Source organism: Limnobaculum allomyrinae (assembly GCF_016649425.1).
Lineage (GTDB): Bacteria > Pseudomonadota > Gammaproteobacteria > Enterobacterales > Enterobacteriaceae > Limnobaculum > Limnobaculum allomyrinae.
Genome location: NZ_JADRCR010000005.1, coordinates 1 through 115,343, shown reverse-complemented (window position 1 = coordinate 115,343; position 115,343 = coordinate 1). Strand labels below are relative to the sequence as shown.

Below are 115,343 nucleotides of genomic sequence, written 5' to 3'. Positions count from 1 at the left end.
AAGCTAAAATTGCTACCTTACTGGATAATTACCTGTTCACCAATGTAACTCCCCGAGAGGATGAAGTAGCGCGAGCACTGACATGGACACCCAAAATACTTGAAAGAAAAATGGTGCTTAAGCGAATTTATGAGAAGGTTTGCAACGTGATAGATACATTTATCAACGGGATGAGGGGGTTTTAATTGAAGAGGTATATTCCCCGCCATATAAAATGGTGGGGAATTATTATGCTCTCTTTGTCAATGTATTTACTCCTACGATTCAATGGCAAAAAAAAGGTATGGGAAACTGTATATAAAAAAATCAAATATATTACTCAGACCTGCATTGATAATAATGATTGCTATTGTCAGTACAGATCTGAGCATCAATGACGTAAACCGTTAATGGAAATATTCATACGTTTTATTGACGTAGGCTTTATCTCCACTATCAAGTTCAATCTCAGCCAGAACTTTACTATAATCAGATTTCTGCACGATGAGAGCAGAATTACCAAATTTATCTTCCATTACCCCGTAAATAATATCACCATTTTTAATATCAAATCCTCCAGCCATACCTCCTCCGCGAGTAACATCATTGCTATCTTTTTCTAGAATAATTTCTGGTTTTCCAATAGGTCCAAAAGTGTATCTATAACCTTCCTCCGTTTGGCAGAGTTCTACCGCTTTCGTATGTTTTATGTTATAAGCAAAGAAAATAAGGTTTTGCTCTTGACATCCATGCCATTTGGCAAAGGAAGAAGCGGAAAACAAAGCAACCAGAGTCAGTATTGCAACGTTGGTTAATTTTTTCATGAGGTATTTCCTTTATTAAACTTATTTAACATCAGGAATGCCTTTTGCAGAAAGATCGCTTCTCGCTTTAATTGTACCTGGAATACAATTAAATTCTTCAGTTGGTCTTCCTGTTTCATCCTCAAATAAAAGCGATGCCCTAATGACGCCATTTTCGGTTATTGGTAAGAATTCAATAACCGCTCTTTCACCATTATCAATAGTTCCAATTAAGGTAAAATAAGAGTCCGAATTGCCATATCCCTGTTTAGTACTCTTCGACGCTTTATCAATAATAATAACATTATCATCTGGTGAAAATTTAGGTTCACTATAGGCAATATAAATACTGTCATCATCATGCGTAACGAGCATATCTCCTCCATTTTCAAACTTACACGACAGATCAGCTACATTTGCAAAAGAAGAACCTGTAAACATAACTCCAGAAATAAATACCACACCAATAATTAATTTCTTCATATTGTATTCCCTTTATTAAAAATATTTAATCATTGTTTTGATTTAAAAATCAACATCAATAATTCTGTATTGATACTCATTTTTTTCTTTATTAGTCCAAGCGATCTGATAGGTAAAATCATAGGTTTCAATATCTGAATCCGCACGCATAGTTAACGAGCCACTACATTGCCTCAATCCAGCCTTTTTGTCGTACCATATTTCTTCAACTTTTGAGATTGTAGTTTTAGGATTATAAATGCTGGGATCTTGTCTTTTAATGAAATTATTAACAAGAGTTGGCAATTTATCGTTGATTAATTTTGAATTATTACAGTCAGGTAAACCATCGCCAAACGCACTAAATATAAATACAAGCAATCGCAAAATACAGAGAAAGAAGAATATAAGAGCAACAAAAATCCATATTTTACCTTTCTTGTCTTTAGCGTTATATTTATCCTTCCATGCAGCAATGACATTTTTAATGATATTATCTTTTCTTTCAACTGATTGATTCATTTTATTATCCTTGAGGAATTTAAAGAAATGCAACTAATAATTTCTTTCGTAGTTATCCCTAAACAATTAGATTTTGTCACTTTTCTTCACGAAAAGACAACATTAGGTAATATCAATTTTCTTTTGATAAAAACCGATATTATTTTTCGTAGTGAGGTGACTTATATAAGTCACCTCATGCGAATAACTTATTTAGTTGGGTAGCCCCACTGGTTTGGCTCTGGTTTTGTATCAATACATCCAATAACAATACCTACAATACCACCAATCAACGGAATAAATAACAGAATAGCGAGCCAGCCAGGGAGGTTAATATCGTGCAAACGACGGACATTAAGAGCAATACCTGGAATAGCACCAAGAATAATAACCAACCAAAGAACTCTCATTTCCCCGTAGAACATTATCATGTCAATAAAGAATGCGATAACAGCTGGACCTAATACCATTAATCCAAACATCCAATACTCTTTTCTACGTGCTCTTGCAGAAAAATTTGTACAATTATTCAGACATTTCATAAACCAATCGATTATATTATAATTACGTTCTTTTTCCAGTATAGCAATATGCTCGCTTTCACTTCCTAACGCTTTTATATTGTTAATGGTGGCGAGATTTGATTTTTTAACCGGAACTAAAACAAGAAAAATATCTTCAGCCACGTTTCCTTCCGCGACCCCAAAATCAACAGCGTCACCACGTTTAGGTGTGGACTGTTCACGCCAGTCTTTCCCCTGAAACGTATAACGCTGGTCATCATTACCGCTGATAATCCCGATGCTTGTTTGAACTGAAAAATCAAGTATGGTGCCTTTCATTTTTTCACCTTAATTAATTATATTTAATTGATATAAAAGAGATAATAAAATTTAGCCAAAGAAAAAACTCCAGGCTTTCTTAATTCCTTCCACCACCAGTTTTTTGGCTGCCTTAGCCAGAGCTGCGGCAGGTTTAGGGATCGGGGCCATATCAATGATTTCATCGATAATCTGATCTACGGTGTCTCCGAAACCGTCGGTGGCTTCTTCTATGACCTTTTCTGTTTTGTGCTCCTCTTTGACCTGGGCCGCTACTGCGCTTTGGGCGTACTTTGGGAGCGCCCGAACCATCTCTTCAACCAGATGAGTCACGTTGTAACCCTCATTGGCCGATACAGCGACAATCGGATGTTCAGGAAAACCAAGGTACTGACTGATGTACTCTTTCTTCTCGGCGATATTTTTCATCTGACGGGGAGAGGGACAACAATTCTGCTCATCCCATTCCCGGAATGGCTCGATTTTGTCCACCTGATTCAGAACAAACAGCATTTTCGATTTGCCTCCGGCAGGGATAAGCACCTCTTTGTAGAAACGCTCATCGGGTGCCAGAACGCGATCGTCCCCCTTGATAACCCACAGGATCAGGTCGAGTTTCGGCATCAATCCGCTATAGAGCTTTTCATACTCACTGTCACGTTCGGCGCTTTCGCCCACGCCGGGGATATCCACCAGATAAAGAGAACGTTTCCCAAACTGGATACGCACTTCCTTTACTTCGCGGGTACAGGCTCCCACATCGCTGACCGGGCATTCTTCCCCTTTGAAAATGGCATTACACAGGCTCGATTTACCTGAGCCGGTTTTACCCATAATGCCAATTCGGGGTTCATAACCGACGATCTCATTCAACCTGCCGAGAACGATTTTTCTGATCCCCTCAGGTAAAATGTCCACAGCCTCCTTTATCGGATTGCCACCTGCCTTTGCTTTTTCTTCCATTTACACCCTCTCTTTGCTTACCAGCCAGACGAACCATTCGCTGCCAAAAAACCTAAACGGTCTTCAAAATACCCCGCAGGTAACGATCTGATTGAAGACAGATTTTTAGTGATCTTTTCAGGAAGGCCGAGAAGTGTAAAATTGTTAATACCGATCAATAATCTAAAACCGATCGTTTAAATCAATAGGCAATAACGATCAATTGCATTATTTTAATCAGAAAAAACCATTAAATGACGTGAATTGATCGTCAGTACAGATCAATCAATAAGGAGGGGGTGAAAGGAATGGATGTATTACTGAAGGAGGTCGAGTAAAAAACATCAACATAATCAATCGAATGTATGCTCACAGTCCCGACACGCATAACGATCAAACAGCACGCCATCCATAGCAGAACCAGTAACAGCCCCAGCGGTTGCACCGGCGACAAACCGTCCCAGTAATGCGCCAATAATTGCCCCTGTCGCTGTACCCACCACAGGCACAACTGAACCAATCGCCGCTCCCGTTCCTGCACCACTGAGTGCGCCAGCCGCTCCGCCGACAATACCTCCCGTCTTCCTGCCAATATGACGTTCACTTACACGGTCAGAGCCGCATTCCGGGCATAACGTAGTCATTTTATAATTCTCCTGATTTCAGTTCGTTAAAAAGCAAAAAGGCACCCGAACGTTAAAGTACGGATGCCTTCTTTATGTAATAGCTCATGTTTAATCTACAGGGTTATGGGGCTAACATGCAGCAGTACGTGTTATCTGGTCAGCATGGGGTTATTAAGTTTTGCATAATCAAACGGGCTAATTGTTTCCTCCCGGTTAGCATCAAGAAAATCCGCCCACCATTGCAGCATCAGTCTGCGTTCGTCGATAAACTCGGCCTTATGAATATACGCTGCGCGTACACCGTTACGCTCCTGATGGCTCATCTGACGTTCTACTGCATCTCTTGACCATAATCCCGACTCAATCAGTGAACTACAGGCCATTGTGCGAAAACCATGACAGCAGATCTCCGTCTTCGTGTCGTAGCCCATGTTTTGCAGTGCTTTATTAACCGTCCCCTCACTCATTGGCTTTTTAGCAGAGTGATCGCCAATGAAGATCAGTTCGCACTGACCGCTAACGCTCTGCACGTTCCTGAACAGCTCCAAAGCCTGGCGGCTCAGCGGAACCAGATGCGGAGTATGCATCTTCGCACCACGCTCAGAAAACTTAACGCCGGGAATAGGTTCACGCACGGGTGGAATCGTCCACATCGCTGTTTCAAAATCGACTTCCGGCCAGCGGCCAAAGCGCATTTCACTGGAACGAATAAAAAGCAGCAAATTAAGCCTGATAGCCCATTTGGTAAACTCCCTGCCCTTATATTCATCAACTCGTTTCAGAAGCTCTGAGAGGCGATTAAGCGGTAATGCAGGACGATGTTCAACCTTACCTGCCAGGATCGCGCCTGCCATATCCTGCGCCGGATTGTAGTCAATCATTCCATTCTGCACGGCGTAAGTCATGATGGCAGTGGTACGCTGCTTTAAGCGCATAGCGACTTCCAGCCGCCCAGAACGCTCAACGGCCTTGATGGGTATAAGAAGGTCTTTGGTTTTGAGATCGGCAATGTGGACCTTACCGAGTGTGGGGAAAAGATGTTCTTCAAGTCCTTTCAGAATGCGTTCACTATGCAACTCTGACCATTTCTTGTTTTCTGCGTGCCAAGCTCTGGCAACCGCTTCAAAGGTTCTGGTTTCATCCAGTTGCTTTTCCTGCTCTTCCTTTTTATGTACACGAGGGTCAATACCCGCCGCGATCAGCTTCCTAGCTTCATCACGTTTTTGACGAGCATCAGCGAGAGAAACTTCAGGGTAAACGCCCAATGCCATCAGGTGCTGTTTACCAGCAAATCGAAAGCGCATCCTCCAGTATTTAGAACCTTTTGGATGAACTAGCATAAACATGCCGTCGCCATCAGTAAGCGTGTACTCCTTCTCCTGCGGCTTTGCCGCTCGGACTTTGGTGTCTGTCAGGGCCATAGTCATGTCCTTCTATACTTGCCGTGAGTATATAAAACGTCATAGTGCTAGCTTATATACTCATTTGTATACTCACAAGCATGTTGATGTGGGTTGAATTGTATTGACCTGGGGAGAGTAGAGGATGCGGGAAAAGCCAGTAACTACGCGGGTTTTAGATACAAAAATGGACGTCAGTTGACGTCCATTGATTTAATATTGGTACCGAGGACGGGACTTGAACCCGTAAGCCCAATCGGGCACTACCACCTCAAGGTAGCGTGTCTACCAATTCCACCACCTCGGCACTACATTGCTCTGCTAATGGCAGGGTAATCCTGCCACTGATACTCTTTATCCCTTAACGAGGGATGTCGCTGCTTGGGGTCTGAGGAGCTGGTTTGGCTGGCTCAGTTTTTACCGGAGTGCTCAGGTCATCCCACTCACCGACTTTTTTGTCCTGATGTGTGCTCAGGTTACCCAGCGCCAGGCTGATAACAAAGAACAGCGCAGCTAAAATTGCTGTGGTTCGGGTCATGAAATTACCTGAACCGCCGGAACCAAATAAAGTCGCAGATGCACCAGCACCAAAAGAGGCACCCATATCAGCACCTTTACCTTGTTGCAGCATGATCAGGCCAATCAGACCGATGGCTACCAACAGGAAAATAATAAGAAGCGCTTCGTACATATTCTTGCCTTTATCCTTGCGGGATAATCCCGTGCTAAAGCTTTAACCCGTTATCGGAGTAATTCATGTTGAATGATGTCAGTTATTATACCCGACCGGAGCGGGTGTGAATACTAACTAAAGCCAGAAAGAGGTGCAAGTGCATTTTCACAGTCAACGCGTATTTGCAGAAAAAACCAACACCAGATCGAGTATTCGTATCAGTTTGTTAAGTGATATTGCCCTGAATGACAATATCTTGCCTGTTTATATCAAACTTCTCAGGTTTTTGGTCTGAGCCCTGACAGCAACAATAATTCTGATACTCAGTAGTATACTATCGTGCGGTTCTGGATGAATTTATTATCCTCAGTACCCCACTCCGCTTGCAGCCAATTGTAGTTTCTATCGAAATAGGTGTAGTACTTTTCAGCCCGACGCTTTTGCGTTGAATAAGCAATGGCCTCACCGACAATGCGTTGTAACATATCTTTATCGTTATAATCAAAGTAGTAGGTGGAAACAAAATTATTTCGACTGGTTTTGAAGTCGCGGCGAGCTAAAAAGCCCTTTGAGTTGTAATAATACTTTTTAACCGTATATTTTTTAGCACTCTCATATCCGGCTTTTTGTTTTTCAACCACCTCGCTCAATTGAGCATTCTCGTTATAAACATACTCACGAATCCATTCGCTATTCATTAATTCGCTGCGAACAATTCGCCCCTGGCGGTCACTCAAATAGCGGACAATGACTTTACCTACATCCGACTCCTTACCATCCATCAACCACTTAATACACTTTATCCAGTGGCCTTCTTTGTTCTTATAGATCTTAGTCACTGATTCACCACGTCGATTTTTTTCGTGTCGTTCAAAAGCGGCCAGATTGCCTGAAATATCGTAATCAATCCAGCTGGTACTTACCCACTCACCATTTTGGTGAGTAACTTCTTCCAGTTTTTTTACCCGATAATCAGGGGGAAATATAGAGTGGCTGGCATTCTCAGTTAATACCAAATTTGCAGAGAAAATAGCATTCTCTTTTGTGGTTAAACTGTTATAAGAGGTCAAAGCGTATGAAAAAGGAGAGAGGATAAATGCGACTATCGCTGTAAAAAAAGAGAGGGTAAAAAAACGCGCTGTCATCATGGCTATCCTGCGGTTGTTACTGTAATTCCGTTGCGCTGGATTCTACCATTGGAAAATAGTTTCTTACAATGACTATAAATGATGTAAATTAATTTAGAATTAATTCTTAATGAGTGTCTCAAACTCCTCTTCAGTTCCATTAAACGTGTTGAGATCGACAACAGTTTCAATTCCGTCTAAACGCCCCCGATTCGCATATTGCCAGAACAATCAGGAACGCTGATCTTTTAAGGCCGGACGACGATATATGTTTCTAATCCAAAGTGGATTTTGCTCAAATCTTCCGACCAGAAAGTCGTCAAAGAACTCTTGAGTCACATACAAAATGGGCTTTTTTTGATAAAAAACGTCAAGCCGTTCAATAAGTACGGCTATTTCCGCCAATACTTGCTCTTTTCCCGTGGTTAACTGGCAATTACCGCCATATTCCAAATCAATTACCGGAGGTAGCATATTCGCTACCTTTGGTACGGTTTCAATAAAATTGATCGCCTGCTCTTCCCCGGATCTGCAAAAGGTAAAAAAATGATAGGCTCCCACCACAAATCCTTGTTCACCAGCATGTTGCCAGTTGGAGGTGAAAGACTTGTCTTTAAAGTCACCACCTTCCGTTGCTTTGATAAAAACAAAACGCACTCTTTCCTTATCTAACTGTTGCCAGCTAATTTCATTCTGATGATGGGATACATCAATCCCCTGAACCGGATACTCAGTAAGCGATGGATAATTAAATCTGATATAACCGCTATACAATCCATATATAAGCAGTGATCCAACAAGGATTAAGCCTAAAAAAATGATGAATGCTTTATTGATTAGCTTATACATGGGTATGTGGCGTCCTTGCTTACAACGGCCCGTTTATAGTTAAACAAAGGGCGGAAGTATTTCCGCCCTTTACATCAACTCAGTATCTAAAAAACAAATTAGCCTGCAGCTTTTACTGCATCCGCAATACGGTTAGCCAATCTCAGAACTTCTTCATCGTTCTCGCCTTCTACCATCACGCGAATTAATGGCTCAGTTCCTGATTTACGTAACAATACCCGGCCACGACCTTCCAGCTCTTTTTCTACTTCAGCAGTTACATTCATTACTGTTTCATTAGCCAGCGGATCGTGTTGTCCGGCAAAACGCACGTTAACCAACACCTGAGGTAACAGCTTCATACCGCTACATAAATCATGCAGAGACATGTGATTGCGCACCATGGCTGCCAGTACCTGCAATGCGGCAACGATGCCGTCTCCGGTGGTTGTCTTGTCTAACAGAATAACGTGACCTGAATTTTCAGCGCCAATAGTCCAGCCAAGCTCCAGCATTTTTTCCAGCACATAGCGGTCGCCCACTTTCGCTCTGGTAAATGGAATGCCCAGTTGCTTTAACGCCAGCTCCAAACCAATATTGCTCATCAGCGTGCCAACAGCACCACCTTTAAGCTGGCCCTGACGTAAAGATTCACGAGCGATGATATACATAATCTGATCGCCATCGACTTTATTGCCCTGATGGTCAACCATAATTACCCGATCGCCGTCGCCATCGAACGCAATACCCAAGTGCGCCTTTTCAGCCACAACACGCTCTTGCAGCAGACGGACATCCGTTGCGCCGCATTTTTCGTTAATGTTCATACCATCGGGATCGCAACCGATAGTAATGACATTAGCACCCAGCTCACGCAGCACGCTCGGTGCGATGTGATAAGTTGCGCCATTTGCACAATCGACCACAATCTTCAGTTCACTCAGGCTAAGTTCGCTTGGAAAACCACCTTTGCAAAACTCAATGTAACGACCGGCAGCATCATTAATACGGCTGGCTTTACCCAGTTCAGCAGACTCAACACAAGTCAGTGGTTTTTCCATTTCGGCTTCAATGGCTTCTTCAACTTCATCCGGCAGTTTTGTACCGTCAATAGAGAAGAACTTGATACCGTTATCGTAATAAGGATTATGAGAAGCTGAAATAACAATACCAGCTTCCGCACGGAAGGTTCGGGTCAGATAAGCAACTGCCGGTGTTGGCATTGGGCCAGTAAACGAAGCAGAAAGCCCCGCAGCGGCCAAACCAGCCTCCAGAGCTGACTCCAGCATATAGCCAGAAATACGCGTATCTTTACCGATAATTATTTTACGCGAACCGTGGCGAGCTAAAACTTTACCAGCTGCCCAACCTAGCTTAAGCACAAACTCAGGCGTAATTGGATGATCGCCCACTTTGCCCCGAATACCATCTGTACCAAAATACTTACGATCGCCGCTCATGTTATCTCTATTCCTTAGCAGAAAGTGTTGCTTCAACAATTCGCATTGCTTCAGCGGTTTCTTTTACGTCGTGAACACGAATAATTTGTGCCCCCTGCATCGCGGCGATTGTTGCACAGGCTATGCTGCCAATAACCCGCTGATCGGGAGGAACATTTAATAATTGCCCAACCATCGATTTTCTCGACATTCCAACCAGAAGAGGAAGGCCAAAATGGTGAAAATCTGACAGATGAGCCAATAACTGGTAATTGTGCCTCAAATTCTTGCCAAAACCGAACCCCGGGTCGAGCAATATCTTCTCTCTGTCCATACCGGCGTTAACACAGCGGGTAATGTGCTCAGTAAAAAAGTCATCAACTTCAGACACTACATTGGTATATTGCGGTTCATGTTGCATGGTTCTGGGCATCCCCTGCATATGCATCAGGCATACGGGCAGCCCGGACTCAATGGCAACTTCTAACGCCCCCGGTTCTTGTAGCGCCCGGATGTCATTAATCAGATGAACGCCGACCCGGTGAGATTCTCTCATAACTTCGGGCTTATAAGTATCTACAGATACCCATACTTCAAAATTTTTTGCTATAGCTTCCGCAACCGGAATAACCCGCTCAAGTTCTTCATCCGTTGGAACTTCGTCTGCTCCGGGGCGAGTCGACTCACCACCAATATCAATAATGGTTGCCCCAGCCTGAATCATCTCATTGGCATGGCGCAGGGCATTTTCTATCTGGCGGTAACGACCTCCGTCAGAAAAGGAGTCAGGCGTTACGTTGAGAATTCCCATCACCTGAGGGTAATTGAGATCTAACGTTAATCCCCTACTTTCTAACTTCATGATGAATTCCTTAAGACTTGATAAGACATGACTATCGTGCGGATACCTACTCGAAGATAAGTGAGTAGATACTTACAAATTTAATAAGACGATCAGAATATACCAGAACAGAGGCAGGGATGAACATTCCGTTCAAATTCCCTGCCTTAAGAAATGAAAATAGTTAACCGGTAATTTTTAAGCTCTCAGCAATCTTTCTGAACTCTGGCAAGTATTGTTCACTTTGTTCAGCCTTAACAAGGCCTTTAATCACGTAGTAAGTGCCATCAGATTCCACAATCAGCTGATAGACCTTCATTGGTTCGTGATTCTTTGCATTCTCTGCATTAGCCAATAACTCAACGCCATGATGACCGTTTATATCGACGGATTTAATACTCTCTTTCTGCACGGCAATTTCTATCAGAGAAGCCGTATTCATCATATGCTTTTCACTGAAAGCCACCAAATCGCCAATCGCTACTTTGCTATACGATGAAGCAATGACCATCATTGGTTGAACCCCAGCGGCTGCAGGAGCCGCATCGCCAGACAGGCTTAATATCAGCATATTATTAACCCGGCGAATAATCTTAAGATTATCGGACTCCTGAACCGAGTAGCCCAGCGCATCCAGATTCAGTTTGCCTTCTTCTTCCTTTGCAAGATCCATACTAATCAATGAACGCTTAATAGCATCACCCAGTTTAGCCTCTTCCGCTGCAGGATAAGTACCCACTAACATCAGTGAACGCTTGCTGTCTCCCTGAAGTAATATCCATTTATTGAACTGTTGATTATTGGCTGTCTGGCCAATTTTATATAACCATACTTTACCTTCATGGCTAGTGGCTTCTTCAGTTCCCAGCAGGCGAACGCCTTCTGTTTTCATCAAATCGGGGATAAATGCATGTTTAATCTCTTCCAAAGGGGCAGGCATTTCATTAACCATAATAGATGCGCCTGCTGTTTCATTCATATACCCGGTAAACTGTTTGGATAATGAAAAACCAGCCGGTGGTTCAATAGAAACTGAAGTGCCAGGAATACGTTCTGCAGCCTGAGCCACACTAAGTAAATTGCAACCAGCCAACAATACAGCTGCCATTAATCGAAACATCTTCATCGTTATAATTTCACTCCATAAAATCAAAATCATCCCTTGAATAGCACCGTGGCAGCCAAAGGTGTGTTTAGACCACTGTAAAAGCACCTGACAATAGCACACATCAAAAAGGATGTTACATCCCGGATTAATATTTTTGAGATAAAAAAACGGCTCCCGTTTGGAAGCCGTTATCATTTATTTGTACAAATTAAACCGCTGGTTTGTCACTTGGTTCATCAGTCTTGCTGAATTCCGGTGACGCTGGCTTTTCTTCTGGCGTTACCGGTGGTTGAGTATTGCTGGCCGGTGGCTTAGTTCCACCGCTCTGTGCATCATCCCAACCCGCTGGAGCGCGAACTTCACGACGAGCCATCAAATCATCAATTTGCGGAGCATCGATGGTTTCGTACTTCATCAACGCATCTTTCATCGCATGCATAATGTCCATATTGGCTTCCAGGATTTCTCTGGCACGCTGATAGTTACGTTCAATCAGCAGCTTAACTTCCTGGTCGATAATACGTGCAGTTTCATCAGACATATGTTTGGTTTTCGATACTGAACGACCTAAGAAAACCTCGCCCTCTTCTTCTGCATACAACAGAGGCCCTAATTTTTCAGAGAAGCCCCACTGAGTCACCATGTTACGGGCGATCGAGGTAGCAACTTTAATATCGTTAGAAGCGCCGGTAGACACTTTTGCCGGCCCATAAATCAGTTCTTCAGCTAAACGACCGCCATAGAGTGTTGATATACGGCTTTCCAGCTTCTGACGGTTCTCACTGATAGCATCGCCTTCCGGTAAGAAGAACGTCACGCCCAGCGCACGACCGCGAGGGATAATGGTAACTTTATGCACGGGATCGTGTTCCGGTACTAAGCGACCAATAATCGCATGTCCTGCTTCATGGTATGCCGTAGACTCTTTCTGCTCTTCGGTCATCACTAAAGAACGACGCTCAGCACCCATCATGATCTTATCTTTGGCTTTTTCAAACTCAACCATCGATACCACACGTTTATTAGTACGTGCAGCGAACAGAGCAGCTTCGTTAACCAGGTTAGCCAAATCTGCACCAGAGAAGCCCGGAGTACCACGAGCGATTACAGACTCATCCACATCCGGAGATACCGGTACGCGGCGCATATGCACCTTCAGAATTTGTGCACGACCACGAACATCTGGCAGACCAACAACAACCTGACGGTCAAAACGGCCCGGACGCAGTAACGCAGGGTCAAGAACATCCGGACGGTTGGTTGCAGCAATGACGATAACGCCTTCGTTGCCTTCAAAACCATCCATCTCAACCAGCATTTGGTTCAGCGTTTGTTCACGTTCATCGTGACCACCACCTAAACCAGCGCCACGCTGACGACCTACCGCATCGATCTCATCGATGAAGATAATACAAGGTGCAGCTTTCTTCGCCTGTTCGAACATGTCACGAACACGAGAAGCACCCACACCAACAAACATTTCTACGAAGTCAGAACCCGAGATAGTAAAGAATGGCACTTTCGCCTCACCGGCAATCGCTTTTGCCAATAAGGTTTTACCGGTACCCGGAGGCCCTACCATCAGAATACCTTTTGGAATCTTACCACCCAGCTTCTGGAAACGGCTCGGATCTCTCAGGAATTCCACTAACTCGCTGACATCTTCTTTCGCTTCATCACAACCTGCGACATCAGCGAAAGTGGTTTTAATTTGCTCTTCCGTTAGCATGCGCGCCTTGCTCTTACCAAAGGACATCGCACCTTTACCACCACCGCCTTGCATCTGACGCATAAAGAAGATCCATACGCCAATCAACAGCAGCATTGGGAACCAGGAAATAAATACCTGTTGCAGGAATCCTGGTTGCTCCGGTGGTTCACCAACGGTTTTAACATTATTTTTCAGCAGAAGACTCAGCAGCAGAGGATCTTCTGTTGGCATGTATGTTGTATGAGACGCGTTATCTGGCTGCGTTTTATACTGAATTTCACGTCCACTTATCCGAGCTTCGCTGACCTGATTATTACTAACCTGCGTCATGAACGTCGAATAATCAATTCGGCGTCCACCCGACTCACTAGGCCCGAAGCTCTGAAATACGGTCATCAGCACAACGGCGATGACTAACCAGAGAATTAGGTTCTTTGCCATATCACTCAAGGAATTAACCTCATATTACAATGGTGTTAACAATACGCGTTAGGGTACTATAGTTTGCGCCCAGTCGCTACAATGTATACTTCACGTGAACGAGACCGTGAAGCATCGGGCTTACGGATCTTCACTGTTTTAAACAGGGCCCGGATTTCTCGTAAATACTCATCAAATCCATCCCCCTGAAAGACCTTAACCACAAAACTTCCACCTGGTGCTAGCACGTCTTTACACATGTCTAACGCCAATTCAACCAGATACATCGCCCGGGGAATATCAACGGCAGGAGTACCGCTCATATTTGGCGCCATATCAGACATAACTACCTGAACTTTACTGTCACCGACGCGCTCAAGCAAAGCCTTTAGCACCATCTCATCACGAAAGTCGCCCTGAAGGAAATCGACTCCGGCAATTGGATCCATCGGTAAAATATCACACGCAATTACTCTACCTATGTTACCAATCTGTGTCACAACATATTGCGACCAGCCACCAGGAGCTGCACCTAAATCAACGACCGTCATACCCGGTTTAAACAGTTTGTCTGCTTGCTGTATTTCATCTAGTTTAAACCATGCGCGGGAACGTAGCCCCTTTTTCTGCGCCTGTTGTACATATTTGTCGTTAAAGTGTTCTTGTAACCAGCGCGTTGAGCTGGCCGAACGCTTTTTATTACCCATGTGGTATTCCAACCATAACTTAATATCAGGTTTTACACCAAACCTTGGTGATAACTATCAGATGGCGGTAGAATACACCGTTTTCAACCCCCAACCCCAAACTGACGTAAAGAAAATGAATCTATCTAACAAGCAAAAACAGCACCTTAAAGGCCTAGCGCACCCGTTAAAGCCGGTTGTCATGGTAGGTGCAAGCGGTCTCACTGAAGGCGTTCTCGCTGAAGTTGAGCATGCTTTAGAGCATCATGAACTCATCAAAGTAAAGATATCAACAGAAGATCGTGAAACTAAACAATTGATTGCAGACGCGATCGCTCGTGAAACTGGCGCTAACAATGTGCAGGTGATTGGTAGTGTTTTAGTGCTCTATCGAGCCAGTAAAGACAAAAAAATCAGCCTGCCACGTTAAGTTTGATGAAAAAAGGTGATAATTGTCGCCTTTTTTCATTTCTTTACACTCGGTCAAATAACAACCGGTATAAATTCGGTTGGTGACTAAAGGTATTCGACGTTCAGAATTTCAAATTCGATATCACCACCGGGTGCTTTAATCACAACAACATCATCGGCTTCTTTACCAATCAGACCACGAGCCATCGGCGAGTTAATTGAGATCAGATTTTGTTTAAAATCAGCCTCATCATCACCAACAATCCGATAAACAACCTCTTCTTCTGTTTCCAGATTCATCACTTTAACTGTCGCACCAAAAATCACCCGGCCGGTATAAGGCATCTTGGTAATATCAATGACTTGTGCATTAGACAGTTTAGCTTCAATCTCCTGAATTCGCCCTTCACAGAAACCTTGCTGCTCACGTGCTGCATGGTATTCTGCGTTCTCTTTCAGGTCGCCGTGGGCTCTTGCCTCAGCAATATCAGCAATAATTTTTGGTCGACGTACACCTTTTAAGTATTCGAGCTCTTCGCGCAGCCTTTCTGCACCCAGTAACGTCATTGGAATTTGTCGCATACTCTTATATCCCTCTCAAATCACTTGTCACGCTCAAATAATCAGTGATTTATATAATAATCAACCTATAGCAGTCGGTGACTCCCACTGCTTTTATAAGCAAAAAACGCCCGGTCCGGTATAACTTCGCCAGACCAAACGAGATGTCATAGATAAATGCCATTTTACCTTAGAGTTGCATTGGGGTCATCGTTTACTTTTATTCTTCCGCTGGCATTCGATAAAGTCGTGATAACAACAAGGGTATAAATTAGCCGCTCAAATAATGGTACACTACTCTTTAAACGGACGTTTGCCTGAGCGTATCACTGATTTATTGATATCAAACTGCGTTGGGTAATCATTTTTTTATGCAGAAAAGCAGGTCATTTTTCACTATGCGCTTATTGAAAGTTTTCAGCGGAATTGCCTGTTCACTGGTTATTACTGGTGCACAAGCCACTCAAATAGAACAATACACTCAACTCTTACCTGAAGGTGCCAATCTTTCATTGATGGTACAGAAGGTTGGTGCATCAACACCATCTATCGATTATCAGGACAAACAGCTGACATTACCGGCCAGTACCCAAAAAGTCGTCACAGCACTGGCGGCACTGTTACAGTTGGGTGCTGATTATCGTTTCACAACGACTATTGAAGGCTCTGGTTCAGTCAGTAATGGCACATTGAATGGTGATTTAATTGTTCGTTTTAGTGGCGATCCTACGCTGAAAAGTCAGCAAGTACGCGCAATGATTCAATCTCTTAAGCAGCAAGGAATTCGCCAGGTATCCGGTAGTCTGGTAATCGACACCTCAGTATTTGCCAGCCATGACAAAGCCCCCGGATGGTCGTGGAATGATATGACCCAGTGTTTCAGTGCGCCACCATCAGCCGCTATTATTGATAAAAACTGTTTTTCTGTCGCATTACAAACCGCTAAACAGGAAGGTGGCATAGCTTCAGTACAGGTTGCATCTTACTTCCCGGTTCAGGTCAGCAGTCAGGTGCGTTCTTATTCAAGAAACTCTCCTAATGCTCGTTTCTGTGAATTTGATGTTACCGCCGGTGAAAACCTGCGTTATACCCTGACAGGCTGTCTGACTCAGCAAGATAAGCCGATTACTTTGTCATTCGCCGTTCAGGATGGTAATGAATATGCGGCTCAAATTGTGAAAAATGAGCTGAGACAGGCAGGTATCCAAATTGGTAACGCCATTCGCTACCAAACCACTCGCACTGGCTCAGGTAAAGTATTAGCCCAAAATCAGTCTGCTCCTCTGCATGACCTGTTAAAAGTGATGTTGAAAAGTTCAGACAATATGATTGCTGATACGGTTTTCCGCACTATGGGTAATAAACAATACGACTTGCCGGGAACCTGGCGTTCTGGCTCCAGCGCAGTTCGGTTAGTATTGCGTCAGCAAGCGGGAATCGATATTGGTAATACGGTGATTGCCGACGGTTCTGGCTTATCGCGCCATAATCTGATTTCTGCTGACACCATGATGCAAGTTCTACAGTACATTGCCCGCAACGATAGCCAATTGGATTTTATATCTATGTTGCCTACCGCAGGTCAGGATGGAACCTTACGCGCACGCAGCGGTTTTAAAGAGGCGGGTTTAGAAGGCAAAGTATCAGCTAAAACAGGGGCATTGCAGGGCGTTTATAATCTGGCCGGATTTATGACAACAGCCAGTGGCGAAAAAGTCGCTTTTGTTCAATTCCTTTCCAGTTATGCCATGTCACCGCAAGATCGTTCTGGCCGCAAAGCTACGCTGGCAAACTTTGAGAGTACGCTATACCGGGATCTGTACAACAGCAACTAATCGATGCTTTAGTAAAGTTAATCCGCCTGCTTTATACGTAATCAGGCGGATAGCTTTAATTTTCTTCCATAAACTCTTCTAATACCCAAACGCTAACGCTGCTGGCATTAACTGGAAATACGCCTTTCCCCTGCTCATCAGTTACTACCGTATCCTGACGAATACCGAGATAATCGCGATACTGCTTATTGGCTAATTCCTCACCCAGTTCTATTAACTTGCTGTTTTCCGCATCATTCGACAACACGACAACACAACCCGGTTCTTCCGCCGTTCCCTCCCGAACAAATGCAATACAGTTCGGAGAATCAAAATAATCTGTCTGCTGACCATTAGCAAAGCGTTGACGGGCGCGAATCAACAAAGGAAGCTCACGAATGGCCGGCATCTCTACCCGACACATTTTTCCGTCATGCCCCTTATCACGGTAGCTGGCACCAAACAGATCGGGATAGAAAATACAAGGAACGCCCTGCTCTCGTAATAAAATCAACGAATAGGCTAATGGCTTAAACCAGGGTTCAACCGGCGTTTCTAACGCTTGTAACGGCTGGGTATCATGGTTGGCAACCAAAGTGACAGAATGTGTTGCATCCACTGCTGTTAATGTATCGGCAAAAATTTTACTGAGGTCGAACGCTTTACCCTGTTGCGATGCATGATGAAAATTAAGATGCAATGGCGCATCAAACAGCATCAGTTTATCGTCAACCAATTCCAGATAATTCTGTAACGTAGCCAGATCGTGAGACCAATACTCCGCCACAGTAAATAAATCGCGCTGAACCGTACCTCGGGCATGATCGAGCCATTGCTTAAAAAACCATGCCGGAATGTGTTTAACCGCATCTAAGCGAAAACCATCGCTGGGAACCGTGTCCATCAACCAGGTAACCCAGCGTTTAAGCTCCTCCATGACCGCTGGATTACGGAACTCAATATTGGCTCCCATCAGATAGTCATAGTTGCCATTTTCACTGTCGACTTCATCGACCCATCCATCGTCAGTATAATCATTAACGATTTTGAAGATCCCTTCTTCTCTGGGCTCGTCAAGGTAGTCCACGCCGTTAAAACTGTGGAAGTCCCATACATATTCTGAATAAGTATTTTTTCTACCGGGAAATGTAAATCGGGTATAAGCCTTCGCCTCAATGACGTCATCAGAGATAATGTTCCGATCGTCAGGGTCAACCCGGGAAACTTTTATCTGTTCAGTTTCATCAGCGCCGATCTTATGGTTTAACACCACATCCAGATACACTTCCAGACCATTCTCTTTCAGTGTATTAACGGCTTTAAGTAGCCCTTCTTTATCGCCATATTTGGTTGCCCGGCTGCCCTTTTGTTCAAACTCACCTAAATCGAACAGGTCATAACTATCATAGCCGACCGAGTAGCCACCCGAAGCGCCCTTATAAGGCGGAGGCAACCATACGGCTGTAATTCCCAACTCTGCCAGTTCCGGAGCTCGCTCCGTAGCTTCTGGCCACAATTTGCCCCCATCCGGATAATACCAGTGGAAAAATTGTAATAAGGTCGCTTTCTTCATAGCATTTCGATTCCCCGATTTATAAAGGTACAGCCAAATCATAGAATCGATTTAGCAAATGGCTGTTTAAACCATAGACAATTTTAGTTCAGATGTAAAAAAGGCTACCGTAACAGGTAGCCTTTTATGCGTTTAAGATGGGCTTAATCAGCGCTCATAGACGATTTCAACACCATCATCATCTTCTTCATCCCAATCGTCATCATCCCAGTCTTCCTCATCAACATGTGGTTCTGGTTCTTCCAATTGGGTTCGGTGATAATCATCCCACATGAATTCGACTTTTTCAGGTGACTTCTCTTCAATCGCCATAGTCTTAGGATGAGCGTTCAGGAATGACATAACATCCCAACAAAGAGCCGTCGTACCTTCGCGATTAGCGGCAGAGATCAGATAATATTTACCTTCCCAACCCAGGGCATCTGCAATAGTTTTAGCTCTTTGTTGTGCTTCTTCTTCGTCGACCAGATCCACTTTATTAAAGACTAACCAACGCGGCTTATCAGCCAGATTTTCACTGTACTGATTTAGCTCATTCACAATAACGTGAGCATTTTCTACCGGATCTGACTCATCAATTGGTGCAATATCGATCAGGTGTAACAATACCCGACAGCGCTCAAGATGCTTAAGGAAGCGAATGCCTAAGCCAGCACCATCAGAAGCGCCTTCAATCAAGCCGGGAATATCCGCTACAACAAAGCTCTGCTCGCTGTCCATACGCACTACACCCAGACTAGGTACTAGTGTGGTAAATGGATAATCAGCAACTTTAGGCTTAGCGGCTGAAACTGCACGAATAAATGTCGATTTACCGGCATTCGGTAGCCCTAACATTCCTACGTCAGCTAGCAGCAGCAGCTCCAATAGTAATTCACGCTTATCACCTGGAGTACCACTGGTCTTTTGGCGCGGGGTTCGGTTAACCGAAGATTTAAAACGCAGGTTGCCCAAACCGTGGAAACCACCTTTGGCTACCATCAGTTTTTGCCCATGACGTGTTAAATCACCCAGCACTTCACCCGTTCCCTGATCCAGAATACGTGTACCGACAGGCACTTTAATCGTGATATCAGAACCTCTGCGACCGGTACAAGCTTTGCTTTGACCATTCTGCCCACGCTCAGCACGGAATGATTTTTCAAAACGATAGTCAATCAGTGTGTTCAGGTTTTCATCAGCAATCATGAAAACGTCGCCGCCGTCGCCGCCGTCGCCGCCGTCCGGCCCGCCTTTAGGAATATATTTTTCACGGCGGAAACTGACACAACCATTACCACCATCGCCTGCTTCAACGCGAATGACGGCTTCATCAACGAATTTCATTCACTGTCTCCGTAATTTATCTGTTTAGTTTACCCGCACACTTTTCCGTCAACATGCTAGGCCTGTCTGATGTATAAAAATGTATTATTTCAGGGGTAAACTGGTGTTTTTCTCTGACCGCCGGAGAAATAATCGATGACCCGCAGCGGAAAACATGGCGCCCATTACCACAATGAATGCGCCGCTATATCCAAGTATATTTAGCACGGTGCTGGAGAACATATCCGGCCACATCAACGCTAATAAATCAGAAAATAATAAAGTAAACAGCGGTGTCAGGGTGATCAATGCGCTCACCTGAGCCACTTGCCAGCGCGCCATGGCTTCTCCCAGCGCACCGTAAGCAACCAGCGTGTTTAAACCACAAAAGGCTAAACAGGCTAGTTGCCAACTATTCAGTTGATAAACCTCCGACGGATCCGCCAACGGAGTCACAAAAATAGTGCTCAACACATAGAGTAAAAACAGGATTTGAGAGGCTGATAGCCTACGCTGCAATACCTTCTGCGCTACGCCATAACTCACCCAAACCAGAGATGCACACACGCCTAATAAAACACCGCGGGTGTAATCCGTCAGACGAGTAAAAATCTCAATCAAGTTTGTATTAAAAAACAGTATCAAACCCACAATCAGCATCACTGCACCAATAATTTGAGTGACCCGCATATTCTCTTTAAGAATCAGCACACTGGCAAATAGCATTCCTACAGGAGAAAGCTGCCCTATTACCTGTGAAGCAGTTGGACTCAAATACTGTAACGCCGAACTAAAAAAAACAAAGTTAGCCGCCAGCCCCACCGCTGCAATAAGCAGCAATATCAACCAACGGGGACGACGAAATAAACCTAAACGAGGTAACTTACGCTGCATCATTAATATCAAGCCTAATCCAACAGCCGAAATTAAAAAGCGATACCATACCAACGTATAAGGTGTCATCACCGGAAGAACTTGTTTCATCGCGATAGGCACCACACCCCATAACACGGCGGTGATCAGGGCAAACGTTATGCCTAATGCCATACTCTGCTTAACTTGCGACATTTCTTTCCGGAAGCTCCAGAGCAGCGCTTCTGCTCTTAACTGTACCTAACTGATGGGCGTTCGATCTTTTTTCAGGTTCGAGCTTTAACTAATCGAACCTTCGCCAGTTACTTTAATCGTCCCTATAAAGTAACACATTTTGAAAATAAAAAGCCCCGCAATAATCATTGCAGGGCCTGGATCTCTTTGGCTATCGGAAAATTATTCAGCAACGATGCTTATAAATTTACGATTTTTTGGGCCTTTTACTTCAAATTTGACTTTACCGTCAATTAAAGCAAACAGGGTGTGGTCGCGACCACAACCAACATTGGTACCCGCGTGGAATTTAGTACCACGTTGACGAACCAGAATGTTACCTGCCAGAATTGATTCACCGCCGAAACGTTTTACGCCCAGACGTTTACTTTCAGAATCGCGGCCATTTCGTGAGGAACCGCCAGCCTTTTTATGTGCCATTTATCCGCTCTCCTACTTAAGCGCTGATACCAGTGATTTTAACATCAGTAAACCACTGACGGTGGCCCTGCTGCTTACGGTAGTGTTTACGACGACGGAACTTAACGATTTTAACTTTATCGCCACGACCGTGCGCCACAACTTCTGCTTTAATTTTGCTGCCGTCTACGAATGGAACGCCGATTTTAACGTCGTCACCATTAGCAATCATCATCACTTGATCAAACTCAATAGTTTCACCAGTTGCGATGTCCAGCTTTTCCAAGCGAACAGTTTGACCTTCGCTTACTCGGTGTTGTTTACCACCACTTTGGAAAACCGCGTACATATTAACTCCGCATTTCCGCACACCCACTTCCAGCTAAATATAGTGTTATTAGAGTGCGCTATAAAATATTCACAATAGGGCGCGAATTCTACGCAAAAAACTTACCGTTTACAAGCTCAGAATAAGAGAAGAATCAGAAGAAAATAAATAAGCACTTTTAATGGCGTTCATCTATGCTATTTTTCGAGTACAATCTCCCCGACCCTGCGTTCATTTTGCTGCGCTAGTGGATGGCTCTTACTATCAAAATCATAATATTATAATTTGACGCTATGAATATTGAAAAAATCACCCAGTTAGCAGAAAAGGACATGGCGGCAGTTAATGCCGCAATACTTGCCCAGTTGGATTCCGATGTTGTTTTGATCAATCAACTGGGCCACTACATCATCAGCGGCGGTGGAAAACGCATTCGGCCCATGATTGCTGTTCTCGCTGCCCGGGCACTGGGTTACCAGGGGGATGGGCATATTACTTCCGCGGCTTTAATCGAGTTCATTCATACCGCGACGTTACTTCATGATGATGTGGTTGATGAATCCGACCTTCGTAGAGGAAAAGCCACAGCCAATGCTGCATTTGGTAATGCTGCCAGCGTGTTAGTAGGTGATTTTATCTATACCCGCTCTTTCCAGATGATGACCAGCCTCGGTTCATTAGAGATTTTAAAACTGATGTCATCAGCGACTAACGTCATTGCTGAAGGCGAAGTCATGCAATTGATGAACTGTAACGATCCTGATATTACTGAAGAAAATTATATGCAGGTGATTTACAGCAAAACGGCACGACTTTTTGAAGCTGCCGCACAGGCTTCAGCAATACTTGCAGGTGCCACACCAGAACAGGAAAAAGCGCTACAAGACTATGGTCGTTATATTGGTACCGCATTCCAACTGATTGATGACCTGCTGGATTACAGCGCGGATGGTTCAAAACTGGGTAAAAACCTGGGAGATGACCTGAATGAAGGTAAACCAACATTACCATTGCTTCACGCTATGCGTAATGGCTCAACTGAAAGCGCGGCTCAAATTCGTGAAGCGATTGAACAAGGAAACGGACGCCATTTACTGGAGTCTGTCCTTGAGACAATGAATCAATGCGGTTCACTGACTTATACACAGCAGCGTGCAGAAGAAGAAGCGGGTAAAGCAATTGCCGCCTTAGCCTGTTTACCAGATACGCCTTATAAAACAGCATTAGAATCACTGGCTCGTTTGTCTGTACATCGGGATACCTAGAAATTCGACGTCTGTTTACCTTAACTATTCACAGAGCTGATATAATTTAACGCTTATATCAGCTCTGTGAAGCATCATCACTACCGTCACCCCAATTAATTTTCGCCATTAATCCGGCAATGCCTTGCCTCATAATCAAAGAGATAATTTTCTCTCGTTCTGCCTCAGTTAGTTGGTGAAACGCACTTGTCCAAACGGCTAATAAATCATTAGTAATAGCATCAAATTGCACTCCATTCTTTTTAGCCTGCAGTGCAATTTGAACCTTTTCAGGGATACTATTGATATGATATTCCAAAGCCTTTCCCTGTACGCCAGTGCGTTTACGGCTTTCCCACTTCTCCCGATGGGCTTTTTGATTGATGCCCTGAATGGTACCGGGTAATCCAGCAACGCCAGTCAATTCTCTGGTCGAAAACCATTCTTTTTTCATTGCACCATCCAATACAAAAGTGCTAAATCAGCAAACTTCTTCTACTTCAGCAGGCTCAACGGTAAACATATTAACTTTATCCATTAATCCTGAAATACCATGACGAACAATCAAAGAGATGATTTTTTCACGCTCAGTCGACGTTAGTTGGTTATATGCTGTTACCCAAATGGCAAAAGGATCATTAACCATCGCACTATACTTTGCCCCTTCTTCATGGCTGCGAAGTACAATCCTGACTTTATCTGGAATGCTATCAATGTGGTATTCAAGAGCTTTACCCTGCACGCCAGTACGTTTGCGACTTTTCCATTGCTCACGACGTGCTTTTTGATTAATTCCCTGAATGGTTGAGGGTAACCCAGCTATTCCAGTTAACTCACTTGTTGAAAACCATTCTTTTTTCATAAAACACCATCCCTTTATTCCAATATTCCTACTGGTTCCAGTTACTTCTTACGCTCCTGAAAAAACAAACAATAAAGAAGTAAACAAATCCATATCTCTGATAATTTTCAATCAGAGTATATAAACAAGTAAGTAGTTTATGTTAGTTGATTAAATAAAAGAATAGTTTATTTAGTACAGCACCCCTGTCTTTTAATACAGGAAAATGAGTTGCAGAAATGCATCTCATGCGTTGTGATGAATAATTTAAGCAATTGATAAATAAAATTATATTAACTATAAGTAGTGTTTTTACAATATTGTTGGAGAAAATGGGATATTAAAGTTATTTAAAAACAATTTAATTGATTCAATAAATTATTTTTAATAAACAAGTTAAGAAAATAAAAAAAACATTCGATTTAATTTTGTTAAAAAACAAGCTACTGAATCATATAAACCGCCAACCATAATAAAAAACACCCTATTCAATAAAAATAAATCATTTGAATTATATTAAGAAATTTGTTGATATAAATTTTACTAAAAAATAAAAATGGTTAATAAATATTGTGTTATCTATCCCTTATAAACAACAAGTTTATACTGACTTTAAAAGGAGACATTAAATGATTTCAAGGAAAGAGGATTGGCATTCTGCAGATATCATTGCCGCCTTACGTAAAAGAGGCACGACATTAGCAGCTTTATCACGCCATTCCGGTTTAAGTTCATCCACTTTAGCCAATGCGCTCGTGCGTCCATGGCCCAAGGGAGAAAGGATTATTGCAGAAGCGTTGGAAAAACACCCTTCTGAAATTTGGCCCAGCCGATACTTAAGGATAAAAAACAATCGATTACTTTCTGGTGAACAAGAACACACCCGATAGTAATAAAAGCGACCTTAAATGAAAAACCGCTAGCGAAACTGTTTCGATAGCGGTCTGATATCACTTAATTCTAAGAGGACATTATCCCTGAATGAATTTTTCACCCAGTTCAATATCTTTGTGCAGTACATCCAGCATTGAATCCAGCGCTTTTTGTTCAAATGCGCTTAATGTACCGATCTCTTTTCTGCTCTCGATACCGTTTTTACCTAATACCAACGGCTGAGCGAAGAAACGTGCATACTTACCATCACCTTCGACATAAGCACATTCAACCACACCTTGTTCGCCCTGTAATCCGCGCAGCAGTGACAACGCAAAACGTGCCGCTGCCTGCCCCATTGACAGGGTTGCCGATCCGCCACCGGCTTTAGCCTCAACGACTTCTGTACCTGCATTTTGAATACGTTTAGTCAGAGACTCGATTTCAGCATCGGTAAAGCTTACACCAGGAATTTGTGACAACAGAGGTAGAATAGTTACCCCGGAGTGACCACCAATAACAGGAACTTCTACATCGCCAGGTAACTTACCTTTCAGCTCCGCGACGAAAGTATTAGAACGAATAATATCCAGAGTAGTTATGCCGAACAGTTTATTTTTGTCATAGACACCAGCTTTCTTCAATACTTCTGCTGCAATAGCTACAGTAGTATTAACAGGGTTGGTGATGATACCAATACAGGCTTTTGGACATACCTGAGCTACCTGCTCAATCAGATTACGTACAATACCCGCATTAATATTGAATAAATCCGAGCGATCCATACCTGGTTTACGTGCAACACCTGCAGAAATTAAAACAATATCAGCGCCTTGTAGGGCTGGTTTTGCATCTTCACCGCTAAATCCGGTGACTTTAACTGCTGTAGGAATATGACTTAAATCAACAGCAACCCCCGGAGTAACCGGCGCGATATCATAGAGAGATAATTCAGAATTCGCAGGAAGTTGCGTTTTCAGTAACAGGGCTAAAGCCTGACCAATTCCACCGGCTGCGCCAAGAACTGTAATTTTCATTCATTACTCCTTTTGTTTTGCTTATTTTGATGTGTAACTAAAATGCAACATCAAGCTTAGAGGATCGTGAGCATAATCACCAATCCTTAGATTTAAGATTGAGATATGCTGCAAAGAATAATTAATTAAAAACATTTTGGTCACATGAATCGGGAATTAAAAACATTTTGGTCGTGAGAATCAGGCGTTAAATGCATTTTAATCACAACAATGAGTAAAGACTTTTGAGTACTCGGCCATTTTTATTCATAATACTAGTATTGTTATCCAACTATCGACGGTGCACGATGCGAAGCCCAACAAAACAAGATGATTTGGTGAAGGCGTTTAAAGCGCTGTTAAAGGAAGAAAAACTTAGCTCTCAAGGAGAAATTGTTCAGGCTTTACAGGATGAAGGCTTTGAAAACATTAACCAGTCCAAAGTCTCTCGTATGCTAACCAAGTTTGGTGCAGTACGAATTCGCAATGCGAAAATGGAGATGGTGTACTGTCTGCCAACTGAGTTAGGTGTGCCTACAGCAACCAGTCCGCTAAAAAACCTGATTCTGGATATTGATTACAACGATGCACTGGTAGTGATCCGCACCAGCCCCGGAGCAGCACAACTTCTGGCTCGATTACTCGATTCGATCGGTAAATCAGAGGGAATTCTCGGCACTATTGCCGGAGACGACACGATTTTCACTACCCCCGCCAGAGGGTTTAGCGTAGAGCAGCTTTACGAAGCAATTCTCGATTTGTTTGAGCAGGAACTCTGATACTACTCAAAAAATTAAGGCCTTCCGAAGAAGGCCTTTTTTATAGATCAATTCCGGCTACTGGGTATCTTTCTGCTTTTGTTTTAACCCGGCTAACAGCTTATCGTGAATCCCACCAAAACCACCGTTACTCATGACCAGAATGTTATCTCCTGGCTGAGCGCTACGAACAATCATATCTACCAGTGCATCCAGATCGCCAGACCAGTGAGCGGGCTGAATACAGGCATCAGTTACATCAGAAACCTGCCATGGAAGATTAGCGGGTTGTAACAGGAATACTTCATCCGCTCGGCCAAATGCCGGAGCCAGCTCATCTTTACTCACGCCCATCTTCATCGTGTTTGAGCGAGGTTCCAGCACAGCCAGAATACGAGCCGTCCCACCAACTTTACTGCGCAAAGCAGTCAGGGTGGCTAAAATTGCAGTTGGGTGATGAGCAAAATCATCATAAACGGTAACACCATTAACCTCACCACGTAATTCCAGGCGGCGACGTGCATTAATGAAGTCATCCAACGCACGACAAGCATCCTGAGGTTGAATACCAACATGACGGGCTGCAGCAATAGCCATCAGACCATTTTGCATATTGTGTTCACCAACCAGCGACCAGTTAACCTCACCTACCACTTCGCCATTTAGCAGCACCTGATAATGACTTGCATCAGCTGTGAGCTTATTCGCTGCCCACGTTTGCCCTTCGCCGGTGGTTTCTAATTCACTCCAGCACCCCATATTAATCACGTGCTTTAAGTTCAGATCGTTTTCTGGCAGTAAAATCTTGCCTTGTCCCGGAACTAAGCGCACCAGATGGTGGAACTGTTTCTGAATTGCCCGCAAATCCTCAAAGATATCGGCATGATCAAACTCAAGGTTGTTCAACACCAGCGTACGCGGGCAGTAGTGAACAAATTTGGAACGCTTATCAAAGAAGGCGCTGTCATACTCATCGGCTTCAATCACAAAAAACGGACTGTCTCCCAAACGAGCCGAAACATCGAAGTTTCCCGGTACGCCACCAATAACAAACCCTGGCTTATAGCCACAGCTTTCCAGAATCCAGGTTGCCATACCGGCAGTAGTGGTTTTGCCGTGTGTACCCGCTATGGCTACCACCCAACGATCGCGCAATACGTTGTCATGTAACCACTGCGGCCCGGAAGTGTAAGGAATGCCTTCTTCCAACACTGTTTCAACGCATGGATTTCCACGCCCCATCGCATTACCAATAATGACCAGATCGGGACGAGGACTGAGCTGTGATGGAGAATATCCCTGAATCAAGTCGATACCCTGTTTTTCTAACAGCGTACTCATTGGTGGATAAACGTTAGCATCAGAGCCGGTGACCTGATGTCCGAGGGCACGGGCCAACATGGCAATACCGCCCATGAAAGTGCCACAAATACCAAGAATATGAATATGCATTATATTTCCAGTTTTTGGTGTATCGAGTTAGCTCTCATTCTAACGCCTCAGGTAGGTTATAAGAAGGGGAATAACCTATCAATTTCTTTAACCTTTAGTTAAAATTTCCCCACACATAACACGGATGGCATACCATCGCCATTATACCTTCGGTTGACTCAGGAATCGTTCATGAAAACGTTAGGCGAATTTATCGTCGAGAAGCAACAAGACTTCCCTCACGCTACAGGCGAACTTACTTCACTGCTTTCAGCAATTAAACTAGGCGCCAAAATCATTCACCGTGACATTAACAAAGCGGGTCTGGTTGATATTCTGGGCACTAACGGCGCTTCTAATGTGCAGGGTGAAGCTCAGATGAAGCTCGATCTGTATGCTAACGAAAAGCTGAAGGCCGCACTCATAGCCCGTGGCGAAGTGGCAGGAATTGCCTCCGAAGAAGAAGATGACATTGTTGTTTTTGAAGGCGAGCGCGCCACTCATGCAAAATATGTTGTTTTAATGGACCCATTGGATGGCTCTTCAAATATCGATGTAAACGTCTCTGTCGGTACCATTTTCTCTATCTATCGCCGTATTACACCAATCGGTCAACCAATCACTGAAGCAGATTTTTTACAATCTGGTAATCGTCAGGTTGCTGCTGGCTATGTGGTTTACGGCTCATCAACCATGCTGGTATACACTACTGGCGTTGGTGTTCATGCCTTTACCTACGACTCTTCTATTGGGGTATTCTGCCTGTCTCATGAAAAAGTTCGTTTCCCAACTAAGGGGAACATGTACTCGATTAACGAAGGCAACTATATCAAGTTCCCATTAGGCGTTAAGAAATACCTCAAATTTTGTCAGGAGCAGGATGAATCTACCGGTCGCCCTTATACCTCCCGGTATATTGGTTCTCTGGTAGCTGACTTTCACCGCAACCTGCTGAAGGGAGGAATCTACCTCTATCCGAGCACCGCATCACATCCAAAAGGCAAACTTCGTTTACTGTACGAATGCAACCCGATGGCTTTTCTGGCTGAACAGGCAGGTGGTCGCGCCAGCGATGGATTCAGACGTATTCTGGACATTGAGCCTGAAGAGCTTCACCAGCGTATGCCACTATTTATCGGCACAGAATCTATGGTTAAAGACGCTGAACGTTTTATGCATAGCTATCCGGATGAGTAATATTTCTCATCGGTAAGTAGAAAGGGCAGATGATTCTGCCCTTTTTTATTAATCCTTCACAAGAAACTTGACCAAATCAACAAATTTAACATTTATATTCATATTTATTTACATTGTCAGGCATTATCATCATTTAACGATTAAGATATCAGTATCAATCTGGTTGTCATGAAAGAGGATGGTATGCTGGAACACCTTCAGTGGATCGATCTGGTCGTCATTGGTGTTGGATTAACCGTAGCCTATGTTATTTTTGGTATTACCGGTTTTGGTACTGCTCTGATTGCCAGCCCGTTACTGGCTTTCTTTATTCCGGTAGATAAAATCGTTCCTCTGTTAGCCCTGCTGGATTGCTCTGCTGCTATCACCAATGTCATGCGTGACAGAAAAAGTGCCGTGATGGGTGAAATTAAACGGCTGGTTCCTTTGATGATTATCGGTAGCCTGCTGGGAGCAGCCATTTTGCTCTATACCAATCCTGACAACTTACTGATCTATCTGTCGATATTTGTTATTTTCTATGCGCTTTACTCCCTGAGCGGCTTTAAACCCAATGCACAATTCACTTCGAAAGCTTCAGTACCATTTGGCTTCATTGGTGGTATTTTCAGCGCTCTGTTTGGCAGCGGTGGATTTATTTATGCAATTTATCTGTCAGGACGGATCTCTGATAAAAATGATATTCGGGTTACTCAAAGCACATTGATTGGACTAAGTACCTTCACTCGTATCGTGATATTTCTGGCTGCTGGCGTCTATACTGACTGGTCATTCCTTTCCATGGCATTAGCCCTGTTCCCTGCTATGATTATTGGCGTATTTATTGGCCGCCGTATCACGCTGGCGCTTTCCAGAGAAAGCTTTCTACGTATCATTAATCTGGTGATTTTGGTTTCAGGTATCAGTTTGCTGATTCGTGCGGTTATTTAATGGTTAGTATAAAAATTGACTGGTTATCATTGTTTACATTTATAAAACATTTATAATAATTCTGATTTACAATTCTCTGAGGCTGGATAATGAATAACATCATCAATAAAAGCATTGTCGCGCTGATTTCTATCTGTGCATTATCCGGTATCGGTGGCGTTGCGCTTGCAGGTCTGATTATTTATACCCATTCAATTTCCTGATAGCACCGTTTCGTTTCTGTCACCAGAGAATCGCTGTATTCTGGCTGGTTCCGCTTCCACGTTGGTATAAATCTCCCGATCCAATGTTTTAACTTATCTGTTTGATTAATCTTTAATTAAAAGCAATCTTGTCAAAAATTGAAGATTCCGCTCCAGAGTCGGCTATAATAGGCGCCAACTGTAACCCAACTTTATTTGAGTAGAAGGAAATAGAGATGAGCCTTAATTTAGTCCCGGCAGGAAAAGACCTTCCGGAAGATATCTATGTTGTTATTGAAATTCCTGCCAATGCCGATCCAATCAAATATGAAGTAGACAAAGAGACTGGTGCTATTTTTGTTGACCGTTTTATGTCAACCGCCATGTTCTACCCATGCAACTATGGTTACATTAACCACACTTTATCTCTGGATGGTGATCCGGTTGACGTTTTAGTCCCAACACCTTATCCACTGCTACCAGGTTCTGTTATCCGCTGCCGTCCGGTTGGCGTACTGAAGATGACTGATGAATCAGGTGAAGACGCTAAGTTAGTTGCCGTTCCTCACACTAAACTGAGCAAAGAATACGACCATATCAAAGATGTTAACGATTTACCGGAGCTACTGCGCGCGCAAATCACCCACTTCTTTGAACATTACAAAGATTTAGAAAAAGGCAAATGGGTGAAAGTTGACGGTTGGGACAACGCTGCCGCAGCTAAAGCTGAAATCATGGCCTCTTTCGAGCGTGCCAAAAAGTAATTCTGCTTTTGGTAAACGTAAAAAGAGCGCTAATTAGCGCTCTTTTTTGTGGTTCGGAGTTTCTTAATTACTCATCATGCTTACGGTGAACCCAATCACCGCTATCAATACGCTTTAGCCCTTCGACAGAATGCAAATACAGATACATCCACGCACTGCCGTAAGGCGTTTGTACCAGCTCTCGCTTGTAGTCCCGCGTATCGTTTTTCAACTCATCAAGCTCCGCCAGAATGGATGAATCGATGCGATAAACCTCACAATCGATCTCTCCTTCTCCTTTAATCACAGCAGGGTAATGCCCTAAATCATACAGCTCATAGCCAGCAATGCGATATTCACCAAGCCACTGGGCGTTTGTCATCCAGTGACTATTACCCTGACCCCGTCGTAAACTACCATAAACAATAATTCGCATAATCAAAACTCAAACTGATAGAGCAAATCCAACGCCTGATCGATACCAGACACCGCTTCAAGATACAATTTTGGCATCAGTCGATAGCGTAAAGTTAATGTTGCCAGTGAGTCAAAGATCCCTACACCATATTTTACCTGTAAGCCCGGCATAATATAGCCACTCACCACAACAGAAGAACTGTCGCCGACGCCTTGCGTATCCAGTGATAAATTTTTAACGCCAAACGCTTCACCGATCTGTCCAACCAGCTTACCGCTCTTGGCAACGCCTATTCCAATCAGCATCGAGGTCATCATATCACTGTCACCACCACCGCTGTCCAGCCCCTGCCCTCTGAGCAGATAAGATAGCGCTTGTTCCTGCGACATTGCCGGATCCGAGAAAATCTCTACTTTCGGTTCACTGGCAAGGCCGGTAACGCGAACTCCGGCAGTAACATCATTCTCTGTTGCATCAGGATTACGTATGGCCTCCAGATTCAACATCGGCTGATCGGCAGCACCTGCAAACAAAATTTGCCCTTTACGGATCACCAAGTCCTGCCCATAAGCGCGGAAAGAACCATCCGGAATATTAACCTGACCGTTTAAGCCTAGTCCTTTTTTATCCTGAGCGACTTTTAAATCACCCTGTAAACGCGCTTTTAAACCAAATGCATTAATCGAGACGTTATTGCCGATATGAATCACTAAATTACTGTTAATCGGTATCGATGCAGTTTTGGTTTCAATCGGTTTTAACTGGTTGTCCAACATCACTTCATCAGAAGAGATACCTGTAGCACTTTCAGGGATCTCCTCTACCGTGATTCTGGCCCAGGGCACACCGACAGAGCCATTTAACGTCAACAATTGAGGTGTTGCCTCAAAAACAATATCAGGAGAAACATCCAGCATCACTGTTGGTGGCATAGAAATGCGAATCCGGTCGCCTTTTGCCGTGATTGAAGCTCTCCATGCATCAATTTGACGCCAGTCTGCGTTCCCTCCGAGGTTCAACGAACCTTTCTCGGTTTGGATAAGCCCGGTTAATTCAGAACTGGTACCATTGAAATTCAGTGCAATACGACCATCTTTCACTGTCAAAGGAACCATCTGGGTATTCAGCTTTAGTTGATCAAGCACCAGAGGGCCGGAAATTCTTGGGTTTTGTGCATTACCGGACAGGCTTAAATTAGCATTCAGCACGCCGTCGGCTTTTTCACTGCTCAGCAAGACGGGTTTCAATAATGCGAGAGAAAAGGCATCGATTTTCACATTTCCGGATAAGCTGCGGCTATTTTGTGGATCATTTACCTGAAGGTTTCCGCTGAAGCTGCCGTTATTGGCTATTTTCATCAGCCAGTTAAGCTGGGCACGATTCCCCGTCAGATTGGCATCCAGCTTCATATCATCCAGTACCACGGGCAATGGACGACCATTAACAATTTGGGTTACTGCAACGCCGTCACCTTTCAGCAGTACTTTGGCCTGAGGTAACCCACCGTTAGCTTTCCAACTGATATCTGCATTACCGCTAAATACCCCTTTAGCTTTGGTATCTCTATCCAGTAATGGCGCCAACATCGCTAAGTCAAAACGGCTAAGCACAATGGAAGCCTGACCACTCGGGCCTGCTTCAATGGTTTTTGGCACACAAAGCTCTGCGTTTGGATTACGCCAGCAGTGAGAACCAATGCTGATGGTTTGCTGTGCGTTACGGTAGTCCAGCGCAACATCCTGTGAAGTTTTCCATTCACCAACCGGGGTATCGAACCGAGTATTGCTCAGCGCGCCTTTCCATCGCTCACTGGCGCGGTCAAAACTACCGGACAATGCCAACTGTCCGGACACCGGTTTACCATTAATATTCAGTTTAAGTTGGTGCTTGCTTTCATTACCTTCAGCATCAAGATTCAATTGGCTGACATTTAAATCGCCCTGTTTCAAACCACTTACTGCCAGCGCCAGAACCCCTTTTACCTGAGATTCTGAAGTGATATCGCTGTTCAGGGTCACTTTAGCAATTTGCATGTCCTGCCAGCCTAAACCACTTGCCGTTACGTCGGCTAACAGTTGAGGTGCTTTAGCATTGCCTCTGAGTTTTACTGTGCCTTTAGCAACACCGCTTAGCCCCGGCAACATCCCGGTCAATTTAGGGGCATTAATATCAGCATCCAGCACCCATTTGTTGGCCAGATCCCCTTTAACATCTACCGTATTAGGCCCCAGAGCCAAGTTAATACCTGGAATTACCCACTGACCGGCATCATTGCCTTTTAACGATCCGGTCGCACTCAGACGATTTTGTTTAACCTGACCATTCAGATTAAGTTCCGGTACATCGACCTGCCAGCTTCCACCATTCAGGCTGCCTTTGGTGCTGACTTTTCCGTTAAGGCTTACTGGCCATTCGGGCCATTGTTTTGCGGTATTGATGCTATCAATGGTTAACAGTGAGCGCCAACTTATGGCATTACTCCAGTCAACGACACCGCTCATCTCTGCTTTGCCCTGTAAGGCATTTAAACGCAAACGGGATAAATTAAACTGTTGAATATTACCGTTGCCATCAACCTGTACGTTGGCTGGAGGAATATCGGTTCCTTCAACGGCTGAACGTAAAGATAATGCGTAATTGGTCGCTTTTCCGGTCAGGCGCAGACGAGTGTCATTAACCTTATAATCAACTTTCCCTGTCAGTGGCCAGCGAACCTGTTTGCTCTCCAGAGTTAGCGCAAGCGGTAATCCTGCAGTAGCCAGCTCAGTTTCAGCTTTTAGCTGAGCGCCAATCGGGCCGGAAGCATTAAGGTTGACAGTTAACTGACCTGTAATTTCACCACCTGCAATTAACTTAACTTTCTCGCCCTTCAGAGAAGGGTCATTGACGGTAGCGTTAAGCGTAAGATTCAGCGGCCAGTGATTATTCATAGTGACTTCACCAGTCAGAGCAGCCATACCTTCAGGCGCATTCACTTTTAATGACTGGATCTGAATGTGGGACGCTTTGCTGATGGCCTGTAACTCCAGGCGATCTATCTGGATTGGTGTACTTCCTGCTAAACGTAAATCTTCACCAATTAGACTTGGTAAATTGAAATCCATCGGCAGAGGCACTTCCGGCAATGATGCCAATAGAGGCTCAGCAAACAGTTGCTTCAGCATCTCTCCGGTAGTTTTCTGTGGGCCAGTCGGAACAGGTTCCGGCTCAGACGACTCAGGCAGTACCACTAACAACTGGCGAATAGTGGTTGGCTGTATGGAGATTTCACGCTGCTGCCAGTTAGCTGCGGTACGAAACTCATTCAGGCTAATGGCAATATCGTCAACGGTTACGTTAACGTTATTTAAACGCAGCAAATTAAGCGCAATGGGATAAGGGGTTTGAATATCGGTAACCGGTTCACTTTCCGGTTCATCAATAACATCAGAGGTTGGGATCTGGCTGGTATTAACCTTAACATCAACGTCTGTGGCTGTAATGGCATTAACGCAAATCTTCTTGTTGGTGATGCAGCCCATATTGACTGACAAATAAAACTCACCAACACCAACATCAATACCGGGCATGGCATAACTAACTTTCGACAACGTTAAATCACGCCATCCACCTTCAACTTTGCCAATTTGTAATCCGGATACCAGACGCAGCGCCTGATTAAGCACAAAATGCAATCCACTCTGGGTTCCCAGTAACCAGGCCAGTGCACCACACACCAGCACAATCAACAATAACAGAGCAATCAGAACTCGTTTAACCCACTTCATCCTCATAGCTCTGGCCCCAAACCGATATAAATCTGCATACCATGCTTATCGCTATCCCCAATGGGAGCTGCGATATCCAACTTAATTGGCCCTATCGGCGACGCCCAGCGAACACCAACACCGGCCCCTTTCTTAAAGGTGTAGTCGTCTAATTTATTGACAGCATCACCACCATCAGCAAAGGCCGCACCCCACCAGTTACCGGTGACGTTATACTGATATTCCAGCGATCCGGTAGCCAGCTTGGAAGCTCCGGTTAATTTACCATCATCATCTTTTGGCGAGAGCGATTTGTACTTATAACCACGGATACTGCGATCGCCACCGGCGAAGAAACGCAATGAAGGTGGAACCTTGCTAAAATCACCGGTCTCTATCCAACCTAAGTTACCTCGGGCAATAAAGCGGTGTTTATCCCCCAAAGAGCGGATCCATACGTTTTGTGCCTGTACTACTGCAAAATTAACATCCGAACCCCAACTGGTTTCCGATACGTCTAATGAATAACGTTGGCTATCACCCCACATGGGCATCAGGCCTCCGCGTTGGCGAGTTCGGTTAATACTAACGCCAGGGTAGAGCAGCATGGTGGTATTGGTAACAGAACCCTGAGTAAAGTTATCCAAACTCCAACGCAGATTTACTGCTCGCTGCCAGCCGCTGGTACTATCCCAATACCGGGCAACGTTGAACATTCCTGAACTGGATTTAGTATCGTTTTGATCTTCATGCTTGTAGCCTGATTGCAGCAGGTAATATTGTTCTAACGGGCTTTTCTGCAATGGAATTTTATAACTGAAATCGAGACTTTGTTCCGGTGCAGAAAGGCTGATACCGCTCTCCAGGCTATGGCCTCGATCGTTAATCCACGGTTTCTTCCAGTTGGCTTTAACCCGGGGGCCTATATCAGTGGAGTAACCGCCACCAAGCTCAATGATATTTTGGGTTCTTGGAGAGAGGACACCTTCCAACGGTAATAGTTTATCGCCATAAACACCGTCAAAATTAGGTGAAACCACCACACTGTTAAACCAGTTGGTTGATGAAAGACGGCGGTTCAGTTCAGAAAGCTGAGCAGAGGTATAGTATTCCCCCTCTTTAAATGGGATCAAATTCTGCAAATAGTCATCACGAATCTGTGAATCGATAAAAGTGACCTTACCAAAGCGATAACGGTCGCCACTGTTAAAATCGATATCCCAGAATGCCTGATGGAGATCGGCAGCAACCCCCAATTGGCTTCGTTCAATGCTGGCATCAAAGAAACCACGGCGAATAGCCAGTCCGGTAAGGGAACCTTTAAAATCATCATAGGTACCGTGATCGAGAATGGTTCCTTTTGCAGGGATATCCTTTTTCAACAGGTCTATATAGAACTCATCTTCTTTTGCCTGACCGGTAATAATCACATTCGTCTGTTCAATGCGTACCGGTTCGCCTGGCGTTACCGTGGCGGTTAATGTGGGCTTTAACGCCAACCCTGACTGGATAACATCAAATTTAATTTCAGGATCGTAGTAACCTTTAGCCCGTAGCCCTTTACGAATCGTCTCTTCTACCTGACGAGTAAAACGAGGGTTATCAGAAATCTCTTCTTCAGGAATTGTTGAAAGTAGCGCCTCGACGTTTGCCTCCAGATCACCACTTAATCCTTTTACCTCCAGACTCAGCCCCGCCGTTTTTGCCGATGAGACAACCAGCATAAAGGGCAGCAACAGGTAAAATACTTTGTATCGTGATTGAGGCACTACAACTCCTAAAATAATCTATCTGATTGACTACAATGATTAACAACGTAGTAAGAGTTTAGATCAGGTATGCTTTATCTCATACCCTGTTAATTAGTTGTATATTGTCGGTAAAGATTGATTCAGATACAACCGGCTTAACCCTATCTTGACAAAAACATCCGGAGAAAATTTATGTTACCCGTTAATATATTAGAATTCACCTCGCCGGAAAATGCCCTTCCCGGCAGAGATACACCAATGAAAGTCGCCGCTGAGCACTTAGTCTTACACACACCAATGACCGGGATACCCCCAAATATGTCAGAAGCAATTTTCGCAATGGGTTGTTTTTGGGGTGTAGAACGCCTGTTTTGGCAACAGCCTGGGGTATATAGCACTGCCGCAGGATATAGCGGAGGCGTAACACCTAATCCAACTTATCGCGAAGTTTGCAGTGGACAAACAGGGCATGCAGAAGTAGTAAAAGTCGTTTTTGATCCATCGATTATTAGCTATACCGATTTACTCAAATTGTTTTGGGAAAATCACGATCCAGCTCAGGGAATGCGGCAAGGAAATGATATCGGCTCCCAATACCGCTCGGCTATCTATGCAACCACGCCTGAACAGTTGCAACAAGCACTGGATAGCGAAAAGGCTTTTACTAAAGCCATGAGTGATGCCAGAGATACGCGACATATCACCACTGAAATTACTATGGCGAAGCCTTTCTATTTCGCTGAAGATGAGCATCAACAATATCTGGCCAGGCATCCTAATGGTTATTGTAATCTGGGCGGTATTGGTGTTTGCCTGCCACCAGAAACCTAAAGACATATGACAAGCGTTAACCAACTGTTATACTAAATAATGATAACGGACTAAAGCCCGTCGGCCCTCATAGTCCGTTACCCTTTTTGCTCGTTCAGAGTACTCAACGTTAAAGTCTATTTCCGATATAACTGCGGATAAATTATGTTAAACAGTCTATTACTGATTATTTTGTTGATCGCGATAAGTGCGTTCTTCTCTTTTGCCGAGATCTCTCTCGCCGCCTCAAGAAAAATGAGGCTGAAAATGATGGTGGATGAAGGCAATGTTAATGCAGCCCGTGTACTGGAGCTACAGGCAACCCCTGGAGTTTTCTTCACCGTGGTACAAATTGGCATTAATGCCGTCGCCATTTTGGGCGGTATTGTGGGTGATTCTATCTTCTCCCCTTATGTTGCCGCTTTTCTCAGCCGTTTTATGGAGCCCGAACTTTCAGAACAACTTGGATTTATCATTTCATTCTCTATTGTTACCAGCTTATTTATTCTGTTTGCCGACCTGACACCAAAACGCATTGGCATGACATCACCGGAGGCAGTCGCGATCCGGATTATCAATCCAATGCGCTTCTGTATTACCTTGTTCCGCCCACTGGTTTGGTTCTTTAATGGTATGGCTACTCTGATTTGTCGCCTGTTTAAAGTTCCGATGATGCGTAATGACAACATTACCTCTGATGATGTGTATGCCGTATTTGAAGCCGGCGCTCTGGCTGGAGTATTACGCAAGCAAGAACATGAACTGATAGAGAACGTGTTCGAACTGGAATCCAGAACGGTTCCCTCTTCCATGACGGCTCGTGAACATGTGGTCTATTTTGAACTGGATGAACAGGAAGCCGAGATTAAAGATAAAATCGCCAACTATCCCCACTCCAAGTTTTTAGTTTGTAATGGTTCCATTGACCAAATTATTGGCTATGTTGACTCTAAAGATTTACTGATACGGGTTTTGAGCAATCAGAGTCTGACCTTAAAAGGTGGGGTTCAAATCCATACTCCGCTGATTGTTCCGGATACCCTAACGCTGTCAGAGACGCTGGAAAGCTTTAAAGTGGCCGGTGAAGACTTCGCGGTCATCCTGAATGAATATGCGTTGGTGGTTGGCATCATCACCCTTAAAGATGTGATGACCACACTCATGGGCGATTTGATTGGCCCCGGACAGGAAGAACAGATTGTTGCTCGTGATGAAAGCTCATGGCTGGTTGACGGTGTAACACCTATTGATGATGTGATGCGAGCCCTGTCTATCGATGAATTTCCGCAGTCAGAAAATTATGAAACCATCGGTGGTTTTATGATGTACATGTTGCGTAAGATTCCAAAGCGTACTGACTCAGTGAAATTTTCAGGCTATAAGTTTGAAGTAGTTGATATCGACAGCTACAAAATCGATCAGTTGCTAGTGACTCGACTACAGGATAATCCGGCGATATCACCGGAAGAGAGTAAAGAAAAACAATCAAAAGAAACTGAATAAAAATTCATTATTCAGAAAACAAGATGGCCATCGTTAAAGATGGCCATTAAAGTTAACATAAGATGTGAATATTCATTCAATATCAGGCAAATTCAGCGCGTAACTCCTGAACTTCCCGGTTTACTTCCGCCATAACATTGAAGTGAATTTTATCACATACTTTTGGAAGCAGAATTTTCCCCATATCAAACTCAAATGCACCAATACCCTTGATGTAGAGCCTGCCACGGAAGAGAGTCTTCACGTATAGCGCAATCCGTTGTGGATTGTAGCTAGGGAAGATTTTCATTTCATGTCCTCCATTATTATTAAGACGTAACGTCACTATAGCCCGGTCACCCGAACAACTCGTTAGTGACACTAGCTATGTCTCTTAGTTAACACTACTATTCTTTATACTCATAGCCTCTTTAACGTTATTTACATAACATGCTGAAATGTCAGGAAAGCAGTGAGTACCAATAACTATAGGACAGAAATTGAATTTTCACGAATTAAAAACTATATAATGTGAAGTATATAAAATTTAACACTTATTAACTTAGTTTATTCCGAGGGTTAGCTGAAACATAAAATCCGGGATTAAGAAATGTGTGAGCTGGCGCATAGTTAAGCGGAATATTATCCCAATTATTCACTTGTAACCCTGCCGCACGCACAATCGCATGACCCGCAGCAGTATCCCAAATACAGGTTGGCCCAAAACGGGGATAGATTTGAGCACAACCTTCTGCAACCAGACAAAATTTCAGTGAAGACCCCACCGCAGTAGTTTCATAATCACCCAGAGATGTCAGAAATTGTTCCAGTTGCTCATCGCGATGTGAGCGGCTACAAACCACTTTAGGTGGATATGCCAGCTTTGGGCTTATCCGCTGTCGGTTGCCTTCAACCTCTTTCCATGCGAGCTCATCTTCTGCGGCATAAAGTACATTCGGCACAGGAGCATACACCACGCCCATCACCGGAATGCCCTGCTCAATCAAAGCAATATTGACGGTAAATTCACCATTGCGATTTAAAAACTCTTTAGTCCCGTCCAAAGGGTCAACTAACCAGTAACGCTGCCAGTGACGTCGCTCATCCCATTCCTGAGGAGATTCTTCAGAAAGAACGGGAATATCTGGCGTTAGCAGGGTTAAGCCATCAACAATAACCTGGTGGGCAGCCAAATCGGCGGCAGTCACCGGCGAGCTGTCGGCTTTAAGATGAGCATCCAATGGCTGATACCCTTGATAAACCTGCAAAATAGCCTCACCAGCCTGACGAGATAACAGGCAAATCGATTCTAATCTATCTGACACCTGCAACATAAATCCCCTTTTCCATCACCATCAGAATTATTCAGATTAGCAATTCTATACATAATAACCAGTTTTTCAGGTAATTAACTCTCAGGGTTTCCCCCATCTACAAGCTAAAACAGAAACACGCATTGCATTTTATTAAGATGCATTTAAAATGCATCTTAATAAAAACATCGAATCTGACATCTAAATATAGGGGGAGCCATTATGGAATACGCCAGCCAATCATTAGGGGCTTTAGCCGTTGCTATTCCCGGAGCAACAAAATTATTTCGTCAATACGATCTCGACTTTTGCTGTGGGGGGAAACAGACGTTGCAACGCGCTGCAGACAAAAAAATGCTGGATGTTGCAGAATTATCTCAACAGCTTGATCAACTCGCCAGTAAGCCTTCTGAAGCGCAAGACTGGTCACAGTCTCCCTACTCAGAAATGATTTCACATATCCTGCAGCGTTATCATCAGCGCCACAGAGAACAGTTACCCGAGTTGATTTTACTGGCGCAAAAAGTGGAACGTGTACATGCAGCTAAACTAACCTGCCCCCATGGTCTGGCGGAAAGACTGACCATTATTTATCAGGATTTAGAGCAGCATATGATGAAAGAAGAGCGAATTCTGTTTCCAATGATCCAACAAGGAATGGGAACTCAGGCAGGCGGCCCCATCAACGTCATGGAAATGGAACACGACCAGGCGGGTCAGGATGTTGAAAAGATTAAACAGATAACCAATAACTTAACGCCTCCAGCCGAAGCTTGTAACACCTGGAGAGCACTGTATAGCTCAACAGAAGAGTTTATTACTGACCTGATGGAACATATTCATCTGGAAAATAATATTCTTTTCCCTCGGGCTTTAGCAAATAAGTAGGCGTATCAACAAATCAGCCAGAGCAACATAGGCTCTGGCTGATATTCTTTCTGAATGCTATTTCTCAATAATCAGAGAATATCCAGTAATTCCACTTCAAACACCAGTGTGCTGAATGGCGGGATAGAAGCCCCGGCGCCACGTTCACCATAGGCCAGATGCTGAGGGATAGTTAACTTCCACTTGGAACCTACCGGCATTAACGTTAACGCCTCAATCCAACCAGGAATTACACCGCTGACTGGGAATTCAGCCGGCTCACCACGCTTAACCGAACTATCAAATACGGTACCATCAATCAGGCTACCGGTATAATGAACACGTACACGATCCTGACGGGAAGGAATAGAACCTTCACCCTGCGTCAGAACTTCGAACTGTAGACCAGACTCGGTACTGTTCACTTCGCTACGCTTAGCATTCTCTTCTAAGTAATGTACGCCTTCCTCGGCCATTTCTTCCTGCTTTTCACGACGAACCTGATCGGCACGCTCATGAATTTCACGCAATGCGCGATGAACAACGTCTACTGGCACAGAAGGATGGTTGCCATGCAAAGCATCCGTTAAACCGGCTAACAGCGCTTCTGGCACCAGCCCTTCTAAACCGGACTCCTGGAGCTGTTGCCCAACCTGCAAACCAATACCGTAACTGGCCTGTGATTCTACGCTGTCAAAAGATGGCTTTGTCATTATGTTTCCTCAGAAAATAGCCTTAGAAAATAGATCTGGAAAGATAAACAGAGGCGAAGCATACCACAGGAAATCCGGCAGAATAAATGACAACGGCAAAACCGTCGTCTGAATTATGCCTGCACGTCTTCCTGTTGCGCCGCTTCTTGCGCTATTTTTCCTTTGGTCAGCCACCAGATAACCATTCCCATCAGACTCAATACCGCTCCGGTAATACAAACGCCGCGCCACTGAGCATATTGATAAGCCATGGCAGAAATCAGCGATCCTGCCGCACCACCGATAAAATAGCTGGTCATATAACCCGCCGTTAATCGACTTCTTGCCTCCGGCATCATACGGTACATCACCGATTGGTTAGTGACATGAACGCCCTGTACCGCTAAATCCAGTACAATAATGCCAAGCAGTAAAGCCCAGATAGAAACCTCACCAACTGCAATCGGTATCCAGGAAAGAAACAGCAGCACTAAGCCAATACTGGTCGTCTGGCTGGCTTTACCTTTATCCACTAACTGTCCGGCACCACTGGCGGCCAACGCCCCCGCAGCCCCCACCAAACCAAACAAGCCAATCACGGCCTCGGAGTAGTTATAAGGCGGAGAAGCCAACAGAAATGCCATTGAGGTCCAGAGTACGCTGAAATTAGCAAAAGAGAGCGCCCCCAGAAAAGCCCGGGTACGCAATGTCGTATTACGGGAGAACAGAGAAATAATCGATATCAATAATTGTGGATAATTAAGCCCGCTACTTTGCTTATAACGAGGAAGAGCAAACCATAAAATGATGGCTACCAATATTAAGAGTACCGTTGCAACCCAATAAACAGTGCGCCAGCCACCAACGGCTGCCAGTAAACCGGCTGCTGTCCGCGCCAGCAGAATCCCCAACAGCAAACCGCTCATCACGATACCGACAACTTTTCCCCGTTTAGCGGGTTCTGCCAGTGTAGCGGCAAAAGGAACCAATAGCTGAGCCACGACCGAGAACAGCCCGGTTAACGCAGTACCGATAATGACGCCAGCCACCGTTGATGAAGTCGCGGTAATTAACATACCTGCCGCAGAAAGCAGCGTCATCAACACAATCAATCTGCGCCGTTCAAACATATCACCCAGCGGGACAATAAACATCAACCCGGCGGCATAGCCCAACTGAGCAGCCGTAACAATAAAACCGGCCTGACTGACCGACAGACTAAAAGCTTTAGCAATAGTTTCCAGCAACGGCTGAGCATAATAGTTACTGGCAACGACCAGCCCGGTTGCCAGTGCCATAATAATAATTAACGTTGGCGTCAGAACTTTGTTTTCAATTTTTTGATTCATTATTTAGATTCTTAAAATGGCGCTTGCAGGCATTACTGCTAAGAAAGGAACAATTGCACCGTAAAGTATACTGGGTATGAAGCACTACGCCATTAAAAGCCACCAACTGTTTATTAAAAACCGCATAACCTGTTTATGGAGAAAACCCTAAAAATCAATCATGATGAATAAATAGCGATGAATAATCTCACCACAGATAAGGCCTATCTGTTTATATTATTTACCTAATCTATTTTATTCGGTCTATTATGGTTAAAATCACACAACTACCCGACAGGCGGTTTATGTCTGACGGAGTTCCAGATGAGGTGTTGTGATGCAGGTAAATAAAGTCAAACAGCGATCGGAAGGCGGCAACAATCCGCTCAAGATCCTATTATCTAAATTATGGCACTTGCCTGACAGTTTCAACTGGATGGAACCTCTCCCGTATGCCCATCGACGTGGTGTGATACTCGCTACTTTATTAATTCTTTGTGCTTTCTTATGGCCCAGTGATAAAGGTGAAATCGCGACTGGCAGCAATACTCCTGTTGAGTTATCGGTGCCGGAGGCAAGCACTACGCAGCCAAATGCGCCACCGCCTGAGGCGTCTCAGGCCTTAAATGCATCGACACCAATTCAACCGCCACCACTGGCCTCCAGTCAGCAAACTACCGAAACGCCAGCCCCCATCCCGACGCCTCAATCTCCTGCGATACCTGAGCAACCCGCTAACCATGAGTGGAAAGAGTTTACTATTCAGAAGGGACATACGCTGACTCAGCTGTTTCGTGAGAATCACTTTATCGTTAGTGATGCATTTTTGCTGGCTCAGGTTGAAGGGCCTGGAAAACCGGTTAATGCCTTAAAGATTGGGCAAAAAATCCGGGTTCAGCTAACGCCGGATAAGCAAGTGATGGCGCTGGAAGTTGAGCTGTCTGCCAATAAATCAGCCCTGTTTACTCGCCAGAGTGATGGACGTTTTCGTCGGGAACGTTAAGCTGTTGCAACAAAAAGTCTCGCAGCACGACCCCTTGATTATGCTCCATATCCTTACTGCCAAAGAGCAATGTAATACTTCTATTCTGTTGTAGTAGCTGCAACAGCGGTATCCAGCTCTGTCCATGATTGAGTTCTGTCAGATAGTCACGACAAAAATCATCCCAGCGTGTTGGATCTGCGTGAAATCGTTGACGTAATTCGGTGCCTGGAGCAACATCCTTTAGCCAGATAACGCCAGACAGGCGCGCTTTGCTGATCCCTCTGGGCCATAAACGATCGATAAGAAAACTGTTTTCTGCAATGGGAGGGCTAATCTCATATACCCTCGCCAGATGAATATTGACCATCACATCCTCCGCCATTTCAATCTCAGTGTTACCACCACCAGGCACAACCCGAAGCTAATATCACACCAATGAAACAAAAAAGAAAGAGAACGCACCGAAAGCTGAAAAGCAAAACGCCGGCATAAGCCGGCGTTTTAAACATGGTAAGAAAACTAAATATTAGTCTTCAGCAACCACGATAACGTTCAGTTTAGCAAATACTTCGCTGTGAACCTGGAAGCTAACTTCGAACTCACCCAGATTGCGTAAAACGCCTTCTGGCAGACGAACTTCGCTCTTGGCCACTTCAACGCCAGCTGCAGTTACTGCATCAGCGATGTCACGAGTACCGATAGAACCAAACAGTTTACCTTCGTCACCCGCTTTAGAAGCGATAGTCACGCTGCCCAGACCAGTGATCTTAGCGGCACGAGCTTCTGCAGCTGCCAGAGTTTCAGCCAGTTTGGCTTCTAACTCAGCACGACGAGCTTCGAAAAACTCAACGTTTTTCTTGGTTGCCGGAACCGCTTTACCTTGCGGTACCAGATAGTTACGAGCATAGCCCGATTTAACATTAACTTGATCACCCAGGCTGCCCAGGTTAGCTACTTTATCAAGCAGAATAACTTGCATTACCGTATCCTCTTTAAGTTCGTGGATCGTTGCCGATTACTGATGACGATCAGTATACGGTAACAAAGACAGGTAACGTGCGCGCTTAATAGCACGTGCCAGCTGACGCTGGTACTTAGCACGGGTACCGGTGATACGGCTCGGGACAATTTTCCCGCTCTCGGTGATATAATTTTTCAGCGTTGCGATATCTTTATAGTCGATCTCTTGAACGCCTTCCGCGGTGAAACGGCAGAACTTGCGACGACGGAAATAACGTGCCATATGGCTAGTCTCCAGAATCTATCAATTCAATCTGCTCGGCATGTAACACTAATTTATTGAGTCCGTTGCGGCCTTGATGGCTGCTGACAAAACCAGATACTCTCAGGTTACTGCCGACCGTTATACTGTGAGTTAACGCTTGAGACTGCTGTCCACTGACAACCACGGGCATTCTGCACCATGCTTGTCGGTTAAACCCGGCTTCCTGCTGTTGTGAGCGGTGCTCTAGCACAAACTGACAATGCGGAACCCCAGATGGACTTACTTTACGGATGGGGGTCTTGGTAACTATACCAGATAACACCAACCGATTTGCAGTCTGCACCGGCAATTACTCTTCAGAATCCTCAGCATCATCTGAGTCATCATCCATTAGCTCTTCAGCAAAATCTTCACGACGCTCGCGACGTTCGTCTTTTGCTTTAACCATTGGAGAGGCTTCAGTTACGGCATGCTTAGTACGCATTACCATGCTACGGATAACGGCATCGTTGAAGCGGAAGTTAGTTTCCAGCTCATCGATCGCTTCCTGCGGTGCTTCAACGTTCAGCAGAACGTAGTGAGCTTTATGCAGTTTGTTAATTGGGTAAGCCAGTTGACGACGACCCCAATCTTCTAAACGGTGAATTTCACCACCTGCAGTTTTGATCGCACCGGTGTAACGTTCGATCATGCCTGGAACTTGTTCGCTTTGGTCGGGATGGACCATAAAGACGATTTCGTAATGACGCATCAATTGCTCCTTACGGATTATTCAGCCTCCTGTCAGGGTCAGCCGTGGCCCATGGAAGCAAGGAACGTGTTTATGTGTACGGCTGAAAAAATGACGCTGAATTGTACGTTTATGGCGGGGGAACTTCAAGGAGATTCAGCATCAGATTAGTAATAAACTGAATCTCTTGAAGTTAAACTGGTTCAAGCCTGTGCAATAGCCTCAATTTCAAGGGCAGAACCAAAATGCAGGCAAGAGACACCGGCAACAATTCTGGCGGGACGATGGTCACCAATCCATTCGGCATACAGGCGATTAAACGCCGGCCACAATTCCATATCAACAATAAAAATACGCACCTGAACCAGTTTGCTTTTATTACTTCCGGAGGCTTTCAGACTGGCTTCAATATTAAACAATACTTGCTTTACCTGTTGTTCAAATGGTCGGTCTGCCAGCGCCTGGCCCTGTGCATCCACCGGTAATTGCCCTGAAAGATAGACCATGCCATTGCAGATACAGGCGTGAGAGTAGTGACCACCGGGTTTCGATAATTCAGGGCTATTCACATTCACGATGTTGTTCTCTGTATCAGAGATATTCATATTCACCTCCCCTTATCCGGCAAAAATCTCACTCATGCCACCAGAAGCCTTCAGGCCAGAACCGGTCAGAATCACCACCGTCGTTTCACCGGGCTTGATAACGCCACGACGCATAAACTCATCAATAGCCGCCGCTGCCGTTGCGCTGGTTGGTTCGGCATAAAGCCCCATTGATGTTAGCTTTATCACTGCCTGAGTAATTTGTTCTTCTGTTATTGCTGCGGTATTGCCACCAGAACGGCGAATAGCATCTAACAGCTCCTTCAGTCGTACCGGACTTCGAATAGCGGTACCTTCCGCAATGGTTGCTGCATATTTTGTTGGTACTAACTCTGTAGCTCCAGCCTGAAAAGTAGCATCTATTGGCGCACAGTTTGCCGGTTGTGCAATCAGCAATTTAGGCAATTTGTTAATTTGACCAGCCGCTAACAGCTCGCTAAAACCAATATCACAGCCTAAAACGTTACTGCCGGCACCGGTAGGAATAATAATGTTATCAGGCGCTTTAAAACCTAAATCTTCCCATAGCTCATAGGCCAATGATTTAGTTCCTTGCAGAAAGAAGGGATGCCAGTTGTGGCTGGCATAAAACGTAGATTCTGACTGTCGCAGTGCTTCATTTTCCGTATCCTGACGGGAACCTGGCACTAATTGAACTTCAGCACCAAAGGCACGACTCTGTAATAACTTAGCCGGAGAGGTTGATTCCGGAGCCAATATGCGCGCTTTAATTCCGGCAGCGGCACAAGAAGCTGCAATGGCTGCCCCACCATTGCCAGAACTGTCTTCAATCAGTTCTTTCACACCGAGTTGAGCCAGATAGGAAACCATCACCGCTGCACCGCGATCTTTAAAACTACTGGTTGGATTAAACCACTCTAACTTGAACAGTACATCAGCATTATTCCAGCGTTTACCAACCAGTGGGGTACAGCCTTCTCCCAGAGAAACTGGATTTTTGATAATGACGGGTAATGCCGCCTGATAACGCCAGAGTGAACGATGACGGCTATCAATTTCATCGCGGGTCATTCCGGGTAAGGCTGTCATCATCAACGGCGCTTTCTTTTCTGAACACCAGCGCAGCTCATCTATTTGATAATTTAATCCATTACGATGGTCGATATATTCGGGTATAACTTTTTTCATCGGCACCCTCCGGGGGATCAGGCAAATTAGATTAGAACAGACTCTTTTATACCTCCGATAAGATATACAAACAATAAAAAATTATACAAATTGTTAATTACAGACTATATCGAACTACCTATTTTTCAGGTAGTTCGATAATCAATATTTTTTATGCTTCAGAATTCAATGAGTCCATCAATGCCATTTGATTGATTAGACGGTCAACAACTCTCAGGCTTACACCCAATAATCGGCTAATTTCTATATTGGATTTACCTTCATCTGACAACACGGTTATTTGCCGTTGAATATTGGCTTCATTAGCCTGATATATATATTTAACCTGATATATATATTTAACCTGATATGTTTTCTTACATGACATACAGTAGTAACGCTGGCTACCAGAGGCTGCCAGACCGTGTTTCCGTACGCTATCCATCTCGCAGCAATAAAGACATATTTGTGGATGATTATGCATTTGACCTCCCAAAGCTCCTTAATAAGGTCGATAAAAAAGCGTGCAACAAATTGCCACACGCTTTTCCTGTAACATCGTATATTTAATTAGAAACGGTATTTCACACCGATATTGACGGAGGTATCACTGTAACCAGTATCTCCTAACTGCTGAGCCACATTGGTCCACAGGTTCAGATTTTTGTTCACCTGCCCTTCAGTACCCAGTTTTAGCTCACCAATATTGCGACTACCAGCCTGCTTCACATCTTCATAATCCAAAGATGCACCAGCTAACTTACTGTTATAAATCCAGTTAGCTTCAGCATAGACAGTAAACAATTTGTCAGTTCCCTTATCACCATCACTGGCACCATCGCGGGAAATTTTCAGGCCCATACGGGTTTGAAGATTATCGCTGCCGTTTGACTTCACGCGGGTACCATTACGTTCAGTATGTTCATCTGCTTTCAAACCGTTCCAGATCACCTGAGCCTGTGGCGTGATAAACACATCACCGTTTTGCCCCTGATAAATCGGCAAGCGATAACCGCTTTCCAATGATGCGCTGGCTCCATTGATGTCATAGCTTTCACTGTTTAGTTGTTCACCATGTACTTCAGCATCCAGCCAGCTGTAGTTCACCCAGCTATCAACATAAACACCATTCAGCGTCTTAGCATCCTGATACCAGGTTGCGTACACACCGGCGTTATAGCCATCAACTTTACCGCGAGATGAGTAATCGCTACGGTTAGAGGTTGTATTAGTACTGGCATTACCATAACCAGCCATAATGCCAACCCCAAAACGATCGTTCTCTGCAAACTGAGTACCGAATACTTCGCCACCCCCCTGAACTACATAACGATTAGTTTGATTGTGAAGCTGGCCTGAACCATCACGGAAACGGGTATGTCCTCCAACCTGACGTAACCACATGCTGGAGTTTTCAGCACGGCCTTCACGGTCTTCTAAACGCAGATTAAACAAGGATTGAGCTGCTGCCATGTTAGCCATATAGCTACCGGCTTCCGGACGATAAATCGGATCGTTATTTTCTGGCACAGGTGTTGGTGTCGGAGCGGGAAGTTCTGAACGCAGATACCAGTTACCATTTTCATCCGCTATCCCATTTTGATGCAGGTAGTACTCATAAGCACCGGCTACTGCACGATTTTTGAGAGTAAAGATACCGTCTGATTGACCGCTGACATTAACCACTTCAATGCCGTTTAGCGTTTGCTGGCCGCGGCCTTTGATGTTATTAACCACTACTCCGGTATCACCACTGGTATTGCCTGTTACTATCAGTTTATCGGTAGCCGAGCTGTCATCTCCCAATTCAGTATTAATCACCAGTGTACCGCCACCGGTATAATCGCCATTGACCGTCAGAGTGTTACCCAGTTTGCCACCGGCTAAATTAATGGTTCCGCTGTTAGTCAGTGAACCGACATTTAGGTTACTGGCCTCTGAAGACTCATACCCACTGATACTGTTCAATGCAGCAATACTACCGAGGTTATTAACATCACCAACGATATTACCCAGGCCACTCAGGATTGCGCCATCGTTAACCAACACTAAAGCGCTGGCAGATAAAGTACCGGAAGCCTCTGCACTGTCACCAATAATCATGGTTCCCGATTCAACCGTCGTTTCACCGCTGTAAGACAGATTATGGTTAACAATCAGCTTATCTGCCCCCTGTTTCACCAATGAGCCGGTACCGTTAATCTCATTTTCCAGCAGCCACTCTTTATCTGCGGTTAAATAGACTTTCCCTTCATTATTTAATACTGAGCTGCCCAGATGCTTTTGTTCTGAAGCTCTCAAAGATGCGTCTGGTTCAATGCTAAACACGCCGGCAAAACTCTGGTTATCGCCGGAAACAATCAGGTCAGTTTCCGATAACAAAGAAACCTGTCCATTACCTTCCAGAGATTTACTCAGATTTGTAACACTGCCTGAAGTCGGAGCGATATCAATATCCAGACGATCGTCTGCTGCCGCAAAGTGAACAGTACCTTCACTGCCCAGCCCCTGAGCGCCATTCATTGTCACCACTGACTGACCTGATAAATTGACATCTCCGGTGAAGGCGTTATTAGCGCCATTTACCACAACTTCACTGGATTCAATGGCTAATTTACCTGACCCGGACAAAGTATCATTGTCTATTGTTCCGCCATCAGCGTTTGCTGAGGCCTTCAACATATTACCGTTAACGTTAGATTTGCTGGCCGCACGCTGAGTGTTACTAATGGTTAATACAGAATCTGCCGTCAGTTCAACTTTGGCACCCTCGGTAGTATTCAGAGCGCCTACGGTTTGGCTGTAATCCCCTGTATTAACGGCTGCGCCACTCTCTATCACTAAGTTAGCCGTTTTGCCCAGTACGTTATCATTAGCCATTGCCAATGTTCCGCTACGCACCAAAGTTTCACCGGTATAATTGTTGCCACCGTTAGACAGAGAGATCGTTTGGCTTTCTGCTTCAATGGCTAAGTCACCGCTACCGGTCACTTTTGCCTTCAGATCGGTTTGTAAACCTTTAGCATCTTTTCTGGCGACTAAAGCTAATGCCTCAGTATCCATACCCAGCAGATCCAGCTCTTTTAAACCATAACCAACATACAAACCATTACTGCTGATACCGTCAGAGCTACTCATCATCTGATAATCGTAAGTACCTTTGGCGACTACCGTACTTGCGTTACCCTGGGTAATATCAAGAGTTTGTGCATTACTGATAGCATCGCCCTTCTCATCAGTCAGAGAAATTTGACCACCGGTACCCAGCACAGCACCTTTAGCATCTACCAATGTCACTAAAACGGTTTCATCATCCTGCTCCAACAGCGTTTTACGGGTATCCACGACAGGGATATCGTTAACCACTTCCGTTGGCATTTCTACCTGAACGGTACCAGTACCGCGAATATCCAGCGTTCCGGCAGATGATGTCTCAATGAAGTTCTCAGCGACAGTATCACCCGGTATTACGGAACCAAAAATCAGCTTGCCACCGTTTAACGTCAGGCCGCCAATATTCTGCTTACCTTTACCAACTGTTGTGATATTACCCGCATCAGATTTCAGCGTCGCGTTGGTGATACCTTTAGTATTATTACCTGAAAGATCAAAGCTACTGGTACTCAGCTGTAATGTTCCCTCAAAGCCTGAACCTACATTGCTACTGAGGCTAAAGGCTGAATCATCAGCATCCAATTTGGCAAACAGAATCCCTTTGCCGGTTAGCAATGGATCGAAGGTAAAGTCTCCGGCAGCCGTTGGCTGAACAGCCAGCTTGCTATCTTTCTCAATATCAACTGAACCCGCACCGGTGCCATCATCGGTAAGTACCAGCGCTTCATTAAGGATCACTTGGGATTTATTTTTCAGCTTAACCTGCTCGAAACGCTGGAGCCGGGAAGCCTTATCAATAGTATGGGTCGCTGCATCAAATATCAGTGAATCATTATTACCATCACCGGCATCCAGCAGATCATAAGTTGCACCCGTTCCCTTTATCGTAAAGGTATTGGTTCCACTACCGGCCGTCACGGTATCGACATGAGCGGTACCGTTTAAAGTAATATTGTTATTACCCTGCCCCAGAGTCGCTTCACCCGTTAAGTTGCTGCCATTATCAAACAGCATAGTGTTATTACCGTCGGCGACGCTAACTGTACCTTTGATATCTCCTTTATTAGTGAAATTGTTATTACCACCGTTCAGGGCAACCACGCCCTGAATTTTTGCGTTAGTATCGTTGACCAGTACCGTATTAATGGCACCATCAAACGACATAGCCTCAGCGGTTTCTGAGTTGGCTATAATTTTGCCTTTATTGGTAAAGGATTTGGCTTTTGCAGCTTTTACCACTGCCGCCGTGGTAGAGGAAGAATTCAGATTACCGCTTTGAACAACCTCTTTAGCTGAGTTATTTACAACCAACGCAGCGCCACCATCGGCCTTAGTGACATTAACACTGGCGCCGCTTTTTACCGTTGCATCATCTTTAGTATTAGCCAAAATACCCGTGCCACCAGTACCTTCCAGATTAATTATCAAATCAGCAGAATCAGACATATCCAGGTTATTTTGAGTAATGTTGCCATCTGCCGTTTGGAACGCCAGACCAATACCACCGCCTTCAACATTGATTGTGCCGCTGTTTGTTTGTGCCAGTGTCGCACTGGTACGTACCGCAATTCCGTCAGCCACGTTGATAGTGGTATCACTTAACTGAATACCGGTAATTTCAGCTTTGTTTTCTATGCCGTGTCCGGTCGCACCTGTCGCATTAACATCAATGCGCGCCCCTTCAACTTTTAACCCTTTTGCTCCGGTATCCAACAGAACACCATGAGCAGAGCCGCGACCTTCAACAATACCCACACCACTACCGGTTAAATCAAGGGAGGCATCTCTACCCAACTTAATAGCCGCTTCACCATCTGTTGCGATAATCTTACCGCCGGTACTGGTGACTTTTGATGCTTCCCCTTCAACATAAACCGCAACACCGTTGACTTTGATTTCACTGGCAGAATTTTCAAATTTACCGTTCAAAACCTTAATACCGGTATTTTCAGTACCCTGACTGAAATCAATTGTCCCCTTGTTGACCAGCAATCCCTGATTCTGACTAATAAAACCCGTTGCTTTATTTAAGTTGGTACTAATATTGGACTGGTTAGTCAGCGTTGAGCCGGTATCAGTCGCTAAAATATCACCGGATAAATCGTACTCATTTCCGTCAACGTTACCCACAACGGCGCCATTGCCCACTAAATTCACTTGGGTTCCTTGCTGTAACAAGCCCGTTGCACCACCGGTGATGTAAACACCCTGAGCATCTTTACCCAGAATTTGGAAATCACTACCACCCGATGCGGTAACATTTGTACCCTTGCCCGTTGCCCAAATGCCTTTTGCATTGGTACCTGAGGTTTTCAATTGAATAATTCCGGACTGAGAGGCGCCATGCTCAATACGGAATAAAGTAGAATCTTTACCGCTGGCATCCAGCAAAGTACCGGCAGGTACATTGGTATTAATCGAGGAGCCTTCGCCAACAACACGAAAGGCAATTTGATCGGTAACCCCGGTAGACTCATCGGCAAATTTTGGCACCGCAGTACCTGCCAGATTAACGGTTCCTCCATCCAGAGCCTCAACACCAATCGCTCCCTGACCTTCCATATTAATCAGGCCCGCTGTCATATTGACAGTTACCGCATCACCCGAAGCCTGAATACCTTTGGTTCGGTTGGCATTGGTTCCCCCCTTAAGGATCAGGCTACCGGTGTTATTAATGGTGGTTTGCAGATTATCAGAGCTGGCAATCAGGCCTACGCCACCATCCTGTAGCGTAATACTGCCGGTATTTTCACCAACAGAGCCATCCTGAACCTGAATACCTACGGTATTTCTACCGGTAAAAGCAATATTTCCTGCGTTATCCAGCGTTGCACCATTACGGGCAATATATCCCGTAACTTTGTCTTTATCTGAATTTAACTGAGCAGATGCTTTTAAGCTGGTGGTTCTATCTTTAGGATTAGTAATCACCCCATTGATGTCACGACCATCACCGTCAGCAATACCCGCGATCGCACTGGCTTCATTTAACTGAATGGACGCGTTGCTTGCGATATCGCCTTTAGCTCCACCTTCAATTAAAACGCCTGTAGCACCTTCACCGGTCAGGTTAATTGTCATCCCCCCGGATTTAAATTCGGCAGATTTACCCGTAGTAACCACGGCAACAGACTCTTTACCCGATGCAGTGAGCGCTGAACTGGCATCGGCAGAGCCCAGGAAGTTTGCACCATCCGCTACCCGGAACAGGGTTGAATTATCCGTTGATACATCCATAACCCCTTTCCCGGTGTTATTGATGACAGAATTAGCACCATAAATATAGAAACCAATTTGATTGGTTCCATTCACAAATTTAACTGCGCCATTGCCGGATAAATCAATTTGGCTACCATCGCGTGCGTGCAAACCAATAGCGCCGTCACCGCTCAGGTTTACCTCGCCGGAAATATTCAGTTTACTACCGGCACCTTCAGCCCAACCGCCATAATTACGTAAACCACTACTGGCATCCGCCCCCTTAACGTTAATAGTACCGGAAGAGGTAATGGCCCCTTGTTTTACTGCTTTAATCCCTACGCCATTAATACCATTCAAATTTATGGTACCGGTATTAGACAGGCCGCTGGATGCACTGGCAAACATACCTACGTTTTGAACGGAAGCTGAGCCACTACCATCCTGACCATTAATGTTTATCGTTCCGCTATTTATCGCATTCAAAACACCAGCATCTTTGGCACTAAAACCAAATGCACCCTGAACGCTTTCAGACATTAGAATTTCACCGGCATTCTCTACTCTGCCAGAACTGGAAGTCATCCTGATAGCAATGGAATCGGGAGCTGAATGGATATTATTACCAGCCTGATCGACCCCTATAGTAATTTTGCCATCATTAGTAAAAGTAGACCCGCCACCAAGCACGTTTACACCAATAGTCGCGGAAACAGAATCATTTTGAATCGGGGTTGCAGTCAGGTTAATCACACCATAGTTAAATGCCGCAGCACCATCACTCAGCTCGATACCGACGTTATTTCCTAAGGGGGTATTTCTGGCGTTGTTCCATGGACGGATATTAATTGTCCCATTGTTGGTCAGTAAAGTTCCGGAATTAGCACCTTGTATACCAACACCCCGACCGGAAGTACCACCTACAGCATCAGGATTCCAGACCATCAAGGTACCATTATTAATGGATACCCCTCCAAGAACGGAATACATGGCGATACCGAGAACATCAATGGTTCCATTATTAATACCGTATGCCCCACCATTAGTTAATATCACCCCGCTGCCAGGAGCATATCCTGTAATAGTTGCCCCTTCGGCCAGGCGTACGGTGGCATATCTACCAATACCATACATTACCGCGCGCGTACCCGGAGTTGCCAGATATGGTGTCGGGTCAATTTGACCACCTTTAGTGGTATCAATAGAGTAATCATGAGAGGATTTAACAGTGGCTTTACTAAATTCCGCTTCATAATCAGCAGTTTTCAGACCGTTGTTTTTTTGCAGTTCGCTAATTAGCCAACTGTTGTAATCTTTTAGCTCCTGAAGACTGGTTACGGTATGTGAACTGCCGTCATAGGCAGTAAATGTACCGGCATAAACATAGCTATCAACAGATTTGTTTTGAATAGTACTACCGGCTGAAGCACTGGCCGCAGCGTACATGGCGATATTATTACTGGATGTCCAGTTGATGGTACTTTCCGTGGTTCCTCTACCATCAGCATAAGCCAGCTGGGTACTTTTGAAGGATCCTTTAATCTCTGCATCACTATAGAAATTAGCTATGCCGCCCGTTTTATCTACGGTAACAAAGCGAGTGTTATAGAAAAAATCAGCGCCCTTCGGATCTAACACCATCACTTTTTCAGCCGCATCGGAACCAGCTGCCCGCTGAGAAAAGTTACTATTATTATAAACGTTAAAAGATACCGGCCCTAAAACCGGATCGTTAACAGTAACCGCCGTACTCTTATTTCCGGTATTCACATATAACAGGTCTGTTAGCATATCCCCGGAGGCATATCCCTGATCAATGGCCTGTTGTAAAGTCAAAGAGATATAACCCGAACTATCTCCTCCCGCAAATTTACTCGGCCCTGTTATATCAACCACATCGCCATTCTTAATGACATAAGCACCTTGATAGTTGTTATTTTTTGTCGTCCAGGTATCCACTAAATCAACGGCAAATGCATTGCCGGTTATACCAAAGCCCATCATTAAGGTCAGACCTAATGAAGAGAGGATTGGTTTATCTGTGGATTTAGCGCTGGATTTAATTTTTCCCCGCGCCAGTTCGGATGCAACCGTCCACATTCCTAACGTACTATTCCATATAACGTTATATATTTTGTTCATTTAAATTCTCCGGCATAGCCATATATACCTACCGGCAGCCTATTCATGCCAATAAGTACTATATTTAAATATTAAAAAGTTAATTTTTGGCAATAGAAGGCCTGAACAGCTTTCTATTTCACGCTGTTTTCAGAAAAAGATTATATTTCTGAGCTGATACTATTAATTAAAGAAATCCCTCCTCCTATTTGCTTATCCATTAGCAATAGCGTAGTAACTTAATGATTGATAATAATAGTCATTAAAAAACAATTCCCATTAGCACATAGATTAATAATAAAGAGGGCGAATATAATAACCATTAATTTTATACCCGATACCTCTTACATTAGTAATAAAGTCCGTTGGTACACCGATTATCGAAAGTTTAGATTGCAATTCACCTATCATTTGAGAAAGGCGTTGATTTGATGACGTTAAATTATTTTCATCCCATACTTTAACTAAAATTTCATCCCTGCTGATCGCTTTATCATTTGCATGAGTAAGCAAATAGACTAATAAGCGCATCATCGTCTCTTTAAGTGTGATCGCACCAAAGCTAATCACATTATCAGTCCCTTCTGATGAAACTTTGGTTAATCTTCGATTATCTATATCAACCTGAATATCGCTATTGATAAGAAAACCAAACAAATCTCTGTCCATAAGAATTACCAGCCAGAAAGGCTCAAAAGCTAATATAATCACCTTAAATTAATATGTTGCATTATTAGCCATTGGGTTATGGTTTACAATACACAAAAAATACGAATAATGATGGGGAAATTGTCATTAAAACAAATCAATAAATTAACTTAAAACTAATTAATGATATAAAAAATCAATTAATCTCCTTTTTCAGTTTTTTATTCCAATAGCGTTACTTTCAATAAGTAAAGTTTAAAAAACCATAAAACAAATATTATTGAAATAAAAAACCAATAACCGCACATTACCAAGAGAAAATGATTGCCACATACAAAAACAATAGCGATGAAAGAAAAAATCATTTTAATACAAAAAGATAGGTTAACGCGTTACACCAGAAAACGACCTAACTGATTAGCGTTTTTCTGACACCATACCAAGTACATAAAAATAGAGTAAATATAGCAAATGACAATGCTATATCCTCACCACAAAAATAAATGGAATTTTATAGTTATCAATGTGTAGCTATAGTTCACTTTACTACACTCAGTTCATCGCCTGGACTATACTTGGATAATAGAGAAATATTACGGGCTCTCCGTTATGATGAATAACTTCGATATGAATTGGATTTTGATTTTCAATGCTATTTATGAAGAGAAATCAATAAGTAAAGCATCAAAACGCCTTGATATATCAGAAAAAAATGCCGGATTAATCTTAAAAAAGTTGCGTGATTATTTCGTCAACCCACTGTTTATCAGAAGTCATACCGGTTTTTTACTAACCCCGTTATCTATTGATTTGTACAAAAAATTTTCCCATATAGAATCCACATTTAATCAGGCACTGGAGTACCAACCTCATAGGAAAAAAGACAGTAATATCAATAAAGTATTTACATTATCGATGAGCCCACAGTATGAGTTCTTTTTTAGTCAGGCATACAACAGAGCAGCAAATAAATTAACCGGCTATATTTTCAATTTTAGCTCAGTGCAAGATCATGAAGAAGAAGTCAAAAAGCTTCGTCACGGATTAACTGATATTTATCTTACACCAGATGCGCTGGATGATTCATTTATTCATCATGATGTTATGATCACTTACTCACTATCACTTTGTTTGATATTAAGCAAAAAACATAAAAGATATCAGCGAATTGTTGAGGAAGGGAACTTTGATAATGAAGAGTTCATATCTTGTACCCGGTACAAGATATTAGAGGATTATGCTTTTGAACAATTAGGCGTTAAGCCTGATATTTTATTCAGGCGTGACTCGATGTTTGATCTGTTAGAAACGATAGATAATCACAGTATCATTCTTATTGGCCCGAGTTATTTTCAACTACTAATAGAAAATGATAACAGATTTACAGTAATTAAAATAAAGGATCCTAATCTAATTATCAGGACCCTGTATTCTTGCTCTGCGAAAAATAGCACTAAAAAAGAGGATATAAATTACATCAACAAGATAATGAAAAATGAGATAGATGCAATGAAAATTAAAATGGATAATATTAAATAGAATTCAAGATATTTACTCAGATTTCCCATAGAGAATGGACACATAAATATGTGACAACCCATACCCCTGACCATGTATATTTTTTATTAGCTGCTCAGATATACCCAGCTCAGACAGTTTAGTATTCAGTTGATTGATTACATATGCCATGCGCTGGTTGGTTGCTACCAGACCGTAGTTCTCCCATACGTTAGTTAATATATCATCATGTGTGACAACGCTATTATTAGCATTAACGTTCAATACCAGATAAGTAAGTAATCTCATCATTGTGGGCCGTAGTTTTAGCACGCCGAAATCATGACCATTCTTATCAGCAATTCTGACTATTACGCCATTATTTAAATTGACATAAAAACGTCTATCAATAACGTAGCCAAAAATATCCAGCTCTTGTTTGTAAATAACAGTATCAAATAAAGGGGTGTTAGCATTTATCATATTCATCAGCCTGTAAGTTGAGTAACAATTCAATGCCAACAAATATATGCTTATATCGGATGGGCAAAAACCCATACAATGACGTTTCCATCAGGACAAATTTTAGGTGTTACTGGCCAATATACTTAATTCAACAAAAAAACCACCTCACCACCATAGTAAGAGGATTGAGATAATCGCTGCTGCCACTGTTTATCCCACTCGCCATGCTGAACTAAACCAACACGAAAAGGGATAGTTAAACCAAGCAGTGCAGGTAAATAGGCATCATAGTTGGTAACCGTCTTACGCCCCTGATAGGTTTGCACCACCAGCTCATCTACCGGCAATTGATTAAGCTGATTCACATTCCCGGTTTTCGCCCAGTCCAGCAGGCCGGTAACACTTAACGGGCAATCTTTAGGTAACTTGTTGCGTACCCGGCTTAAAAACTCTGCATACTTATCAAGCTGGTAGCTGGCAGCATCAAAATCGATTTGAATACCAACATGCTGATTACCTGCCGCAACCCACTTTTCCCGTAGCGTTAACATGGCATCCAGCATTGGTTCAGGAATATCCAGCGTCGTAACCCGTATGGATAACCAGAGTTTGGGCGCTTTTAGTCGGCTTACCGGGATCCCTTTACTCCACAGTCGGGCTTTTCCCTGTTGGCGGACAATTTCCCCCTGATAGAGATAAAGCTCAGACATTTGATGTAGCACGGGCTGAGGACGAACCCCAGCCCACAGCCAAAACTTCTGATACTGACTGGCATCAACCCCTGTTTGAGCCGCACAAATAACCGGGCTCAATAACAGGCTAAATACCAGCAGAACGCGTTTGATCACCAGTAATAACGGAGTTTCTCTGCCCACTCCGATCCTTTGTAGTCACGTTTTAACTGCTGGAACCAGGATTTACGCACGTTGCTGTCAATTTCCTGCCCATCGCAACTGTTATAACCTGAAGGGGCATAACACATTATTGCGCGATACAGGGCATAGCTTTTATCTTCCGGCTCTGCCGCAGAGTTAGCAATCACTTGCTGATAACGCGTTAAACGGCTCTGCGCTTTACCTTTAAACATGGCTGGCGCATCGTTTAACTGCCACTGCAAACCATATTCCACACCGGTATCAACGCGGGTTTCTGTCAGGCGGAAAAATTCCCCCATACAGTTAAGCGCATGGCCATCTTTAGGCTGGCTTGCCAGGACTTCAGCCGTTTTATCCAGAGATGCACAATGATAGCCTTTCTCCGTATTGCTGCCGTCCCAGTCAAATACCGTGATATTCACATCACCCAGCTTCTCTTTATCAAACTTCGGTGATACTGAATCTTTACCTAAAGCGCGATCTTTCAGGTAGTCCGAATAATTCCCGGTGATCAAATCACGAGTGAGTAGCGTATGCAGTGCAATAATACGTTCTTCATTATTTACGCCAGAAGCCACTTGCTGACGCAATAATGCAGCATTCGCGACATCTTTTAGTACTAAAGAACGGAAACGAAGCGAAGTCACCGGACTGTCCGCAACAAACACCAGCTCAGGTTTTCCCTGATAGGCCAGTGAATTCGTCAGCATCAATTGTAGAAATTGCTGCTGAATCGCGGTGGTTTTTAAGGTCAGTAAATGACGCCAGTGAGTTTCGGCCTGAGGCCACTTTTTCTGAGCCTGTAACGCCTGCCCCAAAAGAACCTGAAGACTAAAATCAACCGTATCCGTCAATGCCTGTGTTGTGGCCGCGGGAATAGCAGACTCAACTTTGGCGTAATCTTTTGGCAGATAAAACAGCCATGCATTATGCAGATAGTTCCATGCTGAGGTCATACCGGCCTTTTCAAACATCGGCTTATAACTGTTAATTTCTGCTTCAGTTACCAGAACGGCATTCGGACGAGACTGATAGCCCTCTCGCAAACGGCGCAATGTTTGAGTCAGGGTTAACATCGGCGTTTCTGGCGCCGAAACAAATTGATTATCGATATCTTGCCATGCATAACTGCTCAATAATTTGGTATCAACTTCATTAACTAAAGATTGCAAGGCTTCCATATTTGCTGCCCGCCCCAGAGCTTGCTCTGAGCTTTTAGCCAGTGCATCCCAGTCAGAAGCAAACCAGTAAATACGACGGTACAGATCCTGAGTCGATGACACATAGCGCCCGTTCGGATAAGCAGCAAGATAATCCTTGGCTTTTTGAGCGGCCAACGAAGTCAGGTTTTTATCGCTTTTGGTTACGTCAAACATTTCATATTCATCTAAGGCATGTTCAACGGCCTGATTTAACGCCACACGAAACAGCATATAAGTGGCGGTTTCTGCCACCCAAGGCTGATTCGCCTTTAGCAGACTCTGAAAGCCCGTACTGGCCTCACTAAAGTTACCATTGTAAAAATAGGCGGCGCTGAATAAGTAATTATGTAAGTCGGCAGCATGTGATTTTTCAGGGAAAGTAGCGGTTGAAACATCCGCCAGCTCGGGATTAATCAGGATATTCATTCGCTGATGGGCCAAATCTTTACGCTGTTCCGGCGTCAGTTGTTTATCATCGATCAGTAGCTGGAAAAATTGAGCTAACGCTGCCGGAGTGTTAGACACCATTCGGCCACGACCACCCAGCAGCATCTTATCCGACAAATCCAGAGAGCTAATATCAACCCCAAGTTGTTCCGCTAACTGTTTAATCGCTGGTATATCAACTTCGGTGATAGCAAAACCATACTCATTGCTACCGGACGGAGGCACAACACGAGGAATATTAAAAGGTAACTCACGGCTACGAGCCGGCTCAGTTGCCAGGGGAGCATACAGCGAAGCAAACTGGTGCTTATCGGATTCCAGCAGTAGCAAATTTGCACGGGTATCGTTACTTACCCATAAAAATGGATAACTGCCCAGAGGAAGAGAGCACGGCGCTAACCAGAAATCACATCCATCACCATCAAAAGATGCCTGCGCCGGCTGACACAATAATCCGGTAAGGCATGCTGCTAAAAATAGCTTTTTCACTCGCTCCAACTCCCTGTCATGACTGAATTCATTCGCCGTTTTTTATCATATTCTTTGTGAGTTATCACTATATGATTAATGACCAAATATTAAGCTGATTCCGAGAATTCAACTTGCTCTGGTTTAACGATACGTTGGTAATCTTCCACATTAAGCAACAGCGACTTTTCTAACGATCCTGCATTAAATACCATCTCGTCTAATTGATTAAATAGCAAAGGATCAACCACCAGCTTAAGGTCAGGGTGAAAGCTAAAAGGAGGAATGGCGCCAAATACACACTGAGTCAGCGCCATCACCTCTTGTGGACTGGCCAGTGATGCCCGTGTTCCACCCAGTTTCTGAGCCAAAACCTGTAAATTAGCCTTACGATGAGCGGGAAGTACCGCCAGAACATGTTGCTTAATACCGTTGCCTTTCACATGACAAACCAGCGCCTTCGCGCCCTGTTCAATTTGCGTTCCTCTGGCTTTAGCCGCCTCTTCAGAACGTCCGGCGCTGGCATGTTCAATGACCCGATAGCGAGCCTGCCCACCCTCTAATAAAGTAATAAGCTGGTTAAAAATAACTGATGACACAATGTCCTCCCCTTGTAAGGTGCACGATGCCGGAAAGCATACTCGTTCCCCCAATAAATATGCTATAAACTTCTTATCATATTGTATAAGAGTCAACAGAAAGTAAAATCGGATACCTGACTGATGCCATCAAATAAACACCCCACTTCATCCGCAGAGCACGAAAATCAACTATTACTGCGTGAAGCGAAAAAAATAGCGACAGCGCTGGGCAAAATGTTTGCCCCCAGCTGCGAGGTGGTATTACACGATCTGACTCACCCTGAGCATGCCATTATCGCTATGGAAAACTCGCTGTCAGGTCGAAAAATTGGCGATCCGGCAACAGAAATGGGGTTAGCCAGAATTCAGGACGATCAATTCCCTGATGTGGTGCAAAACTATGAAAACCATTTTCCCGATGGCAGACCGGCTAAAAGCACCTCGATAGGGTTGAGAAACAGTCAGGGAGAGTATGTGGCAGCCCTGTGTCTGAACCTGGATATTTCACTGTTTAATACCATGCAGCAAGTACTCAGCCAGCTAACCGCAGTGAATAACCACGAAGCCCCGCTCAATGAATCGCTAAAATCATGGAAGCTGGACGATATCAGAACAGAGATCAATCACTACGCCGCCACGCTAAACACCCAGCCTCGTGCCCTCTCTTCTCAGCAACGGCAAAAGCTCATCCGCCATCTGTCCGATCAGGGAATGCTACAGCTACGCGGAGCCGCCACCACAGCCGCCGACACCCTCGGCATCTCCAGAGTCTCAATCTACAATGCCCTGAAAGGGCAGTGAGTTATTAAAATTAAACATAAACAAACGGCAGCCTGTTGGCCGCCGTTTTTAATTGATGACAAAGTCTGGTGACTTAGCCATGGCACTAATAGCTAATCGTTGGGAGAGACGGGTGTTGGGGTCGACTTGGCGTAAGCCAACGACAAACAGGCTTTGCCTGTTTGAACAGCGCTAGCGCTGGCCCGAAGGGCAAAACACCGACGGTGTTTTGTAACAGCCCCTAACCCGGCCAGGCCCAACGCACTCCAAAGCTAAGTACAAACGGTCTTCCGGCCGAGCACATGAGCTATATTCGCTCAATTTTTTTACGGCCGGAATACCCATTGATGCCGATTTAATTCATTTATCAGCACCCAAAGACTACCATCACCCCAATCAGAACCTGACCTTAAACCCTACCGACCCAGCAACCGATGACTCTACCTGAGAATCATTGCTGTTATTACTGTAGGTTTTACCCACTTCACCATAGGTCTGAACCTTATCGCTGATGTTCCAGGTTCCGCCCACCGCCACTTCGGTGCTCTGATAATTTTGGTCAGAACTTAACGAAGTGCTGGCGACGTTATTACTGAAACGAGAACTATCTTTACCACCAGATAATCCCTGCCACAGGTTCACACGTACATAGGGTTGCAGTTTTCCTTTATCGGTTGGGTAGTCACCCACAAGACGAACACCCAGTCTTCCAATCACCGAATCATCCGAATCCATTGACGCGGTGGTATTGGAGTTACCACTCAGACCAATGCTATCAAAATTGCTGTATTGATAGATTATCTGAGCCTGAGGTTCAATCCGCCATGCACTTTCAGCAATTCGGAAAGGTTTACCCATCTCAAGGGAAGCCATCAAGGTATTACCATCAGGATGATAGTTGGTACTTCCGGTTTTCAGATTCACATCAATGCTGTGGTTACCGTATTGCAACACACTGTCGAGATAGAAATCATTATCGGCGGTGTAAGTGGCGTAACCACCTAAATAGAGCGAATTAGAATCAATTGACCCCGCCGTTCCCCGGCTGCCGGAGAAATCACCAACAACGTTACTATTAACATCCATCACCGAAGTATAAAAACCGGCTTTCCAGTTGCGATTGCTGTAAACATCAACACCAACCTGCAATCCAGTCATATGGGCATTCAATTTAGAACCGACCTGATCGTTAAGGGTCAAATCGGAAGATTTACCAATCATTCGACCCCAAACCCGATTTTCATGGGCTAGCTCGCTGCCTTCATTAACGGTTAATTCATCCCCTACACGTTGATGAAGAGTACCCAGAACCGCCAGATCCGACTGACGAATCAGAGGTGCAACAGAGGTCATCAGCGGCACTTCCGGGCGATAAGCAGTACGTAAATACCAGTTCTCACCGCGACCCTGAGCATTACCGGCAAACAGCTGATACTGATAAGCACCGGCTTCCAAATGGTCAGCCGTCAGCGCGAAAGCATCACGGGAGCTTTGTGCAGTAGTGGTGGCGCCATTCAGAGCCGTAACCACCTCAATACCATCACCAACACTCTGACCACCTAACTGGCTGACATCAATATCCAGAATCGTTTTGCCTGATACATTGCCGCCGTCAATCACCAGTCGGTCAGCGGTGCCGTTACTACCCGGTTGCTGTTGTGCTGCGAGTTTAATAACCCCATTCAAACCAACATAGTCACCTTTAGCCGTCAGAGTTGAACCAACCTGAGCGCCGCGTAACGAGATGATTCCCTGGTTCAAAATACCGGCGACGGTCTGGTTACTACCACCGGTATCCAGTAAAGCATCACGACTCACTACATGGATAGAACCTGCGCTAAGGGTATTTGCCCCCTGAGCCAACAATGTTCCCTGTTCCACCAGCGTTCTACCGGTATAGCTATTTTGTCCTGCAAGAACAGTGGTACCACTACCTTGCTGCCACAGTTGACCTGTTCCACTCATCACACCATCAAGGGTGTAACGGTCTGAGCGATCAACCTGTAATATTCCATTATTCAGCACATCGCCAGAAATACTACCGATAGTGCCACCGGTACCCAATTTCAGTGCGCCCTGATCTATCACTGTTCCACCGGTATAGGTACTGTCCTGGGTTAACGTTAACTGACCTTCACCCGTTTTCGTTAACTTGCCTTCACCGGTCACTGCCGTCAGTAGCGAAACCACCTGTCCGGCAGTATCAATGGCACCGCCATAGCTACCAAGGCTAACCTCACGAGCGGTATCAAATGCTGCACCATAACGTAGAGTACCGCCGTTAATGGTGATGCCGTTTGATATCAGCCCCAGATTATTATCACCGGAAACTTGCAGCGTACCGCCGCTGATAGTGGTTCCACCCAGATAATCGTTATTACCGTTCAGAATTAATCTGCCGATATCTGCCTTATCCAGACCGCCGCTGCCGGTAATCACACTATTAATAGTCGCGGTGTAAGAAGCTCCCGGGGCAGTACCATCACCAACCCGAATGACAGTGTCCGCCGTATTGGTAGTGATGCTATCACCGACAACCACATAGCCATCGGAAGCAAACTGTGCCCCGCTGATGCGAACGGCACCTAAGCTATTATCAACGGTAACGGTACCTTTAGTACCTTCAAATACCGCAAAAGCATCATCACTGTATGGGGCGTTAAATGCGCCTTCTGGTGTGGTCTCATCGGTAGTCCAGTTGTCGTTACCGGCACTGGCCTGCCAGAGACCATCACCACCATCAATGGCATTATTGTTTTTCAGGTTTCCGCCCGTGCCACCGGTACCATCCCAGAAGCGTAACGTAGTACCAGCACGATTAACCAGATTCACCTGATTAGCTACCGAAGTTTGAACATACAAGTCGTCTGCTGCCACCGGGCCACTGGCAATATCCAATACGTTATTGGTCAGAGAACCGGTATAGTTGATCAGGCGGTAAACACCCACATCAAACCGACCACCCGCAGGCTGAGTAATATTCAATTTCCCGTTAAGATTCAGGTCACCGTTAACATTCATCAGGTCGTTATAAGCGCCGCCCGGGTGGTAAGCCTGACCCAGTTGATAATCCAGTTGAGCATTATCTGCCAGCGTCAATCCACCCATGGTTAATACACCCACCTCACCAATGGTAGAACCGGCGGCAATATGCCCATCGTCAGCAACGCTAACGTGGCCTCCCAATACACCAGAACCGCCCAGTGTAGTTTGAGCCATTACGCTAACGTCACCCGTTGCAGCACCTTGCTGACCATTGACTAATAAGATGCCCTGCTCAATCAACGTATTACCGGTATAACTATTGCTACCGGTGAATGTCAGGGTACCGCTACCGGTCTTAGTAAAGCCACCACCCGCACCGCTAATAACACCGCTAATGGTTTCACTGCGGTTAAGCGTTCCTTCCGTTAAGGTATTTGCCCCTAAATGAATATCACCTGCACCGGACAGAGAACCAACCGTTGTTGAAGCATTCGTGGTATCAACCAGCCCACCAGCCTGATTCACAATAGTGGCGTTTTCCGCTAAGGCCTGACCGAAGAAGGCAACGGTTCCGCTGTTGGTAATCAAAGCAGAACCGGCATTAGCGTTATCCGCCAGATTGAGCGTTGAGGTGCTTAGCAAGTTGATATTGGATTGTGCCCCATTTGACTGACCAAAGAAGTTAATCACGCCATTAGCTTTACCATCAATCAATGCAGTATTTGCCGATGAAGTACCATTAAAGTTCAACGTACTACCGTCTACGGAGAAGTGATGCTGCTCCGCACTGCTGGTTCCATTCATATTGACAGTAGAACCGGTTTCCAGAGTAACGAGGCTACTGCTTTTACCTAATGCTCCGGTAACGTTAGCATTCACCACCACCTGGCTCAGGCCGTTGGTGCCTTTTACTGTGGTATCACCCTGATAATCATTTAACAAATCAAGATTAAGGGTGCTGTCTCTTTGGGTTTCACTACTCAGTACCGTCAGCGAACCGTTTCCGCCAATAACGCCCTGAGTATTTAACGTGTGACCATTCAGGTCAAAATTACCCCCGGAGGTTCCCAGGAAGATCTCACGCTGAGTGGTAAAGTCCGCACCGTTTTGTAAGGTGGAACCATTATTAATCGTCAGTGATGTCCCCAACAGCCCCAAGTTTTGTTCTGCCGATACCTGCAATATCCCACCGTTAATACGGGTTCCGCCGGTATAACTGTTGTTGCCTTTCAGAATCAGACGACCGTTGTCAGTTTTCAACAATGTCAGCGAATCGCCGCTGTTAAGCTGCTGGAGATCGGCATTAATGGTGGCGGTATAATCCGCACCGGCACCGCCGGCACCGACACGGATCAGGAAGTCACCGCTACCAACGGTTTGTCCGGTATACAGCTCAGGAGCCATGGATGTCGTGGTCTCTACAATTTTGATAACATCGCCACCGATCACATAACCAGATGAAGCAAACTGCGCTCCGGCCAATACGACGTCGCCAAGGCTGTCATTAACTGTAACTGCCGCGGCTTCTCCCTGAAAGATCGCAAATGAAGCCTGTTGCCATGGCGCATTACCATTGCCGTCCGGCAATGTCCAGTTGTTGTCTCCCAACGAGTTCCCCGGTGCCAGCCAGTTACCCACACCACCATCGACTTTTTTGTTACCTACTACGCCATCGATACCATGGTGCGAGAATTCACCGCCATCCCAGAATTGCAGAGTCAGATTATTACCGTTTACCAGGTTAACTTCAGTATCGATTGAGGTTTGGACAAACACATTGTTTCGGTCTGCCGTTGAAGGAATGGAACCAATTGTCAGAGTGTTATTGGCATCATTCGGATCGGAATCGTCGTTAGTGATATTACCGGAGTAGTTAAACAGACGATAAACCCCCGGGCCAAAGTACCCACCCTGAGAAACATCGACATTCACCTGACCTTTTAATACCAGATCTTTCACATTGACCAGATCGTTCAGATCGCCGCCCTGAGTGTATGCCAAACCCAGTTGGAAATTACTTTGGGTGGTACTGGTCAGGTCTAAATTACCTTTAATATTTAACGTACTGGCGCTATTGTCCCCCGGAGTCAGGATGCTGTTAGCATTCATAACCACATCACCACCGATGGTGCCTTTCCCGCCCAGAGATGCGCCTGAAAGTACCGTTGTCAGCCCGGTAGCCGCACTCTGATCGCCATTGATCAGCAAAGTACCCTTATCAACGCGCGTTTCTGCCTGATAACTGTTATTACCATTTAAGCGAGTTAAACCGCTGCCAATCTGATGGAATGCACCGGTACCAACAATGGCTCCGCTTAGCGTTAACTCTTTTGATAAATCAATGGTAAACAAACCATTGTCGATAATGGATGTCGCTTCAGACAGGCTACCGCTGGTACCACCATCACCAATTTGTAATGCGCCCGTTGCATCAATGAGCGTATTACCGGTATAGGTATTTTCTCCCAGTAAGGTGGTGGTTCCGGTAGCGCCTCGCTCAAGCTGACCGTCACCACTAATCACTCCGCTGTAAACCTGAGTGGCAGAGGTACCGTCCAGCACCACTTTACTGGTGCTGCCGCTGGTAGCGATATCATAGTTATTTAGTGTGGCTTTGGTGGCATCACTGATATTGTCAGCAGCACGCAGAGTCGCACCATTCATCACATTAATGGTTGGGGTTGTGCCGGATAACGCTAAATTATCAACAACACGGACATCTGCCTGTCCTCCAGTGACCATAAGACTATTCCAGCCGGTACCAATGTTTGTTGCTTTAGCCAGATCGTCAATTGTCAGAGAACCAATTTTGGTGCCTGACCCGGTACCATTCCATAAATGGGTATCGGTTAATGTCAGTTGACTGTCCGTTCCCCCTTCACTAAGAAGGTGGCGAGTAGCGAACAAGTCAACATTACCCAACTGCGCGATATCACCACCGTCAGCGCCGGAAAAATTAACTTCCCCGCCAAAAGTACCACTATTCCAGACAAAACGATCCTGACCGGAATCAGCATTGATTATCCCGAGCGTTGCACCACCATCGAGTGTAATAACATCATTGCCACTGCCTGACTGAATGGCTAATGCCGTATCACTGGCAGCCTGCAATGTTCCTTTATTAGTAATGGTATTATTCGCGCTACCACCGGCATTTATCAGCGTAGCCTGCTGGCTGCTCGCAATAATGGAAGCATTGATATCATTAAGAATGGTTCGACTGCCAGCACCAGCACCGCTGATATCAATAACATCCATCGGGCTGGTGGTACTACCTGATGTAATAGAACCAGTATTAGTAAATACACTGGCCAGAGCCGCCTGAACAACATTCGACCCTTCACTGAAGCTGTTAATCACGCCGCCATTACTGATACTGCCACGGGCTATCGGCGCATAGATAGCCGCACCACCTGCGGCATCAATATAGATATTGGCTTGAGTATCGACACTGCCATCGGTTCTTGCACGAATGGCATCTCCCGTTGCAGTATGGGTGGCGTTATCTACGTTGATGGTATAACCGCTACCAATATGTAAATCACCGGTAGTATTGCTACCATCTTCATTTTCAAAAGCAAAACCAGCGCCGCTGAAATTACTATCGTCTCCCATAACGTTCAGCACGTTACCGGTATTGGCATTACTGTCATCGGCAGTAAATGTCACCGCAGTACGTATTGCCGGGCCATCTGCCGCATTAATCGTAACGTTATTCAGTTTGATATTAGAGCTGTTGGCATTGTTCTGGATACCTGCACCGCTACCACTGACGTTGATGGTGGTATTTTGCGCCGTCAGAGAAACCGCTCCGGTATCCATCAAAATACCGTGAGCACCATCCGTTGCATCAACCCGGTTATCATTTCCATTAATAGTTAACGTAGCACCGTCAATCAGCTGTACGGCAGCCAGTCCACCATTAGCGGTAACCACACCCAGCTTATTTACCACCGCGCCGCTACCTTCAACCTTAACCCCAACGCTGCTGCTTGGCCCTGTACTACCCGCGCTGCGGCTAACAGAAATGGTACCGTTATTAGTTAACTGCCCCTGGTTTTGGATATACACCCCGAGGTTGTTATCACCTTCAACGGCTATAGCAGAGTTATTGGTAGCAATACCGCCATTGTGCAGATAAACACCAATATTATCGCTGCCTCCCAGCTGCATACCTGAGCCACCCGTCAGCGTTAACTGACCATTATAGGAAACGTCATATCCTTTAATACCGCTTTGGGAGCTTTGAGTACTAATTTGTGCACGGGAAGTAACGATGGTTGGCAGAGTCGTAGTACTGATTTTGCCATTGATTTTATAATCCCGTCCATCAACGGCCACTGCCGTAGTATTATTGTTCTCCAGCAGAATGGCGCCATCACTGATAACGCCCTGAGCGCCACCAGTCACTTTCACACCGATAGCCTGTTCACCTTTAACATGAATTTGAGCATCACCGGTTAACAATCTTGAGGCTGTCGTACCATCACGACCATTGGCATATACCGCTACCGAACCTACACCGCTAACAGTCAGGTTGTAAGGGTTTGCCATACTACCGGTAGAGGTACCGGTAAAACTGGCTCCGTGATCGATAGCAAACAGAATGGTTCCCGCTTGCCCATTATCACCCAGGGTGGCGGTAGCCAAATCGATTTCCGCCTGTGGGCCATAAGCGTAATAACCGATCTGATTTTCACCGTTAAACTGAATAGTGGCTGAAGGTTGAACATTAATCAGTGCATTACCCCGGGCGTGAACCCCTACCGCACCTCTGGCATTCAGGATTATTTGTGAGGCGATATTTGCGCTGGCCCGATAGCTATTATCTCCTTCAACAAACACAGCAAAGTTACGGTAATTAATATCGCCAGAACCATCTACAGTAATAGTGCCACTTAAAGACTGAACATCGGCATTGGCTTTATTCGCCAACACGTTTAATGCAACGTTATTATCGCCGTTGACATAAATATCGCCGTTATTTCTCACCGTAGTGGTATCAATCGCCGACAAACCAAAGTTCTGTGCGACATAGCCAAGTACCTTCGAGCCCAACACTTCAATTCGTCCGTTATTGACTACCAAACCGCTGGCTCCGTTGACCAGCATGCCAACCGCATTACGAACCTTCGACCCCAGAATAATGGTACCGTTATTGGTTACGTTACCACTGCTACTGGTACGAACACCGGCAGCTTGAGAGGCGCCACCAATCATATTGACGTCGGAATACCCATCGGTCATCGAGGTTTGCGCCTGGGTACCTACATAAATCTCACCGCTGGCACTGTTTACAAAGGTTGAGCTCCCGCTGATATCCGCACCATAACCAGAGGCTTTACCCTTGGCATTATGGGTATTGCTGACAATATTAATTCGGCCATTATTAGTCGCCTGAGTATTTCCCTCTGCCACCATACCGGCAGCACCATCACTATCACCATCGGTTAATGCGGCATTGATAAGCGAGCTATTCGTCAGGGTACTGTTACCCTTACCGTGCATAGCATAAGAACCATTGTTATTGACGTTCTGATTAGTGCCATTTTTCTCAATAAACAGACCTGCGTTAATGGTGCCAAGGTTAGTCGCACTGGAATCCTCTGCCAGCATGCCGTCAGACAGCGGGCTGCCGCCGCTTTCGCGCCAGGCTGCCTTCAGAAGTAATGATCCCTGAGGCATTAGAACCGGTCGCCAGAATGACATTCAGCTCACCGGTATCCAAAGTGCCATTATTACTGTGTGCAAGTCCGTCTTGCCAGATATGGTATTCCCAATCAACTCTGTCGGTTTCCCGCAGGGCCAGGACTGATAAGATCAGCGAGTTGTAAGCATCCTGCGCAGTTTTGGCAGAGTTAATCACTTTTCCGTCGCTGCTGGTGACTTCGCCATCTAACCAAAGCTGAACCTGACTGGGAGTAGTGCCATCATCCTGAATTAACCAGTCATTCAGCGTGGCAATATCGGCCGCGGATTGAATGGTAAACGTTTTGTCCGCCAGACGAACCACGTCACCGGACGCATCCAAACCATAAGCAGGTACACTAATTTCCTGACTGTATTTAGTGCTGCTTACCGTTCCGGTTTGAGTATCTGAAGGGAGAACGATCGCCGGTGCAAAATTAATGCGGTTATCGGAATACCAGTTAACATCGCTGGTTGCGGATCCGGTACCTTCAGCGGCCGCCAGTGTCGTATGTTTACTGAGCAATGAGATAGTGTTAGACGCATCAGAAATTGCAGTAGCGCTGTTAGTATCTGCACCTAAATAGACATTAACTGTCCCGCCTACCGGAGCAATACGGGCAATGCCCAAATTGTTATAAATCTTAATCGAAGAAGGATCATAAGTTGGCAACTGGATAGCGCCGACCTGTTCAGAGGTATTGGTACCAAAAGTCGAAGAATCATACACTTTTAGTACCGACTGGCTCCCTTCCAGACCGGGAATGGTGACATTGACTTCCTGATTTTGTTGCGGCTGCCCCGCAGAAGTAGAATAGAAAAAACTATCTATATTATCTGCAGTGATCTGTTCAGTCTGCTGGCTGCTTGACAGGGCCTGAATGGTTTTTATTCTGCCCTGAAGCAATAAATCTTTTAGCGTTGCATTAATAATGTTGCCATTGCTACCCGTTTCCAACACGGGAATTGGCCCGACAATATTCAGTACCGTGCCAGCCAGATAGTGCTGATCGTTAGCGGTATTATCATTCTGATCGATACCATCAATATTAAAATGCACCCCAGTTTGAAACTGTTGATCCGGGCTTTGTGCAGGGAAGGTGTAATTACCTATCCATGATTGGTTAATGGTAGCACTATGGGAAATAAGCGGAAACATGCTCAGAGCGAGTATTAGTGCGGCTTTCAGTGTTGTTCGTCCAGAACCTTTCTTTCTTCCTTTTGTTGTTTCAGGGGCTACCACCATGGCATTAAGAGCGTCACTCCAGACCAGTCTATAAATGGTGTTCATATATTATTACCTATCGGACAAACAAATACTCACAAATACAGGGGATATTCAATATATAAATATTATATTCAACAACCCATTCCCATTAATCCTAAAGAAAAAGAGATTTAATTATTAAGGCCATACATAAAAAAATAGCCCATGTATTTTATACAACAAGCTCATTTACGTTAAATATTCATGGAATTCTTTTAAAACGAAGGGGTTTTTACATAGTATCTTTATTGGTGTCTCACCATTTTTAAAGTGTAATAATTTGTTTTTACTTATAATTTATTAAAAAACAAAAATAAATTAAAGCGTGTTTTTACAGATATAACCATAATATAAATGTGGTTTATTTATATTTAAAAACAAACCAATCGCTCAAAAAATAGCCATAACATATAAGTCCATTAATATTTTTTAATAAAAACTAGTTTTTTAGTAACCACACAATCTATTTTAATTCATTGACTTTATTAATTTCATTATATTCAAGAAATTAACTATCAAATTAAAATAGCACCCGGTGTAAACTAATATTTACTCCCTCAGAAAAAGCCCTGATATCACTAAAAAACATCGAGACTATTTCTGTGAATGGCTACAATTTCAGCGTTATTACATCGTCTGATAACAAAATAAAGCACTTATTTCTGAATCGTCCGTTGAGTATTGACGTTTTAATCGCGCTACGTAATAGTCATAAATAAATCATTTCGCAAATATTCAATATAAAAAGATTGCCAATATAATTAGCACGATCATTATTTGCATATTCACTTAATAGGATCCCATGCAAAGCTTCCTTCTTCCTCTCTGGCATCAAATTGTTCTTTCTGCGCCGTTGTTTATTCTGGCCATATTGGGATATGCCCTCATTCGCTGGGCAAAATGGAGCAAAAATGTAGCCGATGGCCTGACTAAATTCGTTTTTTCCGTCGCGCTACCCGCCATGCTGTTTCGTATGATGTGTAACTTCTCTAAGCAGCCACCGGTAGATGCTCGCTTGCTTATTGCCTTTTTTGGTAGTTGTCTGATTGTCTTTGTGATTGGACGAGTACTGGCGGCAAAGATGCTGAAACTGGATGGAACCTCAGGTTCGGTATTTGCACTGGGTGGAATATTCTCCAATAACGTTATGTTAGGTATTCCGGTGGCGACGGTGGCTCTTGGCGAGGCTTCACTACCTTCCGTCGCACTGGTATTAGTATTTAACGGTTTAATCCTCTGGACTCTGGTCACCGTATCGGTTGAATGGTCACGCAGTGGCTCTTTCTCTATCAATGGCTTTGCCAAAACCGCCGCCAACGTGCTGAAAAATCCATTAATTATCGGCATTATCTCCGGCACGCTGTTCAGTTTGACGGGTTATGATTTACCTGCGGTTGTCGATCAACCGGTAAGTATGCTTGGTCAAATTGCGGCGCCCATGTCATTGGTAGCTTTGGGTATGGGATTAGCGGAATATCGCATTCGTGATGGCTGGCAAATCAGTTCGGTGATTTGTACCTTAAAGCTTATCGTTCAGCCCTTTATTGTCTGGCTGTTGGCGGTAGCGCTTAATCTTCCCCCAATGGAAACGCAGGTTGTCGTGTTATTGGGTTCAATGGCGGTTGGTGTTAACGTCTATCTGATGGCTCGCCAGTTCAACGTCATTGTTGGTCCGGCGGCATCCAGTATGGTGATCTCCACCATTCTGTCAGCCATTACCACACCGCTGATTCTGACGCTGATTGGCGTTCGGGTTTAACCAACGGGAAAAAATTTAGCCTACAATGAAATACTGAAGTGTTTACTTATCTATTGATAATCAGGAGAAGCTCATCATGTATCAACTGTATATTGCCAATAAAAATTACTCCTCATGGTCGCTTCGCCCCTGGATTTTACTCAGCCAGTTAGGCATTCCTTTTGAAGAATGTATCGTTCCATTTGATACCGGCTCCAACTGGGAGAAATTTCGTCGCTTCTCGCCGTCAGGAAAGGTACCTTGTCTGGTTGACGATCAAACCATCGTCTGGGACTCGCTGGCTATTGCCGAGTATCTTGCAGAGTCTTACCCTGAAGTCTGGCCAGATTCTCGCGAAGCTCGCGCCTGGGCCCGCTGTGCAAGCGCAGAAATGCACTCCGGGTTCAGTGTACTACGCAACAGCTGCCCGATGAGCGTTGGTGTGCGAATTCGCCCGCATCAATTATCAGAACAATTAATCACTGAGCTGGCACGACTAAGTGAACTGTGGGAACAAGGGCTAAATCAATTTGGCGGCCCTTTTCTGGCAGGTAAAAAATTCACCGCCGTGGATGCCTTTTTTGCCCCAGTCGCTTTCAGAATCCAAAGCTACGACTTACCGGTTTCTCCAACCGCTAAAGCCTATGCTGAGCGTCTGCTAAACCTTCAGTCAATGATGGAGTGGGAAGAAGAGGCACTAAAAGAGGTCTGGCGCGAAGAAGGCCACGAACAGGAAGCGCTGGCGATAGGCATACTGCTAAATGATTTAAGAGCCAGATAGATTCAGAAATAATACGACCAGCATCAATGCTGGTCGTAATCATCAACATAACGTCACAGATGAAGCATTACTCTCCGCGCTGACGCACAATCTCAAACAGGCATATGCCGGTCGCTACCGATACGTTTAGCGATGACACACTCCCTGCCATAGGAATACTAATCAGCTCATCACAGTGCTCGCGAGTCAGACGGCGCATGCCCTCACCCTCAGCCCCCATCACTAAGGCTACCGGACCGGTACACTTGGTCTGATACAGTGTATGGTCAGCTTCTCCCGCTGTTCCTACAATCCAGACATTCTGCTCTTGCAGATAACGCAGGGTACGGGCCAGGTTAGTTACCCGAATTAACGGTACGGTTTCTGCCGCGCCGCTGGCAACCTTCTTCGCTGTTGCGTTTAGTTGAGCTGAACGGTCGCGGGGAACAATTACCGCATGAACGCCGGCTGCATCAGCACTGCGCAAGCAGGCACCCAAGTTATGCGGATCGGTAACACCATCCAGAACTAACAGGAATGGTTTTTCCAGTCCTTCAAGCAGATCCGGCAAATCATTTTCCTGATACTGACGCCCCTCTTTAACTCGGGCGACAATTCCCTGATGTACGGCGCCTTCAGCCTTATTATCCAGCCACTGGCGATTTGCCACCTGCACCGAAATACCATTTTGTTCAATTTCCTGAATCAATGGCAGTAATCGGCGATCTTCACGACCTTTAAGAATAAACACTTCAACAAAACGTTGAGGATCGCGCTCTAACAGTGATTGAACAGCATGGATTCCGTAAATAATTTCACTCATGTCTCAGTTCTTCTTCAATACAATATAAAAGCAGGGCGACACTCTGGCCGCCCTGCGATAATGATCGGACAGATTAAAGATCGGCGGCTTTCTTAGCCCGTTTACTCTTTAATGCTGCTGTTATCTTTTTAGTTTTTGCTGAAGGTTTAGCCTTAGCTTTGGTTTTAGATTTAGCCGGAGCTTTAGCTTTGCTTCCCGCCTCTTCTTGCTTAGGCTTACTTCTTCTTGGCGCTTTTACCCGCACATTACTGTCAGCAACAAAGCTATCGGCTTTAGAACGAGCACCTTTTTTGCCCCGTTCTTTTTCCGTTTTACCTTCACCACGCGGACGACGTTCACTGGAAACCAGAGAAAAATCTATTTTACGCTCATCCAGATGAACAGCTTCAACTTTTATCTCAACTTTATCGCCAAGACGGAAAGCCTGACCGGAAGACTCACCAATTAAGCGCTGGCCGACATTATCAAACCGATAGTAATCATTTTCCAGTGTTGAAACATGCACTAAACCATCGATATACAGATCGTCCAGACGAACAAAGAAGCCAAAACCAGTCACGCTGGAGATAGTACCTTTAAACACTTCCCCCACGTGATCCTGCATAAAGTCACACTTCAGCCAATCGGCTACGTCACGCGTAGCTTCGTCAGCACGACGTTCGGTCATGGAACAGTGTTCACCCAATTGCAGCATCTCTTCCATAGAGTAATGCCAGCCACCGCTGGAGGTGGAACCACCTTTCTTACCGGACAGTACAAACTTGATTGCCCGATGTAAAGAGAGATCGGGATAACGACGAATCGGTGACGTAAAGTGAGCGTAGGCATCCAATGCTAAACCAAAGTGACCGCGATTCTCCGGATCATAAACCGCTTGCTTCATCGAGCGTAGCAGCATGGTTTGTAGCATTTCACGGTCAGGACGGTCGGCCACCGCATCCATCAGCTTGGCGTAGTCTTTTGGCGCTGGTTCTAAACCACCGCCCAGCGTTAATCCCAATTCAGACAGCACGCTACGTAACGAAGCCAGATTGTCACCTTTAGGACGATCGTGAATACGGAACACGGCTGGCTCTTCTGCACGCTCAACAAAACGGGCAGCGGAGATGTTTGCCAGAATCATGCACTCTTCAATGATCTTATGCGCATCATTACGCACCAGAGGCTCAATGCGTTCGATACGACGTTCAGCATTGAAGATAAACTTCGGCTCTTCGGTTTCGAATGAAATGCCACCGCGCTGTTCGCGAGCCTTATCCAGCACTTGATACAACTTATGCAGCTCTTCCAGCATCGGAACCAGCGGTTGATAATGCTCACGCAGATCCGCATCACCTTCCAGAATATGTGCAACCTTGGTATAGGTCAGTCGCGCATGAGAATTCATCACCGCTTCATAGAATTCAAATGACGTCAGCTTACCGGTTTTGGATACCGTCATTTCGCAAACCATACACAGGCGATCCACCTGAGGATTCAGCGAGCAGAGACCGTTAGATAACACTTCCGGCAGCATCGGAATAACCTGCGACGGGAAATAGACGGAGTTACCGCGGCTACGCGCTTCTGCATCCAGCGAGGTTCCCGGCCGGACGTAGTAGCTGACGTCCGCAATGGCAACCCACAGGCGCCAACCTCCACCACTTTTTTTCTCACAACATACCGCATCATCAAAGTCGCGGGCATCTTCGCCATCAATGGTAACCAGCGGTAAATCCCGCAGGTCTACCCGCCCTTTTTTAGCTTTCTCCGGTACTTGTTCTTTCAGACCTTCAACTTCGCCCAGTACGGCTTCAGGCCAGACATAAGGAATTTCATGGGTACGCAGAGCGATATCTACCGCCATTGAAGTACCCATATTGTCGCCCAGCACTTCAATAATATTCCCGATAGCTTTGGTACGACGAGTTGGCCGCTGAGTCAGTTCAACCACCACTACATACCCCATGCGGGCACCCATAATGCTCTCTGGTGGAATCAAAATATCGAAGTTCAGACGACTGTCGTCCGGCACCACAAAACCAATTCCCGCATCGGTAAAATAGCGTCCAACAATATGGCTGGTTTTCGGTACTAAAACACGCACAACACGCGCTTCGCGGCGGCCTTTACGGTCTAACTCCATCGGTTGAGCTAAAATAACATCCCCGTGGATGGTAAGTTTCATCTGCTCAGGAGAAAGGTACAAATCATCTTTGCTCCCTTCAACCCGCAAAAATCCATAGCCATCACGATGGCCGATTACCGTACCTTTCACCATATCCAGGCGTTCCGGCAGGGCATAACATTGGCGACGAGTGAAAACCAGTTGGCCATCACGTTCCATCGCTCTTAAACGACGACGCAGCGCCTCTTGTTGTTCTTCGCTTTCCAGTCCCAGCGCTTCTACCAGCTCATCACGGCTGGCAGGAGTCTGGCGCTTTGATAATAAATCAAGAATATATTCGCGGCTGGGAATGGGATCCCCGTACTTTTCAGTTTCACGGGCTAAGAAAGGATCGTTTGTCATTATTTATCCTTATTATTTATTGACCGATATGGCAGGATGCTCCATAAACAGCAATGTCTGAAGTCCAGTGTTATCAACCACCATATCAGCAAGAGTATGACTATCGAGTTCGTGTAAAAAAGCTTTTACCGCGTTATCCAATACAATTTTTAAGCGGCAGGAAGGCGTGATATGGCAAAACTGCGGACTACAGTTCACCAGAGCCAGAGGCTCCATGGCCCGAACCACATCACCAATTCGGATATCTTCTGCGGCCTTACCTAAACGAATACCACCATTTTTTCCGCGCACGGCATCCACCAGGCCGACACGACTCAACTGATTAATAATCTTCACCATATGATTACGCGAAACACCATAGACTTCAGTGACCTCAGTAATATTGGTCAATTCGCCTTCTGGTAACGACGCCATATAAATTAAGGCTCGCAAACCATAATCGGTAAAACTGGTTAATTGCACAAACACCTCATAACAATAATTACGTTCCAGACAGCCATTAGCATCCTGTCGGCTGTATATCGCGAGCTCAATGATTCACCCACATTTCCGGCGCGTTTTTCTCCTTGCGCCGAATAAAAAAACTCACATCTGCCTTTTTAGAATAGCAAACATGTTAACTATGCGCTTGAAAATTATCCGGTTTGCATATTGCGCATACAACCGTCATTGCCATTACCGGCATATAGTAAACGATAGAGGGCAAAGCGGATAACTTTCCTGATAAAAAAACCGGGCTGATTAGCCCGGTTTTTACCTGTACTTCAATGATGAAACTTAAGCGTCGAATGGATCGCGCAGAATCATAGTTTCAGTACGGTCAGGACCAGTAGACACGATATCTACAGGTACACCGGTTAACTCCTCAACGCGCTTAATATAGTTACGCGCGGCCTGAGGCAGTTTATCAAACTCTTTAACACCAAAGGTGGTTTCAGACCAGCCAGGCATGCTCTCATATACTGGCTCGATACCTTCCCAGGCATCAGCATCCAATGGCGTAGTTTCAACAACCCGACCATCTGGCATGCGATAACCAACACAGATTTTTACTTCTTTCAGGCCATCCAGTACGTCCAGCTTGGTCATACAGAAACCAGAAAGAGAGTTAAGCAGTACCGCACGACGAACGGCGATAGCATCTAGCCAGCCGGTACGACGGCGACGGCCGGTCGTTGCGCCAAATTCATTGCCTTTCTGGCAAAGGAATTCACCCACATCATCAAACAGTTCTGTCGGGAATGGACCAGCACCAACGCGAGTCGAATAGGCTTTTACAATACCTAATACGTAATCGACATAACGCGGGCCTAAGCCAGAACCGGTAGCAACACCACCTGCGGTAGTATTTGAAGAGGTCACATACGGGAATGAACCATGGTCAATATCCAGCAGTGTACCCTGAGCCCCTTCAAACATCATCAACTCGCCTTTCTTGCGCGCGTTGTCCAGCAGATCGGATACGTCAACCACCATTGAGGTTAAGATATCTGCAATCGCCATGACATCATCCAGAACGGTTTGATAATCAACAGCGTCAACTTTGTAGTAATTCACTAATTGGAAGTTGTGATATTCCACGACTTCTTTCAGCTTAGCCGCGAACGTCTCTTTATTAAATAAGTCGCTGACGCGCAGAGCACGACGAGCAGCTTTATCTTCATAAGCAGGTCCAATACCACGCCCGGTGGTGCCAATCGCTTTTGAACCGCGTGCTTTCTCACGAGCCACATCCAGAGCCACATGATAAGGAAGGATAAGCGGACAAGCACCTGACAGGAGCAGACGCTCACGCACAGGAATGCCGCGATCTTCCAATTCACGCATCTCTTTCATTAAAGCTTCGGGAGATAACACCACACCGTTACCAATGACGCTGATAACGTTTTCGCGAAGAATACCAGAGGGAATCAAATGAAGAACGGTTTTTTCACCGTTGATAACCAGAGTATGGCCTGCGTTGTGTCCGCCCTGATAGCGTACAACATACTTAGCCCGTTCAGTCAGCAGGTCAACGACCTTACCCTTACCTTCGTCACCCCATTGAGTGCCCAGTACGACGACGTTTTTGCCCATCTCACTATTCACCAAGTCAGTTAAAAAAGAATTCTACCATTACATTTCGTTGCTTTCAGTATTTTTTAACACACTTATTTGAACTCGGGCCAGATAAAAACCTGAGTAGCTTAAAAGATCGCCATTTCTTTGTTCTGGCGCAAGTAATCGATTGCCTGATAACCCTCTTCCATGAAGGTTTTTCATCAGGAGTTTCTTTTAATAAGAAAAATGAATAAAGCAGACCTGGCGTCAGCAAATCTTATTTCTTCTCTCCATTTCGTTATAAATAAGTTAAAAAATGTGCGTAATGTCAAAAAAATGAGATCAGGTTATAAAGAAAACTTGCATAAATAGCGAACAATGAACATATTTCACGAAACGATTCAGCACAGACAAACCAACGAGTTATGGTAAGTCAGTGCTTATTTTTCGATTAAAAGCTGAAACGATTCAGTCATTTGGGAGGGAAATATGTATCAATTACCGATTAAGAACATCCATTTAAATGCATCAGCAGACAATAAACAGCAGGCCATTGAACAAATTGCATCTGCACTGGCTCAATCTGGCTATGTGACTTCAGAATATCTCAACGGCATGTTACAGCGGGAACAGCAAACATCGACCTATCTTGGAAATGGTATTGCTATTCCCCACGGCACAACGGATACCCGCCATCTGGTATTAAATACTGGTGTACAGGTCTTTCAATTTCCACAGGGAATTGAATGGGGAGAAGGTCAGACAGCCTATATTGTCATTGGTATTGCAGCCTGTTCTGATGAACATTTGTCTCTGCTACGCCAGTTAGCCCATGTACTGAGCGATGAGAGTCTGGCACATCAACTTGCCAACACAGATTCAGCAGAGCAACTTCGCAGTTTATTAATGGGAGAGAAGCAATCAGCTGAGTTCCTGTTTGATGCTTCGATGATTGTGCTGGATATTGATGTGGATAACATTGTTACTCTGCAGGCACTCAACGCCGGACGATTACAGCAAATTAATGCCGTTGACCATCATTTTATCGCCGATGTCCTCAGCCATCCTCCGGTAAATTTAGGACAAGGTATTTGGTTATGCGACAGTCTTAAAGGCAACTTGCTCAGCGCGGCAACCGTCAGTCGCCCCACTCGCACTTTTAACATCAATGGTGAAACGGTGGGACTGTTATTGACCATCTCTGTTGCCGATCGCCAACCAAATCCACTGCTAAATCGACTGGGTAGCCTGTTAATCGCACAACAGGCAGAACGCCTGCTAACCGCAGATACAGCAACACTATTAGCGCTGTTAACCAGCGACACCATGCCTGATGAACAAGCGCTTAGTGCTGAATTTGTCATCCACAATGAACATGGACTACATGCTCGCCCCAGCACCGTGCTGCTCAATACCATCAAACAATTTAATACTGAAGTGACCGTCGCTAATCTCAACGGCAGCGGCAAACCCGTTAATGGACGCAGCATGATGAAGCTGGTTTCTCTGGGGGTGCAAAAAGGCCACCGGTTACGTTTTACCGCCACCGGTAAAGATGCACAAAATGCACTCTCTGCTATTGGCAATGCTATCTCTTCGGGTTTAGGGGAAGGCGTATGAGCAGAAAAGTTGCAACCATTACCCTCAATCCTGCCTACGACTTGGTAGGAAGCTGCTCTGCCCTGGAGCTGGGTGAAGTGAATCATATCCAGACCACTGGATTACACGCCGCAGGAAAAGGGGTAAACGTTGCCAGAGTACTGAAGAATCTGGGTATTGATGTCACCGTTGGTGGCTTTATCGGACGGGATAATCAGGATGGCTTTCAACAACTATTCAGTGAGTCCGGCATTGCTAACCGCTTTATGGTGGTTCCCGGCCGCACCCGAATTAACGTCAAACTGACAGAAAAATCGAGTGAAGTAACCGATCTGAATTTCTCTGGTTTTGACGTTCCACCACAGGATTGGGAGCGTTTTGTCACGGACTCTCTCTCCTGGCTGGGGCAGTTTGACATGATTACTGTTAGTGGCAGTCTGCCTGCAGGTGTTTCTCCGGATGCTTTTACAGAATGGATGCTCCGATTACGTAGCCTCTGTTCCTGCATTATTTTTGACAGCAGCCGTGAAGCGCTGATTGCCGGTCTTAAAGCCTCGCCATGGCTGATTAAACCTAACCGTCGTGAACTGGAAATCTGGGCAAATCGTCCATTACCAACGATGAGTGACATCGTTAATGCTGCCCATGAACTTAGAGCACAAGGTATTGCTCATGTGGTTATCTCCCTCGGTGCGGAAGGGGCGTTATGGGTCAACAACTCCGGCGCATGGCTGGCTAAGCCGCCAATTTGTGAAGTGGTTAGTACCGTTGGTGCCGGTGACTCCATGGTTGCTGGTCTTATCTATGGTTTGCTGATGCGTGAATCCAGTGAACATACCTTACGTTTAGCGACAGCAGTTGCGGCTCTGGCGGTTAGCCAAACCAGCGTTGGCATCGGAAATCGTCTTGAATTAGCCGCCATGATGTCGCGAGTTAATTTGATACCCTTTAATTAGAGGCAGGATGCATCATGAAAACATTACTTCTATCAGATAATTCACTGGGTCAGGCCGTCAGCCATCTGGCTAAATTTGCACTGACTGCAAGCATGGAAAAGGCTGGGTTAATTCAGGTTGAGTCAATCGATGAAGCGGAACTGGTGATTATTATTGGGGATTCGATTCCTGAACCTTCCGCGTTAGAAAAGAAAAAAGTCTGGCAAGGAGATGCCCAATATGCCATCAGTCATCCGGAAGAATTTCTTCATCAGGCCATCGCCAATGCACATTTCTACCACTGCAATCTGATAGCCGGCGATATTCAGAATCAGGCCAGGCGAATCGTAGCGGTTACCGCCTGCCCTACCGGTGTTGCCCATACCTTTATGGCCGCAGAAGCTATCGAAACCGAAGCTAAAAAACGCGGTTGGGAGGTAAAAGTCGAAACCCGTGGCTCCGTTGGTGCGGGTAATGCTATTACGCCAGAGGAAGTGGCGATGGCCGATTTGGTGATAGTCGCCGCGGATATTGAAGTGGATTTAAGCAAGTTCGCCGGTAAACCTATGTATCGGACTTCAACCGGTCTGGCGTTGAAGAAAACCGCTCAGGAACTGGATAAAGCCGTTGAACAGGCACAAATTTTCACCCCGCAACAACAAAGTAAGAGCACAGCCAGTGATAAAAAAGAGTCAGCAGGTCCCTATCGCCACCTGTTGACCGGTGTTTCCTATATGTTACCAATGGTGGTAGCCGGAGGGTTGTGTATTGCTCTCTCGTTCGTTTTTGGCATCACCGCTTTTGAACAGCAAGGTACGTTGGCTGCTGCTCTGATGGATATTGGTGGTAAGTCTGCTTTTGCTCTGATGGTGCCAGTATTAGCCGGTTACATCGCCTTCTCTATTGCCGATCGCCCGGGACTAACGCCGGGTTTAATTGGTGGTATGTTAGCTGTTAGCACCGGAGCCGGATTTCTCGGTGGTATTATCGCGGGTTTTCTTGCTGGCTATGTCGCGCTGTTTATCAGTAACAAGTTATATCTGCCGAAAAGCCTGTCAGCCCTAAAACCCATTCTGATTATTCCACTGGTCGCCAGTCTGGTAACAGGTCTGGTAATGATTTATGTGGTTGGTACACCAGTAGCAAAAGTTCTGGCTGCCCTGACCCAATGGCTGAAAGATTTAGGAACCGCGGATGCCGTTATGCTAGGTGCTATTTTAGGTGCCATGATGTGTACCGACATGGGTGGCCCAATCAATAAAGCCTCTTATGCCTTTGGCGTAACTTTATTAAGCACTAAAATTTACGCCCCAATGGCAGCAATTATGGCTGCCGGTATGGTTCCACCTCTGGCTATGGGTCTGGCAACACTGTTAGCGGCGCATAAATTTACCAAAAACGAGCAGGATGGTGGTAAAGCCGCGCTGGTACTGGGCTTGAGTTTTATTACTGAAGGTGCCATTCCTTTTGCGGCCAAAGATCCGATGCGCGTTATCCCTTGCTGTATGGCAGGCGGAGCCCTGACTGGCGCTTTATCGATGATGTTCGGTGCTGAGCTGACTGCGCCGCACGGTGGCTTATTTGTACTGCTGATTCCTGGTGCAGTTCATCCTGTCGTGGGTTATCTGATAGCTATTATCGCTGGCGCGGTGGTAACGGGAGTAACTTATGCGGTGATAAAACGCCGGGATGTTGTGGTGTCGGATGGGGTGATGCAGGTAGCGTAGTGGATTTAGTTTTGAGCTGGTCTGGTGTTGGAGCAGGGGCATTGCCCCTGAAACCCCGATAGATGTTTTTAGTGCAGCGTACATTTCGCCGCCTCAAGTACTGAACCTGGCTCAGTTTCGCTGCCTGCGTCGATTCAGGGGTGTTGAGGGGCGAACACCCCTGACAACCCAATATTTAACCACTGTTATTGTTTTGGGTTCTTTTTGGTTCTGTGTTCATTTCGCCGCCTCAAGTAATGAGCCTGACTCAACCACGCTGCATGCGTCGAGTCAGGGGTATTGAGGGGCGAACACCCCTGACAACCCAATATTTAACCACTGTTATTGTTTTGGGTTCTTTTTAGTTCTGTGTTCATTTCGCCGCCTCAAGTAATGAGCCTGACTCAACCACGCTGCATGCGTCGAGTCAGGGGTGTTGAGGGGCGAACACCCCTGACAACCCAATATTTAACCACTGTTATTGTTTTGGGTTCTTTTTAGTTCTGTGTATGTTTCGCCGCCTCAAGTGTTGAGCCCAACTCAGCCCCGCTGCACGCGTCGAGTCAGGGGTATTGAGGGGCGAACACCCCTGACAACCCAATATTTAACCACTGTTATTGTTTTGGGTTCTTTTTAGTTCGGTGTATGTTTCGCCGCCTCAAGTGTTGAGCCCAACTCAGCCCCGCTGCACGCGTCGAGTCAGGGGTGTTGAGGGGCGAACCCCCCTGACAACCCCCGCCCTTTTTAATCGCCGCTGCATTCGCAGACTGGTTCTGTGTCAGCACATTAGTCACTGCCTATATGGGCTACGGTGATTCGAGGTTGCGACTTGTGGTTTGGTTTACTTTTCTGATAAGCATTGAGTAAGACCCTTCTGCCCTTTGCCCTTTGCCCTTTGCCCTTTGCCCTTTGCCCTTTGCCCTTTGCCCTTTGCCCTTTGCCCTTTGCCCTTTGCCCTTTGCCCTTTGCCCTTTGCCCTTTGCCCTTTGCCCTTTGCCCTTCAGGTTAAAGCATCCGAATGTTGCCGAAGGAAGACCAGAGGTAGCACGAACCGCATGGATGCGGTGAGAGGCATAGCGACGCCGGACAAAATTGCAGGAGCAATTTTGAACAGCACGAAGTGCTGACCCAAAGGGTCGAGCCTCATGGATGAGGCGAGTACTCCGGCTCTATGCCGGTGCGTCAAGCCTCTGGGCTGACTGAGGTTGCCGCCGCAACGCGGCGGTCAACAGTCGGCTGCGCAGGCGCGGGGAGTGCAGAGGGGCGTTCGCCCCAACGCCCCTCTGCTCGACGCAAGCTCCGCTGCCGAAATAAACACAACACTTAAGACGGCGAAACTAACACTGAACCAAACCTTCAAAAACGGCAAAACTGTCACAAAACACAAAAACCAAACCTCCAGATACAAAAAGAGCCCGGAGTTTCCCCCAGGCCCTTTTCCCAACAGCAAAACAAGACAAAACTTACTGCTTCAATCCAACCGACGGCGACTTCATATACCGGAAGAACTCACTGTCCGGACGAAGTACCATCACATCACTTCCGCTATTAAAGCTGGTTTCATACGCACGTAAACTACGAATAAAAGCATAGAAGTCAGGATTTTGACTAAAGGCATCAGCAAACAGCTTAGCAGCAGTAGCATCACCAGAACCGCGCGTCATACGAGCTTCACGTTCCGCTTCCGCAATAGTCTTGGTTACACGGTAGTCAGCCAGAGCGCGAATCTTTTCAGCTTCTTCCTGACCTTGTGAACGGTGACGACGGGCAACAGCTTCACGCTCTGCACGCATACGCTGATAGATCGCGTCCGACACTTCCGTTGGCAGGTTGATTTGTTTAATCCGCACGTCAATAACCTGAATACCCAGCTCAGCCATACTGTTAGCATTCACTAACGGTAACTTGTTATCAACCGGTAAAGCATCCGCCGTTGCCGGAGCCTTTCTTTCTTCTTGTGAAGAAGCTGAAGCTTCAGTCGCTGCTGGCGCAACTTCAGATGGCTTATCTTCATACCCGTTGTTTAATGCATTGCGAACGTCCTGCATTAATTGACCACGGGAGTCAGTCACCAGATCTTTAATGTCGCGTTGACCAATTTCAGAACGTAAACGGTCACTCAGTTTACTGTTCAGAATACGTTCCGCATTAGCACGGTTGCCATCACCGGTTGCCAGATAGTAGCGGCTGAAATCAATAATCTTCCACTTAACGTATGAGTCAACAATCAGGTCTTTAGTCTCTTTGGTTACAAAGCGATCAGCCTGATTGTTCATGGTTTGAATACGCGCATCCAACAGTTTTACCGAATCAATCAGAGGCATTTTAAAATGCAGACCCGGTTGGTAAACTTTTGGATTGTCCTGAGAGTCACGTAACACTTTACCGAAGCGCAGAACGATACCACGGCTTCCTTCTTCCACGACGAACAGGGAAGTGAAGATACCGACTACTACAATAACGATAATAGGAATAAGTAATTTACGCATCGGTGATTATCCTCTTCCTAAGCCAAATGAATTAAGACGCTCATTGTAAGCATCGTTACGCTCTTGCGTAACTTTATTGGTGCTCTGTGATGCCGTTGAACGTCTGGTCGTTTCTGGCTTACTGTTGGTTACCGTTGCCGCCTGAGGTGCTTCAGTTGGTGTATCAGTACTTACCTGTGGAGCTACAGGTTGTTGTACTGCTGCGCCACCTTTACCACGCATCAGTTGGTCCAGCGGTAGAACCATCAGGTTATTACTCTTATCATCCACCAATACTTTGTTGGTTTTACCCAATACTTTTTCCATGGTTTCAATATACAGACGTTCGCGGGTAATATCCGGAGCGGCTTTATATTCAGGTAATAGCTTGGCAAAACGAGAGACTTCACCTTCTGCTTCCAGAACGGTACGAGCCTCATAAGCTTTAGCATCTTCAATCAAACGCTGAGCTTTACCATTAGCGATTGGTTGTGCGGCGTTAGCATAAGCTTCGGCTTCACGAATATAACGCTGTTCATCTTCACGCGCGTTAATCACATCATCAAACGCGGCTTTTACTTCTTCCGGCGGACGCGCTGCCTGGAAGTTAACGTCCAGCACTTTCAGACCCATATCATAAATCTGAATGGTCTTTTCCAGCTCTTGTTTGGTGTCGTCACGAACAATGGTACGACCCTGAGTCAGGATTCGGTCCATGGTGTACTTACCAATAACAGAGCGTAATGCGCTGTCGGTCGCCTGACTCAAGCTGTCATCCGCATTAGTTACACGGTACAGATATTTAATCGGATCAGAAACCTGATACTGTACGTTCATCTCTGCACGTACTACGTTTTCGTCAGAAGTCAGCATAATGCCTGATGCTGCCAACCCACGAACTGCTTTGGTGTTTACTGGTTTAACTGAGTCAATAAAGGTTGGTTTCCAGTTCAGACCCGGCCCAACCATGGCTGGTTGTACCTGACCAAAACGGGTAATTACACCTAACTCACCTTCTTTAATGGTATAGAAACCACTGGCGGCCCAGATAACAACCACAACCACAGCAAGAATGCTGAACAGGCGACCACCCATAACAGGTACGCCAGAATTGCCGCTGTTACCACCGCCACTACCGGATTTACCCAGTAATCCACCTAACTTACTAAAAATATTGTCCAGATTCAGCGACTGCTGGCCACGACCTTTATTCGGTCCACCGCTGTTATTCCCCCCGGGGTTGTTATTGTTACCACTCCCCCACGGATCGCGGTCCTGGCCATTATTACCGGGCTGATTCCACGCCATGTTTTTGCTCCACTCATTTACGATCGTTTTATCGGGCACAATCTAACAGGTCTCATCCAACAATGAAGTTTTCCAGAGCCTGCTCTTGTTTACAGAGGCGACGCCAGTCAACGATTGGCATCCTAATAACCAAACCGATGCTTCCATCTTCTTCAATCCACTCTTTAATAATGGCCTGAAGTTGATAAAAACGACTGCGTAACCGACCCTGTTCTACAGGCAATTTCAGTTCGTATTGCGCAATCTCACCGGAAAGACGTTCCGTCAATGCACGGAACAATAATTCAATACCATCACCAGACTCGGCTGAAAGCCAAACTCTGACGGGTAAATTACTTTCATCTCTATCAATACGCGGAGCAAAATCCTCCAGCATATCAATCTTATTCATTACCAGCAGAACTGGTATTTCATGGGCTTCAATTTCAGTTAAAACTTCATTGACCGCTTCAATATTCTCATCGACCCGACCATCTGCCGCATCAATAACATGCAGCAATAAAGATGCCTGACGAGTTTCCTGCAGAGTCGCTTTAAACGCTGCCACTAAATCGTGGGGCAAATGGCGAATAAAGCCAACGGTATCCGCTAAAACGGTTGCACCCACATCTTCCACCTCAATACGGCGTAAGGTTGGATCCAGTGTCGCAAATAGCTGATCGGCTGCATAAACACCGGCAGTCGTAATACGATTGAAAAGGGTAGATTTCCCTGCGTTGGTATAGCCCACCAGCGATACGGTTGGAATGTCAGCTCTCATTCGAGCTCGCCTTCCTTGCTCACGCTGCTTTTCAACTTTTTCAAGCCGGGCAAGGATCTGGCGTATCCGGTCCCGAAGCAAACGACGGTCAGTTTCTAACTGTGTCTCTCCCGGGCCGCGTAAGCCTATCCCACCTTTTTGACGTTCAAGGTGAGTCCAGCCACGAACTAAGCGGGTTGCCAGATGGCGCAACTGCGCCAGCTCAACCTGCAACTTACCTTCATGAGTTCTTGCCCGTTGGGCAAAAATATCGAGAATCAACCCGGTACGGTCAATTACCCGGCACTCACAAAGCCGCTCAAGGTTACGTTCCTGAGCGGGTGAGAGGGAGTGGTTAAACAACACTACCGAAGCACCTGTGGCCTGTACCGCATCAGCTATTTCCTGAGCTTTACCTTCACCAACAAAGTATTTGGCATGTGGGGCTTTACGGCTACCGGTAACAACCTGTAACGCCTCCACTCCCGCAGAAGAAACCAGAGATTCAAACTCACTGAGATCTTCTGTATCTTTTTCCTGGGAGAAATAAACATGCACCAGTACCGCCTGCTCACCAGCATCATATCGGTCAAACAAGTGCATGACTCCTCAAAGAGAAATAACTGAGTAACTTATTCAGATACATCATCTTCCTGTTGTGACTGCATACCACCCTGATAATTACCCACGCTTCCAGTTGGCGCATTGCTATGATGCGAAACCGGACGAGAAGGCACTACAGTAGAGATAGCGTGCTTATATACCATTTGGCTAACCGTATTTTTCAACAGGATAACGAATTGATCGAAAGATTCGATTTGGCCTTGTAACTTAATACCGTTTACCAGATAAATAGAAACTGGAACACGTTCACGCCGCAGTGCGTTTAAAAACGGGTCTTGTAAAGATTGCCCCTTAGCCATTTTTCTTTTCCTTATCTCTTTGTATATATTTGTTGTTTGTTACCAAGAGCCAGAGGCCCTAAAATAAACTGCGTAAAAATGATACATTTCGTACAAAACAAAGCCATTGAGTACATTAAAGTATATAACCCATTAATTGTACACAATCATAAGCCTATACACTAATAGCACGTGTAACTCTTTCCATGGCATTTTTCAGTTGTTCACTATCTAACCAATTAACACTTTCCCAGCCACGCAACCATGTCATTTGCCGCTTAGAAAGTTGTCGGGTTGCACAAATACCCCGATAAACCATTTCGTCGTGGTCTATCTCTCCATTCAGGTACATCCACATCTGCCTGTAGCCCACGCAACGCATGGAGGGAAGGTCTGTATCTAAATCGCCACGAGCCATCAATTGTCGAACTTCATCTTCAAAACCCGCTGTAATCATTTGATGAAAACGTGCTTCAATTCTCTGATGTAACAATTCACGGGAAGATGGTGCTATAGCAAATTGGTGTACACGATATGGTAACGTTTCACCAGCAATTTGTGTCAACTCTGTTAAAGTTTTACCTGAAATGTAAAAAACTTCCAGTGCTCTGCTTAATCGTTGCGGGTCATTTTGATGAATTCTGGCTGCCGCTATCGGATCAATCTGTTGTAAGCGTTGATGCAAACTCGCCCACCCCAGCTGCATTGCTTCACTTTCTATCTGTTCACGCACTTTCGGATCGGCTGAAGGTAAAGGTGATAACCCTTCTAACAGTGCCTTAAAGTACAGCATGGTTCCCCCCACTAACAGGGGAATATGCCCGCGATTAACAATATCGGCCATCTCTTTTAACGCATCCGCACGAAAATCTGCTGCAGAATAAGCTTCTGATGGATCGCGAATATCAATCAGTCGATGTGGTGTCTCATCCAGCTCTTGCCGGGTTGGTTTGGCGGTACCAATATCCATACCACGATATATCAAAGCGGAGTCAACACTCACTACTTCAACAGGTAAATGTTTGTAAAGCTCTGCCGCCAAAGCCGTTTTCCCTGAAGCCGTTGGCCCCATTAGAAAGATAGCAGCAGGTAAGGTATTCATATCACTACTCACCCTGTAAAGCCTCCAGGGCTGGCTGCAAGTTAATCGGCTGCAACATATTGGCCGGAGGATTAGCAATCAGCTCAGGGCACAATCGCTCCAGATCTGCCAATAACTGTATCGCATGGGCTTGAGTCCACTGAGTATTCTCACTGGTGAGTTTTTCCGCCAGCCAGTGGGTCAACATTTGCTTATCTATCGCCTCATCGTCTCCCAAATAACGCAACAGCGCTGGTAGCAACTGCTGTAAGTTCTGCTGACGCAAGGGTAAAGGTACACCATGAATCTGAAGACGATTACGTTCAATAGAAAAGTCGATACCAAAATGATTCAGTAGCGCTTTGTGATTGGTAATTCCCAGCTTTTCTTTATCGGCCAACGTTAATGCCAGTGGTATCAGCAGAGGTTGTGGTTTAAGTGGTTCGGAGGACGGTAGTAGCTGAGTCTGGCGTAAATAGTGCTCTGCTACTGGCAGTGACAATAGAGCCAGCACAGTGCCCCGTTCTACAATCGCATGACAAGATTGCCATACTGACAGCACGCGCCCAAAACTATGGGCCGCTCCTTTCTCCAACATAGAAGCAGGGATCGGCGATGTTGACGGCGGACGAGAAGAAAATTGTGACGTTTTCAGTGTAGTTGCCATCTCTGGTAACGGTGCGCTTTTCTCCGGAAACAATAACGGCTTAGCCGGGGCAGAGGAGCTGCCAGCTTCGTTATCACCAGAAGTCACATCCGTTTGCAGTAAGCGACGATAGAGCTCATTTTCACGGGCTACCAGGGTAGGCGAGCGCGTAGCCCCTGGGGTATAAGGTGCCGAATGATTACCGTTATTATGCCCGGAGGAGGTCTTATCTGCGGCAGCGCGTTTGGTTTCATTTGGTGAAACATTGCTATCAGCAGGGCGATTAAAATGATTCTCTCCGGCAGAAGCGCGATTCTCTGGCTGCCAGTTAGTTTCATCAGCCGGATTATCGCTAAGCGGTAATGGCGGAGCACCAGACTGCTGTAAAACAGTGACCACTGCCTGATAGATAAAATCATGCACCAGTCGGGATTGATGGAACCTGACCTCATGTTTGGCCGGATGCACGTTAACATCTACCTGATGCGGGTCAACTTCCAGATATAATACATAAGCCGGAGACTGGTCTTCCGCCAGTTGGGTCTGATATGCCTGACGTATTGCATGATTCAATAAACGATCGCGCATCATACGGCCATTAACGTAACAGTATTGCATATCGGTGAGTGCACGAGCACCAATAGGATCGACAACCCATCCATCGATTTTCAGATCGCCATGTTGCCATGAGATAGCCAGCGCATGCTGTAAAAACTGGGTACCACAGATGCTGCCTAACCTGCGCTCACGAGGCTCATTCTCTTTTATTGCCCGATACTGACGGATCGTTTTGCCATTATGTTGCAGATTAATGCTGACATCAAAACGTGCCAGTGCAATGCGGCGGATCACCTCATCAATATGGCCAAATTCTGTTTTTTCAGTGCGTAAGAATTTGCGACGTGCGGGAGTGTTATAGAACAGGTCGAGGACTTCCAGCGTAGTGCCTACAGGATGAGCGGCTGGTTTAAGCGTAACCTCCATATCCCGACCTTCTGCATAGGCTTGCCAGGCTTCGTTTTGCTCTGCGGTGCGGGAGGTTAACGTTAAACGAGAAACCGAGCTGATACTGGCCAGCGCTTCACCACGGAAACCCAGGCTAATGATTGCTTCCAAATCGTCCAGAGTGGCAATTTTGCTGGTTGCATGACGAGCCAGCGCTAAAGCAAGTTCATCTTTCTTGATACCACAGCCGTTATCTCGGATGCGAATAAGTTTAGCGCCACCTTTTTCAATATCGATATCAATGCGAGTTGCTCCGGCATCCAGACTGTTTTCCACCAGCTCTTTCACCACGGATGCTGGCCGCTCAACAACTTCTCCGGCGGCAATTTGGTTTGCTAGCTGTGGTGGCAAGACCTGAATTGGCATGACAACTCCTGATAATAAACCCGATATTTATGAACGTGATATCGTCAGAACTTGCCCTAAACGAACCTCATCTGACGTCATTTTATTATTCTGTTTCAATTCTGCGATACTGACACCGTATCGACTACTAATTCCTGACAGAGTATCACCCTGTACTACCATGTGCTTGCGCTTATCGGCAGAATTTTTCACAAATTTAGTCTCTTTTTTATCTGCAGAAGCCGTTACCTGATTAGTTATGGGGGTGGTTGCCGGTACTTTCAAGCGCTGACCAACCCAAATTCCTTCCTTTTTCAATGTATTTAGCTCTGTCAGCACTTTTGTGTTTGAACCATAGCTTACTGCAATTTGGGATAGGGTCTCACCACGTTTAACCACATGAACAGATGTCTTACCCTTATTTCCACTACTTACCAGCGCTTTAGTCTGCTCAACGGACGTTTTATCTTTCTGGATAGCGCTGGTCTTTTTTGACGGCGTGGCGGAATCTAACGGATGTGCCTGGAAATAGCTGCGAATACCTTTATAAATAGCCTGTGCCAGCTTATTCTGAAAATCTGCACTACCCAACAGACGCTCTTCGCCGGTATTCGAGATAAATCCTGTTTCCACTAACAGGGAAGGAATATCCGGTGAACGTAATACCCCCAGGCTGGCATGTTCAGGGCTGCGTTTATGCAAGGCACCAATACGTCTCATCTCAGACAATACTTTTACCGCTACGTCATAACCCACTCGCTGTGAATGACCAAATTGCAAATCCAGCACTGCCTGACTTAAGTAGGGATTCTCTTCACTGTTTGCCAATACGTCCCCTGCTCCGCCCAGTAACTCAGATTGCTTTTCATGCTGTTCCAGCCAGCGCCCCAGTTCTGTATTAGCCCGACGGTTAGACAACACCCAAACGGAAGCACCTGTTGCATTACGGTTAGGTGCGGCATCAGCGTGAATGGAAACCAGTAAATGGGCATTTTTATTACGGGCTACGTCCGAACGCCCCATAACGGAAATAAAATAGTCACCATCACGAGTTAATACTGCTTTATAGTCAGGATCGTTATCCAACAGTGCTTTTAGCTTTCGGGCAACCGATAGCGTAACCGTTTTTTCCTGCAATCCATTCAAACCAACGGCTCCGGAATCTTTTCCACCGTGACCGGCATCAATAGCAATAACGATCTTTTCACCACTGCTATTTTTAACCCGGGCAGGACGACTCTCGGTTTTAACAATCACATCATCTTGTGGCGCCATGGCATCACCAGAGAAAGGATTACGACCCGAAGTACTCCCTGAAGATTTAGACTGGTTAGTTTTAGTGGTAGAGGTTTTAGCCGTTGTAGCGGTAGCCTTATTGCTACTATTAGTCGCAGTGTTTTTTGGTACCGCCTGTTTTTCAGCCTGAATAGTAAATACCACTAAATATTGAGCGCCCTGCTTACTGGAGCTGGCTTTTACCGTGGCATTTTGTTTCAGCTCAAAAACCAGCTGAATACTATTGTTATCTTTTGGCGTACCGGAGCTAATACGGTTTACAATATTTTGGCCACTGAACTTCAATGGCAGCCCTTGAACGGCACGCCCGCTCTGGCGCACATCAATCAGCACCCGAGCCGGATTTTTCTGGCTGGAATAGGCATATATCGGTTGGCTGTCAAAGGCCAGCGTTACTTTTGCCTGTGACGCACTGTTATTAACCTGCACATCAATCAAAGAGGCGGCTCCGGCTGGCCAGGCAATAGCTAACCACACCAGAGAGAGCAAGCCAATCCAGATTTTTTTCATTATTTTACTTTCCCTGTAACCCAGACTGATGAATATCATTAAGACGCGCCAACATTAGCTGCCCCTTTGCAGTACCTGCTGATAGCGCCACTTGTCGACCTTCATCATAATAGCTGAAATGTAGCTCCAGATCGGGCTGAGGGAACATACCAATCCCTCGCTGCGGCCATTCAACCAAGCATAAACTATCTGATTGAAAGTAATCACGAATACCCATAAATTCGAGCTCTTCCGGGTCGGCAAGTCGGTATAAATCAAAGTGATATACATTGAAATCGCCTAAGTTATAAGGCTCTACCAATGTATAAGTGGGGCTTTTCACGTTCCCCTGATGGCCTAAAGCCTGTAAAAAACCACGACTAAAGGTGGTTTTTCCTGCACCAAGATCGCCCTGTAAAAAAATCACACCTGATTTATCACAGGCACCCGCCAGTGCGGCACCTAAAGCAACCGTAGCTGCTTCATCGGCTAATGTTAAAACCAATTCTTTCATGTATTCCTGAATATCATTCAATTAATCAAGGGTTCACCAGCTTTGGTATTTCCCGCAGTAAATCCGTGGCTATCATACCTCTTTCCCCCTGTCGCCATGCGACAATATCTGCTGCGCCACCATGAATAACACAACCAGCACAAGCAGCATTAAACGGAGAAAGACCTTGCCCGGACAGGCTGGCAATAATACCTGATAACACATCCCCCATACCGCCGGATGCCATACCCGCATTCCCCACATCCGCAATCGCCAGATGAAGATTTTCATCAGCAATAACCGTTCCGGCGCCTTTCAGTACCACCACACCACCATAACGCTCAGCCAGTTTTTGAGCTGAAAGTAAGCGGTCGCTTTCAATTTGTTGAATATTACACTGCAAAAGCCGGGCGGCCTCCCCGGGATGGGGTGTAATGATGCGATTTTGCCGTTTATCGGGGCTAATTGCCAGCAAGTTAAGTGCATCTGCATCCCAAAGCATTATCTTTTCACTGGCACTCACCTGCTTTATTGCTGCCTTAGCCCATTCAGAAGTCCCCAATCCCGGTCCGATAGCAATCACATCCGCCCAGGCAATGCTGGCATCCAGACTCTCTTCTGTCAGTTCCTGAACCATCAATTCAGGGCGAGCGGCTAAAACAGGTGCAATATGTTCCGCTCGGGTTAGCACTCGCACTAGCCCTGAGCCGGTACGTAATGCAGCCTCCGCCGCCATTCGAATCGCGCCACCGGTACCCACCTCGCCACCAATCACCAGCAACTTTCCATGGTCGCCCTTGTGGGAACAAGGGCGACGAGGCTTAATCCACTGTTTAACATCGGTAACGGTAAGACGTTGAATTGGTGCTTTTTGTTCCCTGACCCAGTCAGATAATCCTAAAGCATCATAATACAGAGCACCGGTGACATTTCTGGCTTGTCCAGTCAGTAATCCTGATTTTAACGCGACAAAGGTTAAGGTTTGGCTGGCCTGAATAGCTGCCTCACCAACGGCTCCGGTGTTAGCATTCAAACCGGAAGGAACATCCAGTGCAACAATGGGAGCCGAATACTGATTTGCTCTGTGAATTAAAGAAGCATAAGGCTCACGCGGCTCAGCTTGAATTCCTGTACCCAACAATCCATCAATAATCAGATCGCAATTCTCTGGCCATAGGACATTTTCCGGCAAGACAGAACCATAATTATTGCTCCAGTTATCCCTCGCCTGACGCGCCTCCGGTGGCAATGTGTGTATATCGCCACAGCCAATCAATGTCACCTCAATGCCATATTGTCTGGCATAGCGCCCAATAACATAACCATCACCACCGTTATTACCGTGCCCACATAAAATTAGCCAGCGTCGGGCATCCGGATAGAGTTTACGACATAAAAGAAATGCCGCTTCACCCGCACGTTCCATAAGTTGATAAAGAGAAACACCCATTTGTCGGGCTGCCAGTTTTTCATTTTCACGTACCCAGTCGGCGCTGAAGACAGAATGTGGTAAGCTTATGGTGTTTCGTTTCTGCTGATGGTCTGTCATGTCACATCCTCTCGATCTCAATCTATTAGCCCAACATATCAAGCAATGGGGGCAAGCACTAGGTTTTCAACAGGTTGGTATCTGCGACACCGACCTGACGCTGGAAGAACCTCGATTGCAAGCCTGGCTTGATAAACAATACCATGGCGATATGGCGTGGATGGCTCGCTATGGCATGATGCGGGCCAGACCCCATGAACTGGAACCGGGAACACTACGCGTTATCAGCGTACGCATGAATTACCTTCCACCTCAGGCATCGTTCGCAAAATCTCTTGCCGATCCCTATATTGGCTATATCAGTCGTTACGCGTTAGGCCGCGATTATCATAAAGTATTACGCCAACGATTAAAAAAGTTGGGAGAGAAAATTCAACAACATTGCGAAAATTTACATTTCCGCCCCTTTGTCGATTCGGCTCCGATTATGGAACGACCATTAGCCGCCAAAGCCGGAATTGGCTGGACAGGTAAACACTCACTCATTATTAACCGCGAAGCGGGCTCCTGGTTTTTCCTTGGGGAATTACTGGTAGATATTCCACTTCCTGTCGATCAACCGGTGGAAGAAGAATGTGGCCGCTGTGTTGCCTGTATGACCTTATGCCCAACAGGCGCAATTGTTGAACCCTACATTGTAGATGCCCGACGCTGTGTCTCTTATCTGACCATAGAATTGGAAGGCTCGATTCCTGAAGAATTACGGCCACTAATGGGTAATCGAATATATGGCTGTGATGATTGCCAAATGGGATGCCCGTGGAACCGGATAGCGCCACTCACTGAAGAGCAAGATTTTTTCCCTCGACCAACATTACATCATCAATCGCTTTTAGAACTATATGCCTGGGATGAGGCTACATTTCTATCTAAAACCGAGGGTTCTCCTGTTCGAAGAATCGGTCATTTTCGTTGGCTAAGAAACATCAGTGTTGCATTGGGTAATGCACCTTATCAGGCTGAAATCATTGAAGCTTTAAAACAAAGAAAAGGACTCTACCCGATTGTTGATGAACACATCGAGTGGGCTCTTGCTCGCCAATGGGAAAAGCGGGAACAGCAAGGTACAGAGGTGCTGGCATCGAAACAGTTAAGGCTTATTCGCTCAGTAAAAAAGGGGTTGCCAAGAGATGCATAATCTACCTCATAAGAGGAACAAAAGAGCATAATATAAAACATCAGTGATTTGTGTATAAAAAAATCAAAAGGCTTTATCTATCAATCGTGAAAAAAACGTCAAGCGATCAAAACAACAAATTTAAAATTAAAAATCCTTTTAATTTCAACTCATAAAGTTTATGACGTTTTTAGATCATTAAGTAATAATCTTATCCTCTGAGAGAATAAATCTGTGGATAACTCTGTTGACAATAATTGAAATGCATATAAATAAAGACCCACAGAGATATTTTAAATATCTCTGTGGGTCACTAAGAAAAGAGCACAAATAATATTAAAACTAAAAAACAGAATTATTCTCTATTCAATTTAATTTAAAAACTATCGGTGGTAGTAAATTTGCCGCCACCGCTTGAGGAAGAAGAACTAAAACCCCCGCCACCGGATGAAGAAGAGGAACTATATCCCCCACTTCGGGATGATGATGAGCGGCTGGAACTTGAGCTGGATGTCGACCAAAAACCACCAGAAGAACTTGAGCTGGAACTCGAGCTGTAACTGGAAGAACCAGCGCTATTATTGCTCGGTACATATCTGACGCTTTTTAATATTTCTAACAAATGGCGAGAACCAAAATCGCCGCTAAAAATTGACGCTAAAACAGTTTCGATTTGGTTGGTACCAATATCATAGTGATATTTACTACGATTTAAATCACTGTTAATAAAACTCTGCGCCATAGCATGGATACGATCGTATTCCGTACCGACTCTCACCCATTCCGGATAGAGTGTAGCAATATCATTTTCAAACGAAGCAATACTATTTTTAGTTGCCAATACTCTTTTCAACAATTCATCATCTAAAGATGATTCTGTTTTTAAGGTCAAAGCATTTAATTTATCAAGCGGCAATGTTTTCATAACTTCAGCAATCTTCGCGGTGACAGATTCAAATAGCGCACCATCTCCGGTAATGTTTTTGCGTAATTCTTCATGCAACGTCTTAATATTAATATGGCCTTCATCAATCACTTTTTCCAGCCGGCTCAACTGTTGATTAAGTTCCGCTAATCCTACATTTTGCGCGACACCAGCAATCATCGTGTCGCGTTTGGCTGATAAGGCGTCTAATCGCTGAGTCACCGTCAATTGACGTTTAACAATCTCCTGCTTCATTGCATGCAGCATATTGTAATTACGGAAATTACGCGGAAAATCAACCTGACGAGCCAACCAGTTATCAAGATTACGGAAAATCCATTTTCCCTGATAATCAGGCTGACCAAACTTACGCTGAACTAAATAGTGAAACGAAGAATTTGCATCATATTCAGCCAGCTTATTGTCGGCTTCTTCTTGTATCTGGTGGCTTAATTCATCAATTGATAAAGCGTCATTATCAACCTGAATATATTGACCGTTCAACTTCACAAATACAGGATCTTGCGATAGCAGCTCATCACGACGTTTTTCTAACTCTCCGGCTTCAGCTGTTAGTTCGTCATATTTCTGCTGATCTTTGTCCATTCTCTGTTTTAGGGTACTCAGTCGAGTATTTAAGTCTGCGATTTGGCTTTTCAGTTGATCAATCAATTGATTGATCTGAGTAAGATCACGAACATCCGGACTCTCCAGCAGCAGCACTTTAGCCATCTGCTGGTAGATACTCATCAGCTCTCTTTTCAATTCCACGACTTTTTCACGACTGAACATAATATTGGTATTCAGTTCACGAGCTCGCCTTTCCAGCTCAATCTCATGGTTATAGATAAGGCCTGATACTTCAGAAGCTTTCATAACTTACCACTCCATGATGATTTTGCCGTTACTGGAACCAGCATAGTTGAAACTCAGAGAGCCGACCGGCTTTTTGCCCGCCAGATTACTTTGAATATGACCGTCATCCATCTTGTCTTTTCTGACTTTCAAATATTCACTTTGCGGTACTTGCAGCCCAAAGATAGTCACCTGCCGCAGCTTGCCCGTTTCAGAACCTGCTGAATACGCCGATCGTTATCTGCCACCAATCGATAACGAGTTAACATATCGCCAAGTGAGCGATAATCTTTCTCCATCATTTGGTAAATGGCGACCAGATACTCTTTTTGATCCAACAGTGCAGGACGCGAAGACTCACTCAGATTCAGGGTACGATCAAAAGCAACCTGCTTCTCACGCAGTTGCGCTATCAACTTAGTACTCTCATCCTTCAGGGATTGGCCCTGTGATGTGGCATAACGCAATGGTTTCTGGCCCAGCGTATCAAACTCTCGCTGATAACCAGCAATGCTCTTAATAAGCTGCACTTCGGCTTCTTGCTGTTTAACAATCGAATCTTTTACTACCCGGGTCATCATATAACCGGCGCTAAAATAGACCCCCAGCGCAATTAATGCCGCAATAAACAGGTAAATAAATATTCGACGCTTAAGGTAAAGCTTAGCCAGCAGGCGCTGATGCCATGCAGGCTTAATCATCTGAAAACGCAGCCGATCGGAGAACCATTCATTCACGCCCTGTTCTATCAGTTCGTCCTGAATGTCCATGCCTCTCGACTGGTAATACTCTTTGATTTTTTTGGCAATTTTGCGGCGTAATCCAACGGGATTAAGCTGCTCTTCTAACGCGATCTGTTGCTGATAGAGGTCATCAATAATCGCCATTGCACCTAACTGATCGCTAAGCTTTACTTCACTCATTCAACGGCAGCCTTCAGCACAATTTCAGAGAAGCGACGTTTTCCGTCTTCTACGATATTTTCCAGCTCTTTCGCATTGTTGGTTGACTCAACCCGCAGCTCTTCAATGAGCTTATGACTGGATTCCTGATAACTGGTGATAGCGTTAACCAGCGAGCGAATAGATTCCGCTTTGATAGTGGAACCGTAACCGGCACGCAGACCCGCTTCCAGATGTTTGTTACCCGCTTCAGCAATGGTTTCCAGACCTTTATTGATGCCGTCTTTCATAGCTTCCAGCGTTTTAGTGCTTTCAGACAAACCACTTAATGATGTCATTGAAGCTGACAGAGCAGTAAATACGATTTCATTGGTAGAGAAAAATACCACGCTCTGGCGATACACCCGCTCTTTTACCGATGAGGTTTGTTGCAGGCGAGCAAATACCGCTTCCGCTGAGTTATAAGCCACCAGCAAGTTTTCAGTGAGATCTTTCACAATCTGGTAGCGCTCATCTTCTTTTTGCATCAGGCGCAGCGCTTCATCACGACTCAATTCTAAACGAGCCAGTTCAGCGGCATCAGTGGTGGTGGCATGCTCTCTGGCCTCATGAGCAGCCTGCAATTGGGTTTTGCACTGTTCCAGGTTTTTTTCCGCTAGCGTCAGCAGTTCCTGAGCATCGATCTGCGCCTGTTTTAAACCAAAACGGAAATCCTGATAAGCATCCAGAATGGTACGTTCACGGCTGATTTGCTCGGATGAGGCTTTAGCAACCTCCATATAGGTTTCTTTGATCTTGTTGAAACGATCGGGAATTGAGCCTCTGACTAATACCATCCAGCCATTTTTAACCCGTTCAACCAGATCCAGTTTACCGTCATCCAACCAGGTCACCATATTTTGAGCATCATTACGAATTGAATCGAATGCCGCCACAATCGTGCCCTGACGATTAGCAATATCCATTCCCATAATGTTGTCACGTACGATAGCGTTGAAGCTGCTTTGTTGCTGTAGAGTGCGGGCAATGGCAACTACGCGATTGTTATCAAGGTTAGAAATAGCATCCAACAGTGTCATGACCGGTGCTTCAGGCTCTCCGGCAACAATAATGCCGAGTTGTTTAAGTTTTTGAACTGCGCGGTCAGTATATGAAACGATAGAATTCATCAGGTTATCCTTGCTTTATTGCGATATAAGTACGCTAACAGAGTGTGTTTTTCTGACTGCTCCCCGAAGTATCCCTTTCAGTACATTATCGGAGCTGGTTCCCCAGCACAGTGTCAGCAATCTGATCTGCCGGATGTTATACCATTCCTGAACATCTATGCCAATAAAAGAGTAAATATCAAAAACAACAAATTCATTATTAATCATTGCGTTATATTTATATATTTTGCATTACCTCCTTGAATATTTTCTTTTAAAAGCGTTGTCTTTCTGCAAATCGATTCACCTCTCATTTTTGTACTAGGATTAACAGTTGGGGAGGGAAATAAGTTGTGTCTTCCCCTTTAGGGAAAGATTGAACGTGAAAATATAACGTCAGTCATATCTCTAATGTTCTGATTTAGAAATTAATCTTTAGCAAAAACGTATAAGGATCGAAAAGATGTCAACAACGAATACGATTAAGCTCAAAGATGGAACGACGCTGTACTATAAGGATTGGGGTTATGGTCAACCAGTAGTATTCAGTCACGGCTGGCCGCTCTCTTCTGATGCTTTCGAAGATCAAATGCTGTTTCTCGCCTCCCATGACTACCGGGTAATAGCCCACGACCGCCGGGGACACGGGCGTTCTTCCCAACCCTGGGGAGGACACAATATGGATCAGTATGCAGACGATCTGGCTGAATTAACTAAAGCGCTGGATTTACGTGATGCGATACATGTAGGGCACTCAACCGGAGGTGGCGAAGTTGCTCGCTATATCGGTCGTCATGGTATTCAGAGAGTATCAAAAGCGGTATTAATTGGTGCAGTCCCCCCCATTATGTTAAAAACCGACTTCAATCCGGCGGGCCTGCCTAAAGAAGTGTTTGATGGGATCCGTAAAGGGGTACACGATGATCGGTCACAGTTCTTTAAAGAGCTGTCTGAAACCTTCTATGGTTTCAATCGTCCTGATTCAAAACCTTCACAAGGGCTACGTGACAGCTTCTGGTTACAGGGTATGTCTGGCTCAATTAAAGCACTTTATGACTGCGTAAAAGCCTTCTCTGAAACCGACCTGCGGGAAGATCTCAAGAAGATGACGATTCCGACACTGGTTATTTATGGTGATGACGATCAGATTGTGCCACCAAAAAGCTCCAGTGAAGCAGCTATCAAATTGCTGCCGGATCCACATGTCAAAGTGTACAAAGGCGGGTCACACGGCATTTGCAGCACTCACAAGGATCAGATTAATAAAGATTTACTGGAGTTTATCAGAGGGAAGTAGCATTCCTTATTAATCGATAATGAAAGAGTTATAGCCCCGAGACACCGGGGCTTTTATTTAGAACTGGCTATCACCATCTGACCGGCTTGCTATGTTGCTTTTACATTTAATAAATAGCATCCCGACGCTATAAATTATGAAACCGGCAGTTAAGGTTCCGGTGTTTTAGGTAACCATGCTCTGGCACAAGCGTTCCCACAAGGATCCGGCGCATCAATGGCTAAGAGAATATATTGCAAATTCGGTATGACAAAACATCAACAGTGATTATTGTGTGTGTAGTAAAAAAGAGGATCGTACGAAGAAAGATTTGGAGCGGGAAACGAGACTCGAACTCGCGACCCCGACCTTGGCAAGGTCGTGCTCTACCAACTGAGCTATTCCCGCATTAGAGAGGTAAATCTGGTGCTGTTATCTGAAATTTGGAGCGGGAAACGAGACTCGAACTCGCGACCCCGACCTTGGCAAGGTCGTGCTCTACCAACTGAGCTATTCCCGCATCTCAATGCAGATAACTCCTTACGCAAGATAACTTGTTGTTATAACGCTATGATTATAAAAACAAAATAACTACACCCTGCGTTTGGATGCGCTGCATTATGTACTAAACTCATAACGCTGGCAAGACTTTTAACGAAAATTTTTACTGGTCAAAATAACCGCAAAGCCCACCGTAGCAACCAATGCAGACGATTTTTTCATCAATTGGTCAAAATCAGTCCATAGGAATTGTCTGAGTTTGGGTATCGTTTTTCCTGACTATTACAGAATAGACCAAAAACGTCATTGCATAATTTGTATTGGTAAGTCATCACTACTCTGGTGTGTACACAGGCTGATGTTTTAGCGCTTCACTAATTTTAACCGGTGTCGGAAATTCATTAAGCCAATACCTTACTCTACTTAATGGATGGTCAGGGAACATGGCATCGTATTCGCTGCTATCCGAAGGAACTTTCCTGACCTCATGACTATGTCATTTATCAAATAACGCTTCCACGGAGACGAGTTCAGTGTCCTGCTGTTCGGGTAATCCTGGTTCTTCTGTTGCAATAAATACGGCGGCTTCTCTATACCCGTAGTTCCTTTTTCCAGTGCTTCGTAGTTAATTTGATATAACGCATCCTTAGTATCCAGAGAATACCCACGTAATACATGGCTAATGCGCCAGCTTCCGAGCTACGATATTTAAAAATGCCTCGTAAAGCTGGGATTGCTTCTACTTTGCCACAATCAATTGATTCATATTGATTAACCCTAGTTCCTCCGGGATTGAATAGGTTACTTATGTAGAGATAACCCTTTTATTGCTTTATCTACTACTTTTTTAGAACCACAGATTGCCAGACCAACAAGGTTCATATTGTTAGGATCTTCGGCAAGAAATACCTGCCGGTTGGCCTCATCATGACCGGTTGAGAACATGGCATGTACATAAGGAACGAGGGTAAGTTCGCGTTCAAGCCCTTTACGATGGGCATTCTGAAGTCCAGAAAGATCTGCTTCAAAAATAAGCATAGGTTGTCCTGACATGTTCGCGTAACAACGCCCTAATGAGTCGATATAGGGAGCCCCCATGATCTCTGGATAAGCAGAGGCTATACCGGTAGCCAAAAAAGAAACAACATTTAATTTCTGCCAGACAAGCAGATCGTCAAGCACAATAAAAGCTATTTTTGTGTCAAACATCTGTAATCATTCTCCGATTTTTCTCTAAAAAGATATATTCGGAGAGAAAGCAGCATCAGTCTAGAACGTTTGTGCAGCGACGCTGATAATCTGCCGGAGAGAATCGATAGGCCCGCTGAAACCAGCGCCCCATATGGCTTTGATCTGAAAAACCGACTTGTGAGGCAACCAACGCCGGTTCTATTCCATTCGCAAGTAATTTACGCGCAGTTCGGAGCCTAAGACGCACAAGATAAGCGTGAGGGGATTGTCCAAAAGCCTTTTTGAATTGCCGAGTTAAACGAAAACGATCAATACCGGAATAGCGAGAAAGGTCGTCCAATCCGACGTCCAAATGCAGACTATCGTGAAGATAATCCTTAAGTTGATACATCTGACTAAGGGAGTCGTTCAAGATAGATTGTGGCTTAACGCCAATATGTCGAGAAAGAAGGGAGATTAAGTGATCCAGACTTTGATCACGGGCCAGTCGCCCTTCCTTATGGTGAATAGCTGAAAATGCCCGCTGTATAGCTATGATCAACGCTGGTTCATCGGTCAACGTGTTACGAAAAGCGGCTTCTATTGCAGACACATCACCTAGCTCACGCCGTTGCATCATTTCAGACAACCATGCTTGAGGCAAATAAAGCATGGCATAGGTGAAACCGGCAGCCTCAACAGCTTGTCCATCATGAACAGCCCCCGGCTCAATAAGTATGGCTCTTCCGGGACGGCTGATATGCACAGAACGATGGCAGTTAAAGCGTTGTAACCCTTGCTCGGTTACCCCAACTAACACCTCATCATGGTCATGCGCGTCATAAGCATGTCCACAAAAATGGGCTTTTACACTTTCTATACCCGTTTCATCATCCCTAAAGAGATTAATCCAGTCCCGACAGGTTCCCTTATTTTATTTCTTGTTTCCATTGGGTAAGTCTCATCACTATTTACATTTAAAACAGCAACAGTTTTTATCATTGTCGATAAACCCATCTTGGTCAACTTTTGTAAAAAGGAAAGAATGCCTTAGAAAATTACGAAGGGAGCTTAAAATCTGATGGAAAAAGAACAAGTCTTTCCCTTCCCTGATAGATTTATAAACAATAAAACCATTAGAGAGGCGACAATCCACAAAGCACTTGGCATCGACATGACCAGCCGCGACGAAACAAAAGAGGCTATCCCAATGCGCTTATCAAGTGCAGCAAGATACAAATTTACCAAAAAAAACCAGCTGAGAGGAACGTTGAGAGAATATCAACAAACGATCTTTGGTGAATTTAGTTTTTACTTTCAAAAAACTAAAGACTTCAACATACAATATATTGGAGCGGGAAACGAGACTCGAACTCGCGACCCCGACCTTGGCAAGGTCGTGCTCTACCAACTGAGCTATTCCCGCATTTGGAAGGCCGTACGTTATACAAATTACAACGTGACGGGGAGCGCATTATACGAAAACTAATCCGCCCCGCAAGCCCTGTTATCGAAAAAATCGCACATTATCTTTTGTCTGCCTATTAAAGCGACAAAATGCGCTAATAAGCAGCAGACACTCACGTCTTCAGCCAGCTTTATAACTTAATAAAATTCTCACGATAATAAGCAAGCTCGGCAATTGAATCACGAATATCATCCAACGCCTGGTGAGTACTTTGTTTAGTAATACCGGCCAATACTTCTGGTTTCCAGCGGCGCGCCAGCTCTTTCAATGTGCTGACATCCAAATAGCGATAATGGAAATAGCGTTCCAGCTCTGGCATATAGCGATAAAGGAAGCGGCGATCCTGGCCGATGCTGTTACCACAAATAGGCGAGCAACCCTGAGGTACCCACTGCTGTAAAAACTCAATGGTCTTTTGTTCGGCAGCCTGTTCATCAAAAGTGCTCTGCTTAACCCGCGTCACTAATCCACTTGCGGTATGGGTAGTGGTGTTCCACTCGTCCATCAACGCCATATGTTCATCCGTTTGATGGATAGCGAAAACCGGCCCTTCAGCCAGAATATTCAGGTTAGCATCCGTTACTATCGTGGCGATTTCGATGATGCGATTAATTTCAGGATCTAAACCGGTCATTTCCAGATCGATCCAAATCAGGTTATTCTCATTCCCGGACATGATGTTTCCTGCGTGATTAACTGAACATCAGTGTATCATAGCCGTTTGACGCGTTCCCGGCGACTGTCACTGCTGCTAAAAGGTATTTTTGTGAGTAAGAATAAACTGTCTAAAGGTCAACAACGACGCGTTGCTGCAAATCATCAGCGACGTTTACAGACAACAAATCAAAAACCAGAGCCTGATGATTCGCTGTTTGGCGAGCCTCAGGAAGGCATCGTCATTAGCCGTTTTGGTAAGCACGCCGATGTTGAAGCACCGGATGCCAGCCTGCACCGCTGCAATATTCGCCGTACTATTGGCTCGTTGGTCACCGGCGATCGTGTGGTATGGCGAGCGGCGATCACTGCACAAGCCAAAGGCGTGATAGAAGCGGTACACGACCGTATTTCTGTCCTTACCCGGCCCGATTTTTATGACGGCATAAAACCCATTGCTGCCAATATCGATCAAATTATTATCGTCTCAGCCATATTGCCTGAGCTTTCACTGAATATTATCGACCGCTACCTGGTGGCTTGCGAAACGTTATCCGTTGAACCAATCATTGTATTGAACAAAGTCGATTTACTTGATGAAGAAGGCCGTGAGTTTATCAATCAAACCATGCAAATCTATCAGCATATTGGCTATACCGTACTACAGGTTTCCAGCTATACCGGTGAAGGAATGGTGGAGTTAAAATCTCACCTCGATCACCACATTAGCATTTTTGCCGGTCAGTCAGGTGTGGGTAAATCCAGTCTACTGAACGCTCTGCTGCCTGCCGATGAGGCCAATATTCACGTAGGTGAAGTATCCGATAACTCCGGGCTTGGCCAACACACTACCACCGCGTCTCGCCTGTATCACCTGCCTGATGGAGGTGACATTATTGATTCACCTGGAGTGCGTGAATTTGGTCTATGGCATCTGGAGCCGGAACAGGTAACAGAAGGTTATATTGAGTTTCGCGACTATCTGGGTCACTGTAAATTCCGCGACTGTAAGCATATTGACGATCCTGGATGTGCTATCCGTGAAGCAGTAGAGCAGGGAAAAATTGCCGAAGAACGCTATGATAACTATCTAAAAATTCTGGATAGTATGGCGGACGTAAAAGTTCGTAAAAACACATTAGAAACTAAAGATTAATAACATATTATTCCCGGAATCGAACTGTTAGCGAAATCCGGGGATCTATTGCCTGAAACATTGCCGGTTAGCTGTGGTCATAATCAGGATGAATAACAATTAATAGCGGTATGCGGCAGGTGAATGACTTTATATATCAGCCCCGCTACAATGCGCGACTTTGATTTAACAGTCAGACAGATAATGCAAAGAGGATACCCCGTGCTGGATCGTATAAAAGTGCAGTTACAATATTTACTCCCTAAGCAGGGGCTTACTCAACTGGCGGGTTGGGGAGCCAGTAAGCAGGCAGGATGGCTAACCCGTCTGGTGGTCAAAGGGTTTGCCAAATATTACCGCGTAGATATGCAGGAAGCTCAACAGCCAGATCCTGAGTCATACGCCACATTTAATGATTTCTTCGTTCGCCCACTGAAAGAGGGAGCACGCCCGATTGTTGAGGGTGAACGCCAACTGGCACTGCCTGCCGATGGCGCCGTTAGCCAGTTAGGTGCGATTACTGAAGGTAAACTACTTCAGGCCAAAGGACATGACTATACGCTGGAAGCCCTGCTGGCCTGCAATATGCCGATGGTGGAAAAATTTCGCAATGGTCAATTTGCCACTATCTACCTTTCTCCTCGCGACTATCACCGGGTACATATGCCGTGTAATGGCGTGCTGCGTGAAATGCTGTATGTTCCCGGCGATTTGTTCTCGGTAAATCCGCTAACGGCAGAAAATGTTCCTAATCTGTTTGCCCGTAATGAACGAGTCATCTGCCTGTTTGATACTGATTTCGGCCCAATGGTACAAATTCTGGTTGGCGCTACTATTGTTGGCAGTATTGAAACCGTCTGGGCGGGTACCATTACCCCACCTCGTCAGGGAGTATTGCAACGTTGGACTTACCCAACTGAAGGTGAAGGATCGGTCATACTGAAAAAAGGCGATGAAATGGGCCGATTTAAATTAGGCTCTACGGTTATTAACCTGTTCGCTGAAAACAGCATCACTTTTTCACCGGCTCTGCAATGCAAAACACCAACTCGAATGGGAGCGTTGTTTGCGGAAGCCCGTGAATAATAAAGGTGAACTTCACTAACCACTGTAACTTAACCAAAAGCTGAGTAGATGATGAAGCTGACCCGTTTATTATTCGCCCTGTTAATAAGCCTGCTGTATTTGGCTCCACTTCAGGCTGCGCCACAGCTGGATGCCGGGCAGATCAAGCAGGAAATAAAACTGGTCGAAGCCGATAAGGACATGCCGAATCAGAAAGAGATTCTGGACGCCTATCAAAGTGCCTTGAATTGGGTAACTGAACGTTCAGACTCTCTTTCACGCAGCCAGCAATACCGCAAAGCCATTGATGAGTTTCCCAAACTCACTAAAACTCTGCGTACTCAACTCGAGGCCGACAATGGTGAAGCACAGCCACCGTCTGAAAATCTGACGCTGGCCGAGCTGGAACAATTATCAATTCAGACTAACAGTCAGCTACTGGAACTCAGCCGCCAGCTTCAACAGGAGCAGGATCGCGCACGAGAAATCAGCAACTCACTGACTCAACTTCCGTTGCAACAGGCGTCGACGCGTAAAGCACTTGGCGATCTTGAACGTCGCCTGCCAGAACAAAACAACCAGACAACACCGCTTAACCAGGCTAAGTCACTACAGCTTCAGGCCGAGCTGGCCTTTTACAAATCCAAAGCTGATGAACTGGAATTAGAGCAGCTATCCGCCAGTAACCGGCAAGAAATTTCCCGCTTACAAATTGAAGTGGTAAAGAAAAAACAGGCTAAAACTGACAGTCTGCTGCAACTGATAAATAATCAGCTAAACACCCGCCGCCAGTTGGAAACCAAGCAAACGCTGGAACATACCACTCAGTTGGCTGAACAGCATGGCGATCTGCCGCTTTCTATTCGTAAGCTATTACAAGAAAATCAGGAATTATCTGAACGCTTAAGCCAGCAGGCAGTGCGTTTAGATGAGATCACGACTGAACAACGAGCGACAATTTCTAAAATTCTGCAAGTTCGCCAGGCTCTGAGCTCGCTTAGTGAACAGGCTCAGTGGTTGGGTATGTCCACTGCATTAGGTGAAAGTTTGAGGATGCAGGTTTCCCGCCTGCCAGAAATGCCAAAACCTCAGCCGCTGGATAGCGAAATGGCTGAAATTCGGGTACAGCGTTTAAGTCTGGATGAACAACGCGATAAATTGACTCATATGGCTCCCCTGCTACAGGATGACGGACAGCCCCTTACCGCTCAACAGCAAGAGCTCGCAAAGCAGCAGATCAAAATGCAGCAAGAGCTGCTGTCATCCTTACTTGCTGGTGATGATTCATTAATCCTTGAACTGACTAAGCTAAAAGTTTCTAACAACCAACTAATCGATGCACTGGTAGAAATCAAAGACGCCTCCCACCGCTATTTGTTCTGGGTGGCAGACGTTAATACACTGAGCCTGAGTTATCCGATTCAGGTTCTGCAAGATCTGAATAAGCTGGTATCGCTGGATACGTTGTCTGAACTTAGTGGTGCCTTTGGCATGATGCTCACCACCAAAGAGTCGGTGGTGCTGATTTTGGCTGCACTGGTGTTGGTGGGCTTTGGCTTTAGTTCCCGTCGCCACTATCAGGCATTTTTAGAACGCGTGGCATCACGTATTGGTAAAGTTACTCAGGATCAATTCTCGTCAACTATTCGAACCGTATTTTGGTCAGTGATCGTTGCTGTTCCTCTGCCGGTGCTCTGGTGGGCTCTGGCCTATGGCCTGCAACATGCCTGGCAGTATCCTATTGCTGTTGCCATCGGTGAAGGCGTTAACGCGACCGTACCGCTGATGTGGGTATTTATGATCAGTGCCAGCTTCGCCCATCCACAAGGTCTGTTTATCGCCCACTTCCGCTGGTCACAAACTCGGGTGGCACGCGCCATGCGCTATTATCGCCTGTCGCTCTGGCTGGTTGTGCCGTTAATTATTGCCTCAATCAGTTTTGATAACTTTAACGATCGTGAGTTCTCCGGCACATTGGGTCGCATTTGCTTTATTCTGTTATGTGGCGCATTAGTCATGATGACCACCAACCTGAGGCGAGCCGGAATTCCCCTCTATCTCGACCGTAAAGGTTCCGGTGAGAATATGGTTAATCAGGCGCTATGGACCTTTCTGATTTGTGCTCCGATTGCTGCGGCGTTATCCGCCAGCTTTGGCTATTTGGCGACTGCACAGGCGCTGTTACTACGACTGGAAGCTTCAGTTGCCATTTGGTTTGGTCTGCTGGTCATTTACCATATCATCCGCCGTTGGATGCTGATTCAACGACGCAGAATCGAGTTTGACCGGGCAAAACAGCGCCGGGCAGAACGACTGGCACAGCGAGCTAAGGGTGAAGAAGAGAGCCTGCCTACCAGTACCGAAGGGCTATTAGATAACGATGACTCGGTGGTAGTCGATCTGGATGCCATTAGTGCCCAGTCGCTACAATTGGTACGTTCTATCCTGACCATGGTTGCGCTGGTTTCTCTTATCATCCTCTGGTCAGAAATTCATTCGGCGTTCGCCTTCCTGGAAAACATCCGATTATGGGATGTAACCTCATCAGTACAGGGAACAGAGAGCATTCAGGCCATTACCTTAGGCTCTGTGCTGATTGCCATCTTAGTATTTATTGTTACCACCCAGTTAGTTCGTAACTTACCGGCACTGCTGGAGCTGGCGATCCTCCAGCACTTAGATCTGACGCCGGGTACCGGTTATGCCATTACCACTATCACCAAATATATTCTGATGCTGATTGGTGGCATGGTGGCCTTCTCAATGATTGGTGTTGACTGGTCTAAACTCCAGTGGTTAGTTGCGGCACTTGGTGTGGGGCTTGGTTTTGGTTTACAGCAAATCTTCGCCAACTTTGTCTCCGGCCTGATCATTCTGTTTGAAAAACCTATTCGTATTGGCGATACGGTGACAATTCGTGAGTTAACCGGTTCGATTACCAAAATCAACACCCGGGCAACCACCATTGTTGACTGGGACAGAAAAGAAATCATTGTTCCAAATCAGGCATTTATTACCGAACAGTTTGTTAACTGGTCGCTGTCGGATTCCGTTACCCGTATTGTTTTAACCGTTCCGGCAACGGCGGAAACCGATCCAAATCTGGTGAAACAACTACTGGAAGACGCAGCACACAAATGCCAGTTCGTACTGGAAACCCCGGCACCTGATGCCTTCCTGGTAGATATTCAACAGGGTATCCAAATCTTTGAACTGCGGGTATTCGCGGCCGAGATGGGTATGAGAATGCCATTGCGTCATGAAATGCACTCGCTGATTCTCAAAGCTTATGCAGATCATGACCTGACGCTACCATTCCCGCCATTCCAAATGCGCGCCGACGCCCTCTCCCGCGCTGGCCTCAGACCCCGGTTTAAAACCGGAGAAATCTAACCTGATAAAGGTTTGATCCGGACATCAAAAAGGCGCCTAAAGCGCCTTTTTCTATTCAAGCAAATGTCAATCATCGGGAGAAGCCGCCCTTGGGGTCGTAGCAGCTTTAGCTGCCGGACAAACAGGCAAAGCCTGTTTGAACAGCGCTTGCGCTAGCCAGAAGGGTGAAACACCGCAAGGTGTTTCATAACTGCCCCCAGGCGGAGTAGGCCCGATGCACTCTGTCGCTGAGTACAAAGGTCTTTGCGGCCGAGCACATTAGCAATATTAGTGCTTAGTTTTTACGGCCGGAATATCTTCCAAACTAAATTTAAACAACCTAAAAGAACAACAATAATTAGGCTCTATCCACCGGAAATGCCATAACCTCACTAATCGACTGCGCTGAAAGCGCAATCATAATCAGACGGTCAACACCCAGCGCCACACCTGCACATTCCGGCATACCATAGGCCAAAGCAGCCAAAAAGTTCTCATCAATAGGATGAACCGGCAACCCACGTGCTTCACGCTTACGATTTTCCTGCTCAAAACGCTGACGCTGCTCACCGGCATCGGTTAGCTCACGAAAGCCGTTTGCCAACTCAACACCTTTATAATAGACCTCAAAGCGTTCTGCCACGCGGTGATCTTCAGAGCTAATCTCTGCCAGAGCCGCTTGTGATGCTGGAAAGTGATAAACAAACGTAGGTTTTTCCTGACCAATATGCGGCTCCACACCAAATGCAAACAGCATCTGCAACAAGGTGTCACGCTCCTCTTCCCGGTTCGCCAGTTCTTCCATATCTAATTTAGCCGCTGCCGCTCTTAGCTGAGGCTTATCCGCAGAGAGTGGATCAATTTCCAGATGACGAATAAAGATCTGCTGATAAGAAACCACTTCGCTGGCTTCGCAATCCAGAATCTGTTGGAGCAGATCATCCACCTCGTTCATCAAACGGTACATATCAAAGTGTGGGCGATACCACTCCAACATGGTGAATTCAGGATTGTGATAACGGCCCGCTTCTTCATTACGGAAACTCTTGCCCATCTGATAGATAGGGCCGCTACCCGCAGCCAGCAGACGCTTCATATGAAACTCAGGACTGGTCATCAAAAACAGCGTCATACCATCCGCAGCACCCGGCCCGACAAAACGTGTCTGGAAAGGGAACAGATGGATATCCGTAACCGTTGCCTGACTCATTGCCGGAGTTTCCACTTCCAACACGCCGCGCTCTGAGAAAAACCGTCTGATTTCACTGACAATTTTCGCACGCTTTAATAATTTAGCGATAGAAGCGCTGGGCTGCCAACTGGCCAGGTCGCTCATTTTTTCTACTCCAAAATTAATTTAGTCCGGCAGTCTACCCTTATCTCTTCCGACAGACAAATTTACCCACGGTTTTCTGGTTTCAGCCACGCGCGCATCCGATTACTTCAGGATGAAATAATATGAAAATACATTTATTTAATATATTGATCACATTTTATTAATATAACCATTTTCAAAAAAAATGAATGGATTATGCTGACTAACTATAAAAAAAATCGATCTCGTCAATATTCGTCTACACAAGATTAGGTAGAATAGACGTCCTATACTGGATTCACCAATATTTTCGGTGGTTCTAAAGGTTAACATCAGATTTTCCTAACGCTATAGATCTGACTGGCTGGTATAAGACTTACTTTTTATTATTAAACTGGAACATTTGGAGGAATGCAGTGCAAACCTTTAACGCAGACATTGCTATCATCGGAGCAGGTGGTGGCGGTCTTCGTGCAGCCATTGCCGCTGCCGAAGCGAATCCCAACAGTACCA

General features: G+C 45.3%; 95 protein-coding genes and 4 tRNA genes (1 of these 99 running past the window's edge). 25 read left to right on the top strand and 74 right to left on the bottom strand.

The genetic code is table 11. The features are described from left to right. Positions 1 to 185: the end of a type I restriction endonuclease subunit R gene (locus I2494_RS11070; protein ID WP_218466950.1), read on the top strand. It extends 2,731 nt beyond the left edge of the window; the window shows 185 of its 2,916 coding nt (coding positions 2,732-2,916); the start codon falls outside the window, past its left edge; it ends in the stop codon at positions 183 to 185. A 201-nt stretch (positions 186 to 386) separates the two neighbouring features. Here the strand turns inward: I2494_RS11070 and I2494_RS11065 are convergent, their stop codons facing one another. The 16 genes from I2494_RS11065 to rlmE form a co-directional block, all read right to left on the bottom strand. Further along, positions 387 to 803: a hypothetical protein gene (locus tag I2494_RS11065; protein WP_218466951.1), complete on the bottom strand. Its 417-nt coding sequence runs from the start codon at positions 801 to 803 to the stop codon at positions 387 to 389. 21 nt (positions 804 to 824) lie between these two features. Then, positions 825 to 1,265: a hypothetical protein gene (locus I2494_RS11060; protein ID WP_218466952.1), complete on the bottom strand. Its 441-nt coding sequence runs from the start codon at positions 1,263 to 1,265 to the stop codon at positions 825 to 827. A gap of 42 nt (positions 1,266 to 1,307) precedes the next feature. Beyond that, positions 1,308 to 1,766, bottom strand: a complete 459-nt coding sequence (locus I2494_RS11055) for a hypothetical protein (RefSeq protein ID WP_218466953.1) — start codon at positions 1,764 to 1,766, stop codon at positions 1,308 to 1,310. A gap of 188 nt (positions 1,767 to 1,954) precedes the next feature. Then, entirely contained in the window at positions 1,955 to 2,587 is a 633-nt protein-coding gene (locus I2494_RS11050) for a DUF805 domain-containing protein (protein ID WP_218466954.1), read from the bottom strand. A gap of 51 nt (positions 2,588 to 2,638) precedes the next feature. After that, the gene (locus tag I2494_RS11045) at positions 2,639 to 3,484 is read right to left on the bottom strand and encodes a GTPase family protein (protein ID WP_228350924.1); all 846 of its coding nucleotides are present in this window, start codon (positions 3,482 to 3,484) and stop codon (positions 2,639 to 2,641) included. Between the two features lie 377 nt (positions 3,485 to 3,861). Further along, positions 3,862 to 4,152, bottom strand: coding sequence for a hypothetical protein (locus I2494_RS11040; protein WP_218466956.1), 291 nt, complete (start codon positions 4,150 to 4,152; stop codon positions 3,862 to 3,864). 131 nt (positions 4,153 to 4,283) lie between these two features. After that, entirely contained in the window at positions 4,284 to 5,555 is a 1,272-nt protein-coding gene (locus tag I2494_RS11035; protein ID WP_218466957.1) for a tyrosine-type recombinase/integrase, read from the bottom strand. 199 nt (positions 5,556 to 5,754) lie between these two features. Beyond that, positions 5,755 to 5,841: transfer RNA gene (locus I2494_RS11030), tRNA-Leu, on the bottom strand. Between the two features lie 54 nt (positions 5,842 to 5,895). Continuing rightward, on the bottom strand, positions 5,896 to 6,225 hold the full coding sequence (gene secG / locus I2494_RS11025) for a preprotein translocase subunit SecG (RefSeq protein ID WP_218466958.1): 330 nt from the start codon (positions 6,223 to 6,225) through the stop codon (positions 5,896 to 5,898). A 305-nt stretch (positions 6,226 to 6,530) separates the two neighbouring features. Beyond that, entirely contained in the window at positions 6,531 to 7,352 is an 822-nt protein-coding gene (locus tag I2494_RS11020) for a hypothetical protein (protein WP_228350923.1), read from the bottom strand. A gap of 213 nt (positions 7,353 to 7,565) precedes the next feature. Next, a complete protein-coding gene (locus I2494_RS11015) occupies positions 7,566 to 8,183 on the bottom strand; it encodes a GH25 family lysozyme (protein WP_218466960.1) in 618 nt (205 codons plus the stop codon). 98 nt (positions 8,184 to 8,281) lie between these two features. Further along, positions 8,282 to 9,622, bottom strand: a complete 1,341-nt coding sequence (gene glmM / locus I2494_RS11010) for a phosphoglucosamine mutase (protein WP_130590263.1) — start codon at positions 9,620 to 9,622, stop codon at positions 8,282 to 8,284. A gap of 7 nt (positions 9,623 to 9,629) precedes the next feature. Next, complete coding sequence (gene folP / locus I2494_RS11005; RefSeq protein ID WP_218466961.1) at positions 9,630 to 10,463, bottom strand: dihydropteroate synthase; 834 nt, start codon at positions 10,461 to 10,463, stop codon at positions 9,630 to 9,632. A gap of 163 nt (positions 10,464 to 10,626) precedes the next feature. Next, positions 10,627 to 11,568, bottom strand: a complete 942-nt coding sequence (locus I2494_RS11000; protein ID WP_218466962.1) for a hypothetical protein — start codon at positions 11,566 to 11,568, stop codon at positions 10,627 to 10,629. A 190-nt stretch (positions 11,569 to 11,758) separates the two neighbouring features. Continuing rightward, positions 11,759 to 13,711 carry an ATP-dependent zinc metalloprotease FtsH gene (gene ftsH, locus I2494_RS10995; RefSeq protein ID WP_168189577.1) on the bottom strand — a complete coding sequence of 651 codons (1,953 nt, stop codon included), beginning with the start codon at positions 13,709 to 13,711 and terminating at the stop codon, positions 11,759 to 11,761. A 47-nt stretch (positions 13,712 to 13,758) separates the two neighbouring features. Beyond that, a complete protein-coding gene (rlmE, locus tag I2494_RS10990; protein ID WP_130590259.1) occupies positions 13,759 to 14,388 on the bottom strand; it encodes a 23S rRNA (uridine(2552)-2'-O)-methyltransferase RlmE in 630 nt (209 codons plus the stop codon). A 115-nt stretch (positions 14,389 to 14,503) separates the two neighbouring features. Here rlmE and yhbY point away from each other — a divergent pair, with 115 nt between their 5' ends. Continuing rightward, positions 14,504 to 14,797, top strand: a complete 294-nt coding sequence (yhbY, locus tag I2494_RS10985; protein ID WP_130590258.1) for a ribosome assembly RNA-binding protein YhbY — start codon at positions 14,504 to 14,506, stop codon at positions 14,795 to 14,797. Between the two features lie 86 nt (positions 14,798 to 14,883). On the opposite strand, the gene greA is transcribed toward yhbY, so the two are convergent. After that, positions 14,884 to 15,360 carry a transcription elongation factor GreA gene (gene greA, locus I2494_RS10980; protein ID WP_130590257.1) on the bottom strand — a complete coding sequence of 159 codons (477 nt, stop codon included), beginning with the start codon at positions 15,358 to 15,360 and terminating at the stop codon, positions 14,884 to 14,886. 377 nt (positions 15,361 to 15,737) lie between these two features. Here greA and dacB point away from each other — a divergent pair, with 377 nt between their 5' ends. Next, positions 15,738 to 17,174: a serine-type D-Ala-D-Ala carboxypeptidase gene (dacB, locus tag I2494_RS10975; protein ID WP_218466963.1), complete on the top strand. Its 1,437-nt coding sequence runs from the start codon at positions 15,738 to 15,740 to the stop codon at positions 17,172 to 17,174. A gap of 55 nt (positions 17,175 to 17,229) precedes the next feature. On the opposite strand, the gene amyA is transcribed toward dacB, so the two are convergent. The 5 genes from amyA to rplU form a co-directional block, all read right to left on the bottom strand. After that, on the bottom strand, positions 17,230 to 18,726 hold the full coding sequence (gene amyA, locus I2494_RS10970) for an alpha-amylase (RefSeq protein WP_218466964.1): 1,497 nt from the start codon (positions 18,724 to 18,726) through the stop codon (positions 17,230 to 17,232). 147 nt (positions 18,727 to 18,873) lie between these two features. Beyond that, positions 18,874 to 20,052 (bottom strand): Obg family GTPase CgtA, encoded by a 1,179-nt coding sequence (gene cgtA / locus I2494_RS10965; protein WP_130590254.1) that lies wholly within the window; start codon positions 20,050 to 20,052, stop codon positions 18,874 to 18,876. Positions 20,053 to 20,136: 84 nt separating this feature from the next. Beyond that, positions 20,137 to 21,099: a DMT family transporter gene (locus I2494_RS10960; RefSeq protein WP_218466965.1), complete on the bottom strand. Its 963-nt coding sequence runs from the start codon at positions 21,097 to 21,099 to the stop codon at positions 20,137 to 20,139. A 201-nt stretch (positions 21,100 to 21,300) separates the two neighbouring features. Then, complete coding sequence (rpmA, locus tag I2494_RS10955; RefSeq protein WP_108901277.1) at positions 21,301 to 21,558, bottom strand: 50S ribosomal protein L27; 258 nt, start codon at positions 21,556 to 21,558, stop codon at positions 21,301 to 21,303. A gap of 16 nt (positions 21,559 to 21,574) precedes the next feature. Next, the gene (rplU, locus tag I2494_RS10950; RefSeq protein ID WP_130590252.1) at positions 21,575 to 21,886 is read right to left on the bottom strand and encodes a 50S ribosomal protein L21; all 312 of its coding nucleotides are present in this window, start codon (positions 21,884 to 21,886) and stop codon (positions 21,575 to 21,577) included. Between the two features lie 272 nt (positions 21,887 to 22,158). On the opposite strand from rplU, the gene ispB reads away from it, so the two are divergent. Continuing rightward, a complete protein-coding gene (gene ispB, locus I2494_RS10945; protein ID WP_218466966.1) occupies positions 22,159 to 23,130 on the top strand; it encodes an octaprenyl diphosphate synthase in 972 nt (323 codons plus the stop codon). A 58-nt stretch (positions 23,131 to 23,188) separates the two neighbouring features. Here ispB and I2494_RS10940 read toward each other — a convergent pair whose 3' ends face one another. After that, positions 23,189 to 23,563, bottom strand: a complete 375-nt coding sequence (locus I2494_RS10940) for a DNA-binding protein (protein WP_218466967.1) — start codon at positions 23,561 to 23,563, stop codon at positions 23,189 to 23,191. A 27-nt stretch (positions 23,564 to 23,590) separates the two neighbouring features. Beyond that, positions 23,591 to 23,971: a DNA-binding protein gene (locus I2494_RS10935; protein ID WP_218466968.1), complete on the bottom strand. Its 381-nt coding sequence runs from the start codon at positions 23,969 to 23,971 to the stop codon at positions 23,591 to 23,593. 608 nt (positions 23,972 to 24,579) lie between these two features. Here I2494_RS10935 and I2494_RS10930 point away from each other — a divergent pair. Continuing rightward, positions 24,580 to 24,840 carry a helix-turn-helix domain-containing protein gene (locus I2494_RS10930; RefSeq protein ID WP_218466969.1) on the top strand — a complete coding sequence of 87 codons (261 nt, stop codon included), beginning with the start codon at positions 24,580 to 24,582 and terminating at the stop codon, positions 24,838 to 24,840. An 81-nt stretch (positions 24,841 to 24,921) separates the two neighbouring features. On the opposite strand, the gene mdh is transcribed toward I2494_RS10930, so the two are convergent. Further along, complete coding sequence (gene mdh / locus I2494_RS10925) at positions 24,922 to 25,860, bottom strand: malate dehydrogenase (RefSeq protein ID WP_218466970.1); 939 nt, start codon at positions 25,858 to 25,860, stop codon at positions 24,922 to 24,924. Positions 25,861 to 26,147: 287 nt separating this feature from the next. Between mdh and argR the strand changes: the two genes are divergently transcribed. Continuing rightward, positions 26,148 to 26,618, top strand: coding sequence for a transcriptional regulator ArgR (gene argR / locus I2494_RS10920; RefSeq protein WP_108901271.1), 471 nt, complete (start codon positions 26,148 to 26,150; stop codon positions 26,616 to 26,618). Positions 26,619 to 26,675: 57 nt separating this feature from the next. Here argR and mpl read toward each other — a convergent pair whose 3' ends face one another. Then, on the bottom strand, positions 26,676 to 28,049 hold the full coding sequence (mpl, locus tag I2494_RS10915; RefSeq protein ID WP_218466971.1) for a UDP-N-acetylmuramate:L-alanyl-gamma-D-glutamyl-meso-diaminopimelate ligase: 1,374 nt from the start codon (positions 28,047 to 28,049) through the stop codon (positions 26,676 to 26,678). 171 nt (positions 28,050 to 28,220) lie between these two features. Here mpl and fbp point away from each other — a divergent pair, with 171 nt between their 5' ends. The 3 genes from fbp to ppa all read left to right on the top strand — a co-directional run bounded on the left by fbp (position 28,221) and on the right by ppa (position 31,101). Further along, positions 28,221 to 29,225 carry a class 1 fructose-bisphosphatase gene (gene fbp, locus I2494_RS10910; protein WP_218466972.1) on the top strand — a complete coding sequence of 335 codons (1,005 nt, stop codon included), beginning with the start codon at positions 28,221 to 28,223 and terminating at the stop codon, positions 29,223 to 29,225. A 183-nt stretch (positions 29,226 to 29,408) separates the two neighbouring features. Beyond that, on the top strand, positions 29,409 to 30,155 hold the full coding sequence (locus tag I2494_RS10905) for a sulfite exporter TauE/SafE family protein (protein ID WP_218467028.1): 747 nt from the start codon (positions 29,409 to 29,411) through the stop codon (positions 30,153 to 30,155). 418 nt (positions 30,156 to 30,573) lie between these two features. After that, positions 30,574 to 31,101, top strand: a complete 528-nt coding sequence (ppa, locus tag I2494_RS10900) for an inorganic diphosphatase (protein WP_108901268.1) — start codon at positions 30,574 to 30,576, stop codon at positions 31,099 to 31,101. A 67-nt stretch (positions 31,102 to 31,168) separates the two neighbouring features. Here ppa and I2494_RS10895 read toward each other — a convergent pair whose 3' ends face one another. Genes I2494_RS10895 through tamA form a run of 3 tightly spaced genes read right to left on the bottom strand, consistent with a single transcriptional unit; the run spans position 31,169 to position 36,968 of the window. Then, on the bottom strand, positions 31,169 to 31,516 hold the full coding sequence (locus tag I2494_RS10895) for a gamma-glutamylcyclotransferase family protein (RefSeq protein ID WP_140919711.1): 348 nt from the start codon (positions 31,514 to 31,516) through the stop codon (positions 31,169 to 31,171). A gap of 2 nt (positions 31,517 to 31,518) precedes the next feature. Beyond that, on the bottom strand, positions 31,519 to 35,265 hold the full coding sequence (gene tamB / locus I2494_RS10890) for an autotransporter assembly complex protein TamB (protein ID WP_218466973.1): 3,747 nt from the start codon (positions 35,263 to 35,265) through the stop codon (positions 31,519 to 31,521). A gap of 2 nt (positions 35,266 to 35,267) precedes the next feature. Next, positions 35,268 to 36,968 (bottom strand): autotransporter assembly complex protein TamA, encoded by a 1,701-nt coding sequence (tamA, locus tag I2494_RS10885; protein WP_218467029.1) that lies wholly within the window; start codon positions 36,966 to 36,968, stop codon positions 35,268 to 35,270. A gap of 219 nt (positions 36,969 to 37,187) precedes the next feature. Between tamA and msrA the strand changes: the two genes are divergently transcribed. Together msrA and I2494_RS10875 are read left to right on the top strand one after the other, a co-directional pair. Beyond that, positions 37,188 to 37,826 carry a peptide-methionine (S)-S-oxide reductase MsrA gene (msrA, locus tag I2494_RS10880; protein ID WP_218466974.1) on the top strand — a complete coding sequence of 213 codons (639 nt, stop codon included), beginning with the start codon at positions 37,188 to 37,190 and terminating at the stop codon, positions 37,824 to 37,826. 144 nt (positions 37,827 to 37,970) lie between these two features. Continuing rightward, positions 37,971 to 39,308 (top strand): hemolysin family protein, encoded by a 1,338-nt coding sequence (locus I2494_RS10875; RefSeq protein WP_218466975.1) that lies wholly within the window; start codon positions 37,971 to 37,973, stop codon positions 39,306 to 39,308. An 82-nt stretch (positions 39,309 to 39,390) separates the two neighbouring features. Here the strand turns inward: I2494_RS10875 and I2494_RS10870 are convergent, their stop codons facing one another. Then, a complete protein-coding gene (locus I2494_RS10870) occupies positions 39,391 to 39,597 on the bottom strand; it encodes a DUF1107 domain-containing protein (RefSeq protein ID WP_218466976.1) in 207 nt (68 codons plus the stop codon). Positions 39,598 to 39,844: 247 nt separating this feature from the next. Then, a complete protein-coding gene (gene cysQ, locus I2494_RS10865) occupies positions 39,845 to 40,612 on the bottom strand; it encodes a 3'(2'),5'-bisphosphate nucleotidase CysQ (protein ID WP_228350922.1) in 768 nt (255 codons plus the stop codon). 210 nt (positions 40,613 to 40,822) lie between these two features. Between cysQ and ytfE the strand changes: the two genes are divergently transcribed. Continuing rightward, on the top strand, positions 40,823 to 41,488 hold the full coding sequence (ytfE, locus tag I2494_RS10860; protein WP_218466978.1) for an iron-sulfur cluster repair protein YtfE: 666 nt from the start codon (positions 40,823 to 40,825) through the stop codon (positions 41,486 to 41,488). A gap of 71 nt (positions 41,489 to 41,559) precedes the next feature. Here ytfE and fklB read toward each other — a convergent pair whose 3' ends face one another. Continuing rightward, the gene (fklB, locus tag I2494_RS10855; RefSeq protein WP_218466979.1) at positions 41,560 to 42,180 is read right to left on the bottom strand and encodes an FKBP-type peptidyl-prolyl cis-trans isomerase; all 621 of its coding nucleotides are present in this window, start codon (positions 42,178 to 42,180) and stop codon (positions 41,560 to 41,562) included. Between the two features lie 113 nt (positions 42,181 to 42,293). Next, positions 42,294 to 43,508 (bottom strand): MFS transporter, encoded by a 1,215-nt coding sequence (locus I2494_RS10850; RefSeq protein WP_218466980.1) that lies wholly within the window; start codon positions 43,506 to 43,508, stop codon positions 42,294 to 42,296. A 316-nt stretch (positions 43,509 to 43,824) separates the two neighbouring features. Between I2494_RS10850 and I2494_RS10845 the strand changes: the two genes are divergently transcribed. Then, positions 43,825 to 44,490 carry an OapA family protein gene (locus I2494_RS10845; protein ID WP_218466981.1) on the top strand — a complete coding sequence of 222 codons (666 nt, stop codon included), beginning with the start codon at positions 43,825 to 43,827 and terminating at the stop codon, positions 44,488 to 44,490. Here I2494_RS10845 and I2494_RS10840 read toward each other — a convergent pair. The 10 genes from I2494_RS10840 to I2494_RS10795 all read right to left on the bottom strand — a co-directional run bounded on the left by I2494_RS10840 (position 44,450) and on the right by I2494_RS10795 (position 57,262). Further along, the gene (locus tag I2494_RS10840) at positions 44,450 to 44,839 is read right to left on the bottom strand and encodes a DUF488 domain-containing protein (RefSeq protein ID WP_218466982.1); all 390 of its coding nucleotides are present in this window, start codon (positions 44,837 to 44,839) and stop codon (positions 44,450 to 44,452) included. The genes I2494_RS10845 and I2494_RS10840 overlap by 41 nt on opposite strands. Positions 44,840 to 44,998: 159 nt before the next feature. Continuing rightward, on the bottom strand, positions 44,999 to 45,451 hold the full coding sequence (gene rplI / locus I2494_RS10835) for a 50S ribosomal protein L9 (RefSeq protein WP_218466983.1): 453 nt from the start codon (positions 45,449 to 45,451) through the stop codon (positions 44,999 to 45,001). A 36-nt stretch (positions 45,452 to 45,487) separates the two neighbouring features. Continuing rightward, the gene (gene rpsR / locus I2494_RS10830; protein WP_000135199.1) at positions 45,488 to 45,715 is read right to left on the bottom strand and encodes a 30S ribosomal protein S18; all 228 of its coding nucleotides are present in this window, start codon (positions 45,713 to 45,715) and stop codon (positions 45,488 to 45,490) included. A 4-nt stretch (positions 45,716 to 45,719) separates the two neighbouring features. Further along, the gene (gene priB, locus I2494_RS10825; RefSeq protein ID WP_130590232.1) at positions 45,720 to 46,040 is read right to left on the bottom strand and encodes a primosomal replication protein N; all 321 of its coding nucleotides are present in this window, start codon (positions 46,038 to 46,040) and stop codon (positions 45,720 to 45,722) included. Between the two features lie 6 nt (positions 46,041 to 46,046). After that, complete coding sequence (gene rpsF / locus I2494_RS10820; protein ID WP_108901257.1) at positions 46,047 to 46,448, bottom strand: 30S ribosomal protein S6; 402 nt, start codon at positions 46,446 to 46,448, stop codon at positions 46,047 to 46,049. A 182-nt stretch (positions 46,449 to 46,630) separates the two neighbouring features. Further along, positions 46,631 to 47,032 (bottom strand): RidA family protein, encoded by a 402-nt coding sequence (locus I2494_RS10815; protein ID WP_218466984.1) that lies wholly within the window; start codon positions 47,030 to 47,032, stop codon positions 46,631 to 46,633. Positions 47,033 to 47,044: 12 nt separating this feature from the next. Continuing rightward, a complete protein-coding gene (locus I2494_RS10810) occupies positions 47,045 to 48,181 on the bottom strand; it encodes a threonine synthase (protein ID WP_218466985.1) in 1,137 nt (378 codons plus the stop codon). A gap of 151 nt (positions 48,182 to 48,332) precedes the next feature. Continuing rightward, positions 48,333 to 48,644, bottom strand: a complete 312-nt coding sequence (locus I2494_RS10805; protein WP_218466986.1) for a transposase-like zinc-binding domain-containing protein — start codon at positions 48,642 to 48,644, stop codon at positions 48,333 to 48,335. Positions 48,645 to 48,730: 86 nt separating this feature from the next. After that, positions 48,731 to 56,614: an autotransporter outer membrane beta-barrel domain-containing protein gene (locus tag I2494_RS10800; RefSeq protein WP_218466987.1), complete on the bottom strand. Its 7,884-nt coding sequence runs from the start codon at positions 56,612 to 56,614 to the stop codon at positions 48,731 to 48,733. Positions 56,615 to 56,884: 270 nt separating this feature from the next. Next, positions 56,885 to 57,262: a winged helix-turn-helix domain-containing protein gene (locus tag I2494_RS10795; protein WP_218466988.1), complete on the bottom strand. Its 378-nt coding sequence runs from the start codon at positions 57,260 to 57,262 to the stop codon at positions 56,885 to 56,887. 588 nt (positions 57,263 to 57,850) lie between these two features. On the opposite strand from I2494_RS10795, the gene I2494_RS10790 reads away from it, so the two are divergent. After that, positions 57,851 to 58,780, top strand: coding sequence for a LysR family transcriptional regulator (locus I2494_RS10790; protein ID WP_218466989.1), 930 nt, complete (start codon positions 57,851 to 57,853; stop codon positions 58,778 to 58,780). Between the two features lie 12 nt (positions 58,781 to 58,792). Here I2494_RS10790 and I2494_RS10785 read toward each other — a convergent pair whose 3' ends face one another. From I2494_RS10785 to I2494_RS10770, 4 genes are all read right to left on the bottom strand, one after another. Continuing rightward, positions 58,793 to 59,221: a winged helix-turn-helix domain-containing protein gene (locus I2494_RS10785; protein ID WP_218466990.1), complete on the bottom strand. Its 429-nt coding sequence runs from the start codon at positions 59,219 to 59,221 to the stop codon at positions 58,793 to 58,795. Positions 59,222 to 59,346: 125 nt separating this feature from the next. After that, on the bottom strand, positions 59,347 to 60,078 hold the full coding sequence (locus I2494_RS10780) for a DUF3142 domain-containing protein (protein ID WP_218466991.1): 732 nt from the start codon (positions 60,076 to 60,078) through the stop codon (positions 59,347 to 59,349). Then, positions 60,048 to 62,216: a hypothetical protein gene (locus I2494_RS10775; RefSeq protein ID WP_218466992.1), complete on the bottom strand. Its 2,169-nt coding sequence runs from the start codon at positions 62,214 to 62,216 to the stop codon at positions 60,048 to 60,050. The genes I2494_RS10780 and I2494_RS10775 overlap by 31 nt, the downstream gene beginning before the upstream one ends. Before the next feature lie 89 nt (positions 62,217 to 62,305). Next, positions 62,306 to 62,794 carry a YbaK/EbsC family protein gene (locus tag I2494_RS10770; protein ID WP_407657901.1) on the bottom strand — a complete coding sequence of 163 codons (489 nt, stop codon included), beginning with the start codon at positions 62,792 to 62,794 and terminating at the stop codon, positions 62,306 to 62,308. Between the two features lie 123 nt (positions 62,795 to 62,917). Here I2494_RS10770 and I2494_RS10765 point away from each other — a divergent pair, with 123 nt between their 5' ends. Next, positions 62,918 to 63,577, top strand: coding sequence for a helix-turn-helix transcriptional regulator (locus I2494_RS10765; protein WP_218466993.1), 660 nt, complete (start codon positions 62,918 to 62,920; stop codon positions 63,575 to 63,577). A 375-nt stretch (positions 63,578 to 63,952) separates the two neighbouring features. On the opposite strand, the gene I2494_RS10760 is transcribed toward I2494_RS10765, so the two are convergent. Both I2494_RS10760 and I2494_RS10755 read right to left on the bottom strand, forming a co-directional pair. Then, positions 63,953 to 72,250, bottom strand: coding sequence for an autotransporter outer membrane beta-barrel domain-containing protein (locus I2494_RS10760; RefSeq protein ID WP_228350921.1), 8,298 nt, complete (start codon positions 72,248 to 72,250; stop codon positions 63,953 to 63,955). Continuing rightward, on the bottom strand, positions 72,162 to 73,520 hold the full coding sequence (locus tag I2494_RS10755) for an ESPR domain-containing protein (RefSeq protein WP_228350920.1): 1,359 nt from the start codon (positions 73,518 to 73,520) through the stop codon (positions 72,162 to 72,164). The genes I2494_RS10760 and I2494_RS10755 overlap by 89 nt, the downstream gene beginning before the upstream one ends. A 778-nt stretch (positions 73,521 to 74,298) precedes the next feature. On the opposite strand from I2494_RS10755, the gene I2494_RS10750 reads away from it, so the two are divergent. Together I2494_RS10750 and I2494_RS10745 are read left to right on the top strand one after the other, a co-directional pair. Continuing rightward, positions 74,299 to 75,255 carry an AEC family transporter gene (locus I2494_RS10750; protein ID WP_218466994.1) on the top strand — a complete coding sequence of 319 codons (957 nt, stop codon included), beginning with the start codon at positions 74,299 to 74,301 and terminating at the stop codon, positions 75,253 to 75,255. A gap of 76 nt (positions 75,256 to 75,331) precedes the next feature. Next, complete coding sequence (locus I2494_RS10745; RefSeq protein ID WP_218466995.1) at positions 75,332 to 76,015, top strand: glutathione S-transferase family protein; 684 nt, start codon at positions 75,332 to 75,334, stop codon at positions 76,013 to 76,015. A gap of 67 nt (positions 76,016 to 76,082) precedes the next feature. On the opposite strand, the gene rlmB is transcribed toward I2494_RS10745, so the two are convergent. The 5 genes from rlmB to I2494_RS10720 form a co-directional block, all read right to left on the bottom strand. After that, positions 76,083 to 76,817 carry a 23S rRNA (guanosine(2251)-2'-O)-methyltransferase RlmB gene (rlmB, locus tag I2494_RS10740; protein WP_218466996.1) on the bottom strand — a complete coding sequence of 245 codons (735 nt, stop codon included), beginning with the start codon at positions 76,815 to 76,817 and terminating at the stop codon, positions 76,083 to 76,085. A gap of 73 nt (positions 76,818 to 76,890) precedes the next feature. Continuing rightward, positions 76,891 to 79,326, bottom strand: a complete 2,436-nt coding sequence (rnr, locus tag I2494_RS10735) for a ribonuclease R (protein WP_218466997.1) — start codon at positions 79,324 to 79,326, stop codon at positions 76,891 to 76,893. Positions 79,327 to 79,338: 12 nt separating this feature from the next. Further along, positions 79,339 to 79,788: a nitric oxide-sensing transcriptional repressor NsrR gene (nsrR, locus tag I2494_RS10730; protein ID WP_130590222.1), complete on the bottom strand. Its 450-nt coding sequence runs from the start codon at positions 79,786 to 79,788 to the stop codon at positions 79,339 to 79,341. Positions 79,789 to 80,103: 315 nt separating this feature from the next. Next, positions 80,104 to 81,402 (bottom strand): adenylosuccinate synthase, encoded by a 1,299-nt coding sequence (locus I2494_RS10725; protein ID WP_218466998.1) that lies wholly within the window; start codon positions 81,400 to 81,402, stop codon positions 80,104 to 80,106. A gap of 39 nt (positions 81,403 to 81,441) precedes the next feature. After that, positions 81,442 to 81,588, bottom strand: a complete 147-nt coding sequence (locus I2494_RS10720) for a hypothetical protein (RefSeq protein WP_218466999.1) — start codon at positions 81,586 to 81,588, stop codon at positions 81,442 to 81,444. 267 nt (positions 81,589 to 81,855) lie between these two features. On the opposite strand from I2494_RS10720, the gene fruB reads away from it, so the two are divergent. The 3 genes from fruB to fruA are packed head-to-tail and all read left to right on the top strand — an operon-like array spanning position 81,856 to position 85,627. Continuing rightward, positions 81,856 to 82,986 (top strand): fused PTS fructose transporter subunit IIA/HPr protein, encoded by a 1,131-nt coding sequence (gene fruB / locus I2494_RS10715; RefSeq protein WP_218467000.1) that lies wholly within the window; start codon positions 81,856 to 81,858, stop codon positions 82,984 to 82,986. Further along, positions 82,983 to 83,921: a 1-phosphofructokinase gene (fruK, locus tag I2494_RS10710; protein WP_218467001.1), complete on the top strand. Its 939-nt coding sequence runs from the start codon at positions 82,983 to 82,985 to the stop codon at positions 83,919 to 83,921. The genes fruB and fruK overlap by 4 nt, the downstream gene beginning before the upstream one ends. Positions 83,922 to 83,935: 14 nt before the next feature. Then, complete coding sequence (gene fruA, locus I2494_RS10705; protein WP_218467002.1) at positions 83,936 to 85,627, top strand: PTS fructose transporter subunit IIBC; 1,692 nt, start codon at positions 83,936 to 83,938, stop codon at positions 85,625 to 85,627. Between the two features lie 1,442 nt (positions 85,628 to 87,069). Here the strand turns inward: fruA and hflC are convergent. The 9 genes from hflC to nnr form a co-directional block, all read right to left on the bottom strand. Beyond that, on the bottom strand, positions 87,070 to 88,095 hold the full coding sequence (hflC, locus tag I2494_RS10700) for a protease modulator HflC (RefSeq protein WP_218467003.1): 1,026 nt from the start codon (positions 88,093 to 88,095) through the stop codon (positions 87,070 to 87,072). A gap of 6 nt (positions 88,096 to 88,101) precedes the next feature. After that, complete coding sequence (hflK, locus tag I2494_RS10695; protein ID WP_218467004.1) at positions 88,102 to 89,382, bottom strand: FtsH protease activity modulator HflK; 1,281 nt, start codon at positions 89,380 to 89,382, stop codon at positions 88,102 to 88,104. Positions 89,383 to 89,434: 52 nt separating this feature from the next. Beyond that, positions 89,435 to 90,718 carry a ribosome rescue GTPase HflX gene (gene hflX, locus I2494_RS10690; protein ID WP_218467031.1) on the bottom strand — a complete coding sequence of 428 codons (1,284 nt, stop codon included), beginning with the start codon at positions 90,716 to 90,718 and terminating at the stop codon, positions 89,435 to 89,437. Between the two features lie 35 nt (positions 90,719 to 90,753). Beyond that, a complete protein-coding gene (hfq, locus tag I2494_RS10685) occupies positions 90,754 to 91,044 on the bottom strand; it encodes an RNA chaperone Hfq (protein ID WP_130590214.1) in 291 nt (96 codons plus the stop codon). A gap of 154 nt (positions 91,045 to 91,198) precedes the next feature. Further along, positions 91,199 to 92,125, bottom strand: a complete 927-nt coding sequence (gene miaA / locus I2494_RS10680; RefSeq protein WP_218467005.1) for a tRNA (adenosine(37)-N6)-dimethylallyltransferase MiaA — start codon at positions 92,123 to 92,125, stop codon at positions 91,199 to 91,201. Between the two features lie 4 nt (positions 92,126 to 92,129). Beyond that, positions 92,130 to 94,121, bottom strand: coding sequence for a DNA mismatch repair endonuclease MutL (gene mutL, locus I2494_RS10675; protein WP_218467006.1), 1,992 nt, complete (start codon positions 94,119 to 94,121; stop codon positions 92,130 to 92,132). Positions 94,122 to 94,148: 27 nt separating this feature from the next. Beyond that, complete coding sequence (amiB, locus tag I2494_RS10670) at positions 94,149 to 95,906, bottom strand: N-acetylmuramoyl-L-alanine amidase AmiB (protein WP_218467007.1); 1,758 nt, start codon at positions 95,904 to 95,906, stop codon at positions 94,149 to 94,151. A 4-nt stretch (positions 95,907 to 95,910) separates the two neighbouring features. Then, complete coding sequence (gene tsaE / locus I2494_RS10665) at positions 95,911 to 96,399, bottom strand: tRNA (adenosine(37)-N6)-threonylcarbamoyltransferase complex ATPase subunit type 1 TsaE (protein WP_218467008.1); 489 nt, start codon at positions 96,397 to 96,399, stop codon at positions 95,911 to 95,913. A gap of 25 nt (positions 96,400 to 96,424) precedes the next feature. After that, positions 96,425 to 97,927 carry a bifunctional ADP-dependent NAD(P)H-hydrate dehydratase/NAD(P)H-hydrate epimerase gene (gene nnr / locus I2494_RS10660; RefSeq protein WP_218467009.1) on the bottom strand — a complete coding sequence of 501 codons (1,503 nt, stop codon included), beginning with the start codon at positions 97,925 to 97,927 and terminating at the stop codon, positions 96,425 to 96,427. Between nnr and queG the strand changes: the two genes are divergently transcribed. Beyond that, positions 97,926 to 99,065 carry a tRNA epoxyqueuosine(34) reductase QueG gene (gene queG / locus I2494_RS10655; protein WP_218467010.1) on the top strand — a complete coding sequence of 380 codons (1,140 nt, stop codon included), beginning with the start codon at positions 97,926 to 97,928 and terminating at the stop codon, positions 99,063 to 99,065. The genes nnr and queG overlap by 2 nt on opposite strands. A 355-nt stretch (positions 99,066 to 99,420) precedes the next feature. Here the strand turns inward: queG and I2494_RS10650 are convergent, their stop codons facing one another. From I2494_RS10650 to I2494_RS10635, 4 genes are read right to left on the bottom strand one after another with little or no spacing between them, the layout of a single operon-like run. After that, positions 99,421 to 100,845: a coiled-coil domain-containing protein gene (locus tag I2494_RS10650; RefSeq protein WP_218467011.1), complete on the bottom strand. Its 1,425-nt coding sequence runs from the start codon at positions 100,843 to 100,845 to the stop codon at positions 99,421 to 99,423. A gap of 3 nt (positions 100,846 to 100,848) precedes the next feature. Next, positions 100,849 to 101,016 (bottom strand): DUF6384 family protein, encoded by a 168-nt coding sequence (locus I2494_RS10645; protein WP_218467012.1) that lies wholly within the window; start codon positions 101,014 to 101,016, stop codon positions 100,849 to 100,851. Continuing rightward, positions 101,013 to 101,747: a DUF6384 family protein gene (locus I2494_RS10640; protein ID WP_218467013.1), complete on the bottom strand. Its 735-nt coding sequence runs from the start codon at positions 101,745 to 101,747 to the stop codon at positions 101,013 to 101,015. The genes I2494_RS10645 and I2494_RS10640 overlap by 4 nt, the downstream gene beginning before the upstream one ends. After that, complete coding sequence (locus I2494_RS10635; protein WP_228350919.1) at positions 101,744 to 102,895, bottom strand: merozoite surface protein 3b; 1,152 nt, start codon at positions 102,893 to 102,895, stop codon at positions 101,744 to 101,746. The genes I2494_RS10640 and I2494_RS10635 overlap by 4 nt, the downstream gene beginning before the upstream one ends. A 442-nt stretch (positions 102,896 to 103,337) precedes the next feature. Here I2494_RS10635 and I2494_RS10630 point away from each other — a divergent pair, with 442 nt between their 5' ends. Beyond that, positions 103,338 to 104,171, top strand: coding sequence for an alpha/beta fold hydrolase (locus I2494_RS10630; protein WP_218467014.1), 834 nt, complete (start codon positions 103,338 to 103,340; stop codon positions 104,169 to 104,171). Between the two features lie 311 nt (positions 104,172 to 104,482). Here I2494_RS10630 and I2494_RS10625 read toward each other — a convergent pair. From I2494_RS10625 to orn, 6 genes are all read right to left on the bottom strand, one after another. After that, positions 104,483 to 104,558: transfer RNA gene (locus I2494_RS10625), tRNA-Gly, on the bottom strand. A 36-nt stretch (positions 104,559 to 104,594) separates the two neighbouring features. Next, positions 104,595 to 104,670 (bottom strand) — tRNA-Gly (locus I2494_RS10620). A 782-nt stretch (positions 104,671 to 105,452) separates the two neighbouring features. Then, positions 105,453 to 105,860: a DUF2000 domain-containing protein gene (locus I2494_RS10615; protein WP_218467015.1), complete on the bottom strand. Its 408-nt coding sequence runs from the start codon at positions 105,858 to 105,860 to the stop codon at positions 105,453 to 105,455. A gap of 55 nt (positions 105,861 to 105,915) precedes the next feature. Further along, on the bottom strand, positions 105,916 to 106,731 hold the full coding sequence (locus I2494_RS10610) for an AraC family transcriptional regulator (protein ID WP_218467033.1): 816 nt from the start codon (positions 106,729 to 106,731) through the stop codon (positions 105,916 to 105,918). Positions 106,732 to 107,171: 440 nt separating this feature from the next. Continuing rightward, positions 107,172 to 107,247 (bottom strand) — tRNA-Gly (locus I2494_RS10605). 172 nt (positions 107,248 to 107,419) lie between these two features. Next, positions 107,420 to 107,965: an oligoribonuclease gene (gene orn / locus I2494_RS10600; protein WP_218467016.1), complete on the bottom strand. Its 546-nt coding sequence runs from the start codon at positions 107,963 to 107,965 to the stop codon at positions 107,420 to 107,422. 90 nt (positions 107,966 to 108,055) lie between these two features. Between orn and rsgA the strand changes: the two genes are divergently transcribed. The 3 genes from rsgA (at position 108,056) to mscM (ending at position 113,536) form a co-directional block, all read left to right on the top strand. Next, positions 108,056 to 109,099 carry a small ribosomal subunit biogenesis GTPase RsgA gene (rsgA, locus tag I2494_RS10595; protein ID WP_130590201.1) on the top strand — a complete coding sequence of 348 codons (1,044 nt, stop codon included), beginning with the start codon at positions 108,056 to 108,058 and terminating at the stop codon, positions 109,097 to 109,099. Positions 109,100 to 109,300: 201 nt separating this feature from the next. Further along, positions 109,301 to 110,164 carry an archaetidylserine decarboxylase gene (gene asd, locus I2494_RS10590; protein ID WP_218467017.1) on the top strand — a complete coding sequence of 288 codons (864 nt, stop codon included), beginning with the start codon at positions 109,301 to 109,303 and terminating at the stop codon, positions 110,162 to 110,164. 48 nt (positions 110,165 to 110,212) lie between these two features. Next, positions 110,213 to 113,536, top strand: coding sequence for a miniconductance mechanosensitive channel MscM (mscM, locus tag I2494_RS10585; RefSeq protein ID WP_218467018.1), 3,324 nt, complete (start codon positions 110,213 to 110,215; stop codon positions 113,534 to 113,536). A 337-nt stretch (positions 113,537 to 113,873) separates the two neighbouring features. Here the strand turns inward: mscM and epmA are convergent, their stop codons facing one another. After that, a complete protein-coding gene (gene epmA, locus I2494_RS10580; protein WP_218467019.1) occupies positions 113,874 to 114,851 on the bottom strand; it encodes an elongation factor P--(R)-beta-lysine ligase in 978 nt (325 codons plus the stop codon). Positions 114,852 to 115,343: the final 492 nt, after the last annotated feature.

Coding starts and splice junctions, on each gene's coding strand:
- I2494_RS11065 (WP_218466951.1), bottom strand. CDS start 803: ATGAAAAAATTAACCAACGTTGCAATACTGACTCTGGTTGCTTTGTTT.
- I2494_RS11060 (WP_218466952.1), bottom strand. CDS start 1,265: ATGAAGAAATTAATTATTGGTGTGGTATTTATTTCTGGAGTTATGTTT.
- I2494_RS11055 (WP_218466953.1), bottom strand. CDS start 1,766: ATGAATCAATCAGTTGAAAGAAAAGATAATATCATTAAAAATGTCATT.
- I2494_RS11050 (WP_218466954.1), bottom strand. CDS start 2,587: ATGAAAGGCACCATACTTGATTTTTCAGTTCAAACAAGCATCGGGATT.
- I2494_RS11040 (WP_218466956.1), bottom strand. CDS start 4,152: ATGACTACGTTATGCCCGGAATGCGGCTCTGACCGTGTAAGTGAACGT.
- I2494_RS11035 (WP_218466957.1), bottom strand. CDS start 5,555: ATGGCCCTGACAGACACCAAAGTCCGAGCGGCAAAGCCGCAGGAGAAG.
- secG (WP_218466958.1), bottom strand. CDS start 6,225: ATGTACGAAGCGCTTCTTATTATTTTCCTGTTGGTAGCCATCGGTCTG.
- I2494_RS11020 (WP_228350923.1), bottom strand. CDS start 7,352: ATGACAGCGCGTTTTTTTACCCTCTCTTTTTTTACAGCGATAGTCGCA.
- I2494_RS11015 (WP_218466960.1), bottom strand. CDS start 8,183: ATGTATAAGCTAATCAATAAAGCATTCATCATTTTTTTAGGCTTAATC.
- glmM (WP_130590263.1), bottom strand. CDS start 9,622: ATGAGCGGCGATCGTAAGTATTTTGGTACAGATGGTATTCGGGGCAAA.
- folP (WP_218466961.1), bottom strand. CDS start 10,463: ATGAAGTTAGAAAGTAGGGGATTAACGTTAGATCTCAATTACCCTCAG.
- I2494_RS11000 (WP_218466962.1), bottom strand. CDS start 11,568: ATGAAGATGTTTCGATTAATGGCAGCTGTATTGTTGGCTGGTTGCAAT.
- rlmE (WP_130590259.1), bottom strand. CDS start 14,388: ATGGGTAATAAAAAGCGTTCGGCCAGCTCAACGCGCTGGTTACAAGAA.
- yhbY (WP_130590258.1), top strand. CDS start 14,504: ATGAATCTATCTAACAAGCAAAAACAGCACCTTAAAGGCCTAGCGCAC.
- greA (WP_130590257.1), bottom strand. CDS start 15,360: ATGCGACAAATTCCAATGACGTTACTGGGTGCAGAAAGGCTGCGCGAA.
- dacB (WP_218466963.1), top strand. CDS start 15,738: ATGCGCTTATTGAAAGTTTTCAGCGGAATTGCCTGTTCACTGGTTATT.
- amyA (WP_218466964.1), bottom strand. CDS start 18,726: ATGAAGAAAGCGACCTTATTACAATTTTTCCACTGGTATTATCCGGAT.
- cgtA (WP_130590254.1), bottom strand. CDS start 20,052: ATGAAATTCGTTGATGAAGCCGTCATTCGCGTTGAAGCAGGCGATGGT.
- I2494_RS10960 (WP_218466965.1), bottom strand. CDS start 21,099: ATGTCGCAAGTTAAGCAGAGTATGGCATTAGGCATAACGTTTGCCCTG.
- rpmA (WP_108901277.1), bottom strand. CDS start 21,558: ATGGCACATAAAAAGGCTGGCGGTTCCTCACGAAATGGCCGCGATTCT.
- rplU (WP_130590252.1), bottom strand. CDS start 21,886: ATGTACGCGGTTTTCCAAAGTGGTGGTAAACAACACCGAGTAAGCGAA.
- ispB (WP_218466966.1), top strand. CDS start 22,159: ATGAATATTGAAAAAATCACCCAGTTAGCAGAAAAGGACATGGCGGCA.
- I2494_RS10940 (WP_218466967.1), bottom strand. CDS start 23,563: ATGAAAAAAGAATGGTTTTCGACCAGAGAATTGACTGGCGTTGCTGGA.
- I2494_RS10935 (WP_218466968.1), bottom strand. CDS start 23,971: ATGAAAAAAGAATGGTTTTCAACAAGTGAGTTAACTGGAATAGCTGGG.
- I2494_RS10930 (WP_218466969.1), top strand. CDS start 24,580: ATGATTTCAAGGAAAGAGGATTGGCATTCTGCAGATATCATTGCCGCC.
- mdh (WP_218466970.1), bottom strand. CDS start 25,860: ATGAAAATTACAGTTCTTGGCGCAGCCGGTGGAATTGGTCAGGCTTTA.
- argR (WP_108901271.1), top strand. CDS start 26,148: ATGCGAAGCCCAACAAAACAAGATGATTTGGTGAAGGCGTTTAAAGCG.
- mpl (WP_218466971.1), bottom strand. CDS start 28,049: ATGCATATTCATATTCTTGGTATTTGTGGCACTTTCATGGGCGGTATT.
- fbp (WP_218466972.1), top strand. CDS start 28,221: ATGAAAACGTTAGGCGAATTTATCGTCGAGAAGCAACAAGACTTCCCT.
- I2494_RS10905 (WP_218467028.1), top strand. CDS start 29,409: ATGCTGGAACACCTTCAGTGGATCGATCTGGTCGTCATTGGTGTTGGA.
- ppa (WP_108901268.1), top strand. CDS start 30,574: ATGAGCCTTAATTTAGTCCCGGCAGGAAAAGACCTTCCGGAAGATATC.
- I2494_RS10895 (WP_140919711.1), bottom strand. CDS start 31,516: ATGCGAATTATTGTTTATGGTAGTTTACGACGGGGTCAGGGTAATAGT.
- tamB (WP_218466973.1), bottom strand. CDS start 35,265: ATGAAGTGGGTTAAACGAGTTCTGATTGCTCTGTTATTGTTGATTGTG.
- tamA (WP_218467029.1), bottom strand. CDS start 36,968: ATGCTGGTTGTCTCATCGGCAAAAACGGCGGGGCTGAGTCTGGAGGTA.
- msrA (WP_218466974.1), top strand. CDS start 37,188: ATGTTACCCGTTAATATATTAGAATTCACCTCGCCGGAAAATGCCCTT.
- I2494_RS10875 (WP_218466975.1), top strand. CDS start 37,971: ATGTTAAACAGTCTATTACTGATTATTTTGTTGATCGCGATAAGTGCG.
- I2494_RS10870 (WP_218466976.1), bottom strand. CDS start 39,597: ATGAAAATCTTCCCTAGCTACAATCCACAACGGATTGCGCTATACGTG.
- ytfE (WP_218466978.1), top strand. CDS start 40,823: ATGGAATACGCCAGCCAATCATTAGGGGCTTTAGCCGTTGCTATTCCC.
- fklB (WP_218466979.1), bottom strand. CDS start 42,180: ATGACAAAGCCATCTTTTGACAGCGTAGAATCACAGGCCAGTTACGGT.
- I2494_RS10850 (WP_218466980.1), bottom strand. CDS start 43,508: ATGAATCAAAAAATTGAAAACAAAGTTCTGACGCCAACGTTAATTATT.
- I2494_RS10845 (WP_218466981.1), top strand. CDS start 43,825: ATGCAGGTAAATAAAGTCAAACAGCGATCGGAAGGCGGCAACAATCCG.
- I2494_RS10840 (WP_218466982.1), bottom strand. CDS start 44,839: ATGGTCAATATTCATCTGGCGAGGGTATATGAGATTAGCCCTCCCATT.
- rplI (WP_218466983.1), bottom strand. CDS start 45,451: ATGCAAGTTATTCTGCTTGATAAAGTAGCTAACCTGGGCAGCCTGGGT.
- rpsR (WP_000135199.1), bottom strand. CDS start 45,715: ATGGCACGTTATTTCCGTCGTCGCAAGTTCTGCCGTTTCACCGCGGAA.
- rpsF (WP_108901257.1), bottom strand. CDS start 46,448: ATGCGTCATTACGAAATCGTCTTTATGGTCCATCCCGACCAAAGCGAA.
- I2494_RS10815 (WP_218466984.1), bottom strand. CDS start 47,032: ATGAATATCTCTGATACAGAGAACAACATCGTGAATGTGAATAGCCCT.
- I2494_RS10810 (WP_218466985.1), bottom strand. CDS start 48,181: ATGAAAAAAGTTATACCCGAATATATCGACCATCGTAATGGATTAAAT.
- I2494_RS10805 (WP_218466986.1), bottom strand. CDS start 48,644: ATGCATAATCATCCACAAATATGTCTTTATTGCTGCGAGATGGATAGC.
- I2494_RS10800 (WP_218466987.1), bottom strand. CDS start 56,614: ATGAACAAAATATATAACGTTATATGGAATAGTACGTTAGGAATGTGG.
- I2494_RS10795 (WP_218466988.1), bottom strand. CDS start 57,262: ATGGACAGAGATTTGTTTGGTTTTCTTATCAATAGCGATATTCAGGTT.
- I2494_RS10790 (WP_218466989.1), top strand. CDS start 57,851: ATGATGAATAACTTCGATATGAATTGGATTTTGATTTTCAATGCTATT.
- I2494_RS10785 (WP_218466990.1), bottom strand. CDS start 59,221: ATGATAAATGCTAACACCCCTTTATTTGATACTGTTATTTACAAACAA.
- I2494_RS10765 (WP_218466993.1), top strand. CDS start 62,918: ATGCCATCAAATAAACACCCCACTTCATCCGCAGAGCACGAAAATCAA.
- I2494_RS10760 (WP_228350921.1), bottom strand. CDS start 72,250: ATGTCATTCTGGCGACCGGTTCTAATGCCTCAGGGATCATTACTTCTG.
- I2494_RS10755 (WP_228350920.1), bottom strand. CDS start 73,520: ATGAACACCATTTATAGACTGGTCTGGAGTGACGCTCTTAATGCCATG.
- I2494_RS10750 (WP_218466994.1), top strand. CDS start 74,299: ATGCAAAGCTTCCTTCTTCCTCTCTGGCATCAAATTGTTCTTTCTGCG.
- I2494_RS10745 (WP_218466995.1), top strand. CDS start 75,332: ATGTATCAACTGTATATTGCCAATAAAAATTACTCCTCATGGTCGCTT.
- rlmB (WP_218466996.1), bottom strand. CDS start 76,817: ATGAGTGAAATTATTTACGGAATCCATGCTGTTCAATCACTGTTAGAG.
- rnr (WP_218466997.1), bottom strand. CDS start 79,326: ATGACAAACGATCCTTTCTTAGCCCGTGAAACTGAAAAGTACGGGGAT.
- I2494_RS10725 (WP_218466998.1), bottom strand. CDS start 81,402: ATGGGCAAAAACGTCGTCGTACTGGGCACTCAATGGGGTGACGAAGGT.
- I2494_RS10720 (WP_218466999.1), bottom strand. CDS start 81,588: ATGAAAAACCTTCATGGAAGAGGGTTATCAGGCAATCGATTACTTGCG.
- fruB (WP_218467000.1), top strand. CDS start 81,856: ATGTATCAATTACCGATTAAGAACATCCATTTAAATGCATCAGCAGAC.
- fruK (WP_218467001.1), top strand. CDS start 82,983: ATGAGCAGAAAAGTTGCAACCATTACCCTCAATCCTGCCTACGACTTG.
- fruA (WP_218467002.1), top strand. CDS start 83,936: ATGAAAACATTACTTCTATCAGATAATTCACTGGGTCAGGCCGTCAGC.
- hflC (WP_218467003.1), bottom strand. CDS start 88,095: ATGCGTAAATTACTTATTCCTATTATCGTTATTGTAGTAGTCGGTATC.
- hflK (WP_218467004.1), bottom strand. CDS start 89,382: ATGGCGTGGAATCAGCCCGGTAATAATGGCCAGGACCGCGATCCGTGG.
- hfq (WP_130590214.1), bottom strand. CDS start 91,044: ATGGCTAAGGGGCAATCTTTACAAGACCCGTTTTTAAACGCACTGCGG.
- miaA (WP_218467005.1), bottom strand. CDS start 92,125: ATGAATACCTTACCTGCTGCTATCTTTCTAATGGGGCCAACGGCTTCA.
- mutL (WP_218467006.1), bottom strand. CDS start 94,121: ATGCCAATTCAGGTCTTGCCACCACAGCTAGCAAACCAAATTGCCGCC.
- amiB (WP_218467007.1), bottom strand. CDS start 95,906: ATGAAAAAAATCTGGATTGGCTTGCTCTCTCTGGTGTGGTTAGCTATT.
- tsaE (WP_218467008.1), bottom strand. CDS start 96,399: ATGAAAGAATTGGTTTTAACATTAGCCGATGAAGCAGCTACGGTTGCT.
- queG (WP_218467010.1), top strand. CDS start 97,926: ATGTCACATCCTCTCGATCTCAATCTATTAGCCCAACATATCAAGCAA.
- nnr (WP_218467009.1), bottom strand. CDS start 97,927: ATGACAGACCATCAGCAGAAACGAAACACCATAAGCTTACCACATTCT.
- I2494_RS10650 (WP_218467011.1), bottom strand. CDS start 100,845: ATGAAAGCTTCTGAAGTATCAGGCCTTATCTATAACCATGAGATTGAG.
- I2494_RS10640 (WP_218467013.1), bottom strand. CDS start 101,747: ATGAGTGAAGTAAAGCTTAGCGATCAGTTAGGTGCAATGGCGATTATT.
- I2494_RS10635 (WP_228350919.1), bottom strand. CDS start 102,895: ATGAATTCTATCGTTTCATATACTGACCGCGCAGTTCAAAAACTTAAA.
- I2494_RS10630 (WP_218467014.1), top strand. CDS start 103,338: ATGTCAACAACGAATACGATTAAGCTCAAAGATGGAACGACGCTGTAC.
- I2494_RS10615 (WP_218467015.1), bottom strand. CDS start 105,860: ATGTTTGACACAAAAATAGCTTTTATTGTGCTTGACGATCTGCTTGTC.
- orn (WP_218467016.1), bottom strand. CDS start 107,965: ATGTCCGGGAATGAGAATAACCTGATTTGGATCGATCTGGAAATGACC.
- mscM (WP_218467018.1), top strand. CDS start 110,213: ATGATGAAGCTGACCCGTTTATTATTCGCCCTGTTAATAAGCCTGCTG.
- epmA (WP_218467019.1), bottom strand. CDS start 114,851: ATGAGCGACCTGGCCAGTTGGCAGCCCAGCGCTTCTATCGCTAAATTA.